This window comes from Streptomyces sp. NPDC050121 (assembly GCF_044460385.1).
GTDB lineage: Bacteria > Actinomycetota > Actinomycetes > Streptomycetales > Streptomycetaceae > Streptomyces > Streptomyces soliscabiei.
In genome coordinates this window covers 228,852-343,017 of sequence record NZ_JBITJV010000005.1, presented here as the reverse complement: position 1 = coordinate 343,017, position 114,166 = coordinate 228,852, and the positions used below count along the sequence as shown (strand labels likewise).

98 protein-coding genes and 1 riboswitch (2 of these 99 only partly in view) are annotated in these 114,166 nt (G+C 71.2%); of the genes, 67 read left to right on the top strand and 31 right to left on the bottom strand.

All coding sequences use genetic code 11. The features are described 5' to 3' along the window. Nucleotides 1–37 carry the beginning of a helix-turn-helix domain-containing protein gene (locus ACIBTS_RS11155; RefSeq protein ID WP_399318399.1) on the bottom strand. The gene continues 818 nt to the left of window position 1, outside the view, so the window shows 37 of its 855 coding nt (coding positions 1–37); its start codon is at nt 35–37; its stop codon lies beyond the left edge, outside the window. Nucleotides 38–291: 254 nt separating this feature from the next. Here ACIBTS_RS11155 and ACIBTS_RS11150 point away from each other — a divergent pair, with 254 nt between their 5' ends. Then, complete coding sequence (locus tag ACIBTS_RS11150) at nt 292–744, top strand: ATP-binding protein (protein ID WP_399318397.1); 453 nt, start codon at nt 292–294, stop codon at nt 742–744. A gap of 25 nt (nt 745–769) precedes the next feature. On the opposite strand, the gene ACIBTS_RS11145 is transcribed toward ACIBTS_RS11150, so the two are convergent. From ACIBTS_RS11145 to ACIBTS_RS11115, 7 genes are all read right to left on the bottom strand, one after another. Beyond that, a complete protein-coding gene (locus ACIBTS_RS11145; protein WP_399318395.1) occupies nt 770–1,294 on the bottom strand; it encodes a DUF1990 domain-containing protein in 525 nt (174 codons plus the stop codon). 72 nt (nt 1,295–1,366) lie between these two features. Beyond that, nucleotides 1,367–3,040, bottom strand: coding sequence for a M4 family metallopeptidase (locus ACIBTS_RS11140; RefSeq protein WP_399318392.1), 1,674 nt, complete (start codon nt 3,038–3,040; stop codon nt 1,367–1,369). A gap of 286 nt (nt 3,041–3,326) precedes the next feature. Then, nucleotides 3,327–5,372 (bottom strand): M4 family metallopeptidase, encoded by a 2,046-nt coding sequence (locus ACIBTS_RS11135; RefSeq protein ID WP_399318390.1) that lies wholly within the window; start codon nt 5,370–5,372, stop codon nt 3,327–3,329. Between the two features lie 247 nt (nt 5,373–5,619). Then, entirely contained in the window at nt 5,620–7,470 is a 1,851-nt protein-coding gene (locus tag ACIBTS_RS11130) for an ABC transporter ATP-binding protein (RefSeq protein ID WP_399318388.1), read from the bottom strand. Next, complete coding sequence (locus ACIBTS_RS11125; RefSeq protein WP_399318386.1) at nt 7,467–9,215, bottom strand: ABC transporter transmembrane domain-containing protein; 1,749 nt, start codon at nt 9,213–9,215, stop codon at nt 7,467–7,469. Before ACIBTS_RS11125 ends, ACIBTS_RS11130 begins: the two co-directional genes overlap by 4 nt. A gap of 36 nt (nt 9,216–9,251) precedes the next feature. Further along, nucleotides 9,252–11,114, bottom strand: coding sequence for an ABC transporter ATP-binding protein (locus ACIBTS_RS11120; RefSeq protein WP_399318384.1), 1,863 nt, complete (start codon nt 11,112–11,114; stop codon nt 9,252–9,254). Continuing rightward, complete coding sequence (locus ACIBTS_RS11115) at nt 11,111–12,922, bottom strand: ABC transporter ATP-binding protein (protein ID WP_399318382.1); 1,812 nt, start codon at nt 12,920–12,922, stop codon at nt 11,111–11,113. The genes ACIBTS_RS11120 and ACIBTS_RS11115 overlap by 4 nt, the downstream gene beginning before the upstream one ends. A 194-nt stretch (nt 12,923–13,116) precedes the next feature. Here ACIBTS_RS11115 and ACIBTS_RS11110 point away from each other — a divergent pair, with 194 nt between their 5' ends. Genes ACIBTS_RS11110 through ACIBTS_RS11095 form a run of 4 tightly spaced genes read left to right on the top strand, consistent with a single transcriptional unit; the run spans nt 13,117 to nt 16,723 of the window. Then, nucleotides 13,117–14,046, top strand: a complete 930-nt coding sequence (locus ACIBTS_RS11110; protein ID WP_399318380.1) for an ABC transporter ATP-binding protein — start codon at nt 13,117–13,119, stop codon at nt 14,044–14,046. Next, a complete protein-coding gene (locus ACIBTS_RS11105; RefSeq protein WP_399318378.1) occupies nt 14,043–14,777 on the top strand; it encodes an ABC transporter permease in 735 nt (244 codons plus the stop codon). The genes ACIBTS_RS11110 and ACIBTS_RS11105 overlap by 4 nt, the downstream gene beginning before the upstream one ends. A gap of 25 nt (nt 14,778–14,802) precedes the next feature. Further along, nucleotides 14,803–16,074 carry a sensor histidine kinase gene (locus ACIBTS_RS11100; RefSeq protein ID WP_399318376.1) on the top strand — a complete coding sequence of 424 codons (1,272 nt, stop codon included), beginning with the start codon at nt 14,803–14,805 and terminating at the stop codon, nt 16,072–16,074. Continuing rightward, complete coding sequence (locus ACIBTS_RS11095) at nt 16,067–16,723, top strand: response regulator transcription factor (RefSeq protein WP_319676414.1); 657 nt, start codon at nt 16,067–16,069, stop codon at nt 16,721–16,723. Before ACIBTS_RS11100 ends, ACIBTS_RS11095 begins: the two co-directional genes overlap by 8 nt. A gap of 33 nt (nt 16,724–16,756) precedes the next feature. Here the strand turns inward: ACIBTS_RS11095 and glgX are convergent, their stop codons facing one another. After that, nucleotides 16,757–19,006, bottom strand: coding sequence for a glycogen debranching protein GlgX (glgX, locus tag ACIBTS_RS11090; protein WP_399318374.1), 2,250 nt, complete (start codon nt 19,004–19,006; stop codon nt 16,757–16,759). Nucleotides 19,007–19,159: 153 nt separating this feature from the next. On the opposite strand from glgX, the gene ACIBTS_RS11085 reads away from it, so the two are divergent. From ACIBTS_RS11085 to ACIBTS_RS11060, 6 genes are all read left to right on the top strand, one after another. Continuing rightward, entirely contained in the window at nt 19,160–20,407 is a 1,248-nt protein-coding gene (locus tag ACIBTS_RS11085; protein WP_399318372.1) for an Ig-like domain-containing protein, read from the top strand. Between the two features lie 182 nt (nt 20,408–20,589). Further along, nucleotides 20,590–21,840, top strand: coding sequence for an Ig-like domain-containing protein (locus ACIBTS_RS11080; RefSeq protein WP_399318370.1), 1,251 nt, complete (start codon nt 20,590–20,592; stop codon nt 21,838–21,840). 100 nt (nt 21,841–21,940) lie between these two features. Continuing rightward, nucleotides 21,941–22,708, top strand: a complete 768-nt coding sequence (locus ACIBTS_RS11075; RefSeq protein ID WP_319677013.1) for an enoyl-CoA hydratase-related protein — start codon at nt 21,941–21,943, stop codon at nt 22,706–22,708. A 289-nt stretch (nt 22,709–22,997) separates the two neighbouring features. Beyond that, nucleotides 22,998–23,501, top strand: coding sequence for an ATP-binding protein (locus ACIBTS_RS11070; RefSeq protein WP_334577101.1), 504 nt, complete (start codon nt 22,998–23,000; stop codon nt 23,499–23,501). Nucleotides 23,502–23,608: 107 nt separating this feature from the next. After that, nucleotides 23,609–24,430 (top strand): polysaccharide deacetylase family protein, encoded by an 822-nt coding sequence (locus ACIBTS_RS11065; protein WP_399318367.1) that lies wholly within the window; start codon nt 23,609–23,611, stop codon nt 24,428–24,430. Continuing rightward, a complete protein-coding gene (locus ACIBTS_RS11060; RefSeq protein ID WP_399318365.1) occupies nt 24,430–25,623 on the top strand; it encodes a YncE family protein in 1,194 nt (397 codons plus the stop codon). Before ACIBTS_RS11065 ends, ACIBTS_RS11060 begins: the two co-directional genes overlap by 1 nt. Here the strand turns inward: ACIBTS_RS11060 and ACIBTS_RS11055 are convergent. Continuing rightward, nucleotides 25,620–26,264, bottom strand: a complete 645-nt coding sequence (locus tag ACIBTS_RS11055; RefSeq protein WP_399318363.1) for a GNAT family N-acetyltransferase — start codon at nt 26,262–26,264, stop codon at nt 25,620–25,622. The genes ACIBTS_RS11060 and ACIBTS_RS11055 overlap by 4 nt on opposite strands. Before the next feature lie 138 nt (nt 26,265–26,402). Between ACIBTS_RS11055 and ACIBTS_RS11050 the strand changes: the two genes are divergently transcribed. Next, a complete protein-coding gene (locus ACIBTS_RS11050) occupies nt 26,403–26,615 on the top strand; it encodes an EF-hand domain-containing protein (protein ID WP_079659372.1) in 213 nt (70 codons plus the stop codon). Between the two features lie 75 nt (nt 26,616–26,690). On the opposite strand, the gene ACIBTS_RS11045 is transcribed toward ACIBTS_RS11050, so the two are convergent. Continuing rightward, nucleotides 26,691–27,635 (bottom strand): AraC family transcriptional regulator, encoded by a 945-nt coding sequence (locus tag ACIBTS_RS11045; RefSeq protein ID WP_399318361.1) that lies wholly within the window; start codon nt 27,633–27,635, stop codon nt 26,691–26,693. 193 nt (nt 27,636–27,828) lie between these two features. Between ACIBTS_RS11045 and ACIBTS_RS11040 the strand changes: the two genes are divergently transcribed. Together ACIBTS_RS11040 and ACIBTS_RS11035 are read left to right on the top strand one after the other, a co-directional pair. Next, nucleotides 27,829–28,803 (top strand): zinc-dependent alcohol dehydrogenase family protein, encoded by a 975-nt coding sequence (locus ACIBTS_RS11040; RefSeq protein WP_399318359.1) that lies wholly within the window; start codon nt 27,829–27,831, stop codon nt 28,801–28,803. An 81-nt stretch (nt 28,804–28,884) separates the two neighbouring features. Beyond that, nucleotides 28,885–29,547: an NAD(P)-binding domain-containing protein gene (locus ACIBTS_RS11035; protein ID WP_099935901.1), complete on the top strand. Its 663-nt coding sequence runs from the start codon at nt 28,885–28,887 to the stop codon at nt 29,545–29,547. A 54-nt stretch (nt 29,548–29,601) separates the two neighbouring features. Here the strand turns inward: ACIBTS_RS11035 and ACIBTS_RS11030 are convergent, their stop codons facing one another. Continuing rightward, complete coding sequence (locus ACIBTS_RS11030; protein ID WP_399318356.1) at nt 29,602–30,144, bottom strand: MOSC domain-containing protein; 543 nt, start codon at nt 30,142–30,144, stop codon at nt 29,602–29,604. A gap of 236 nt (nt 30,145–30,380) precedes the next feature. Here ACIBTS_RS11030 and ACIBTS_RS11025 point away from each other — a divergent pair, with 236 nt between their 5' ends. The 5 genes from ACIBTS_RS11025 (at nt 30,381) to ACIBTS_RS11005 (ending at nt 38,013) form a co-directional block, all read left to right on the top strand. After that, complete coding sequence (locus ACIBTS_RS11025; protein ID WP_399318354.1) at nt 30,381–31,736, top strand: L-fuconate dehydratase; 1,356 nt, start codon at nt 30,381–30,383, stop codon at nt 31,734–31,736. A 22-nt stretch (nt 31,737–31,758) separates the two neighbouring features. Continuing rightward, nucleotides 31,759–32,802: a sugar ABC transporter substrate-binding protein gene (locus ACIBTS_RS11020; protein ID WP_399318352.1), complete on the top strand. Its 1,044-nt coding sequence runs from the start codon at nt 31,759–31,761 to the stop codon at nt 32,800–32,802. 45 nt (nt 32,803–32,847) lie between these two features. Next, nucleotides 32,848–34,398, top strand: a complete 1,551-nt coding sequence (locus ACIBTS_RS11015; RefSeq protein WP_399318350.1) for a sugar ABC transporter ATP-binding protein — start codon at nt 32,848–32,850, stop codon at nt 34,396–34,398. Further along, the gene (locus ACIBTS_RS11010; protein WP_399318348.1) at nt 34,391–35,425 is read left to right on the top strand and encodes an ABC transporter permease; all 1,035 of its coding nucleotides are present in this window, start codon (nt 34,391–34,393) and stop codon (nt 35,423–35,425) included. Before ACIBTS_RS11015 ends, ACIBTS_RS11010 begins: the two co-directional genes overlap by 8 nt. Before the next feature lie 131 nt (nt 35,426–35,556). Continuing rightward, entirely contained in the window at nt 35,557–38,013 is a 2,457-nt protein-coding gene (locus ACIBTS_RS11005) for a SpoIIE family protein phosphatase (RefSeq protein ID WP_399318346.1), read from the top strand. A gap of 96 nt (nt 38,014–38,109) precedes the next feature. Here the strand turns inward: ACIBTS_RS11005 and ACIBTS_RS11000 are convergent, their stop codons facing one another. The 4 genes from ACIBTS_RS11000 to gcvT form a co-directional block, all read right to left on the bottom strand. Continuing rightward, nucleotides 38,110–39,477 (bottom strand): L-serine ammonia-lyase, encoded by a 1,368-nt coding sequence (locus ACIBTS_RS11000; RefSeq protein WP_399318344.1) that lies wholly within the window; start codon nt 39,475–39,477, stop codon nt 38,110–38,112. A 97-nt stretch (nt 39,478–39,574) separates the two neighbouring features. Beyond that, nucleotides 39,575–40,837: a serine hydroxymethyltransferase gene (gene glyA, locus ACIBTS_RS10995; RefSeq protein WP_399318341.1), complete on the bottom strand. Its 1,263-nt coding sequence runs from the start codon at nt 40,835–40,837 to the stop codon at nt 39,575–39,577. A gap of 14 nt (nt 40,838–40,851) precedes the next feature. Continuing rightward, nucleotides 40,852–41,229, bottom strand: coding sequence for a glycine cleavage system protein GcvH (gcvH, locus tag ACIBTS_RS10990; protein WP_319672320.1), 378 nt, complete (start codon nt 41,227–41,229; stop codon nt 40,852–40,854). A 112-nt stretch (nt 41,230–41,341) separates the two neighbouring features. After that, nucleotides 41,342–42,463 (bottom strand): glycine cleavage system aminomethyltransferase GcvT, encoded by a 1,122-nt coding sequence (gcvT, locus tag ACIBTS_RS10985; protein WP_399318338.1) that lies wholly within the window; start codon nt 42,461–42,463, stop codon nt 41,342–41,344. 177 nt (nt 42,464–42,640) lie between these two features. Further along, nucleotides 42,641–42,741: riboswitch (glycine riboswitch) on the bottom strand. Between the two features lie 177 nt (nt 42,742–42,918). On the opposite strand from gcvT, the gene ACIBTS_RS10980 reads away from it, so the two are divergent. From ACIBTS_RS10980 to ACIBTS_RS10935, 10 genes are all read left to right on the top strand, one after another. Then, entirely contained in the window at nt 42,919–43,602 is a 684-nt protein-coding gene (locus tag ACIBTS_RS10980) for an AAA family ATPase (protein ID WP_399318336.1), read from the top strand. Nucleotides 43,603–43,680: 78 nt separating this feature from the next. After that, a complete protein-coding gene (locus tag ACIBTS_RS10975) occupies nt 43,681–44,487 on the top strand; it encodes an enhanced serine sensitivity protein SseB (RefSeq protein ID WP_319341289.1) in 807 nt (268 codons plus the stop codon). A 193-nt stretch (nt 44,488–44,680) separates the two neighbouring features. After that, entirely contained in the window at nt 44,681–45,475 is a 795-nt protein-coding gene (locus ACIBTS_RS10970) for an enhanced serine sensitivity protein SseB C-terminal domain-containing protein (protein WP_399318334.1), read from the top strand. Between the two features lie 354 nt (nt 45,476–45,829). Next, entirely contained in the window at nt 45,830–46,837 is a 1,008-nt protein-coding gene (locus tag ACIBTS_RS10965; RefSeq protein WP_079659348.1) for an ABC transporter permease, read from the top strand. Between the two features lie 84 nt (nt 46,838–46,921). Continuing rightward, nucleotides 46,922–48,718: an ABC transporter substrate-binding protein gene (locus ACIBTS_RS10960; protein WP_399318331.1), complete on the top strand. Its 1,797-nt coding sequence runs from the start codon at nt 46,922–46,924 to the stop codon at nt 48,716–48,718. Nucleotides 48,719–48,860: 142 nt separating this feature from the next. Next, a complete protein-coding gene (locus tag ACIBTS_RS10955) occupies nt 48,861–49,859 on the top strand; it encodes an ABC transporter permease (RefSeq protein ID WP_399318329.1) in 999 nt (332 codons plus the stop codon). Continuing rightward, a complete protein-coding gene (locus tag ACIBTS_RS10950; RefSeq protein ID WP_319341284.1) occupies nt 49,856–50,953 on the top strand; it encodes an ABC transporter ATP-binding protein in 1,098 nt (365 codons plus the stop codon). Before ACIBTS_RS10955 ends, ACIBTS_RS10950 begins: the two co-directional genes overlap by 4 nt. 17 nt (nt 50,954–50,970) lie before the next feature. After that, a complete protein-coding gene (locus ACIBTS_RS10945; protein WP_399318326.1) occupies nt 50,971–52,362 on the top strand; it encodes an ABC transporter ATP-binding protein in 1,392 nt (463 codons plus the stop codon). A gap of 97 nt (nt 52,363–52,459) precedes the next feature. Continuing rightward, on the top strand, nt 52,460–53,851 hold the full coding sequence (locus ACIBTS_RS10940) for a M1 family metallopeptidase (RefSeq protein WP_399318324.1): 1,392 nt from the start codon (nt 52,460–52,462) through the stop codon (nt 53,849–53,851). Nucleotides 53,852–53,907: 56 nt separating this feature from the next. Further along, nucleotides 53,908–54,564 (top strand): trimeric intracellular cation channel family protein, encoded by a 657-nt coding sequence (locus ACIBTS_RS10935; protein WP_399318322.1) that lies wholly within the window; start codon nt 53,908–53,910, stop codon nt 54,562–54,564. Here ACIBTS_RS10935 and ACIBTS_RS10930 read toward each other — a convergent pair. Further along, nucleotides 54,473–55,696, bottom strand: a complete 1,224-nt coding sequence (locus tag ACIBTS_RS10930; protein ID WP_399318320.1) for an alpha/beta hydrolase — start codon at nt 55,694–55,696, stop codon at nt 54,473–54,475. The genes ACIBTS_RS10935 and ACIBTS_RS10930 overlap by 92 nt on opposite strands. A gap of 173 nt (nt 55,697–55,869) precedes the next feature. Between ACIBTS_RS10930 and ACIBTS_RS10925 the strand changes: the two genes are divergently transcribed. Beyond that, nucleotides 55,870–56,730 (top strand): thioesterase family protein, encoded by an 861-nt coding sequence (locus ACIBTS_RS10925; RefSeq protein WP_399318318.1) that lies wholly within the window; start codon nt 55,870–55,872, stop codon nt 56,728–56,730. A gap of 255 nt (nt 56,731–56,985) precedes the next feature. After that, entirely contained in the window at nt 56,986–57,414 is a 429-nt protein-coding gene (locus tag ACIBTS_RS10920; RefSeq protein WP_399318316.1) for a hypothetical protein, read from the top strand. 150 nt (nt 57,415–57,564) lie between these two features. Here ACIBTS_RS10920 and ACIBTS_RS10915 read toward each other — a convergent pair whose 3' ends face one another. After that, nucleotides 57,565–58,191: a TetR family transcriptional regulator gene (locus ACIBTS_RS10915; protein WP_399318314.1), complete on the bottom strand. Its 627-nt coding sequence runs from the start codon at nt 58,189–58,191 to the stop codon at nt 57,565–57,567. A 121-nt stretch (nt 58,192–58,312) separates the two neighbouring features. On the opposite strand from ACIBTS_RS10915, the gene ACIBTS_RS10910 reads away from it, so the two are divergent. The 3 genes from ACIBTS_RS10910 (at nt 58,313) to ACIBTS_RS10900 (ending at nt 60,027) form a co-directional block, all read left to right on the top strand. Next, nucleotides 58,313–58,480, top strand: a complete 168-nt coding sequence (locus tag ACIBTS_RS10910; RefSeq protein WP_319672333.1) for a hypothetical protein — start codon at nt 58,313–58,315, stop codon at nt 58,478–58,480. A 22-nt stretch (nt 58,481–58,502) separates the two neighbouring features. After that, on the top strand, nt 58,503–58,769 hold the full coding sequence (locus ACIBTS_RS10905; RefSeq protein ID WP_399318312.1) for a DUF4190 domain-containing protein: 267 nt from the start codon (nt 58,503–58,505) through the stop codon (nt 58,767–58,769). A 94-nt stretch (nt 58,770–58,863) separates the two neighbouring features. After that, entirely contained in the window at nt 58,864–60,027 is a 1,164-nt protein-coding gene (locus ACIBTS_RS10900) for a cysteine desulfurase family protein (RefSeq protein ID WP_399318310.1), read from the top strand. 244 nt (nt 60,028–60,271) lie between these two features. On the opposite strand, the gene ACIBTS_RS10895 is transcribed toward ACIBTS_RS10900, so the two are convergent. Beyond that, complete coding sequence (locus ACIBTS_RS10895) at nt 60,272–60,949, bottom strand: N-acetylmuramoyl-L-alanine amidase (protein WP_399318308.1); 678 nt, start codon at nt 60,947–60,949, stop codon at nt 60,272–60,274. An 83-nt stretch (nt 60,950–61,032) separates the two neighbouring features. Here ACIBTS_RS10895 and mnmA point away from each other — a divergent pair, with 83 nt between their 5' ends. Beyond that, the gene (mnmA, locus tag ACIBTS_RS10890) at nt 61,033–62,163 is read left to right on the top strand and encodes a tRNA 2-thiouridine(34) synthase MnmA (RefSeq protein ID WP_399318307.1); all 1,131 of its coding nucleotides are present in this window, start codon (nt 61,033–61,035) and stop codon (nt 62,161–62,163) included. A gap of 1 nt (nt 62,164) precedes the next feature. Here mnmA and ACIBTS_RS10885 read toward each other — a convergent pair whose 3' ends face one another. Together ACIBTS_RS10885 and ACIBTS_RS10880 are read right to left on the bottom strand one after the other, a co-directional pair. Beyond that, nucleotides 62,165–62,944 (bottom strand): alpha/beta fold hydrolase, encoded by a 780-nt coding sequence (locus ACIBTS_RS10885; RefSeq protein WP_399318305.1) that lies wholly within the window; start codon nt 62,942–62,944, stop codon nt 62,165–62,167. Nucleotides 62,945–63,009: 65 nt separating this feature from the next. After that, nucleotides 63,010–63,981 (bottom strand): helix-turn-helix domain-containing protein, encoded by a 972-nt coding sequence (locus ACIBTS_RS10880; protein WP_399318303.1) that lies wholly within the window; start codon nt 63,979–63,981, stop codon nt 63,010–63,012. Between the two features lie 242 nt (nt 63,982–64,223). On the opposite strand from ACIBTS_RS10880, the gene ACIBTS_RS10875 reads away from it, so the two are divergent. Continuing rightward, nucleotides 64,224–64,589 carry a hypothetical protein gene (locus ACIBTS_RS10875; protein ID WP_399318302.1) on the top strand — a complete coding sequence of 122 codons (366 nt, stop codon included), beginning with the start codon at nt 64,224–64,226 and terminating at the stop codon, nt 64,587–64,589. 85 nt (nt 64,590–64,674) lie between these two features. On the opposite strand, the gene ACIBTS_RS10870 is transcribed toward ACIBTS_RS10875, so the two are convergent. After that, nucleotides 64,675–65,004, bottom strand: a complete 330-nt coding sequence (locus ACIBTS_RS10870; protein WP_319672105.1) for a DUF427 domain-containing protein — start codon at nt 65,002–65,004, stop codon at nt 64,675–64,677. 50 nt (nt 65,005–65,054) lie between these two features. Between ACIBTS_RS10870 and ACIBTS_RS10865 the strand changes: the two genes are divergently transcribed. The 18 genes from ACIBTS_RS10865 to ACIBTS_RS10780 all read left to right on the top strand — a co-directional run bounded on the left by ACIBTS_RS10865 (nt 65,055) and on the right by ACIBTS_RS10780 (nt 85,424). Further along, nucleotides 65,055–65,594 carry a TIGR00730 family Rossman fold protein gene (locus ACIBTS_RS10865; protein WP_399318298.1) on the top strand — a complete coding sequence of 180 codons (540 nt, stop codon included), beginning with the start codon at nt 65,055–65,057 and terminating at the stop codon, nt 65,592–65,594. Nucleotides 65,595–65,612: 18 nt separating this feature from the next. Next, on the top strand, nt 65,613–66,311 hold the full coding sequence (locus ACIBTS_RS10860) for an SDR family oxidoreductase (RefSeq protein WP_399318296.1): 699 nt from the start codon (nt 65,613–65,615) through the stop codon (nt 66,309–66,311). A gap of 35 nt (nt 66,312–66,346) precedes the next feature. Further along, entirely contained in the window at nt 66,347–67,354 is a 1,008-nt protein-coding gene (locus ACIBTS_RS10855) for a methionine synthase (protein ID WP_399318294.1), read from the top strand. 15 nt (nt 67,355–67,369) lie between these two features. Beyond that, nucleotides 67,370–69,562 carry an NAD-dependent DNA ligase LigA gene (ligA, locus tag ACIBTS_RS10850; protein ID WP_399318292.1) on the top strand — a complete coding sequence of 731 codons (2,193 nt, stop codon included), beginning with the start codon at nt 67,370–67,372 and terminating at the stop codon, nt 69,560–69,562. A gap of 269 nt (nt 69,563–69,831) precedes the next feature. Then, the gene (locus ACIBTS_RS10845) at nt 69,832–72,099 is read left to right on the top strand and encodes a putative bifunctional diguanylate cyclase/phosphodiesterase (protein WP_399318291.1); all 2,268 of its coding nucleotides are present in this window, start codon (nt 69,832–69,834) and stop codon (nt 72,097–72,099) included. Nucleotides 72,100–72,432: 333 nt separating this feature from the next. After that, nucleotides 72,433–72,804: a DUF4267 domain-containing protein gene (locus ACIBTS_RS10840; protein WP_399318289.1), complete on the top strand. Its 372-nt coding sequence runs from the start codon at nt 72,433–72,435 to the stop codon at nt 72,802–72,804. Between the two features lie 65 nt (nt 72,805–72,869). After that, nucleotides 72,870–73,364: a cupin domain-containing protein gene (locus ACIBTS_RS10835; RefSeq protein ID WP_319672111.1), complete on the top strand. Its 495-nt coding sequence runs from the start codon at nt 72,870–72,872 to the stop codon at nt 73,362–73,364. Between the two features lie 91 nt (nt 73,365–73,455). Continuing rightward, nucleotides 73,456–73,752 carry an Asp-tRNA(Asn)/Glu-tRNA(Gln) amidotransferase subunit GatC gene (gatC, locus tag ACIBTS_RS10830; RefSeq protein ID WP_007384860.1) on the top strand — a complete coding sequence of 99 codons (297 nt, stop codon included), beginning with the start codon at nt 73,456–73,458 and terminating at the stop codon, nt 73,750–73,752. A 5-nt stretch (nt 73,753–73,757) separates the two neighbouring features. Continuing rightward, complete coding sequence (gene gatA / locus ACIBTS_RS10825; RefSeq protein WP_079659317.1) at nt 73,758–75,260, top strand: Asp-tRNA(Asn)/Glu-tRNA(Gln) amidotransferase subunit GatA; 1,503 nt, start codon at nt 73,758–73,760, stop codon at nt 75,258–75,260. Further along, nucleotides 75,257–75,496: a hypothetical protein gene (locus ACIBTS_RS10820; RefSeq protein ID WP_079659316.1), complete on the top strand. Its 240-nt coding sequence runs from the start codon at nt 75,257–75,259 to the stop codon at nt 75,494–75,496. Before gatA ends, ACIBTS_RS10820 begins: the two co-directional genes overlap by 4 nt. Before the next feature lie 15 nt (nt 75,497–75,511). Beyond that, nucleotides 75,512–77,026, top strand: a complete 1,515-nt coding sequence (gatB, locus tag ACIBTS_RS10815; RefSeq protein ID WP_399318286.1) for an Asp-tRNA(Asn)/Glu-tRNA(Gln) amidotransferase subunit GatB — start codon at nt 75,512–75,514, stop codon at nt 77,024–77,026. 106 nt (nt 77,027–77,132) lie between these two features. Next, nucleotides 77,133–77,444 (top strand): hypothetical protein, encoded by a 312-nt coding sequence (locus ACIBTS_RS10810; protein WP_399318285.1) that lies wholly within the window; start codon nt 77,133–77,135, stop codon nt 77,442–77,444. Between the two features lie 246 nt (nt 77,445–77,690). Then, a complete protein-coding gene (locus tag ACIBTS_RS10805; protein ID WP_399318283.1) occupies nt 77,691–79,919 on the top strand; it encodes an MMPL family transporter in 2,229 nt (742 codons plus the stop codon). Next, complete coding sequence (locus ACIBTS_RS10800) at nt 79,897–80,472, top strand: GNAT family protein (protein WP_319672115.1); 576 nt, start codon at nt 79,897–79,899, stop codon at nt 80,470–80,472. The genes ACIBTS_RS10805 and ACIBTS_RS10800 overlap by 23 nt, the downstream gene beginning before the upstream one ends. Nucleotides 80,473–80,507: 35 nt before the next feature. Continuing rightward, on the top strand, nt 80,508–81,101 hold the full coding sequence (locus tag ACIBTS_RS10795; RefSeq protein WP_399318282.1) for a hypothetical protein: 594 nt from the start codon (nt 80,508–80,510) through the stop codon (nt 81,099–81,101). 198 nt (nt 81,102–81,299) lie between these two features. Next, nucleotides 81,300–81,509 (top strand): hypothetical protein, encoded by a 210-nt coding sequence (locus ACIBTS_RS10790; RefSeq protein ID WP_319672117.1) that lies wholly within the window; start codon nt 81,300–81,302, stop codon nt 81,507–81,509. Nucleotides 81,510–82,045: 536 nt separating this feature from the next. Beyond that, nucleotides 82,046–85,120 (top strand): AAA family ATPase, encoded by a 3,075-nt coding sequence (locus ACIBTS_RS10785; RefSeq protein ID WP_399318281.1) that lies wholly within the window; start codon nt 82,046–82,048, stop codon nt 85,118–85,120. A gap of 40 nt (nt 85,121–85,160) precedes the next feature. Then, complete coding sequence (locus tag ACIBTS_RS10780; RefSeq protein WP_399318279.1) at nt 85,161–85,424, top strand: DUF6191 domain-containing protein; 264 nt, start codon at nt 85,161–85,163, stop codon at nt 85,422–85,424. A 6-nt stretch (nt 85,425–85,430) separates the two neighbouring features. Here ACIBTS_RS10780 and ACIBTS_RS10775 read toward each other — a convergent pair whose 3' ends face one another. Further along, entirely contained in the window at nt 85,431–86,591 is a 1,161-nt protein-coding gene (locus tag ACIBTS_RS10775; RefSeq protein WP_399318277.1) for a PQQ-dependent sugar dehydrogenase, read from the bottom strand. Between the two features lie 101 nt (nt 86,592–86,692). Continuing rightward, nucleotides 86,693–87,691: an aldo/keto reductase gene (locus tag ACIBTS_RS10770; protein WP_399318275.1), complete on the bottom strand. Its 999-nt coding sequence runs from the start codon at nt 87,689–87,691 to the stop codon at nt 86,693–86,695. A gap of 77 nt (nt 87,692–87,768) precedes the next feature. On the opposite strand from ACIBTS_RS10770, the gene ACIBTS_RS10765 reads away from it, so the two are divergent. The 6 genes from ACIBTS_RS10765 to serA all read left to right on the top strand — a co-directional run bounded on the left by ACIBTS_RS10765 (nt 87,769) and on the right by serA (nt 97,799). Further along, nucleotides 87,769–88,722 carry a 2-hydroxyacid dehydrogenase gene (locus ACIBTS_RS10765; protein ID WP_399318274.1) on the top strand — a complete coding sequence of 318 codons (954 nt, stop codon included), beginning with the start codon at nt 87,769–87,771 and terminating at the stop codon, nt 88,720–88,722. Nucleotides 88,723–89,133: 411 nt separating this feature from the next. After that, on the top strand, nt 89,134–92,193 hold the full coding sequence (locus ACIBTS_RS10760; protein WP_399318272.1) for a putative bifunctional diguanylate cyclase/phosphodiesterase: 3,060 nt from the start codon (nt 89,134–89,136) through the stop codon (nt 92,191–92,193). A gap of 258 nt (nt 92,194–92,451) precedes the next feature. Next, nucleotides 92,452–94,299 carry an acetolactate synthase large subunit gene (locus ACIBTS_RS10755; RefSeq protein WP_399318269.1) on the top strand — a complete coding sequence of 616 codons (1,848 nt, stop codon included), beginning with the start codon at nt 92,452–92,454 and terminating at the stop codon, nt 94,297–94,299. Between the two features lie 22 nt (nt 94,300–94,321). Then, nucleotides 94,322–94,846 (top strand): acetolactate synthase small subunit, encoded by a 525-nt coding sequence (gene ilvN / locus ACIBTS_RS10750; protein WP_079659303.1) that lies wholly within the window; start codon nt 94,322–94,324, stop codon nt 94,844–94,846. Nucleotides 94,847–94,976: 130 nt separating this feature from the next. Beyond that, a complete protein-coding gene (gene ilvC, locus ACIBTS_RS10745) occupies nt 94,977–95,975 on the top strand; it encodes a ketol-acid reductoisomerase (RefSeq protein ID WP_319341235.1) in 999 nt (332 codons plus the stop codon). Between the two features lie 234 nt (nt 95,976–96,209). Beyond that, complete coding sequence (gene serA / locus ACIBTS_RS10740; protein ID WP_399318267.1) at nt 96,210–97,799, top strand: phosphoglycerate dehydrogenase; 1,590 nt, start codon at nt 96,210–96,212, stop codon at nt 97,797–97,799. Between the two features lie 118 nt (nt 97,800–97,917). Here the strand turns inward: serA and ACIBTS_RS10735 are convergent, their stop codons facing one another. Further along, on the bottom strand, nt 97,918–99,429 hold the full coding sequence (locus ACIBTS_RS10735; protein WP_399318265.1) for an MFS transporter: 1,512 nt from the start codon (nt 99,427–99,429) through the stop codon (nt 97,918–97,920). 97 nt (nt 99,430–99,526) lie between these two features. Here ACIBTS_RS10735 and ACIBTS_RS10730 point away from each other — a divergent pair, with 97 nt between their 5' ends. After that, complete coding sequence (locus ACIBTS_RS10730) at nt 99,527–100,108, top strand: TetR/AcrR family transcriptional regulator (RefSeq protein ID WP_399318264.1); 582 nt, start codon at nt 99,527–99,529, stop codon at nt 100,106–100,108. Here the strand turns inward: ACIBTS_RS10730 and ACIBTS_RS10725 are convergent. The 5 genes from ACIBTS_RS10725 to ACIBTS_RS10705 form a co-directional block, all read right to left on the bottom strand. Further along, nucleotides 100,095–100,775 (bottom strand): ATP-binding cassette domain-containing protein, encoded by a 681-nt coding sequence (locus tag ACIBTS_RS10725; RefSeq protein WP_399318262.1) that lies wholly within the window; start codon nt 100,773–100,775, stop codon nt 100,095–100,097. The two genes, ACIBTS_RS10730 and ACIBTS_RS10725, sit on opposite strands and share 14 nt — an antisense overlap. After that, complete coding sequence (locus ACIBTS_RS10720; RefSeq protein ID WP_399318260.1) at nt 100,772–101,749, bottom strand: ABC transporter ATP-binding protein; 978 nt, start codon at nt 101,747–101,749, stop codon at nt 100,772–100,774. The genes ACIBTS_RS10725 and ACIBTS_RS10720 overlap by 4 nt, the downstream gene beginning before the upstream one ends. Next, a complete protein-coding gene (locus ACIBTS_RS10715) occupies nt 101,739–103,460 on the bottom strand; it encodes an ABC transporter permease subunit (RefSeq protein ID WP_399318258.1) in 1,722 nt (573 codons plus the stop codon). Before ACIBTS_RS10715 ends, ACIBTS_RS10720 begins: the two co-directional genes overlap by 11 nt. Continuing rightward, the gene (locus ACIBTS_RS10710; protein ID WP_399318256.1) at nt 103,457–104,947 is read right to left on the bottom strand and encodes an ABC transporter substrate-binding protein; all 1,491 of its coding nucleotides are present in this window, start codon (nt 104,945–104,947) and stop codon (nt 103,457–103,459) included. Before ACIBTS_RS10710 ends, ACIBTS_RS10715 begins: the two co-directional genes overlap by 4 nt. Nucleotides 104,948–105,071: 124 nt before the next feature. Next, on the bottom strand, nt 105,072–106,280 hold the full coding sequence (locus ACIBTS_RS10705) for a PucR family transcriptional regulator (RefSeq protein WP_399318253.1): 1,209 nt from the start codon (nt 106,278–106,280) through the stop codon (nt 105,072–105,074). Nucleotides 106,281–106,425: 145 nt separating this feature from the next. On the opposite strand from ACIBTS_RS10705, the gene ACIBTS_RS10700 reads away from it, so the two are divergent. Continuing rightward, on the top strand, nt 106,426–107,406 hold the full coding sequence (locus ACIBTS_RS10700) for a proline dehydrogenase family protein (RefSeq protein ID WP_399318252.1): 981 nt from the start codon (nt 106,426–106,428) through the stop codon (nt 107,404–107,406). A gap of 67 nt (nt 107,407–107,473) precedes the next feature. Next, nucleotides 107,474–109,105, top strand: coding sequence for an L-glutamate gamma-semialdehyde dehydrogenase (gene pruA / locus ACIBTS_RS10695; RefSeq protein WP_399318250.1), 1,632 nt, complete (start codon nt 107,474–107,476; stop codon nt 109,103–109,105). 101 nt (nt 109,106–109,206) lie between these two features. Here the strand turns inward: pruA and ACIBTS_RS10690 are convergent, their stop codons facing one another. After that, nucleotides 109,207–109,413, bottom strand: a complete 207-nt coding sequence (locus ACIBTS_RS10690) for a DUF5988 family protein (protein ID WP_079659292.1) — start codon at nt 109,411–109,413, stop codon at nt 109,207–109,209. 331 nt (nt 109,414–109,744) lie between these two features. On the opposite strand from ACIBTS_RS10690, the gene ACIBTS_RS10685 reads away from it, so the two are divergent. From ACIBTS_RS10685 to cimA, 4 genes are all read left to right on the top strand, one after another. After that, nucleotides 109,745–109,876, top strand: coding sequence for a hypothetical protein (locus ACIBTS_RS10685; RefSeq protein WP_319677282.1), 132 nt, complete (start codon nt 109,745–109,747; stop codon nt 109,874–109,876). A 172-nt stretch (nt 109,877–110,048) separates the two neighbouring features. Continuing rightward, on the top strand, nt 110,049–111,092 hold the full coding sequence (locus ACIBTS_RS10680; protein ID WP_399318248.1) for a 3-isopropylmalate dehydrogenase: 1,044 nt from the start codon (nt 110,049–110,051) through the stop codon (nt 111,090–111,092). A 249-nt stretch (nt 111,093–111,341) separates the two neighbouring features. Next, complete coding sequence (locus tag ACIBTS_RS10675) at nt 111,342–112,430, top strand: branched-chain amino acid aminotransferase (RefSeq protein WP_399318246.1); 1,089 nt, start codon at nt 111,342–111,344, stop codon at nt 112,428–112,430. Between the two features lie 661 nt (nt 112,431–113,091). Further along, nucleotides 113,092–114,166, top strand: partial view of a citramalate synthase gene (gene cimA / locus ACIBTS_RS10670; RefSeq protein WP_319671554.1) — the 5' portion only. It continues 530 nt past the right edge of the window; only the first 1,075 of its 1,605 coding nucleotides appear in the window; the start codon lies at nt 113,092–113,094; the stop codon falls past the right edge of the window.

Genomic DNA, 114,166 nt, shown 5'->3' with positions numbered 1-114,166 from the left:
TCCGCTGACGGAGCGTGGGGCTGTTGGTGGGCGGCACGGAGTCTCCTTCCTGGCCGCAATGCGACGCGCCGGTCCCTCACACGAGTGAAGGTTGGAGGCTTACTGTCGATTTAGTTAGATCTATCTAACCATCTGTCCTACGGTGGTCACGTACCCGCTCAACATCCCGCGCCCCATGAGTCGGAAGCGCACCAAGCCAGGCAAGCCACCGCCCGGCGTGGACGTGAGCGAGTCGCCAAGTCCCTTCCCATCCCTTTCCTGCACCCCCTCCCCTTCCTCCCGGAGGTCCTCATGGTCACCGTAGCCCCGCCCGACGTCTGGGTGTACGCGCTCCGTCTGCCGCATGACCCCAGAGCCGCACGTGTCGCACGTATGACCGTGCGGGCGGCGCTGGGTGGGCATGGCATGGGTGAAGTGCTGGACGTCGTCGAGTTGTTGACGTCGGAGATGGTCGCCAACGTGTACCTGCACACCGACGGGCCCGCATCGCTCCGGCTCACCGCCCCGGGGGACGGGCGGCTCAGGGTCGGCGTCTGGGACAGCCACCCGTATATCCCCGCGCCCTTCGCCAAGCCTCCCGGGGATCGGCTGTCGCCCGTGCCGGTCGACGGTGAGGGCGGGCGCGGGCTGTACCTGGTGCAGGAGTACGCGGACTGGTGGGGCGGCTGGGCGCTTGGGCGCGGGGCGGGAAAGCTGCTGTGGTTCGAGGTCGGCGGGCAGGGGAAGGCGTTGCGCGCAGCCTGAGGACCGGACCGCCCGGCCCACCCGACTACGACTCCTCGGAGACCTCCCCGCACAACCCCCGCAGCACCACCCCGCACCGCCGTGCGTACGCCTGCTGCAACCCGCGGCTCGCGGGGCCGGCCGCCCTCGCGTACCACTTCGCGGCGCGGCTGAAGGCCGACACCGTGAGCCAGACCGTGCCGTCGCCCGTGCGGTCGACGAGGAAGGACTCCTCGCCGCACTCGGGGTGGCCGGGGAGCGTGCCGTACGCCCAGCCGGCGCGGCGGTGTTCGTCCACCGTCCAGACCACGCGGCAGGGGGCCTTGATGAGGCCGGCCAGGGTGACCGTGACGTCGACGTCCGGGGCCGCGCGTTCCGCGGAGGCGTCGATGCCGACGCCCAGGGCTCGGTGCATCTCCCAGGTCAGGACGGCTTCCGCGGCGCGGCGGAAGACCTCGTGGCCCTCGCCGAGGCGGGTGCGGACGTGCAGGGCGTGGAAGCCCGGCGGGCAGAAGCCGGGGCGGTCGCGCGTCGCGCCGACGTCGGTGTAGGTGAAGTCCTGGGGAGACATGGGGCCCAAGCGTAGGGCGGCACCCGGGGATGCCTTCGTCCCGGGTGCCGCCTTGGCTCAACTAACGCTTGTTCAGCTGACGTTGACGGCGGACCAGGCCGCCGCGACAGCCTTGTACTCGGTGCTGCTGGTGCCGCCGTACAGCGCCGAGGCCGCGCTCAGCGTGCCGGCGCGCGCCGCCTTGTAGTTCGTCGTCGACGTGAAGTACGTCGTCAGCGCCTTGTACCAGATCTGCAGGGCCTTGTCGCGGCCGATGCCGGTGACCGTGGAGCCGTTGGACGTCGGCGAGTTGTAGGTCACGCCGTTGATGGTCTTGCTACCGCTGCCCTCGGACAGGAGGTAGAAGAAGTGGTTCGCGACGCCCGAGGAGTAGTGGACGTCCTTGTTGCCGACGGAGGAGGACCAGGAGTCCGCCGAGCCGCCGTCCTTGCTGGGCTTGTCCATGTAGCGCAGCGGGGTGCCGTCGCCGTTGATGTCGATCTTCTCGCCGATGAGGTAGTCGCCCTTGTCGGACGGGTTGTTGGCGTAGAACTCGACACCGGTGCCGAAGATGTCCGAGGTGGCCTCGTTGAGGCCGCCGGACTCGCCCGAGTAGTTCAGGCCGGCCGTGTTCGCGGTGACGCCGTGGCTCATCTCGTGGCCGGCCACGTCCAGCGAGGTCAGCGGGTGCGTGTTGCCGTCGCCGTCGCCGTACGTCATGCAGAAGCAGCTGTCGTCCCAGAAGGCGTTGACGTACGCGTTGCCGTAGTGGACGCGCGAGTAGGCGCCGACGCCGTTGTTCTTGATGCCGCTGCGGCCGAAGGTGGACTTGTAGAAGTCCCAGGTCTCCTGCGCGCCGTAGGCGGCGTCGGCGGCCGCGGTCACGTCGGCGGTGGAGCTGGAGGCGGCGCCGGTGCCCCACGTGTTCGTGGTGTTGGTGAACAGGGTGCCGGTGCCGTTGCTGCTGGTGTGCTTCAGGTTGTACGTCTTGTGACCGCCGCGCGAGGCGTCGGTCAGCGAGTACGTCGAGCCCGACAGCGTGGTGGTGAGACTGACGGTGCCCGAGTACAGCGTCTTGCCGGTGCCGGTCGCGTTCTCGATGCCCTGGTACTCGTACAGCTTCTTGCCGGTGGCCGCGTCGGTGATGACGTGCAGCTCGCTCGGGGTGCCGTCGTCCTGGAGGCCGCCGACGACGGTCTCGTAGGCGAGGACGGGCGTGCCGTTCGCGGCCCAGATCACCTTGCGGGGGGCCTGGTCGGCGGCGGTGGAGTCCGAGCCCGCGGCCTTGGCGGCGGTCAGCGCCTGCTTCTCGGCCTTGGCGGTGGCGACCTTCGGGGTCAGCGTGGCCACCTTGATGGTGGCCGGGTTGGCCTTGGTGACGCCCTTGGCCGCGCCCGTGGCGGACTCGTGGACGACGAGGTCGCCGCCGAGGACCGGCAGGCCCGCGTAGGTGCGCTCGTAGCGGGTGTGGACCGAGCCGTCGGCGTCCTTCACGACGTCCTTGACGACCAGCTTCTCCTTGGCGCCGAGACCTATCGTCTGAGCGGTCTCGGGCGCGTCGGCCTGCTGCTGCTGGATGAGCGTGGTGCGGGCGGCGGCCGACAGCTGGACCGGAGCGGCCAGCGGGACCGCCTTGCCGGTGGACTCCGCCGGGGTCTGGGCGGCAGCGGTACCGGCGGTCAGGCCGGTGGTGACCAGGGCTCCGGCCGCGACGGCGGTGGCGATGGCCAGAGTGGTGCGCTTGTGACGCGCGTAGAGGGAGGTCACACAAGCTCCTTGATGTGGGGGGTCCGGGCGGCGTGGGGCGGCCGTCCGTGACGGGTGTGAAGTTGTGCGGCGGGTGAAGGAAGAGTGACATCAAGGCGCGTACATGTCAGGACCCCGAAGTGATGTTGGCTGAAAGTCGACTGTCTGGTGAACGTTGCCGGAATGTAAACGGAGTTGACCTCGGCAAAGGGACAACAGGGCGTCGGTAAGCGGCCGGTAAAGAGGGGTGCCGCCCCGGGGAGGTCGAACCCCCGCCCGGGACGGCGTTCTGTGCGGTGCCCGCGGCCTACGGGAAGGTCAGCTTCCAGCTGTTGATGTAGCCGGTGTCCTGAGCCGCGTTGTCCTGGACCCTCAGCTTCCAGGTTCCGTTGGCGACTTCGGAGGAGGCGTTCACCGTGTACGTGGTGTTCAGGTTGTCCGTGCTCCCGCCGGTGCCGTACGCCTTCAGCGTGTACGCCGTGCCGTCGGGCGCGACCAGCTGCACCTGGAGGTCACCGATGTAGGTGTGGACGATGTCGACCGCCACCGCGAGGTTCGACGGAGCGTTGCCCGTGCGCCCGGAGACGGTGATCGACGAGGTGACCGCCGCACCGTTGTCCGGAATCGATACGTCGGCGGTGTTCTCGAAGGAGGTGCCGCCGCCGGTGCCGCCGCCGGAACGCGCGCCGACCGCGACGGCCGCCCACGCGTCCTGCACCGCCTTGTACTCGGCGGAGGTGGTGCCGTACAGATCACCGGCCGCCGCCAGCGTGCCGGTGCGGGCACTCGCGTAGTTGGTGGTGGACGTGAACTTCGTCGTCAGCGCCCGGTACCAGATCTGCAGCGCCTTGTCGCGGCCTATGCCGGTGACCGGAAGCCCGTCCGAGGTGGGCGAGTTGTAGCTGACGCCGTTGATGACCTTGGCGCCGCTGCCCTCGCTCAGCAGGTAGAAGAAGTGGTTCGCGGGGCCCGACGAGTAGTGCACGTCGAGGTTGCCGAGGCCCGAGTACCAGCTGTCCTTGGACGCGCCGTCCTTGCTGGGCTTGTCCTGGTAGCGCAGCGGGGTGCCGTCGCCGTTGATGTCGATCTTCTCGCCGATGAGGTAGTCGCCCACGTCGGACGCGTTGTTGGCGAAGAACTCGACGCCCGTGCCGAAGATGTCCGAGGTCGCCTCGTTGAGGCCGCCGGACTCGCCGCTGTAGGTCAGGTCCGCGGTGTTGGAGGTGACGCCGTGGCTCATCTCGTGGCCGGCCACGTCGAGGGCGGTCAGCGGGTCGGCGTTGCCGGAGCCGTCGCCGTACGTCATGCAGAAGCAGCTGTCGTCCCAGAAGGCGTTGACGTACGCGTTGCCGTAGTGGACGCGCGAGTAGGCGCCGACGCCGTTGTTCTTGATGCCGCTGCGGCCGAAGGAGGACTTGTAGAAGTCCCAGGTCTCCGCGGCCCCGTAGTGCGCGTCGGCGCCCGCGGTGGCGGCGTTCGACGTGGTGCCGTTGCCCCAGGTGTCGCTGGTCTGCGAGAACAGCGTGCCGGTGCCGGACGTGCCGCGGTTGAGGTTGTACGTCTTGTGGTTGCCGCGCGCGCCGTCGTTCAGCGTGTAGTTCGACCCCGACTGCGTCGTCGTCAGCGTGACCTGGCCGCTGTACTGGGTGTTGCCGATGCCGGTCTTGATGCCCTGGTACTCGAAGAGCTTCGCGCCGGTGGCCGCGTCCGTGATGACGTGCAGCTGGTTCGGCGTGCCGTCGTCCTGGAAGCCGCCGACGACCGTCTCGTACGCCAGGGTGGGCTTGCCGTTCGCCGCCCAGATCACCTTGCGGGGCGCGGAGTCGGCAGCGGAGCTGGTGCCGCCGAGGGCCTTGGCGCGCTTGACCGCCTGCTGCTCGGCCGCCGCCGCGGTGACGCTCGGGCTGAGCCCGGAGACCTTGATGGCGGCGTTCGTCGCCTTGATGACGCCCTTGGTGGCGCCCGACGCGGCGGTGTCGACGACCAGGTCGCCGCCGAGGACCGGCAAGCCGGCGTAGGTGCGCTCGTAGCGGGTGTGCAGCGTGCCGTCGGCGTCCTTGACGACGTCCTTGACGACCAGCTTCTCCTGCGAGCCGAGGCCGATGGACGCGGCGGTCTGCGCCTTGGCGGCGTCCGCGTCGCGGATCAGCTCGGTGCGCTGCGAGGGGGAGAGCGCGAGGGCCGCGTGGGCCGCGTTGCCCTTGGCCGCCTGCGGTGCCTTCTCCGGGGCGGCGGTCGCGGCGCCGGACTGCACGGCGGCGGCGATGAGCGCGGACACGCCGACGAGGGCGACGGCCGCGGCACGGCGGGGGGTGGTGTGGGGGGTGCGTCTGCGAGAGGGACTGCTGCTCAACACTGACTCCTTCTGCGCGGCCACGGGTCACGCGGCCAGGGGAGACCCGACGGCGGGTGAGCCGTGCGGGCACGACAAAGGCGGTACGCAGAACAAAGGCGGTACGTGGAGCGTGCACGTCGAACGCGTGCGACTGTGGGGTTGCTGTGACGTAGCAGTGGGAAGAGTGGCAGTGGATTGCGCTGTCTGTCAGGACCGCGTCAGGAAGTTGGCCGGAAATGGTTCGTTGTCCGGGAGCTCATGTTCGTTATACGGACCGAAAATCTTCGCCGCTCTCCCCGTGCCACGTCCGCCACAGTGCCGCGTACGAGCCGTCCGCCGACACCAGGGCCTCGTGCGTGCCGAGTTCGGTGAGGCGGCCGTCCTCCATCACGGCGACCCGGTCCGCGTCGTGCGCGGTGTGCAGACGGTGGGCGATCGCGATGACCGTGCGGCCCTTCAGGACGGCGGCCAGGGCGCGCTCGGTGTGCCGGGCGGTCGTCGGGTCCAGCAGGGCCGTCGCCTCGTCCAGGATCAGCGTGTGCGGATCGGCCAGCACCACCCGGGCCAGGGCGAGTTGCTGGGCCTGCGAGCCGTCCGTACGACAACCGCCGCCGCCGCCGCCACCGCCACCGCCCCCGCCCTCGCCACTGGCCTCGCCACCGCTCCCGGCCCCGCTCTCGCCCAGCGCGGCGTCGAGGCCGCCGGGCAGCTCGCGGACCCAGTCGGCGGCGCCGACCGCGGCCAGTGCCGCCCACAACTCCTCGTCGCTCGCCGCCGGTTCGGCGATCAGCAGGTTGTCGCGGACCGTGCCGAGGAAGACATGGTGTTCCTGGGTGACCAGGACGACCTGCCGGCGCAGCGTCTCGGGCGCCAGCTCGGCGACCGGCGCCCCGCCCACCGTCACCGTGCCCGCGCTCGGCGCGTCCACGCCCGCGAGCAGCCGGCTCAGCGTCGTCTTGCCCGCGCCGGACGGGCCGACGACCGCGAGCCGCTCCCCGGGCCGCACCGTCAGATCGACCCCGCGCAGCACCTCGCCGCCGCGCTCATAGGCGTACCGCACGCCGGTGACGTCGATCCGGTCGTCCGCCGGGACGGGCGACGCACCCTCCGCTTCGGCGTGGGGCGCCCGGGCCAGGCCCTCCACCCGGGCGAACGAGGCGCCGCTGCTCTGCAGTTGCTCGACACGCACCAGGATCTGGTCGAGGGGCTCGGTGAACTGGCGCAGATACAGCGCGGCCGCGACCACCGCGCCCAGGCTCATCGCCCCCCGCCCATGCAGCGCCCCGCCCACCAGCAGCACTCCCGCCACCGGCAGCGCGTACGACACCTCCACCACCGGGAAGAACACCGTGCGCAGACGGAGCGTGCGGAAGCGGGTGCGGCGCGAGTTCTCCAGCGCGTCCTGGGTCGCCGCTGTCCGCCGCTCCCGCAGCCGGAACGCCTCCACCGTCCGCGCCCCGGCCGCGGTGGCCGCGATGATCTCGGCGACCTCCGAGGTGGCCGCGCCCTCCGCGAGATACGCCGTGCGCGCCCGCCGCAGATACCAGCGCAGCGCGAACCAGATCGGCGTCAGCGCGAGCACCCCGACCGCACCGAGCAGCGGATCGATCACGAACACCGCGCCGAGCGTGAACAGCGCCTGGACCGTGCAGACCAGCAGCTCGGGCCCGGCGTCCCGCAGCGTCGTGCCGACGGCCGCCACGTCGGCGGTGCCGCGCGTGGTCAGGTCCCCGGTCCCGGCCCGCTCCACGACCGACGCGGGCAGCGCCAGCGCCCGGCCGACGAACTCCTCCCGCACCCGTGCGAGGGTGCGTTCGCCGAAGCGGTGTCCCGCGTACCGGGCCCAGCGTGCCAGCAGCAACTGCGCGGTCGCGCAGACCAGGATGGTCGCCGCCAGCCGGTCCACCGGGCCGGTCCCGTGCCCGGCACGCACCTCGTCGATGATCCGTCCCAGCAGCCACGGCCCGGCGAGCCCGGCCCCCGCGGCGAGCACGTTCAGGGCGAGGACGCCGGGGAACGCCCGGCCGTCGGCGCGCACCAGCCGGGCCGCCGCCCGGCGCACGTCGGCGGCCTCGGCGACCGGCAGCCGGCCCGGTGCCCTGTCGGTCACCGTCATCGCAGGGCCTCCTTCGCTTCGGCGTCATCCGGCTCATCGGCGTCATCCGGCTCATCGGCGTCCCGCGCCACCAACTCCCGGTAGCCCGGCTCCTGTTCCAGCAGGTCGCGGTGGCGGCCGGTCGCCGCGACCTTCCCGTCGACCAGGTAGTGCACGGTGTCGGCCTGGTCGAGGACCAGCGGGGAGGTGGTGGTGACGACCGTGGTCCGGCCGGCCCGCGCCGCCCGCAGCCGTCGCGCGAGCGCCGCCTCCGTGTGCGCGTCCAGCGCCGACGTGGGCTCGACGGCCAGCAGCACCTCCGGATCGGCGAGCAGTGCCCGCATCAGCCGGACGCGCTGCCGCTGGCCCCCGGAGAGGCTGCGGCCCTGCGCGCTCACGGGCGAGTCGAGCCCCTTTGCCAGGCCCTGCACGATGTCGTCGGCCGCGGCCGCCCGCACCGCCCGGACGAGGTCCGCCGGGGAGGGCTCACCTCGTCCGGCGACCACCTCGCGCAGGGTCCCCGCGAACAGGTCGGCCTCGTGGTCGGCGACCAGGATCTGGGCCCTGACCTGCTCCAACGGCATGGCGTCCAGCCGTACCCCGCCCCAGGTGGCGTCCGAGGGGCCGTACCGGCCGAGCCGGTCAACGACGGCCGTCACCTCCGCGTGCCGCGCGCCGGCCAGCGCGGTCAGCCGGCCCGGAGTCGCCCGCACCCCCGACCCGGGGTCGTGCAGCACGGCCGGCTCGGCGGGCGCGTCGGCGGTCCCGGTGTCCGGGGCGGGCTCCAGCCGCAGCAGCCGGACCACCCGCCCGGCGGCCACCACGCCCCGGCTGAGCTCGTAGCCCATGTCGACGAGGAACGCCACCGGGCCGACCAGGACGGCGACATAGCCGTACACCGACACCAACTCGCCCACCGTCAGGTCCCCTTGGGCGGTGAGCCGGGCCGCCAGCCAGGTCACCACCGCGAGGAACAGCGTCGGCAGGCCCATCCCGAGCGCCTGCATCCAGCTGGTGACCGCGCCGACCCGGTAGCCCTGCGCTCGCAGCCGCTGCGAGTCACGGTTGAAGGCGTCCGCGAACAGCCCTTTGCCGCCGAGCCCGTTGAGCACGCGCAGCCCGCCCGCGAGGTCGCCGATCCGCGCGGTGAGGACGCCCTGCCGCTCCCGGTACTCGGCCTCCGCTCCCTGCAGCCGCGCCATCAGCGGCCCGACCAGCACCGCGATCACCGGCATCCCCAGCAGCACCACCGCCGCCAGCAGCGGCGACACGGACAGCAGCAGCCCGGCGACGAAGACGTACACGACGACCGAGCCGACGCCCGGTCCGATCACCGTCAGCGAGCCCGCGATGGTGTGCACGTCACCCACCCCGATGGTGACGACCTCCCCGGCCCCCACCTGCCGCGACAACCCGGCGCCGAGCCGCACCGTCTGCCGGACGACGACCTTGGTGGTGCGGAAGAAGCCGTCCATCCGCACCCGCGTCATCGTGCGGTGCCGCATGATGCTCACCCACGCGTTGAACGCGCCCACCGCGACCATGGCGGCCGTCCAGCCGGCCAGCACGGCCGTGTCACCGGGCTCCAGCCCGTCGTCCACCGCTCTCGACAGCAGGTACGGCTCCACGGCCATCAGCACCATCCAGACGCTGGCCAGTACCGCCCCCGTCAGCGACCGCCACGGCTGGCAGCGCACCAGCCACGCCAGATACGCCCAGCCGCCGCGGCAGTCGGGCGTGCCGGGATCCTCGTACGCGTCGATCATCCACTCGTCCTTCCGGCCCCCCGGCCCCCTGAATGTCTACGCCAGGCTGTCCCGCCAGGCCCGGTGCAGGTCCGCGAACCGGCCGGTGCCCGCGATCAGTTCGGCCGGGCTGCCGTCCTCCACGATCCGGCCGTGCTCCATGACCAGGACCCGGTCGGCGATCTCCACGGTCGACAGCCGGTGCGCGATCACCACCGCCGTACGGCCCTTCAGCACCGTCGCCATCGCCGCCTGCACCGCCCGCTCGCCCGGGACGTCGAGCGAGCTGGTCGCCTCGTCGAGGATCAGCACCGCCGGATCGGCGAGCAACGCCCTTGCGAAAGCCACCAGTTGACGCTGCCCGGCGGAGATACGGCCGCCGCGCTTGCGGACGTCGGTGTCGTAGCCGTCGGGCAGGGCGCTGATGAACTCGTGCGCGCCGATCGCCTTCGCGGCCCGCTCGACGTCCTCCCGGCTCGCGTCCGGCCGCCCGATGGAGATGTTCTCGGCGACCGTGCCGGAGAACAGGAACGCCTCCTGCGTCACCATGACCACCCCGCGCCGCAGCTCGGGCACCGGCAGCTCGCGCAGGTCGACCCCGTCCAGCAGCACCCGGCCCCGCGAGGGGTCGTAGAAGCGGGCGAGCAGCTTGGCCAGCGTGGACTTGCCGGCGCCGGTCGAGCCGACCACGGCGACGGTCTGCCCGGCGGGCAGGGTCAGGTCGAATCGGGGGAGGACCTCGCCGCCCGTGCGGTAGCCGAAGGAGACCCCGTCGAACACGACCTGCCGGCCGGGCTGTTCGCCGGCGAGCGCCGGGAGTTCCTTCGGCGCCGTGGGCTCCGGCACGGACGGCGTCTGCGCGAGCAGGCCGGCGATCTTCTCCAGCGAGGCGGCCGCCGACTGGTAGGAGTTGAGGAACATGCCGAGCCGGTCGATCGGGTCGTACAGCCGCCGCAGATAGAGCACCGCGGCCGCCAGCACCCCCAGCTCCAGCGAGTCGTCCGCGACCCGCATGGCGCCCCACAGCACGATCGCCGCGACCGCCGTGTTGGCGACCAGCCGCGACGCGACGACGTAGCGGGCCATCTCCAGCAGGGCGTCGCCGTTGCGCCGCTCGTGCCGCCGGTTCAGGACCCGGAAGCCGGCCTCGTTGACGGCCTCGCGGCGGAACGCGCGCACCGGCCGGATGCCGTTCATCGTCTCCACGAACTTCACGATCACCGCGGCGATCGCCGTGGACCGGGCGGTGAACACCCGGCCCGCGCGCCGCCGGTAGCTCCGGACGAGGAGGTACAGCGGCAGGAAAGACGCCACCGCGACGGCGCCCAGGCCCAGGTCAAGCCAGAGCAGCATCGCGGAGATGAACAGGAAGGACAGCACGACCGTCACGAGTTCCTGCAAGCCCTCGTTGAGGAGCTCGCGCAGGGCCTCCACGTCGCTGGTGGAGCGGGAGATGAGCCGGCCCGAGGTGTAGCGCTCGTGGAAGTCCAGGCTCAGCGCCTGCGCGTGCCGGAAGATCCGGCCGCGCAGGTCGAGCAGCACGTCCTGGTTGACGCGGGCGGAGACGATCAGGAACGCGTACTGCAGCGCGCCCGAGGCCAGCGCGCACAGCAGATAGCCGACGCCCACCGCGACCAGCGGTCCTCGGTCGTCGGCCCGGAACGCCGGTACGGCACGGTCGATGGCGTACGCCACCAGCAGCGGGCCCGCCTGCACGGCCGCCTGCTGGAGCAGCAGCAGAAGGGTGGTGAGGGCGACGCGCGCCCGCATGGGGGCCAGCAGGGACCGCAGCAGCGCGCCGGTGGCCCCGGGCGGGGTGGGCAGGACATCCCGGTCGAAGGGGTCGTCGGCGGAAGCCCGCAGGGGGGCCTCCTGGTCGTCGTCGGCGGTTTCGGGGGAGGCGGTGGCGGGGGCTGTCATCGGCGGTCGGCCTCCTGTTCCCCGGACAGGGTGGGGGACTGGTCTCCGGACATGAGGTGGGCGTACTCGGCGTTCGTGCGCAGCAGTTCGTGGTGGGTGCCGACGGCGGTGACCCGCCCGTCGGACAGCAGGGCGACGCGGTCGGCGAGGAGCACCGTGGACGGGCGGTGGGCCACGATCAGCGCGGTGGTGTCGGCGAGGACCTGCCGCAGCGCGGCCTCCACGGCGGCCTCGGTGTGCACGTCCAGTGCGGACAGCGGGTCGTCGAGGACGAGGAACCGGGGCCGTCCGACCACGGCTCTGGCCAGCGCGAGCCGCTGCCGCTGCCCGCCGGAGAGGCTGAGCCCCTGCTCGCCGACCTGGGTGTCGACGCCCTGCGGCAGGGTGCGCACGAACTCGGCCTGTGCCACCTCCAGGGCCCGCTCCAGCTCTTCGGCGCCCGCCCGGTCGTCCGCCCCCATGAGGACGTTCTCCCCGACGCTCGCGGAGAACAGGGTCGGTTCCTCGAAGGCGACGGCGACCCGCGCGCGCAGCTCCTCGCGGGGCATCGCCGTGATGTCCTCGCCGTCGAGTGTGATCCGCCCGGCGGTCACCTCGTGCAGCCGGGGGACGAGTGCCGTGAGGGTGGTCTTGCCGCTGCCGGTCGCCCCGACCAGCGCCATGGACTCACCGGGCCGGATGTGCAGGTCGACGCCGTCGAGGATGGGCCGGGAGTCGGGGGCCGCGTCGGGGTAGCGGAAGGTGACGTCGTGGAAACGCAGTCCGCCGCCGCCCTCGGAGCCGGACGCACGGTCGTCGAAGCCGCCGGGTTCCTCCGGCAGTTCGTCCATCACCTCGAAGTACCGTTCCGTGGCCGTGGCCGCCTCCTGACTCATCGCCAGCAGGAACCCGATGGAGTCCACCGGCCAGCGCAGCGCGAGCGCGGTGGACAGGAAGGCGACCAGGGTGCCCGCGGACAGCTCGCCGTCCGCCACCTGCACCGCCCCCAGCACCAGCGCGGCCCCGATCGCCAGTTCGGGCAGCGTCACGATCACGGCCCAGATCGTGGCCAGCAGCCGGGCCTTGCCCAGCTCGGTGCCGCGCAGCGTCGACGACAGTTCCCGGAAGGCCCGCGCCTGGCTGCGGTGCCGGCCGAAGCCCTTGATGATCCTGATCCCGAGGACGCTCTCCTCGACCACCGTCGTCAGGTCCCCGACCTGGTCCTGGGCGCGCCGCGCCACGACCGCGTACCGGCTCTCGAAGTACACGCACATCACGACGACGGGGATGGCCGGGCCGAGGATGACCAGCCCGAGCGTCCAGTCCTGGATCAGCATGATGACGACTCCGAGAAGGATCGTCACCGAGTTGACCAGCAGGAACGTCAGCGGAAAGGCGAGGAACATGCGCAGCAGCCCCAGGTCGGCCGTCGCCCGGGACAGCAGCTGCCCCGACGCCCACCGGTCGTGGAACGCCACCGGCAGCCGTTGCAGCCGCGCGTACAACTCGGCCCGCATCTCCGCCTCGACGTGCGACAGCGGACGCGCCACCAGCCAGCGCCGCGCCCCGAACAGCAGTGCCTCCGCGAACCCGAGCAGCAGCAGGCCGAGCGCGCCCAGCCAGACGCCGGCCGTGTCCCGGTCGGCCACGGGGCCGTCCACCATCCACTTCAGGACGAGCGGGATCACCAGGCCCGTACAGGAGGCGAGCACGGCGACGAAGGCGGCCGTGAACAGCCGTAGCCGTGCGGGACGCACGTACGGCCACAGGCGCAGCAGCGAGCGTACGGCGGAGCGGTCGGGGGTGGTGGTTGCACGTGTACTGGCCATCACCGCGAGCCTACGGACCGGCACTGACAACGCCCACCGAGTTTTGGCCGGACCGGACTCGGACGCTGGTCCTACGACTGCGTGTTCGAGCCGTTCGTTCGAGGGGTCGTACCGCCGTATCCACCGATCGGCTGATGTGCGGTGGAGCGAGCCGGCCGATGTGCGGGCCCGGCGCCGACCGGAACCCTGGTGACATGCCCGTCATCGAAGTCACCGAGCTGCGCAAGTCCTACGACGGCCGTGCGGTCGTCGACGGCGTGTCCTTCGCCGTCGAGGAGGGCGAGGTCTTCGGGATCCTCGGCCCGAACGGCGCCGGCAAGACCACCACCGTCGAGTGCGTCGAGGGTCTGCGCGTGCCGGACGCGGGCCGGGTCCGGGTCACCGGCCTCGACCCCGTCGCCGACCACGCGCGCGTGGCCCGCGTCCTCGGCGCCCAGCTCCAGCAGAGCGAACTGCAGCCCAAACTCACCGTCCGGGAGGCCCTGGAGCTGTACGCCTCCTTCTACCCGAGGCCGCTGGACTGGCGTCCGCTCGCCGAACGCCTCGGTCTGACCCCGAAGCTGTCCACCCGGTTCGCGAAGCTCTCCGGCGGCCAGAAGCAGCGCCTGTTCATCGCGCTCGCCCTGATCGGCGACCCGCGGATCGTCGTCCTGGACGAGCTGACCACCGGCCTGGACCCGCGCGCCCGCCGCGACACCTGGGAGCTCATCGAGGACGTGCGGGCAGGCGGGGTGACGGTCCTGCTGGTCACCCACTTCATGGAGGAGGCCCAGCGGCTGTGCGACCGGATCGCCGTGATCGACAAGGGGCGGGTGGCCGCCCTGGACACCCCGACGGGACTGATCCGGCGCTCGGCCGGGGCCACCGTCATCAGCTTCACCCCCTCCGCCCCGCTGGACGACCGTGACCTCGCCGTCCTCCCCGCGCTCGCGTCCGTCGAGCACAAGGACGGCCGTATCACCCTCTCCGGCACAGACGAGACGGTCAACGCCGTCATCACCCTCCTGGCCCGCCACCGCATCACCGCCCATCAGCTGCGCGTCCTGGACGCCACGCTCGACGACGCGTTCCTCGACCTGACGAAGGCCGAGACGAACGCCGACACGAAGGAGGGTGCGGCATGAGCACCGCCGTACTGAGGACCGAGGTCCGCCTCTTCCGCCGCGAACCCGGAGCCATCTTCTGGATCCTGCTCTTCCCGACCCTGCTGCTGGTGATCCTCGGTTCCATCCCGTCCTTCCGGGACCACCAGTCCGACCTCGGCGGTCTGCGCACCATCGACGTCTACGTCCCGGTCGCCGTGCTGCTCGGCATGATCGTCGGCGGTCTGCAGGCGATGCCGCAGACCCTCACCGGCTACCGGGAGCGCGGCATCCTGCGCCGGATGGCCACCACGCCGGTCCGGCCGAGCGCCCTGCTGTCCGCGCAGATGGTGGTGTACGGCGGTGCCGCCCTGGTCTCCGCGCTGCTCGCCCTCGCGGTCGGGCGGCTCGGCTTCGGTGTACGCCTGCCGCAACAGCCCCTCGGATACGTCCTCGCCCTGCTGCTGGCCGTTCTGGCCGCCCTTGCTCTCGGATCGGTGGTGGCGGCCCTGTCCCGTACGACGAAGATCGCGGGCGCGATCGGTTCGGCCGTGTTCTTCCCGTCGATGTTCTGCGCCGGCGTGTGGGCGCCGGTGCAGTCCATGCCGCACCTGCTCGCCCGGATCGTCGGCTACACCCCGTTCGGGGCGGCCGCGCAGGCACTGAACCAGGCGGCGGCCGGGCACTGGCCGGGCTGGAGCCACCTGGGCGTGCTGGCGGTGTGGATCCTGCTGCTGACGGGTGCGGCAAGTCGCTGGTTCCGCTGGGAGTAGGGGCGGTTCCGTGCAGACTGGGGACATGACCGCGGTGGACAGCCAGATCGACCGGCGCTGGGACCAACTGCACACCTGGGGGCCGTACGCGCTGCTCTGCATCGGCCTCGTCCCCGCGCTCGCGACCGCCGACCCCCATGCCTCCCCGGCCAAGTGGTACACCGCCTGGGCCCTGCTCGGCACGGCGGTCGCGCTCCAGCTGTGGTGGCACGGCGTGCGGGTGCGCCGGCCCGGCCGCGGCCGTACGCCGTCCCGGACCGGGACGGCGTACTACGTCGTCCGCTGGGCCCTCGCCTTCGTCCTCACCTGGATCAACCCGTTCTTCGCGTTCTACGCCGCCGCCGGCTACATGGACGCCGACGAGACGATCCCGGGCAGGCGGTGGCAGCGGCTCGGGCTGCTGGCGAGCGCGGTCACCGTGGCCGGCGCGCAGGCCGGCGGGATGCCGTTCGGGAGCGGGGTGCAGTGGGCCGTCTTCGGCGCGCTGCTGGTCGCCAACTCGGGCCTGCAGATGGTGGTCGCCCATCTCACCGAGCAGGAGATGCAGCGGGCCCGCGAACGCACCGCGACCATCGCCGAACTCGAACGCACCAACGCCGCCCTGCAGCAGGCCCTCGATGAGAACGCCGCCCTTCACGCCCAACTCCTCGTCCAGGCACGGGAGGCCGGGGTCGCCGACGAACGGCGGCGGCTCGCCGCCGAGATCCACGACACCATCGCCCAGGGCCTGACCGGCATCATCGCCCAGCTCCAGGTCGTCGCGAACACGCCCGACCGGGACCAGGCCCGCGAACACACCGACCGCGCCATGGACCTGGCCCGGCATAGCCTCGGCGAGGCCCGTCGCTCCGTGCACAACCTGGCCCCGGTGGCGCTGGAGAACGACGGACTGCCCGAGGCCCTGAAGAAGACGGTCGTCGAATGGGGCGAACGCACCGGCGTACGCGCCGAGTTCACGATCACGGGCACGGCCGAGCAGCTCCACGACGAGATCGCCGCCACCCTGCTGCGCATCGCCCAGGAGGCCCTCTCCAACGCGTCGCGGCACGCCGGGGCGACCCGGGTCGGCGTCACCCTCTCCTACCTGGGCGACGAGGTCATCCTCGACATCCGCGACGACGGCGTCGGCTTCGCCCCCGACGCCGTGCGCACCCGCCCCCGCACCCGGACGGGCGGCTTCGGCCTCGACGGCATGCGGGCCCGCGCCGAACGCGTCTCGGGCGCCCTGACCGTCGAGTCCGCCCCGGGGCAGGGCACGGCGCTGTCGGCTCACGTACCGTTGATCCGCCATGAGTGACGCACCCCTGATCACGCTGCTGATCGTCGACGACCATCCCGTCGTACGGGACGGTCTGCGCGGCATGTTCGAGTCCGCCGCCGGCTTCACGGTCGTGGGCGAGGCGGCGAACGGAGTGGAGGCGGTGGCGACGGCGGCGACGGCCGACCCGGACGTGATCCTGATGGACCTCCGTATGCCGGGCGGCGGCGGGGTGGACGCCATCCGCGAACTGACCCGCCGCGGAGCGCGTTCGAAGATCCTGGTCCTGACGACCTACGACACCGACTCCGACACCCTCCCCGCGATCGAGGCGGGCGCGACGGGCTACCTGTTGAAGGACGCCCCCAGGGACGAGCTGTTCACGGCGGTCCGGGCGGCGGCGGAAGGCCGTACGGTGCTGTCGCCCGCCGTGGCCACCCGCCTGGTCTCCGCGGTCCGCACGCCCCGGGCACCCGCGGCCGAGCCTCTCTCGGCCCGCGAACACGAGGTCCTCACCCTGGTCGCCAAGGGCACGTCCAACCGCGAGATCGCCCGCGAGCTGTTCATCAGCGAGGCCACCGTCAAAACCCATCTCACCCATCTGTACGCCAAGTTGGGCGTCAACGACCGCGCGGCAGCGGTGGCGACGGCGTACGAGCGGGGGATCCTGGGCCGGGGGCGGCGGTGAGCGCGCGACGCGGCGGTTCGTGAACTCGCCCCCTCACCCCACCACCCGCAACAACAGCACCGCCCGCCCCGGCACCGTCACCGCCACCCCCGCCGGATGCGTCACCCCCGGCGCCTCCCCCTGCTCCTCGCTCGACGTGTCGACGACCACCTCGTACCGCTCCGCCCACGGCGGCCCCGGCAGGACGAAGTCCACCGGAGTGTCACCGGCGTGCAGGACGGCGAGAAAGCTGTCGTCGGTGATCGGCGCGCCCTGTTCGTCGCGGCCGGGGATGTCCCGCCCCGAGAGGTACATGCCGAGGGTCGCGGCGGGGGCGTACCAGTCGCCCTCCGTCATCTCCGTGCCCCGTTCGGTGAACCAGGCCAGGTCCCGCAGCCCGTCCGCCGAGTGCGCCCGCCCGGAGAAGAAGGCCCGGCGGCGCAGCACCGGGTGCCGGTGGCGCAGGGCGATCAGCCGCGACGTGAGGTCGAAGAGCGCCCGCCAGCCGGGCTCCTCCAGCAGGCCCCAGTCCAGCCAGCTGGTCTCGTTGTCCTGGCAGTAGGCGTTGTTGTTGCCCTGCTGGGTGCGTCCGAGCTCGTCGCCCGCGACCAGCATCGGCACGCCCGTCGACAGCAGCAGGGTCGTCAGCAGGTTCCTCAACTGCCGTCGCCGCAGGGCCAGTACGCGCTCGTCGGCGGTGTCGCCCTCGGCCCCGCAGTTGAAGGAGCGGTTGTCGTTCGTGCCGTCCCGGTTGCCTTCGCCGTTGGCCTCGTTGTGCTTGCGCTCGTAGGACACCAGGTCGCGGAGGGTGAAGCCGTCGTGCGCCGTCACGAAGTTGACCGACGCGTACGGGCGCCGGCCGCCCCACGCGTACAGGTCGCTGGAACCCGACAGGCGATAGCCCATCTCCCGTACGTCCGGCAGCGCGTGCCGCCAGAAGTCGCGTACGGCGTCGCGGTAGCGGTCGTTCCACTCCGTCCACAGGGGCGGGAAGGCGCCGACCTGGTAGCCGCCCGAGCCCACGTCCCACGGTTCCGCGATCAGCTTCACCCGCCGGAGCACCGGGTCCTGCGCGATCACCGCGAGGAACGGGGACAGCATGTCGACGTCGTGCATGGAGCGGGCCAGCGCCGCCGCCAGGTCGAAGCGGAAGCCGTCCACGCCCATCTCCGTCACCCAGTAGCGCAGCGAGTCGGTGATCAGCCTCAGGACATGGGGCTGGACGACGTGCAGGGTGTTTCCGCAGCCCGTGTAGTCGGCGTAACGGCGGGCGTCCGACTGGAGGCGGTAGTAGCCGCGGTTGTCGATGCCCTTCAGCGACAGGGTCGGGCCCAGTTCGCCGGCCTCAGCCGTGTGGTTGTAGACGACGTCGAGGATCACCTCGATCCCGGCCGCGTGCAGCGCGCGCACCATCCGCTTGAACTCGCCGACCTGCTGCCCCGTCGTCCCGGTGGCCGAGTAGGCGGCGTGCGGGGCGAAGTAGCCGATCGAGTTGTAGCCCCAGTAGTTCTTCATGCCGCGGCGCAGCAGATGGTCCTCGTGGGCGAACTGGTGGACCGGCAGCAGCTCCACCGCCGTCACACCCAGCCTCACCAGGTGGTCCACGGCCGCCGGATGGGCCAGTCCGGCGTACGTGCCACGCAGGTGCTCCGGAATCCCCGGGTGCCGTCGGGTGAAGCCGCGCACATGGAGCTCGTAGATGACCGAGTCCGCCCAGGGGGTCTTCGGACGGCGGTCGTCGGCCCAGTCGTCGTCATCGTGCACGACGACGCCCTTCGGGACGTGCGGTGCCGAGTCCCGTTCGTCGCGGACGGTGTCGGCGACCTGCTGCTGGGGCCAGTCCCGGACGTGCCCGTACACCTCCGGCGGCAGCCTGCTGTAATCATTTCCTTTGGCGCCGTCCACCGCGCGGGCGTACGGGTCCAGGAGCAGCTTCGCCGGGTTCCAGCGGGCGCCGGTCCACGGGTCCCAGCGGCCGTGCACCCGGAAGCCGTAGCGCTGGCCCGGCATCACGCCCGGCACGAAGCCGTGCCAGATCTCGTGCGTGAGTTCGGTGAGCGGGGCGCGGGTCTCCCGTCCCGCCTCGTCGAACAGGCACAGCTCGACCGCCTCCGCGCCCCCCGCCCACAGTGCGAAGTTGGTGCCCGCGACGCCGTCCGGACCGACCCGGAAGCGGGCGCCCAGCGGGGTGGGCGCGCCCGGCCGCACGGGTGGGCCCGGCACCTTGCGCGACGCACCGTTCACGACGGTGTCCGGCGCGGCGCGCTTCGCCGCCACCGCCTCCTGCTCGGCTGCGCTGGACACCGGCTCGCCTCCCGCGGCTCATGGAACGACGTGGGCAAAGAGCGCGCGGTGTCCCGCCGCGGCTCCCCGTGATGTCGTCCTCCCCCCCATTTCTGCCCAGAGCGGCCCTCGCACTCACGTTTCCCCGGGGCGTGCCCGGTCGTTGGGCACCCCGTGAGGCACGTACATGGGCGCGCACGGCGCGCGGGGGTCGCACTGGCCGCCGTACTGACATGGGCAGGACTACTGGCCGGGGCCGCCGGCTGCACCGGCGGAGACAGCCGGAGCGGCATCGACCGGATGCTCGGCAAACCCCCGGCTCCCGAGGACGTCATCCGCGTCACCCCGGCGGACGGCGCCAAGGGCGTGCGGCCGGGGGAGGGGCTGCGGGTGCGGGTGCCCGACGGGCGGCTGGAGTCGGTGAAGGTCGTCCGCTCGCAGGACGCGCAGGAGGCCGAGGTGCCGGGCAAGGTCGCCGCGGACGGCCTGAGCTGGCGGCCGGACGACGACCGGCTCGGGCTCGCCGCCCGCTACACCGTCGACGTCGTGGCGGTGGACGGCGACGGCAACCGCTCGGCCCGGCACAGCACGTTCACCACTTACGTCCCCGGGGAGCGCTTCATCGGCTACGTCACCCCCGACAACCGCGCCGTCGTCGGCACCGGCATGATCGTCTCGCTGGAGTTCAACCGGGAGATCGAGAACCGGGCCGCGGTCGAACGCGCCGTACGGGTCACGGCCGAGCCGGCGGTGGAGATCCGGCCGCACTGGTTCGGCGCCACCCGCCTCGACTTCCGCCCCGAGCGGTACTGGGCGCCCGGCACCCGCGTCACCGTCGCGCTCGGCCTGCGCGACGTCGAGGGGGCGCCCGGCGTCTACGGGCTGCAGCGCAAGTCGTTCTCGTTCACCGTCGGGCGCAGCCAGGTCTCCCTGGTCGACGCGGCCGAGCACACCATGCAGGTGCGGCGTGACGGCGAACTGCTGACCACCGTGCCGATCACCGCCGGGGCGCCGAAGAACACCACCTACAACGGCAAGATGGTGGTGACCGAGATGCTGGAACTGACCCGGATGAACGGCGCCACCGTCGGCTTCAAGAAGGCCGACGGCAAGGGCGAGTACGACATCCCGGACGTGCCGCACGCCATGCGGCTGACCAACTCCGGCACCTTCCTGCACGGCAACTACTGGGCCGAGGAGGACGTCTTCGGCAACGCCAACGTCAGCCACGGCTGCGTGGGGCTGAGGGACGTCAAGGGCGGCAGCTCGGACACGCCCGCGGGCTGGTTCTTCGACCGCAGCCTCGTCGGGGACGTCGTCGAGGTCGTCCACAGCAAGGACAAGCAGGTCGCTCCCGACAACGGACTCGGCGGCTGGAACCTGAGCTGGAAGGAGTGGATCGCGGGCAGTGCCGTGAAATGACCTTGCCGAAATGGCTTCGTTCCCTGTGCAACCTTCCCCGTGTTCGCACAGTCCTAGTTGGGACTGAACGGTGACAATCTTGGCCCGTCCAGGCCGTTGACCTTGTGGTTAGTATGCGGCGAACGCGGGGGACGCGTCGCGGTGCGGGTCCGGTCGGGCCCGGGGGAGTGGGGAGAACGACTTTGAACGTGCGACCGATATCGGGGGCGTCGGTTGGGGGGCGCCCGCGCGGCCGCGACAAGCGGCTGGCGCTGATCGCCGGAGGCCTGCTGTTGGCCGTCACGGCGTGCGGTGGCGGTGGGAACTCGGACGCCGGGGCCGACGCCAAGGACGCGGGCGGCAAGGGGGCTTCCGCCGCCGCCGAGAGCAAGCAGTCGGAGGCGGTCGTCACGATCGCCCCGAAGACCGGGGCCAAGGACGTCGACACCAGCGGCACGCTGAAGGTCACCGCCGCCAAGGGCAAACTGACCGAGGTGACGGTCAAGGACACCAAGGGCCGGAAGATCGACGGCGCGATCTCGGCCGACGGAGCCGGCTGGACGCCCGCCACCCACCTTTCCGCGTCCACCGCGTACCAGGTGCACGCGGTCGCCAAGGACGCAGAGGGCCGGACGGCCGCCGAGGACTCGTCCTTCACCACGCTGAGCCCGCAGAACACCTTCGTCGGCAACTTCACGCCCGAGGACGGCTCGACGGTCGGCGTCGGCATGCCGTTCTCGGTCAACTTCACGCGCGGCATCACCAAGCCGGCCGACGTCGAGAAGGCCATCAAGATCACGACCGTGCCGGCCGTCGAGGTCGAGGGCCACTGGTTCGGCAACGACCGCCTGGACTTCCGCCCGGAGAAGTACTGGAAGGCCGGCACCAAGGTGACCGTCGAGCTGAACCTCGACGGCGTCGAGGGCCGCAAGGGCGTCTACGGCAAGCAGTCCAAGACGGTGTCCTTCACCATCGGCCGCAACCAGGTGTCCATCGTGGACGCCAAGAAGCACACGATGAAGGTCATGCAGGAGGGCAAGGTCGTCAGGACCATCCCGGTCACCACCGGCAAGCCCGGCTACGCGACCTGGAACGGCCAGATGGTGATGAGCGAGAAGTTCACCGTGACCCGGATGAACGGCGACACCGTCGGCTACGACGGCGAGTACGACATCAAGGACGTCCCGCACGCCATCCGCCTGACCAACTCCGGCACCTTCGTGCACGGCAACTACTGGGGCGGCGACGCCTTCGGCAACTACAACGCCAGCCACGGCTGCATCGGCCTGCGGGACGTGCGCGGCGGCTACGACAGCTCCGTGGCGGCCGCCTGGTTCTTCAACCACTCGATGGTCGGCGACGTGGTGACCGTGCAGAACTCCACCGACCCGACGGTCGACCCGGCCAACGGCCTCAACGGCTGGAACATCCCCTGGTCGGAGTGGAAGAAGTAACCGTCCCCTCTTCCCGGGTCCGGTGAACGGGTCCGGTGCCGTACGTCCTGTGACGCACGGCACCGGACCCGTAGTCGTTAGTGATGGTTAACCTGCTGCCATGACCGTGAATCTCGAAGTCGCCGAAGGCGTCGGCACCATCCGCCTCGACCGCCCGCCCATGAACGCGCTGGACATCGCCACCCAGGACCGGCTCAAGGAGCTCGCCGAGGAGGCGGCCCGCCGTGACGACGTACGCGCGGTCGTCGTGTACGGCGGTGAGAAGGTGTTCGCGGCGGGCGCGGACATCAAGGAGATGCAGGGGATGGACCACACCGCGATGGTCCTGCGCGCCCGCGCCCTGCAGGAGTCCTTCACGGCGGTGGCCCGCATCCCCAAGCCGGTCGTGGCGGCCGTCACCGGATACGCGCTGGGCGGCGGCTGCGAGCTCGCGCTGTGCGCGGACTTCCGCATCGCCGGGGACAACGCCAAGCTGGGCCAGCCGGAGATCCTGCTCGGGCTGATCCCCGGCGCCGGCGGCACCCAGCGCCTGGCCCGGCTGATCGGCCCCTCCAAGGCCAAGGACCTCGTCTTCACGGGCCGGATGGTGAAGGCCGACGAGGCGCTGACGCTGGGCCTGGTGGACCGGGTGGTGCCGGCGGCCGACGTGTACACGGAGGCGCACGCCTGGGCGGCGAAGCTGGCGCAGGGGCCGGCGATCGCGCTGCGCGCGGCGAAGGAGTCGATCGACACCGGTCTGGACACGGACATCGAGACGGGCCTGGCGGTCGAACGCAACTGGTTCGCGGGCCTGTTCGCGACCGCCGACCGCGAGATCGGCATGCGCAGCTTCGTGGAGGACGGCCCAGGGAAGGCCAAGTTCCTGTGAGGGACGTCTCCTTCGGCATCCCCTGAAATCGCTTGCAATTGACGGGCCGTCTCACCCGGGTCCCTCGATGGGGCGGTTTATGGAAACCTTAAGGCGACCTTAAGCCTGCCCTGTCGAGGAAGCCTGGCGATTACCCCCGGATGGGCCGTCATCGCAGGTTGGTGCGGGTTTGATGGGGGATGGGCTGCCTCTGGCATATGCCGGGCGAAACATGCGGAATGGTAGGTTCCGGGGGGTGTATTCCGTCGGAACGCCTCCGTAGGGGACTCCGGGCGGCCATGATGGGGGCATGGCGGGGCTGGAGGGCATCGAACAGCCGCGGGGACAGGGCCGTGCGACCGCGGCGCGCTGGTCGCCTGCGGTCGAGGACGAACGGGCGCTCAGGGCGCTGGAGTTGTTCGGCAACCCGACGGAGGGCGAGGTCCAGCTGCCGTCCCGCCCGGAGTCCGCCGCCGCGGCCCGCCGGCTGGCCCAGGTCGTCGTCCTGCGCCACTGGGGACTGACCCCCAAGATGACGGAGGACGCGGTCCTCCTCGTCTCCGAACTCGTCGGCAACGCCGTACGGCACACCGGCGCCCGCGCCTTCGGGCTGAGGATGCGGCGCCGACGCGGCTGGATCCGCGTCGAGGTCCGCGATCCCTCCCGGGGCCTGCCCTGTCTGATGCCGGTCCAGGAGTTGGACGTCAGCGGGCGGGGGCTGTTCCTCGTCGACAAGCTGTCCGACCGGTGGGGCGTGGACCTGTTGCCGCGGGGGAAGACGACGTGGTTCGAGATGCGGGTCGCCGACCGGTAGGCGGCGGTGCCGACCGCGGCGCCGGCCGCGTCCGCGAGCGCCGGACGGGCTGGTTGTACGGGCCGCCGCTGCGTCAATCGCCGGAATTGTCGCATTTCACCCCTTAAATGGTGCGGGTGACCACATCCGACCGTCGTTCCGTGCTGTGGGCGGGCGCCGGGCTCGTCGCCGGGGGTGCGTTCGCGGCCGCGTGCTCGCCCCCCGGGTCCGCCTCCGGCGCCGTCGCCGCCCACCCCGCCGCCACCTCCGCGCCCCCCGCCGCCACGACCCCGGCCTCCGCCGGCCCCGCCTCCGCGAGACCCGCCCGCGCCCCCCGCGCCTACCCCGGGCAGCCCGTCCAGATCACTCACGGGCCCCGGGACCGGCCCCGGGTCGCCCTCACCTTCCACGGGCAGGGGGAACCCTCCGTCGCCCGGACCCTGCTCGGGGAGGCCGAGCGACGAGGGGCGCGGGTCACCGTTCTCGCCGTCGGGAGCTGGCTCGACGAACACCCCGACCTCGCCCGCCGCATCCTCGACGGCGGGCACGACCTCGGCAACCACACCCAGCGCCACCTGGACATCAACGCCATGTCCGAGACGGACGCGGCGGCCGAGATCACCGGCTGCGCCGAACGGCTGCGCAGACTCACCGGATCCATCGGAACCTGGTTCCGCCCCTCCCGCACCGCCCGCGCCTCCCCGCTCGTCGAGACGCTGGCCCGCCGCGCCGGCTACCCGCACGTCCTCTCCTACGACGTCGACTCCCGCGACTTCACCTCGCCCGGCGCCCCCGCCGTCGCCCGCAACGTCCTCGACGCCGTCCGGGACGGGTCCATCGTGAGCCTGCACTTCGGGTACGCGGACACGGTCGCCGCGCTCCCCGCCGTCCTGGACGAACTCGACCACCGCGGACTGCGCGCGGTCACCACCACGGAGCTGATCGGCTGATGCACCGCAACCTCGTCAAAAGCACCCTGCTGGCCGGCGCCGCACTCGCCGTCCTCGCCGCCTGCGGCGCCGACGGCAAGGCCGGCGCCGACCGGGACGGCACGGACCGGGCAACCAAGGCGGCCGCCCCGGCACCGAAGAAGCCGCGCAAACCCGTCGTCGACGGGCTGCCCGGCATGCCGCCCGTGCTGGATCCCAAGGACGTCTACGCCGCCGACCGCCCGAACAAACTCTCCCCGGTGGTCAAGGACTTCCCGTCCCGGGTCTACGTCCCCAACACCGAGTCCGACACCGTCTCCGTCATCGACCCGACAACGTACGAGGTGATCGACACCCTCCACGTCGGCCGCCAGCCGCAGCACGTCGTGCCGTCCTGGGACATGAAGACGCTGTGGGTCAACAACGACCGAGGGCACACCCTCACCCCCATCGATCCGAAGACCGGTAAGACCGGCCGGTCGGTCGAGGTGCACGACCCGTACAACCTCTACTTCACGCCCAACGGCCGGTACGCCGTCGTCATGGCCTCCCTCGACCGCGAACTCGTATTCCGCGACCCGCACACCATGAAGCGGATCAAGACCGAACCGGTCACCTGCTACGGCGTCAACCACGCCGACTTCTCCCTCGACGGACGGTACTTCATCGTGTCCTGCGAGTTCAGCGGGGAACTGCTGAAGGTCGACACCGAGCGGATGAAGGTCGTCGGACAGCAGAAACTGCCCTTCAAGGGCGCCATGCCGCAGGACGTGAAGATCTCCCCCGACGGCAAACGGTTCTACATCGCGGACATGATGGCCGACGGGGTGTGGATCATCGACGGCGACACCTTCGGCAAGCCGCGGTTCCTGTACACCGGCAAGGGCTGCCACGGGCTGTACGTCAGCCGCGACTCCCGCGAGATGTACATCTCCAACCGCGGCGAGGGCACCGTCTCCGTCTTCGACTTCACCAAGAACGCGCTCACCAAGAAGTGGCATCTGCCCGACGGCGGCAGCCCCGACATGGGCGGCGTCTCGGCGGACGGCAAGGTCCTGTGGCTGTCCGGGCGCTACGACTCCGAGGTGTACGCCATCGACACCGGCACCGGCCGCCAGCTCGCCCGCATCAAGGTCGGCAGGGGACCGCACGGCCTCGCCGTCTACCCCCAGCCCGGCCGCTACTCACTCGGCCACACCGGCATCTTCCGCTAGGACCTGTCCTCGGGCGCCGTCAGCAGGAGCTCCGCCCCCACCGGTGTGTAGCCCGCCGCCTGGAACGCCCGTATGCTGCGGGCGTTTCCGGGGGCGACCTGAGCCCAGAGCGGCTCGCCGGCCAGGTGGCGGGCGGCGGTGACCAGGCGGCGGCCGAGGCGCCGGTGTCGTACCGTCTCGTCGACCTCGACCGACACCTCCAGCCGGCCGCCCATGCCGCGCCCCACGACCAGGATCCCGCCGTCCGCCACCCAGGCGCGCACCTCGTGGCGCCGGCGCCGGGCGTAGCGGATCCGGGGATGGCCGCGGTCCTCGATCTCCCGTAGCGGCAGCGGCGGCTCGCCGGGCAGCGGGGCGGCCACCAGCAGCGCGTCGATCGTCTCGGCCGTACGCCCCGTGCGCTCCATCAGAGCGGCCAGGAAGCGCGGGTTCATGGACGCCGACAGGGGATCGCAGTCCACGTCGCGCAGTACGCCGTACACCCAGCCCGGGTCCTCGTCGGTGAAGACGACCGAGTGCGCGGTGAACGCGAGGACGCCCGCGTCGCGGTGGGAGGGCTGGGGGACGACGGTCGTCCGGCCGTCGGGCGGCGGGAACGCCCCGCGTGCGGCCGCGTCGAGAATCTCCCGCAAGGTCTCCATGGTCGGTACTCCTCGAATCTGTGGGCGGCGAGTCTGTGGGCGGCCGCTGCGCCGGGCGTTCACCCGGGCCGTTAATCTGACCTGCGTCAGTAGGACAGCAACGTAGGACCGCAAGGCATGACGAAGAGGGGCGGATCGGTGGCCGACATCGAAGAAGCGCGCAAGCAGTTCCAGCGGATCGACACGGACGGTGACGGCTTCATCACCGCGGCCGAGTTCAAGGCCGCCCTGGCCCAGGAGGGCGACTGGAACGTCACCGAGTCGGTCGCCGAGGTCATCATCAAGAGCCGCGACCTCAACGGGGACAAGGTTCTCTCGTTCGACGAGTTCTGGGCTTACCTGAGCAAGTGACCTGAGTCCAGGCAGAGAGGGGGGCGCCGCCTTGGGCGCCCCCCTTCGCCATGCCGGTCGTTCGATCGGCGGCCGTCAAGGCCGTAGGGCGGGCGCCCCCGGCGCGGTCCGTCGGCGGTACTGGCCCGGGGCCACCCCGTACTCCCGCTTGAACGCCTTGGCGAAGGCGAACTCCGAGGCGTAGCCGGTGCGTTGGGCGACCTGGCGCATCGGCACGTCGTCCGCGCGCAGCAGCCGGCCGGCGGTCGTCATCCGCCACCACGTCAGATACGTCAGCGGCGGCTCGCCCACCAGCGCGGCGAACCGGCGGGCGAAGGCGGCGCGGGAGAGGCCGCCCTCCGCGCCGAGTTCCTCCACGGTCCACGCGCGGGCCGGGTCGCCGTGGATCGCGCGCAGGGCCGCCGAGACCGCCGGGTCGGCGAGCGCGGCCGCCCAGCCCGCCGCCCGCCCGGCGCCCCGCTCCTGCTGCCACCAGGCGCGCAGGATGTACAGCAGCAGAGTGTCCAGCAGCGCGGTCACGATGGCGTCCGAACCGGGGCTGCGCTCGTCCAGCTCCATGCCCAGCAGCTCCACCGCCGCCCGCAGCGAACGGTGCGTGCCCACCCGGGCGGGCAGGTGCACCACCTCCGGCAGCTCGGCCAGGAGACGGTGGGCCCGGCCGCGGTCCAACTGGTAGACGCCGCACATCATGACGGTGTCCGCGGTCGCCGACTGCCCTTCCTGGGGCGGCTCTTTGAGCCAGCGCCCGTCGGGGCCCACCGGCGCCTCCTCCACGGGTACGTCGAGCCCGCTGGCCAGCGCGTGTCCGTGCCCGTGCGCCAGGAACACCACGTCCCCGGCCGCCAGTGCCACCGGCTCGCCCGTCGCCGGGATCAGCCATGCCGACCCGCGCAGCAGCACATGGAAGCCGGCCCCGTCCGAGGCCCCGAACCGGACCCCCCAGGGGGCGAACTTGTCCCGCCGCGAGGAGTGCGGCCGCCCGCTGCGCATCGCGGCGACGGCGTCGCTGAGTACGTCCATGCCGACACCGTAGGCCCTTTGCGTGGGGCGAGACGTACGGACAGGAAAGCGATACCGATGGACATGGATCGTCTCGCCCCACCGCCCTAGCGTCGACGGCATGACAACTTCTTCAACGAATCCCCCGTCGAATGCCTCGTCAAGTTCCTCATGGGGCCCTTCGTCGTCCTCTGCGTCAACTCCCGCCAGGGCAGTGCTCTTTCACGAGATAGGCGGCCCCGACGTCCTGACCGTCGAGGAGGTGGAGCTGCCCGCGCCCGGACCCGGGGAGGTGCTCGTCCGTGTCGAGGCGCTGGCGCTCAACCGGGCCGAGGCCCTCTTCCGCTCGGGCGGCTACTTCTACCAGCCCACCCTGCCCGGTTCCCGCAACGGTTACGAGGCGGCCGGCGAGGTCGAGGCGGTCGGCGAGGGCGTGACCGGTTTCGCGCCCGGCGACCCGGTGCTGTCGGCGGGCAACTTCGACCTCGGTGTCCACGGCGTCTACGGCGACCGGGTCCTGCTGCCCGAGACCTCGCTCGTGGCGCGTCCCGCCGGCGCCGACCCCGTCACCGCGGCCGCCGTCTGGCTGACCTATACGACCGCCTACGGCGCCCTGGTCGAACGGGCCGGGATGCGCCCCGGCGACCACGTCCTGATCACCGGCGCGTCCAGCGGGGCGGGCACGGCCGCGATCCAGGTCGTCCGCCGGGCCGGCGCCGTCCCGGTCGTCACCACCCGTACCGAGGCCAAGCGACGGCGCCTGTACGACCTGGGCGCGGAGCACGTCATCGTCAGCGACGACGAGGACGTGGTCAAGGAGACCCGGCGACTGACCGCAGGGCAGGGCGTCGACATCGTCTTCGACGCGATCGGTGGGGCCGGCTTCGCGGCCCTGGGCGAGGCGGTGGTGCCGGACGGCACGCTGGTCAGCTACGGCTGGCTGGACCCGCAGCCCATCCTGCTGCCCCGCCGGTGGCCGCTGACCGTGCACGGCTACGCCGACTTCGTGGTCACCGGCAACCCGGAGGGCCGTCGCCGTGCCGCCCACTACATCGGCTCCGGCCTCGCCGACGGCACCCTGCGCCCGGTCGTCGCCGAGGTCTTCGACGGCCTGGACCGCATCCGGGACGCCCACCGTCTGATGGAGACGAACACGCACACGGGAAAGATCGTCGTGCGGGTGGAATAGCCTGCCGCCGACCGGGGTTGGCGCCAAGAGGACGCATGCATGTGCATCGATACTGATCGATTCCGGAAGGCAGGGCCTGTCATGAAGATCGGCATCATCGGCGCGGGCAACATCGGCGGCAACCTCACCCGGCGCCTCACCGCCCTCGGCCACGACGTCTCCGTCGCGAACTCCCGCGGCCCGCAGACGCTCACGGAACTCGCCGAGGAGACCGGGGCGACCCCCGTCACCGTCCAGGAGGCCGCCCGCGGCGCCGAGGTCGTGGTGATCACGATCCCGGTGAAGGCGGTGCCCGACCTGCCGTCCGGCATCCTGGACGGCGCGGCCGACGACGTCGCCGTCATCGACACCAACAACTACTACCCGCAGCAGCGCGACGGCCGGATCGCGGAGATCGAGGACGAGGGCATCACGGAGAGCCGCTGGACGGAACGCCGCATCGGCCACCCCGTGATCAAGGCCTTCAACGGCACCTTCGCCCAGGACATCCTGGACCGCCCGCTCCCCGCCGGCGACCCCGACCGCATGGCGCTCCCGGTGGCCGGCGACGACGAGGCCGCGAAGGCGAAGGTGCGCGCCCTCATCGACGAGCTCGGCTTCGACACCGTCGACACGGGCGGCATCGACGACTCCTGGCGCCAGCAGCCCGACACCCCCGTCTACGGTCTTCAGGCCGGCGTCGAGGCGGTCACCAAGGCACTGGCGGAGGCGAGCCCGGAACGCCCCGCGACGTTCAGGGCGTAATGCCACACAGGGCGTAATGCCACACAAGGCGTAGTGCCTGGGCGCAGGGAGTGGCTACACACGCTCCAGGGGCCGGTGCGGCCCGTCGGGCAGCTCGACCGTGATCGAGTCCCCGGGCCGCACCACGCCCCCGCTCAGTACCACGCTCATGATCCCGGCCCGGAACTCCGGGCGCCCGTTCGCGTCCTGGCGGACGACCTGCTTCAGCAGGCCCTTCTGGAAGTCGTCGATCTGCGCGCAGGGGTTGCGCAGCCCGGTCACCTCGAGCACCGCCTCCGCGCCGAGCCGCAGCAGCGTCCCGACCGGCAGCGCGAGCAGGTCGATCCCGCGCGTGGTCACGTTCTCGCCGAGCTGACCGGCGGTCACCTCGAACCCGGCCGCCCGCACCTCCTCGAACAGCTCCTCGTGAATCAGGTGGACCTGCCGCAGATTCGGCTGCGTGGGATCCTGCTTCACCCGCGACCGGTGCTTCACCGTGACCCCGGAGTGCACGTCCCCCTCCACCCCCAGCCCGGCGAGCAGCGTGACGCTGTCGCGATTGGGCTTGGTGAAGGAGTACACCCCGTTACTGCTGACAGCACTGACCGACCCACCCATGATGGGAACTCCCCTCTCCCTGCGACTCCCAGCGAACCGCAGGCCAGAGCCTAGAGGAGGGGGCGAGGAAGGAGCGGATGGATTTCTTCGGCTGAGCGGGTCCGGCCCCGGCGCAAGCCCCGCACGTCATACGCGGACCGAGGCTTTTGGGCGATATATACTCATCTGGGTGTCCGAGCTTGCCGTCAGGCCTGATTCTCTGGAGTCCTCCCGATGACGCCGATGAGCCGCCTGCCATGAGGCCCCACCCGACGCGGGGGCGGATCACGGCGCTGGACGCCTACGACATCCGGTTCCCCACATCTCGTCGGCTCGAAGGGTCGGACGCGATGAATCCCGATCCGGATTATTCGGCGTCATACGTGATCATCCGCACTGATGCCGGGGACGGGCTGGAGGGGCACGGGTTCTGCTTCACCATCGGCCGGGGCAACGAGGTCGAGGTGGCGGCGATCAACGCGCTGCGCCCGCATGTGGTGGGGCTGCGGCTGGGAGAGGTCCTGTCCGACCTCGGGGGGTTCTCTCGCTCGCTCGTCGGCGACAGCCAGCTGCGATGGCTGGGGCCGGAGAAGGGCGTGGTGCACATGGCCATCGGCGCCGTGGTCAACGCCGTGTGGGATCTGTACGCGAAGCGGGAGCGGAAGCCGCTGTGGAAGCTGCTGGCCGACCTGGCGCCCGAGCAGGTGGTCGCGTTGCTCGACTTCCGTTATCTGGAGGACGCGCTGACCCCCGACGAGGCGCTGGGGATCCTGTGGCGGGCGCGGAGCGGGATGGGGGAGCGGGAGGCGCGCCTGCTCGCCGAGGGGTATCCGGCGTATGCCACGTCTCCTGGCTGGCTCGGTTATTCGGACAACAAGGTCGCCGGGTTGGCCCGGGAGGCCGTGGACAGCGGGTTCAGGCAGATCAAACTCAAGGTCGGCGCCGATCTGGACGACGATGTGCGGCGGTGCCGTACCGCGCGGGGGATCATCGGCCCCGGGGTGCGGATGGGGCTGGACGCCAATCAGCGCTGGGGGGTCACCGAGGCGGTGGGGTGGATCCGGCGACTGGCGGAGTTCGACCCGTACTGGATCGAGGAGCCGACCAGCCCGGACGAGATCCTCGGTCTCGCGGCGATCCGCCGGGAGGTGGCGCCGGTGCGGGTGGCGACGGGCGAACATGTGCACAACCGGGTGGTGTTCAAACAACTGCTCCAGGCGGACGCGATCGACTTCCTGCAGTTGGACGCCTGCCGGGTCGGGGGAGTCAACGAGAACCTGGCGATCCTCCTGCTCGCGGCCAAGTTCGGGATCCCGGTGTGCCCGCACGCGGGCGGGGTGGGCCTGTGCGAGCTGGTGCAGCACCTGGCGATGTTCGACTATCTGGCGGTCTCCGGCACCCTCCAGGACCGGGTCATCGAGTACGTGGATCATCTGCACGAGCACTTCCTCGACCCGGTGGTGATCGTCCGGGGGCGGTACGCGGCCCCGACCGCCCCCGGCTTCAGCTCGGCGATGCGGCCCGAGTCGCTCGCCGCGTACGCGTACCCCGGCGGCGCCGCCTGGCAGGCCCCGTACGACGTGCCTCCTTCCACTGGGACGACCGACCGCTGACCACTCACTCGGAGCCGAGTACATGAAGCGACGCATCGCCGCTGTCGGAACAGCCCTCGCACTCGGCTGCGGGCCGGCCGTCACCGCCTGCGGTGGGGGCACGAGCAGCACCACCGACACCGCTTCGGGCAAGGTCGGGGTGGTCCTGCCGCTGCTCACCTCGCCGTTCTGGGAGTCGTACAACTCCTACGTCCCCAAGCAGGCCGCCGCGCAGGACGTTCGCCTGCTTCAGACGGTGAACTCCGACTCCGACCCGAGCAAACAGATCACCGACATCCAGAATCTGCTCGCCCAGAACGCGAAGGGCCTGGTCGTCTCGCCGCTGGACTCCGCGGCGATCGTCACCGGGCTGAACGCCGCACAGCGCAAGGGCGTGCCGGTGGTCGCCGTCGATGTGGCGCCGGACAAGGGCAAGGTCGCGATGGTGGTCAGGGCCGACAACCGTGCCTACGGCGAGAAGGCCTGCCGGCAGCTCGGCGACGCGGTGAAGACGGGCAAGGTCGTGCAGATCCAGGGCGATCTGGCGTCGATCAACGGGCGGGACCGGTCCGAGTCGTTCAGCGCGTGCATCAAGAAGAACTACCCAGGCATCAAGGTGCTGGACATTCCCGCCGTCTGGAACGCGGAGAAGGCGGCGGCAGGCCTGGAGGCGCTCTACACCGCCAACCCCGATGTCAAGGGCATCTACCTGCAGGCCGGCGGCGTGTATCTGGCCCCCACGCTGAGCACGCTGCGGCGGCACAACGCGCTGGTGGCGGCCGGCGATCCCAGGCACATCGTGATCGTCTCGAATGACGGCATCCCGCAGGAGCTGGACGCGATCCGCAAGGGCCTGATCGACGCGACCGTCTCCCAGCCGACCGACCTGTACGCCAAATACGGCATCTTCTACATCAAGCGGGCGATGGAGGGCCAGACCTTCCACCCGGGCCCGACCGGCCACGGAAGCACCATCGTCCGGCTGCCCAGCGGAATCCTGGAGGACCAGCTCCCGGCGCCCCTGGTGACCAAGGGCAACGTCGACGACCCGTCGCTGTGGGGCAACCAGATCGGCAAGAGCTCCTGAGACCCGGCAGACCGTCTCCCCGGGCGGCCAGGAAGCGAGACCGCGATGAACCGGACGCCACTGACCGAACCCCGCGCCGACGGCCCCGGCCGCCCCGCGGTGGCCGAGGCCAACGGGATCCGTAAGCGCTACGGGCCCACCGTGGCCCTGGACGACGTGCGGATCGCCGTGCGGGCCGGTGAGTCGCACGCCCTGGTCGGCCGTAACGGGGCCGGCAAGTCGACCCTGGTGGCCATCCTGACCGGACTGCAGCGGCCGGACCGTGGTGTCGTCCTGTTCGACGGTGAACCCGCCCCCGGCCCGGCGGACCGTGAGGCGTGGCAGCGGCGGGTCGCCTGCGTGTACCAGCAGTCGACCATCATCCGTGATCTCACTGTCGCGGAGAACCTGTACGTCAACCGGCAACCCACGGTGCGCGGCCAGGTGATCAGCTGGCGGCGGATGCGCTCGGCGGCCCGCGACCTGCTGGACGAATGGGGGGTGGAGGTCGACGAGAACGTGCCGGCGGGCGGGCTCACCGTCGGGGACGCCAAGTTGGTGGAGATCGCCCGGTCGATCTCGCGCGGAACCCGGTTCATCATCCTGGACGAGCCGACCGCCCAGCTGGACAGCCGGGCGATCGACCGCCTGTTCACCCATGTTCGGCGGTTGCAGCGGGCCGGGATCACCTTTCTCTACATCTCCCATCATCTGGAGGAGGTCTACGCCGTCTGCCAGGTCGTCACCGTCCTGCGGGACGCCCGCTGGATCACCACGGCGCCCGTGGGCGAGCTGGGCAGGACCGAACTCATCCAGGCGATGACCGGCGAGCGGGGCGCGGGTGCGGTCCCCGGCGCCGGCCGCGTCCGGTCGCGGCCGGCGGACGCGCCCGTGGCCGTACGGGTGCACCGGCTGAACGGCCCGCATTTCACCGACGTCAGCTTCACCGTCCGGTCCGGCGAGACGGTGGGGCTGGCCGGGCTCGCGGGCTCGGGGAGCCATCAGGTCGCCGAGGCGCTGGCCGGGCTGTACCGGCCCGACAGCGGGCTCATCGAGATTCTCGGCCGTCCGACGCGGCCCGGCAGCGTCGCCTCGGCGCTCGCGGCGGGCGTGGGCTGTGTGCCGCGCGACCGGCATCACGAAGGACTGGTACCGGAGCTGTCGGTGGCCGAGAACGCCTCCATGACCATCATGGACCGGCTGGGGCGGCTGGGCGTGATCTCGCGCCGGGCCCGGGACGCCTTCGCCCGGCGGACCATCACCGCTCTCGACATCACCACGGCCGGCCCGGACCAGCCGGTCAAGGACTTGTCGGGCGGTAATCAGCAGAAGGTCGTCATGGGCCGGGCGCTGGCCACCGACCCGGGGGTACTCGTGCTCGTCAATCCGACGGCGGGTGTCGACGTGAGATCCAAGCGGGCGCTGCTGTCGGTCGTCGACCGAGCCAGGGCCGCGGGACGCGCGGCACTCGTCGTCTCCGACGAGCTGGCGGACCTGCGCACCTGCGACCGCGTCCTGGTGATGTTCAACGGCGCCCTCGCCGCCGAGTACGGCGCCGGCTGGACCGACGAGGAACTGGTGGCCTCGGTCGAAGGGGTCGGCACCGGCCATGAATGACACCGCGCCGAACGGCCCGGGGCCCGGTGGTGGGCCGGACGGCGCGGTCCGCCACCCCGTCCGCGCGATCGCCCTGGGCCGGATCCGCGACCTGGCGCTGCTGCCCGCGGTGGTGCTGCTGCTGGTCATCGGTGCGGTCAGCAATGACAGCTTCCTCGAGCGGGACAACCTGCTCAATGTGCTCAGCGCCTCCTCGGCGCTCGGACTGCTGGTGCTCGCCGAGGCGATGATCCTGATCAGCGGCAAGATGGACCTCTCGCTGGAGTCGATCGCGGGGCTCGCCCCGGCCCTCGGCTTCATGGCCGTGATCCCGGCCGCCTCGGCGGGTTTCGGCAGCGAGCTGCCCACGTGGTTCGGCCTGCTGATCATTCCGCTCACCGGGGCGCTGATCGGGGCCGTGAACGGTCTGCTGATCGTCAAGCTCCAGCTCAACGGCTTCATCGTGACCCTGGCGATGAACATCGTGCTGCGCGGAGTCCTGGTCGGCATGGTGTCCGGCAAGACCTTGTTCGACGCCCCCGCCGCGTTCTTCGCCCTCGGGTCCGACAACTGGCTCGGCGTCCCCGTCTCCGTGTGGGCGACCGGTGCCTGTTTCGCCGTCGCCGGGTGGGCGCTGCGCTACCACCGGCTGGGCCGCGCGGTGTACGCGGTGGGCGGCAACGTCTCCGCCGCGCGGGCTGCGGGCATCCGCGTCGACCGGGTGGCCTGGGGCGTTCTGGTCATCGGCGGGACGCTGGCCGCGCTGGCCGGTCTGGTGATCGCCGGACGGGTCGGGGCGATCAACGCCAATCAGGGACAGGGCCTGATCTTCACCGTGTTCGCGGCCGCCGTCATCGGCGGCATCAGCTTGAACGGCGGCAAGGGATCCCTGGCCGGGGCGTTGCTCGGGGTCCTGCTGCTGGGCATGCTGGAGAACCTGCTCACCCTGGCGCAGGTGTCGTCCTTCTGGATCCAGGCCATCTACGGCGCGATCATCCTGGTGGCGCTGATGATCGCCCGACTCACCACCGGCGAGGGCCAGGAGTAGGGCGGGCGGGGCCAGGAGTAGGGCCAGGGCGAGGAGGAGGGCGAGGCCCGGGAGCGGTCCAAGAGGGGGGCAGTGCCAGGTGGTACGAACTAGAATGTCCCATATGCCATCCGCCAGATGGGACGGCTGTCATGATGTTCCCCAAGGAGGTAACACCGGACGGAACGCATGGGCCGTTCGAGATGGCGAATGTGGCTGCTGCGGTGATCGACGCGAAGGGCACGGTCATCGGCTGGACGGAGGCCGCTGAGCGGCTCCTGGGATACGGCGCGTCGGAGGTCCTCGACCGCTCCGCCGTCACTTTGCTGGCGCAGCCCGAAGACGCGTCACGGGCGGCCGACGTCGCCGATGAGTGCGGGATCCGGGAGAGCTGGGGTGGCCTGGTGGGCGCTCGGCACCGTGACGGCCGCCGGCTTGAGGTCGGGCTGCGGGTGACCACGATGTCCGACACCAGCGACCGCAAGGCCTGGCTCGTATCGGCGATCGACGTGTCGAAGGCACCGACCTGGGCGGTCAACTGGGAGGTGCTGGAAGGCTTCCTCACCCGCTCCCCGCTCGGCATGGCCGTGCTCAGCCCGGACCTGCGCTATGTGTGGATGAACGACACCCTGGAGCGCTACGGCGGTGTGCCGCGCGCTGAGCGGCTCGGGCGCCGCATGTCGGACTCGTTGCCGGGCCTGAACACCGACGCGCTCGAAGCACAGATGCGACAGGTACTGAAGACCGGCGTGCCGGTCATCGACTACGAGTACCGGGGCTGGACCTGGGCGGATCCGCACCAGGAACACGCCTACTCCACCTCCTTCTTTCGGCTCGACGACCCGGACGGCAAAACGCTGGGCGTGTGCTACATGGGCATGGACGTCACCGACAGATGGCGGGCCCGGGAGCGCCTGGCCCTGCTCAGCGAGGCCAGCGCCCGTATCGGGGGCACGCTGAACGTGATGCGGACCGCCCAGGAACTGGCCGACTTCTCGGTGCCGACGCTCGCCGACTTCGTGACCGTCGATCTGCTCGAAGCGGTGCTGCACGGCGACGAACCCGGTTCGGGGCCGGCCGACAGCGCGGTACGGCGTGCCGGTCAGCAGTCGATCCACGAGGGCTGCCCGGAGTCGGTGATCGCCACCGGAGACACGATCGACGCACCCAGGTCCTCGCCGTACTTCGAGAGCATGGTCAACGGCACCGCGGTGCTGGAACCGTTCCTGGACCCGGCCACCGCCCCGTGGGTCGCGAAGGACCCGGCGCGGGCCAGGAGCATCGCGGAGTTCGGCATGCACTCGGTGATGTGGGTGCCGCTGTCCGCGCGCGGCACCGTGCTGGGGGTGGCGACCTTCGTCCGTATGGAGCATCCACAGCCGTTCGAGGAGGACGATCTGCTGCTGGCCGAGGAGCTGGTCAGCAGGGCCGCGGTGTGGGTGGAGAACGCCCGCCGCTACACCCGTGAGCACACTGCGGCGCTCGCCCTGCAGCGCAGTCTGCTCCCGCAGGGGCTGAACGGCGGGGCCGCCATGGAGGTGGCCTCGCGCTATCTGCCGGCCGATGTACGGGAAGGGGTGGGCGGCGACTGGTTCGATGTGATCCAGCTCTCCGGCGCCCGGGTCGCCCTGGTCGTCGGTGATGTCGTCGGGCACGGCCTCAACGCCGCGGCGACCATGGGCAGGCTGCGTACCGCCGTCCAGACGCTCGCCGACATGGACCTGCCGCCCGATGAGCTGCTGGCCCACCTCGACGACCTCGTGATCCGTCTGACGGAGGAGAAGGGCGGCGACGACGAGCCCATCGCCACCGCCGTACTGGGCGCCACCTGCCTCTACGCCGTCTACGATCCGGTCACCCAGCTGTGCACCATGGCCCGGGCCGGACATCCGCCGCCCGCCGTGGTCACCCCCGGCGGCAAGGTCACCTTCCCGGCCCTTCCGGCGGGCCCTCCGCTGGGCCTCGGCTCGTTGCCCTTCGAGTCCGCCGAGATCTCCCTCCCCGAGGGAAGCCTGATCGCCCTCTACACCGATGGCCTCATCGAGACCAGTGACCAGGACATCGACGTCGGGCTGTCCCGCCTCAGCGATGTGCTCGCGCACTCCGGCCTGTCGCCGGAGGAGCTCTGCTCGGCGGTCGTGGACAGTCTGCTCACCGGCCCGCAGACCGACGACGTCGCGCTGCTTCTGGCCCGGCCGCATGCGCTGGGCGCCGACCGGGTCGCCTCGTGGGACCTGCCGACGGATCCGGCGATCGTCGCGGGCGCCAGGGAGCTGGCCGTCCGCCAGCTCCTCGGATGGGGGCTGGACGACCTGGTGATGACCACGGAACTGGTGGTCAGCGAGCTGGTCACCAACGCCATCCGGCACGGCACCGGACCCATCAGGCTGCGCATGATCCGGCATGACAGGTTGATCTGCGAGGTGTCCGACGCCAGCAACACCTCGCCTCGGATGGGCCATGCGCGGACCACCGACGAGGGCGGCCGGGGGTTGTTCCTGGTCGCCCAGCTGACCCGCCGATGGGGCACGCGCTACACCCCCGCCGGAAAGATCATCTGGGCCGAGCAGGACCTCCCGGGCCCGGTGGGCCACCGGGGCGGGCGCTGACGGCCCGGCTGCCGAGAGCCCGGGGCCTTCCGCCGCCGGAGCGGGGAAGGCCCCGACAGCGCTGAAAGACACGACGCGCCGGTCAGGCCTGCTGCCTCAGCACTCGATGATGTTCACCGCCAGCCCGCCGCGGGCCGTCTCCTTGTACTTGACGCTCATGTCCGCGCCCGTGTCCTTCATGGTCTTGATGACCTTGTCCAGGGACACCTTGTGCGAGCCGTCGCCGCGCATGGCCATGCGGGCCGCCGTGACCGCCTTCACCGCCGCCATGCCGTTGCGCTCGATGCACGGGATCTGGACGAGGCCGCCGACGGGGTCGCAGGTCAGGCCGAGGTTGTGCTCCATGCCGATCTCGGCCGCGTTCTCGACCTGTTCGGGGGAGCCGCCCAGCACCTCCGCCAGGGCGCCCGCCGCCATGGAGCAGGCCGAGCCGACCTCACCCTGGCAGCCGACCTCGGCGCCGGAGATGGAGGCGTTCTCCTTGAAGAGCATGCCGATCGCCCCGGCGGCGAGCAGGAAGCGGACGACGCCGTCCTCGTCGGCGCCCGGCACGAAGTCGACGTAGTAGTGCAGGACCGCCGGGATGATGCCGGCCGCTCCGTTCGTGGGCGCCGTGACCACCCGTCCACCGGCCGCGTTCTCCTCGTTCACCGCCATCGCGTACAGCGTGATCCACTCCATGGAGTGGGCCAACGGATCGCCCTCGGCACGGAGTTGACGGGCCGTCATCGCGGCTCGGCGGCGCACGCGCAGGCCGCCCGGCAGGATGCCCTCGCGGGACATGCCCCGGGACACGCAGCCCTGCATCACGCGCCAGATCTCCAGCAGCCCGGTCCGGATCTCGTCCTCGGTGCGCCAGGCGCGCTCGTTCTCCAGCATGAGCGACGAGATCGACAGGCCGGTCTCCTTCGCCAGGCGCAGCAGCTCGTCGCCGGTACGGAAGGGATACTTCAGGACCGTGTCGTCGAGTTTGATGCGGTCCTGCCCGACCGCTTCCTCGTCCACGACGAACCCGCCGCCGACCGAGTAGTACGTTTTGGTGAGCAGTTCCGCGCCCGAGGCGTCGTACGCCCACAGCGTCATGCCGTTCGCGTGGTACGGCAGGGCCTTGCGGCGGTGCAGGACCAGGTCGTCGTCGAAGGAGAACGGGATCTCGTGCGAGCCCAGCAGCCGCAGCCGGCCGGACTCCTTGATCTGCTCCACCCTGTCGTCCGCCCCCTCCACGTCCACCGTGCGCGGCGAGGAGCCCTCCAGGCCGAGCAGGACCGCCTTCGGGGTGCCGTGGCCGTGGCCGGTCGCGCCGAGCGAGCCGTACAGCTCGCCGCGGACCGACGCGACGGCGTCCAGCAGGCCCTCGTTGCGCAGTCGCCGCGCGAACATGCGGGCCGCGCGCATCGGGCCGACCGTGTGGGAGCTGGACGGGCCGATGCCGATCGAGAACAGGTCGAAGACCGAGATGGCCACGGGGACTCCTCAAGACAAGGGGTGGTGCAGAAAGGTTTTCGCCGGGTGCCCCGCCCACCCGTCTTACGAGTGTGCGGGGCTGCCGGGCAAACAGGAACTACTTGTTCAGAACGGGGTACAGCGGGTGCTTCTCGGCCAGGGCGACGACCCGGGCCTTGAGCGCCTGCGCGTCGTAGGACGGCTTGAGCGCCTGCGCGATGACGTCCGCGACCTCCGCGAAGTCCTCGGCGGTGAAGCCGCGGGTGGCGAGGGCCGGGGTGCCGATCCGCAGCCCCGACGTCACCATCGGAGGCCGCGGGTCGTTCGGGACCGCGTTGCGGTTGACGGTGATGCCGACCTCGTGGAGACGGTCCTCGGCCTGCTGCCCGTCCAGCTCGGACTCGCGCAGGTCGACCAGGATCAGGTGCACGTCGGTGCCGCCGGACAGCACGTTCACGCCGGCCTCGCGGGCGTCCGGCGCCGTCAGCCGCTCGGCGAGGATCCGCGCGCCCTCGACCGTACGGCGCTGGCGCTCCTTGAACTCCGCCGAGGCCGCCACCTTGAAGGAGACCGCCTTCGCCGCGATCACATGCTCCAGGGGACCGCCCTGGAAGCCCGGGAACACGGAGGAGTTCAGCTTCTTCGCGAACGCCTGCTTCGCCAGGATGATCCCGCCGCGCGGGCCGCCCAGCGTCTTGTGCGTGGTGGACGTGACGACGTCCGCGAACTCCACCGGGTTGGGGTGCAGCCCGGCCGCGACCAGGCCCGCGAAGTGCGCCATGTCGACCCACAGATACGCCTCGACCTCGTCGGCGATCCGGCGGAACTCCGCGAAGTCCAGCTGCCGCGGATACGCCGACCACCCGGCGATGATCACCTTCGGCCGGTGCTCCTTGGCGAGACGCTCGACCTCGGCCATGTCGACCAGACCGGCGTCGTCCACGTGGTAGGCGACCACGTCGAACTGCTTGCCGGAGAAGTTGAGCCGCATCCCGTGGGTGAGGTGGCCGCCGTGGGCGAGGTCCAGGCCGAGGATGGTGTCGCCGGGCTGGGCGAGGGCGAACAGGGCGGCCTGGTTGGCGGAGGCGCCCGAGTGCGGCTGGACGTTGGCGTACTCGGCGCCGAACAGGTCCTTGATCCGGTCGATGGCGATCTGCTCGGCGACGTCGACGTGCTCGCAGCCGCCGTAGTAGCGCCGGCCCGGATAGCCCTCGGCGTACTTGTTGGTCAGGACCGAGCCCTGCGCCTCCATGACCGCGAGCGGAGCGAAGTTCTCCGAGGCGATCATCTCGAGGGTGGACTGCTGGCGGCCCAGTTCGGCGTCGACGGCGGCGGCGATCTCCGGGTCGAGCTCGTGCAGGGGCGTGTTCAGGACGGACATGCGTCTACGACTCCTCAGCCGGTGGTGAAGGCGGTGTACTCGTCGGCGGACAGCAGCTCCTGCGGCTCGCCCGCGACGCGTACCTTGAACAGCCACCCGCCCTCGAAGGGGGCGGAGTTCACCAGCGACGGGTCGTCGGCGACATCCTGGTTGACCTCGACGACCTCGCCGTCGACCGGCGAGTACAGCTCGCTGACCGACTTGGTCGACTCCAGCTCACCGCAGGACTCGCCCGCGGTCACCGTGGCACCGACCTCCGGGAGCTGGACGAACACCACGTCGCCGAGCGCGTTGGCCGCGTGCTCCGTGATGCCGACCGTCGAGACGCCGTCCTCGGCGCCCGACAGCCACTCGTGCTCCTTGCTGTAGCGCAGCTGCTGGGGGTTGCTCATGGCCTGAATTCTCCTGTACGCGGGTGGGTGCTGATGAAGGGGGGACTGCTGGAACCGTGCGTGAGCAGCGGGAATGTGTGCGGCGTCACGCGCCCGGAGGGGTCTTGAGTCTCTACTTGTGGCGCTTGTAGAAGGGCAGCGCCACGACCTCGTACGGCTCGTGGGCGCCCCGGATGTCCACGCCGACGCCCGGGGTCCCCGGCGCCGCGTGGGCCGCGTCGACGTACGCCATCGCGATCGGCCTGCCGAGGGTGGGGGAGGGGGCGCCGGAGGTGACCTCGCCGATCACGGCACCGCCCGCGACGACCGCGTACCCGGCGCGCGGGACGCGACGCCCCTCGGCGACCAGGCCGACGAGGACGCGCGGGGGCTGCTCCTGCGCCCGCGAGGCCGCCGCGGCGAGCGCCTCGCGCCCCACGAAGTCGCCCTCCTTGCCGAACTTGACCACCCGGCCCAGCCCGGCGTCGAACGGGGTGAGGGAGGTGCTCAGCTCGTGCCCGTACAGCGGCATGCCCGCCTCCAGACGCAGCGTGTCCCGGCAGGACAGGCCGCATGGGAGAAGTCCGACGCCCTCGCCCGCCTTGGTCAGCGCCTGCCACAGCTCGACGGCGTGCTCCGGCTTCACGAACAGCTCGAAGCCGTCCTCGCCGGTGTAGCCGGTGCGCGCGATGAGCGCGGGGACGCCGGCGACGGTGCCGGGCAGACCGGCGTAGTACTTCAGGCCGTCGAGGTCGGCGTCCGTAAGCGAGGCCAGGATGCCGGGGGACTCCGGTCCCTGGACGGCGATCAGGGCGTAGGCGTCCCGGTCGTCACGGACCTCGGCGTCGAAGCCGGCGGAACGCTCCACGAGGGCGTCCAGCACGACCTGCGCGTTGGAGGCGTTGGCGACGACCATGAACTCCGCGTCGGCGAGCCGGTACACGATCAGGTCGTCGAGGATGCCGCCGTCCGCGCCGCAGATCATGGTGTAGCGGGCGCGGCCCACGCCCACGGCCGCGAGGTCGCCGACGAGCGCGAAGTTCAGCAGGGCGCCCGCCTGCGGACCGCTGACGGTGATCTCGCCCATGTGGGAGAGGTCGAACAGCCCGGCCTTCGTGCGGACGGCGTTGTGCTCGTCGCGCTCGGAGCCGTAGCGCAGGGGCATGTCCCAGCCGGCGAAGTCGGTCATGGTCGCGCCGAGGACACGATGCAGCGCATCGAGCGCGGTGTGACGGAGTTCTTCAGTACTGCTCATCGGACGGTCGTCTCCCAAGGCATGACGGGCGAGGTGGTTCCTCCCCACTCCTCCCCATCTGTCATCGGAACCTGAGAGGTTCGCCATGACTGCCCGTTACGACGGGTCGGACATGGCTTGCACCTTGGGTGGGGCCGACCTCGTCGAGACAAGGGGCGGCCCGCTTTTCAGATGTGCCTCGCCCGCGCGGTAACGGGGACCTGAGAGATTCAAGGGAGGGACTTGCTCCTTCGGCGCCCCAGCGAAACTGCTGCTGAGGACTCTCCCGCGCGGATTCGAACGGCCGGTATGCAGTTGGCGCGGCCATCATTGCACGGCCCGCCCCGATCGCGGCAGGCCGCATCTGTAACCGGCCTGTGTCGGTATGCGTACGAAATCGCGAGGCGCCGCGCATTACCTTCTCTTTACGCTTGGCGGGGATGAGGACTACCTGACCCCAGGGGAGGACGATCACGGTGAACGAGGCGACCACGGCGAGGACCACGGCATTCGCGACCATCTCGGGGATCGCGCTGCCCGCGCAGCCCGGCGCCCAGGCCCGCAAGGCGTGCGGCCGGCAGCCCGAGCCCGTCGTCCGTGACCTGCGCGAGCGGGCCGGCCGCAGCCCGCACGGCCTGCTCTTCGGCCCCCGTGACCTGGTCGTGGTCACCGGACTGCCCGGCAGCGGCAAGTCCACGCTCATGAAGCGGGCCGTGAGCGGTGTCCGCGTCGACTCCCAGGACACCCGCGACCGCTGGGACGCCCGCGCACCCCGCCTCCTGCCCTACGCCCTCTACCGCCCCCTCGTCCGCCTCGCCCACTACGCCGGACTGCGCCGGGCCCTGCGCGGCGGCAAGGGCGTCGTCGTGCACGACTGCGGCACACAGACCTGGGTGCGTGACTGGCTGGCCCGCGAGGCCCGCCGCCGCGGCGGCACCCTCCACCTGCTGCTGCTCGACGTCGGCGCGGACACGGCCCTGGAGGGCCAGCGCGAGCGCGGCCAAGGCGTCTCGCGGTACGCGTTCCTGCGCCACCGGCACGCCGCCGCCCGGCTGCTGCGCTCGGTGGAGAAGGGCCGGCTGCCCGAGGGCTGCGGCTCGGCGGTCCTGCTCGACCGCGACGCGGCCGACACGCTGCGCCGGATCGGATTCACGGGCTGAGGGCTCGGGCGGAACGCCCGGTACCCGCTAGCCTTTCAGCCACAGCAGAGTGAGCGGTTCTTAGCAGGCGGTAGGCAGATGGACTTCCCCCCGGCAGACTTCCCGACGGACTTCTCCGCGGACTTCCCGGCGCAGGCGCACCCCCATTCGCACGGCGGATGGCCCGGCAACGAGCTGGAGGAGGTGCTCTCCGTCTCCCTCGGCGTGCCGGGAGCCGGCGGCCGCATCGTGGAGGTGCTCGGCCGCAGCTTCGTCTGGGTGCCGCTGCCCAGCGGCGGCGGCCCGCACAGCGGCCCCCTCGACCTGCCCACCCTGGAGCTCGACGGCCAGGTGTACGTGCCGGTCTTCAGCTCCGAGGAGCAGTTCCGCCAGGTCGTCGGCTCGCACATGTCGTTCACGATCGCGCCCGCCGTGGAGTTCGCCCGCGGGCTGCCCCCGCAGGTCGGCATCATGGTGAACCCCGAGGGCGTGGTCGGCGTCCCGCTGCCGCCGCCGGCCGTCGCCGAGCTGTGCCGGGCGGGCCGCACCCCGTTGGACGGCCCCGCGAGCGGCGGCCGCGTCCGCCTCTACGAGCCCGACTGGCAGGACGACCCGGTGGACTTCCTGGCCGCGGCCTCGGCGGAGTTCGAGTCCATAGGCGTGGTCCGCACGGCCCGCCGCTGCCTGGCCGCGATCGAGACGGCGGACCCGGTGATGTTCGTCGGCGTCGAACTCTCCCAGTGGGAGGGCGACCTGCGCGCACTCCCGCTGGAGGCACTCGGCAGGGCCCTGGGCCGCACCTCGTCCCCCTGGCCGGTCAACCTGGTCCTCCTGGACGTCGCCCAGGACCCGGTGGGCGAATGGCTGAGGACCAGGGTCCGCCCCTTCTACACAAGGGCCCACTAGCAACTCCCTCAGGGTAAAGCCGGCCTGGGGGCGCGGGGCTGTGCTCCCCTGCGGCTTCGCCGCGGGGCGCGCTCGGCCACGCACGATCTGCAGCCCGAGGATGACAGCACGCCCCGAGCTCTCAACGGCTCGACCAGCAGAGCGCCTAAGCTGGACTCCAACGCGGGGCAACAAAAAAGAAGGGGCGGTACAGGTGAGCGCCAGCGGCATCGCGACCGGTCAGGTCGAGCACATGCTGCGCCAGGTCACGCCCGGGCGCTACGACGCCTACGAGGCGCTCCTGCGCGCGCTCGCGACCCCCTCCTCCGGCCAGGTCTGGATGCTCCTGTGGCACGGCCAGGCCGGCTCCCCGGACGCCCAGTACGGAAACATGGAGGTCGAGGGCTACGGCTACGCGCCGTGCGTGACCTCCGCCCAGGAGCTCAGCGCGAGCGGCTGGAACAGGTCCTACGAGGTGGTCGACGGACTCGACGTGGCCCGCACCCTCTACCCCGACCACTACGGTCTCTGGCTGAATCCGCACGCTCCCGGCGGCGGCGTCGGCATCCCCTGGCTGGACCTGCGCCGGATCGCGACCGGCCTGGAGCGCCAGCCCGCAGGCCCGCTGCGGCTGTCCGAGCCCGGCATCGAGGTCCCGCAGTTCTACGCCCTGCTCGCGCAGAACGCCCACCGTACCCCGGTGGTCCGCGCGTTGCGCCGGGCCTGGGTACAGCCGGCGCTGGGCGCTCCCTACCTGGCCATCGGGCTCGACGTGTACGAGTCCTCGCCGCCGGCCGTGGACGCCGTACGGGCGATGATGCAGCAGTCCATCGGCGCGGTGCCGGAGGGGCTGCCGGTGTCGACGGTCGCCATGACCGACGAGTACGACCCCGTCGTGATGTGGATGCGTGCCAACGCCCGGCCTTTCTACGACCGTGAGGCCCACGCTTCCGCCCCGGCCCAGGCGCCCGCGGGCGGCTACGGCTATCCGCCCACCGGACGCTACTGACCGCCGCCGCGGATCTCCCTCGCCCCTCCTGTCGCCTTCACCCTTCCTTCCACTCCTGTCACGGGGTGGTTACCGGACGTCTTCGCGCGTAGATAACGGCGATTAGTACCAGTTATGTCCGATCTGCCCTAACTAATCCCCGTCCGGGGGGCGTTACCCGCCGTCCGGATAACGGAACCCCTCTACCCGCATCACGTTTACGCATCCATTCACTGCCAAGTCTGGCAACAGATCGCCAAAGCGTTGAAGACTCCCGCTCCAGGGGACTTATCCCCTGCGTATTACGGACTGATCACGCCGCTACCGCGGCAAAGTGCGGGCCGGCTACCGCCGGTTGAGAGGGGTCCCTGCCAGATGACGGCACCATTGCACGAGCCGACCGCGGAAGCGGCCCCGAGCGCGGCCGAGGAAGCGGCGGTCGCCACCAGCGGCGCCAAGGCCGTTCAGGGCCGTTCCCTGGGCCGGATCGCCTGGGAGCGCCTCAAGCGGGACAAGCTGGCCCTCACGGGCGGCATCGTGGTGCTTTTCCTCGTCGTGATCGCGCTGCTCGCGCCGGTCATCACCGGGCTCCTGGACCAGGACCCGAACGAGTACCACGAGAACCTCATCGACCCGCTCTTCGGCACGCCCACGGGCTCCCTGGGCGGTGTCAGCGGCGACCATTTGCTCGGCGTCGAGCCGGTCAACGGCCGCGACATCTTCGCCCGCATCCTCTACGGCGCCCGGATCTCGCTGCTGGTCGGCTTCCTGTCCGCCGTGGTCGCCGTGATCCTCGGAACGGTGCTGGGCATCCTCGCCGGCTTCTTCGGCGGCTGGATCGACTCCCTGATCAGCCGGGTGATGGACGGTCTGCTGGCCTTCCCGCAGCTGCTGTTCATCATCGCGCTGGTCTCCGTCATGCCGAACCACATGCTGGGCCTCACCGGCTCCAGCGTGCGCGTCTTCGTGATGATCCTGGTCATCGGGTTCTTCGGCTGGCCCTACATCGGACGCGTGGTGCGCGGCCAGACGCTCTCGCTGCGTGAGCGCGAGTACGTCGAGGCCGCCCGGTCGCTGGGCGCGGGGCGGGTGTACATCCTGTTCAAGGAGCTGCTGCCCAACCTGGTCGCCCCGATCGTCGTCTACACGACGATGATGATCCCCACCAACATCCTCACCGAGGCGGCCCTCAGCTTCCTGGGCGTCGGCGTCAAGCCGCCCACCGCCTCGTGGGGACAGATGCTCTCGAGCGCGATCGACTACTACGAGTCCGACCCCATGTACATGGTGGTCCCCGGTGTGGCGATCTTCATCACCGTCCTGGCCTTCAACCTCTTCGGCGACGGCGTCCGGGACGCGCTGGACCCGAAGGCATCCCGCTGAACCGCTGACGCTCCGACGCACAGCACCCCAACCGTCCCGTGGCCTTCACACGGGGTCTCTCATCTATCCGGAGGATCCGAGATCGTGACTACCCAACGCACCTCAGGGCGGCGGAAGCAGGCATTTGCCGCTGCCGCCGCGGTCGCCGCGCTGCTGACCACGGCGGCGTGCGGCGGTGGCGGAGACGACGACAAGGGCTCGAGCACCGGCGCCGCCGGCTTCGACGCCGCGAACAACAAGGTCGCTCAGGCTTCGCTGGCCAAGAAGGGCGGCACGCTGAAGTTCGGCAGTGCCCAGGACGCCGACTCGTGGGACACCACGCGCGGTTACTACGGCATGATGTGGAACTTCGCCCGCTACTACAGCCGCCAGCTCGTCACGAACAAGGCGGAGCCGGGCAAGGCCGGCGCGGAGCTCACCCCGGACCTCGCCACGGGTCTCGCCAAGGTCTCCGCCGACGGCAAGACCTACACGTACACGCTGCGCGACGGCATCACGTGGGAGGACGGCAAGCCGATCACGTCCAAGGACGTGAAGTACGGCATCGAGCGCGTGTGGGCGCAGGACGTGCTGTCCGGCGGTCCGACGTACCTGAAGGACGTGCTGGACCCCAAGGGCGAGTACAAGGGCCCCTACAAGGACACGTCCGCGGACAAGCTGGGTCTGAAGGCCATCGAGACGCCGGACGACAAGACCATCGTCTTCAAGCTGCCGCAGGCCAACTCGGACTTCCAGGAGATGCTGGCGCTGATCTCGGCCTCCCCGGTCCGCCAGGACCAGGACACCAAGGCCAAGTACCAGCTGCACCCGTTCTCCTCCGGCCCGTACAAGTTCCAGTCGTACAGCCCCGGCAAGGAGCTGACCCTGGTGCGCAACACGTCCTGGAAGCAGGCCTCGGACCCGGTCCGCAAGGCCTACCCGGACAAGATCAACATCCAGTTCTTCTCGGACGCCAACCAGCTCGACCAGCGTCTGCTCAGCGGTGACCTGGACCTCGACCTGACCCAGACCGGCATGTCCCCGCAGGGCCGCACCACCGCCCTGAAGGAGCACAAGGCCAACCTGGACAACCCGGTCTCCGGCTACATCCGCTACGCGGTCTTCCCGCAGAGCGTGAAGCCGTTCGACAACATCGAGTGCCGCAAGGCCGTCATCTACGGCGCCGACCACGTGTCGCTGCAGACCGCCCGTGGCGGCCCGGTCGCCGGTGGCGACATCGGCACCAACATGCTGCCGCCGTCGGTCCCGGGCTCCGAGGGCCAGAAGTACGACCCGTACGAGATGGCCGGCGCCAACAAGAGCGGCAACGAGGCCAAGGCCAAGGAGGCCCTGAAGGCCTGCGGTCAGCCCAACGGCTTCAAGACCACCATCGCGGTCCGCAACAACAAGCCGGTCGAGGTGGCCACCGCCCAGTCCCTGCAGGCGTCGCTGAAGAAGATCGGCATCAACGCCGAGATCGACCAGTTCGACGGCTCGCAGACCACCGGCATCATCGGCAGCCCCTCGAACGTGCAGAAGAAGGGCTACGGCATCATCATCATGGGCTGGGGTCCGGACTTCCCGTCCGTCCAGGGCTTCGGTCTGCCGCTGTGGGACAGCAAGTACATCCAGCAGAGCGGTAACAACAACTACGCGCTCATCAAGGACAAGGCGATCGACGGTCTGTTCGACACCTACGTCACCACCCTGGACAACGCAGGCAAGGCCAAGGTCGCCACGGACATCAACCACAAGGTGATGGAGGGCGCGTACTACCTGCCCTTCGTCTTCGAGAAGTTCATCAACTGGCGCGGGGACAACCTGGCCAACGTCTACACGACCGACGGCTACAGCGGTCAGTACGACTTCGTGAACCTCGGTCTGAAGAACCCCCAGAAGTAAACCCGGCACACCCGCCGAACGGCACGAAAGGCAGGTGAAGGCCGGCGCAGCGTGATCGCGGGCCATCTGGGGGTACCTCCCACGTCCATAAGACAGTGGGGGAGACCGCAGGTGGCCCGCGGTCCGCGGCGGGCCGAGAGCTGTGCTCGCTTACCTCATCAGGCGGTTGTTCGCCGCCGCAGTGATGCTCGTGGCCATCATCATGGTGGTCTTCGGCATCTTCTTCCTCGTCCCCAAGTGGGCGGGCGTGGACATCGCATTGAGCTTCGTGGGCAAGCAGGCCGACCCTGCCGCCGTCGAGGGCGTGCGCCAGAAGCTGGGCCTGGGCGACCCGATCTACGCCCAGGTCTGGGAATTCTTCAAGGGCATCTTCGCCGGCCGTACCTACTCGGGCGGCGGAGACACCATCCACTGCGCCGCGCCCTGCTTCGGCTACTCCTTCCGCAGCGAGCAGGCCGTCTGGCCGGTGCTCACCGACCGCTTCCCGGTGACCCTGGGGCTCGCGCTCGGCGCCGCCGTGCTGTGGCTGATCTTCGGTGTCGCCGCGGGCGTGCTCTCCGCGCTCAAGCGGGGCACCCTGTGGGACCGCGGCGCGATGGTCGTCGCCCTGGCGGGTGTGTCGCTGCCCATCTACTTCACCGGCATGCTGAGCCTGGCGATCTTCGCCTTCGGGCTCAACTGGATCGACGCGCAGTACGTGCCACTGGAGGACAGCTTCTCCGGCTGGCTCGGCGGCATGATCCTGCCGTGGATCACCCTCGCCTTCCTGTACGCGGCGATGTACGCCCGGATCACCCGCGCCACCATGCTGGAGATCCTCGGCGAGGACTACATCCGCACCGCCCGGGCGAAGGGCCTCAAGGAGCAGACCGTCATCGGCAAGCACGCCATGCGCTCGACGATGACGCCCATCCTCACCATGCTCGGCATGGACCTCGGCGCCCTCATCGGCGGCGCGATCCTGACCGAGTCCACGTTCAACCTGCCCGGTCTCGGCCGGGCCGTGCTGGACGCCATCCGCAACCAGGACCTGCCCATCATCGTGGGCGTGACCCTGATCACTTCCCTCGCGGTGCTCGTCGCCAACCTCGTGGTGGACATCCTGTACGCCGTGATCGACCCCCGAGTGAGGCTCACGTGACCGAACTCAGCAAGAGCGGAGCGGCCGTGGGTGAGCCCACTCCCGCCACGCCCGCGCCGACGTCCTTCCTCGAAGTGCGCGACCTCAAGGTGCACTTCCCGACCGACGACGGCCTGGTCAAGTCCGTCGACGGGCTCAGCTTCCAGCTGGAGAAGGGCAAGACCCTCGGTATCGTGGGCGAGTCCGGCTCCGGCAAGTCGGTGACGTCGCTCGGCATCATGGGCCTGCACACCGCCGGCCAGTACGGCAAGCGCAAGGCCCAGATCTCCGGCGAGATCTGGCTGGACGGCACCGAGTTGCTGTCCGCCGACCCGGACCACGTGCGCAAACTGCGCGGCCGTCAGATGGCGATGATCTTCCAGGATCCGCTGTCGGCGCTGCACCCGTACTACACGATCGGTCAGCAGATCGTGGAGGCGTACCGGATCCACCACAACGTCGACAAGAAGACCGCCAAGCGCCGTGCGGTCGAGATGCTCGACCGGGTGGGCATCCCGCAGCCGGACAAGCGGGTCGACAGCTACCCGCACGAGTTCTCCGGCGGTATGCGCCAGCGCGCCATGATCGCGATGTCGCTGGTCAACAACCCCGAACTGCTGATCGCGGACGAGCCGACGACCGCCCTGGACGTGACCGTCCAGGCGCAGATCCTCGACCTCATCCGCGACCTGCAGAAGGAGTTCGGCTCCGCGGTCATCGTCATCACCCACGACCTGGGCGTCGTCGCCGAACTCGCCGACGACATCCTGGTGATGTACGGCGGCCGCTGTGTCGAGCGGGGCCCGGCCGAGAAGGTGTTCTACGAGCCCCGGCACCCCTACACCTGGGGTCTGCTCGGCTCGATGCCGCGCCTGGACCGTGAGCAGCAGGAGCGCCTGATCCCGGTCAAGGGCTCCCCGCCCTCGCTGATCAACATCCCGTCCGGCTGCGCCTTCAACCCGCGCTGCCCGTACGCGGACCTCCCGAAGGACAACGTCACCCGCACGGTCCGTCCGGAGCTGGCCGAGGTCGGCAGCCGGCACTGGGCCGCCTGCCACCTGGGCAAGGAGCAGCGGGAGCGTATCTGGACCGAAGAGATTGCGCCGAAGCTGTGAGTGACGACGAGAAAGCGGTGACCATTCCCGCACAGGCCGACGGCTCCACGGAGCAGGGCGCGACCCTCACCGAGGACGCCGCCCCCGGCGAGGTGCTGCTGAAGGTCAGTGGACTGCAGAAGCACTTCCCGATCAAGAAGGGCCTGCTTCAGCGGCAGGTCGGGGCGGTGCACGCGGTCGACGGCATCGACTTCGAGGTCCGCTCCGGCGAGACGCTCGGCGTCGTGGGCGAGTCCGGCTGTGGCAAGTCGACGATGGGCCGGCTGATCACCCGGCTGCTCGAACCGACCGGCGGCAAGGTCGAGTTCCAGGGCAAGGACATCACCCACCTCGGCGTGAACGGCATGCGTCCGCTGCGCCGCGACGTGCAGATGATCTTCCAGGACCCGTACTCGTCGCTGAACCCGCGCCACACCATCGGCACGATCGTCGGCGCTCCCTTCAAGCTGCAGGGCGTGACGCCCGAGGGCGGCGTCAAGAAGGAAGTGCAGCGGCTGCTGTCGGTCGTGGGTCTCAACCCCGAGCACTACAACCGCTACCCGCACGAGTTCTCCGGCGGTCAGCGCCAGCGCATCGGCATCGCCCGCGCGCTCGCGCTGAACCCGAAGCTGGTCGTGGCGGACGAGCCGGTCTCGGCCCTGGACGTGTCGATCCAGGCCCAGGTCGTGAACCTGCTGGACGACCTCCAGGAGGAGCTCGGCCTCACGTACGTGATCATCGCGCACGACCTCTCGGTGGTCCGGCACGTCTCGGACCGTATCGCGGTGATGTACCTCGGCAAGATCGTGGAGCTGGCCGACCGCGACCTGCTCTACAAGTCGCCGATGCACCCGTACACCAAGGCGCTGATGTCGGCGGTGCCGATCCCGGACCCTCGGCGCAAGAACGCCAAGAGCGAGCGGATCCTGCTCAAGGGCGATGTGCCCTCGCCGATCTCGCCGCCGAGCGGCTGCCGCTTCCACACCCGGTGCTGGAAGGCGACGGAGGTCTGCAAGACCAAGGAGCCGGCGCTCGTCGAGCTGCGGCCCGGCCAGCAGGTGGCCTGCCACCACCCGGAGAACTTCGCGGACCAGGCTCCGCAGGACACCGTCCTGCTGACGGTCGCGAAGGAGGCGGCGGAGCTGGTGGCCGACGAGGTCCTCGCGGAGTCCGCGGAGACCTCGGCGGCGGTGGCGGCGGAGGTCGCGGAGTCCGCGGAGGCGGAGGCGGCTGCCGAGGAGACGTCCTCTCCCGAGGCGGCGTCTGCCACCGAGGAGGCTGCCGAAGAGCCGTCTGCCACCGAGGAGACGTCCTCTCCGAAGGCGGCGTCTTCTGCCGAGGAGGCTGCCGAAGAGCCGTCTCCTGGCGAGGAGGCTTCCGAGCCGGCCGGGACCGCGAAGGCCGAAGGCCAGGAGTCAACCGACAAGTAACGCATGACAAGTTGGCAAAGTCATGTACATGATTGAACGGGGGAGTCCAGAGTCATCCGTGTCCGACTTATCGGTACACGTTCGAAAGGGATGACCCATGAGACTCTCCCGTTCGTCACGCTTAGGAGCCGTCGCTACAGCGGCGGCTTCCTTCTTCGCCATCGCCGCGTCCTCCGCTCCCACCCCCGGAGCGGCCGGCATCGGCGACTCGTACTTCCCCCAGCTCGGCAACGGCGGCTTCGACGCCCGCCACTACGACCTCGCCATCGCCTACAACCCCGACACCGACCGCCTCGACGGCCGTACGACGATCACCGCGCGGGCCGGCCAGAACCTCTCGTCCTTCGATCTGGACCTGCAGAAACTGGAGGTCACCCGGGTCGAAGTGGACGGCAAGCGGGCGCGGTTCACCCGCGACGGCGACGAGATCCGCATCACCTCGCGCGAAGCGATCCGCAAGGGAGCGACCTTCGAGGTGGCCGTCACCTACGGCGGCGTCCCCGAACCGCTCGGCGGCCCCATCGTCTTCGGCTCCGACTACGGCTGGATGAAGACCGCCGACGGCGTCTTCGTCGCCTGCGAGCCCAACGCCGCCTCCACCTGGTTCCCGTCCAGCGACCACCCCTCGGACAAGGCCACCTACGACATCCGCGTCAAGGCGCCGAAGGGCCTGACCGCCGTCTCCAACGGCCGGCTGGTCTCGACGTACGACAAGGGCGGCTCGACGTACACGCACTGGCGCGAGACGAAGCCGATGGCGAGCTACCTCGCGACCGCCACGATCGGGAAGTTCGACGTGAAGACCGGGACGACGCCCGGCGGCACCCCGATCTACGTCGCGATCGACCCGGTGCTCGCGAACGGCAACAACGTCGACGTGTACGGCGTCACCGCGGCCGCCACCGACTACTGGTCGCAGGTCTTCGGCCCGTACCCCTTCGAGGAGACCGGCGCGATCGTCGACGACATGCCGCAGGCCGGGTTCTCGCTGGAGGTGCAGTCCAAGCCGGTGTACTCGGCCGTCCGCAACGAGTCGACGATCGTGCACGAGCTGGCCCACCAGTGGTTCGGCGACTCGGTCTCGGTGGCGCACTGGAAGGACATCTGGCTCAACGAGGGCTTCGCCACCTACGCCCAGTGGCTGTGGGCCGAGCACCAGGGCACCCGCTCGGCGCACGACTCCTTCCTGGCCGGCTACAACTCCCGCCCCGCCGACAACGCCTTCTGGCAGATCACCGTCGGTGACCCGCAGCGCGACACCATGTTCGCCTCCGCGGTCTACCAGCGCGGCGCGATGACCCTCCAGGTGCTGCGCGAGCGCATCGGCGACGCCGCCTTCTTCAAACTGCTCCCCGCCTGGACCAAGCTGCACCGCTACGGCAACGCGGCCACGGACGACTTCGTCCGCCTCGCCGAGCGGATCTCCGGGCAGCAGCTCGACGATCTTTTCCAGACCTGGCTCTTCACCACAGGGAAACCCACCCTGTGACGCCGTATGGCCTGGGTTTGTAAGGTTCACAGTCGCTGCTGGGTGACAATGTAAGGGTGATCCAGCAGATCTTCAGTCCCTCCGTCCAGCACACGCTCGATGTCGTCGGCATCTTCGTGTTCGCCATCTCCGGCGCGCTGCTGGCCGTCCGCAAGAACTTCGACGTGTTCGGCATCGCCATGCTCGCCGAGGTCACCGCGCTGGGCGGAGGGCTGTTCCGGGACCTGGTCATCGGGGCCGTGCCCCCGGCGGCCTTCACCGACCTGGGGTACTTCCTCACGCCGCTGTTCGCCGCCCTGCTGGTCGTCTTTCTCCACCCGCAGGTGGAGCGCATCCAGACCGGCGTGAACGTCTTCGACGCGGCAGGACTCGGCCTGTTCTGCGTCACCGGCACGACGAAGGCGTATGCCCACGGGCTCGGCCTCACCGCCTCGGCCACCCTGGGGCTCGCGACCGCCGTCGGCGGCGGCGTGCTGCGCGACGTGCTGGCCAACGAGGTGCCGTCACTGCTGCGCTGGGACCGCGATCTCTACGCGGTCCCGGCGATCGTCGGCGCCACCATGGTGGTGCTCTGCATCCGTTACGACGTGTTCACCCCGTTGGCCAGCGGTCTGGCCGCCGTCACCGCTTTCGTCCTGCGGCTTCTGGCGATGCGTTACCACTGGCGAGCGCCTCGCGCTTGGAATCGGCGTTCGACGGTGCGTGAGGAGTAGTCCCGGCGGTGGCGAGCCCGTGCTGGTTGAGCTGCGTCGTCAGCCATTTGAACGCCGGCACCACCTGCGGCCGCCACAACGCCATGGTGTGGCCGCCCGCGTTCTTCGGGATGTAGATCACCTTCACGGTGGTCGGCGCCTTCGCCACCTTCTGCAGGGCGAGGCCCGCCTGGTAGCCGTCGTTCGGCTCGCCGGATACGTAGAGCGCCACGGCCGGCGGGGCGGTCGCCTTGCGGAGCATCAGGTACGGGTTGGTGGACTTGCGCAGCGCCGGGTCCTGGGCGGTGAGCGAGTTGGGCTCGCCGATGGGGTCGTTGTAGCCGGACAGGCTGACCGCGGCCCGGTAGCGGTTGGGGTGGGCGATGGCGAGCTTGACCGCGCAGTGCGCGCCGGCCGAGTAGCCGGCGACAGCCCAGCCCTTGGGGGCCGGCTGGGCCCGGAAGTTGTCCGTGACCATCTTCGGCACGTCGATGCTCAGCCAGCTGTCGGCGTTGACGGTGCCCGCCACGTTGGCGCAGCCGGTGTCGACGCCGGGCAGCAGCGTGGTGCGCGGTGCGATCAGGATGAACGGCGCGACCTTGCCCTTGCGCATCAGCGGCTCCAGCTGCGTGGCCACGTGCATCGACCCGAACCAGGACTTCGCCGAGCCCGGGTAGCCCGGCAGCAGCTCCACGACGGGGAAGGCCTTCTTCGCGTACGCGGGCTGGTTGTACTGCGGGGGCAGCCAGACGTAGACCTCGGCGTTGATGCCGGAGACACGGCCCTTGAGCTGGGTGACGCGCACCCCGTGCAGGCCCGGACCCTGGGCCTCGCTGAATTTCTGCGCGACCTTGGGCAGCTTGTCCAGCGCGATGCCGCCGGTGCCGTCGGCACCCAGGTCGGCGGCCTGCGCCACATGGTTGCCCGTGCCCAGGAGGTCGTCCCAGGTGTCGTACAGGTTGTTGCTGTTGTTGACGAGCACGAAGACCAGGGCGATGGCCGTGCCCTGAGCGAACATCAGCATCAGCACCCGGGCGAAGGCCCGCAGGATCAGCGGTCCGCGCAGCCGCGACCACAGCAGCAGTGGCACTGCGACGGCAACGACGGACAACGCGATCAAGGTGAAGAGGAACGGAGTCCCGGTGAGGCTCATGTCCTTGCAGAGGGAAAAAACGCCGTCGAGGTTACGGACGAGTTCGGACACTTACCAAGAAATTGCGGAACTCTCAAGAGAGTCTCGTCCTCCCCTGCCTGCGATGCAGCCCGTAGCAGCCTCGCAACCTGGGAAAGCTACCGCTTAGTAATCACCTGTTGTACCGTTCAGCCATGCCAGAAGCAGCTACCGCGGCCGCCCGGCGGGCCGTCATCGGCGACAGTGAGTTCGACCGCGACACCGCGCTCACCCCGCGAGCGCCGGGCGTCTACGACATCGACCTCTCGGCCGGCTGGACGATCATCAGCGCGGTCAACGGCGGCTACCTCCTCGCCGTCCTGGGCCGCGCCCTCGCGGACGCCCTGCCGCACCGCGACCCCTTCACGATCTCGGCGCACTACCTCACCGCCTCCCGGCCCGGCCCCGCGGTCGTCCGCACGGACGTCGTCCGCACCGGCCGCACCCTGTCCACCGGCCAGGCCTCGCTCTTCCAGTACGACGAGGACGGCGCCGAGGTCGAGCGGATCCGCGTCCTCGCCTCCTACGGCGACCTGGACACCCTCCCGGACGACGTCCGCACGACGGCGAAGCCGCCGGTGATCCCGCCGATGGAGCAGTGCTTCGGCCCCGAGGACGGACCGGCCCCCGTCGACGGCAGCTCCGCCATCGCCGACCGGCTGATGCTCAAGCTCGACCCGTCCACCCTCGGCTGGGCGCTCGGAGCGCCCTCCGGCAACGGCGAGATGCGGGCCTGGTTCGGCCTCAAGGACGGCCGTGACCCCGACCCGCTCTCCCTCCTCCTCGCCGTGGACGCCCTGCCGCCCACCGCCTTCGAGATCGGCCTGCGCGGCTGGGTCCCCACGGTCGAGCTGACGGTCCACGTCCGCTGCCGTCCGGCCCCCGGCCCGCTGCGCGTCTCCATCACCACCCGCAACCTCGCGGGCGGCTTCCTGGAGGAGGACGCCGAGGTCTGGGACAGCACGGACCGACTGGTCGCGCAGTCCCGGCAACTGGCGCGCGTCAGGCTCGGTTGAGGGTTGAGGGTTGAGGGTTGAGGGTTGAGGGGTGAGGGGTGGGGGTTGAAGGCTGCGGTTGAGGGCTGCCTCTGTCACGGAGCTGTACCAGCGCACGCGCCGGGCGTCGAGATGAACTCCCAGGTCACAGCGGTTGCTTGAGGGGTGCTTTACCTGATTGACAGGCAGGGGACAGAGGGGGCTCAAGGAAGCCCTAAGCGCCGTTGGTTGAGTTCCCGCCTCAGGTTGTCCTCATCTTCCCTGGAGCTGTCTCTCATGAAGCGTGCGCTGATGCCCGTCCGTCTCGTCCCCGCGGTGGCGCTGCTGGCGCTCTCCCCGCTCGTCCTGGCGGCCTGCGGCTCGGGCGACTCCTCCTCCACGAACAGCGGCACGTCCGGTGGGCAGTCCTGCCAGGCGCCGTCCGGCAATCCCTCGGGCAGCGGCGCCCCCTCGGGAGCTCCTTCGGGCGCGCCGAGCGGTGCGGCCGGCGGCGCTCCTTCGGGGCGGCCGACGGGTACCCCGACCGGCACGCCGACCGGTGTCCCGTCCGGCGCTCCGAGCGGCGGCCCCGGCGGTGGCGGTCAGGGCGGTCCGGGTGGCGGCCAGGGCGGCGGCGGGTGCGGCGGGCCGGGCGGCGGCCAGGGGCAGCCGGCCCAGCCGGCCCAGCCGGCCCAGCCGGCCCAGCCGGCCCAGCAGCAGGGCTGATCGGCAGATCACCCACGGGGGCGGCGCACTCGGGGACTGCACGAACGAATGCGCCGCCCCTGTGTCTGCCTGTCGGGGCTGTCGGGGCTGTCGGGGCTGTCGGGGCTGTCGGGGCTGTCGGGGTGCCTGCCGGAGTGACTGTCGGGCGTTTCAGTCCAGCCAGTGGTGGCGGCCGATGCTGATGAGCCGCATCTGACGGGTCGCGAGCCGGCTGACCCGCTCCCGGTCCTCCGGCGAGGCCTCCAGGGCCTCCAGGAACAGCGAGGCCGTGATGAGCATCTGGTCGACATAGAGGTGCGAGAGCATCAGCAGATCGTCGTCGCTCCAGCCCTCCGCCTCGGCGTCCTTGGCCAGCTCGGCCCTCACCTCCTCGGCGAACCGGCCCAGTTGCTCCCGTATCGCCTCCCGCACCGGCTGGACCCCGCCGTGCCGCTCGCGGGCGATGAAACGGACGTGCGCGGGGTACGCGCTCACATGGCCCGCGATCAACTCGACAGCGCGTGTGATGCGTTCCTCGCTGCTGTCGGCCGCGGTCACCGTGGTTCGGATCATCGGGTGCAGGCTGCCCAGCGCCTCCTCGACGAGGGCGACGCCCAGGTCCTCGGTGGAGCGGAAGTGCCGGTAGAAGGCGGTGGGGGCGACACCGACGGCACGGGTGACCTCACGCAGGCCCAGGCTGCTCAGGCTCTGCTCCTCCAGTAGCCCCAAGGCCGCGTCCAGCAGCGCCTGCCGGGTCTTCTGCTTCTGGGCCTGCCTGATGCCGAAGGTGTGACTCATGTCATCCAGTTAACAACTGTTCTCCGGAATTGGAAAGTCGTGGGACGCGCTAGACTCTAAGTCAGTGAACAACTGTTACTACAAATGTTCACCCAAAATTTACGGAGGGGGATCCGATCCCATGCTGTTCCTGGTTGCCGCACTGCTGCTGTTCGGCGTCGTCATGGGCGCCATCGCCCACGCGCCGTTCACCTTCACCCTCGTCGCCGCCACCGTGATCGCCGCCTGGCTCGGCATCTTCGCGCTCCGTGAGCGCCACGGCCGCCGCCGGCAGACCTCGACCCACTGACCCACAGGAGCTCTGAACAACCATGCAACTCACCGCCCCGGCCACGAGCCGCACCGGTGTCCGGGACGCCGACGGAATGGCCGTCGCGTCCTTCATCCTGGGCCTCCTGGGCCTGCTCGTCCTCAACGTCTTCCTCGGCCCGATCGCCATCGTCCTGGCGGCCGTCGCCCTCTGGCGGGGCACGGCCCGCCGCGGCCGCGCCTACCTCGGCCTGACCCTGGGCATCGCCGACCTCGTGGTCCTGGTGGCCTTCATGCAGGCGGACTCGACGATCTCCTGGAGCTTCTGACTGCTTCTGACTCTTCTGACTGCCGACAGCGCCGGGTGTCTCGGTGCACCTGGCAGTGAGGCCGACGGTCCGGGCCCGTAGAATCGGCGCCACCATGGCATACCTCGACCACGCCGCGACCACCCCGATGCTCCCCGAGGCGGTCGAGGCACTCACCGCGCACCTGAGCATCACCGGTAACGCCTCCTCCCTCCACGCGGCCGGCCGACAGGCCCGCCGTACGGTCGAGGAAGCCCGTGAGACCCTCGCGGAAGCGCTCGGCGCCCGCCCCAGCGAGGTCGTCCTCACCTCCGGCGGCACCGAGGCCGACAACCTCGCGGTCAAGGGCCTGTACTGGTCCCGCCGTGACGCCGACCCGGCCCGCACCCGAGTCCTGGCCAGCCCCGTCGAGCACCACGCGGTCCTCGACGCCGTGCACTGGCTCGGTGAACACGAGGGCGCCACGGTCGAGTACCTGCCGGTCGACTCCTACGGCCGGGTCCACCCCGAAGCGCTCCGCGAAGCGATCGCCCGTAACCCCGACGACGTCGCCCTCGCCACCGTCATGTGGGCGAACAACGAGATCGGCACGGTCATGCCGGTCCGCGAACTCGCGGACGTGGCAGCCGAGTTCGACGTCCCGTTGCACGCCGACGCCGTCCAGGCCTTCGGCCAGGTCCCCGTCTCCTTCACCGACTCCGGCCTCGCCGCGATGACGGTCTCCGGTCACAAGATCGGCGGCCCGTACGGCATCGGCGCCCTCCTCCTGGGCCGCGAGTACACCCCCGTCCCCGTCCTGCACGGCGGCGGCCAGGAGCGCCACGTCCGCTCCGGCACCCTCGACGTCCCCGCGATCGCCTCCTTCTCGGTCGCCGGACGCCTCGCCGCAGAGCAGCGCGAGTGGTTCGCCGGCGAGATCGGCGCCCTGCGCGACGCCCTGATCGACGCGGTCCGTACGGCCGTCCCGGACGCGATCCTCGGCGGCGACCCCGTGGACCGCCTCCCGGCCAACGCCCACTTCACCTTCCCCGGCTGCGAGGGCGACTCCCTGCTGTTGCTGCTCGACGCCCAGGGCATCGAGTGCTCCACCGGCTCCGCCTGCACCGCCGGCGTCGCCCAGCCCAGCCACGTCCTGCTCGCCACCGGCACCGATCCCGACCTGGCCCGCGGCACCCTGCGCTTCTCCCTCGGCCACACCTCCACCGAGGCCGACGTCGAGGCCGTCGCCAAGGCCATCGGCCCGGCGGTGGAACGGGCTCGCGCGGCGGGACTGACGTAACCCGCACCCCTGGCGTGGATCGCCGGGCAGGGGCTGCCGCTGCGGTTCGGCAGCGCCCTGAAGGGCCGCAGGGCGCTGACACCGTGCGGCTCCGCCGCGGGGCGCGACCGGCCACGACGTCGCCGCGGACGATCACCGGCCCGTCGCGGCCCCGCCGCAAGGCGCAGGTCATCTTCGGGGCGGGACGCACAGGACGGCTGACGCGCGGCAGCCGTTCACGAATATTGGATGCCTGTGACCTGTGTCACGCTGTCGCCGCCGGGTGGGCGGCAGCGGTGTGCGCCGCCCGCACGAGGCGCAGATACCGGTCCCAGTCCCAGTGCTCGCCGGGGTCGGTGTGGTCCGTGCCCGGCACCTCCACGTGCCCGATGATGTGCTCGCGGTCGACGGGTATGTCGTAGCGCCGGCAGATCGCGGCCGTCAGCCGCGCGGAGGCGGCGTACATGGCGTCGGTGAAGTCCTCCGGCCGGTCCACGAAGCCCTCGTGCTCGATGCCGACACTGCGCTCGTTGTACGCGCGGTTGCCCGCGTGGTACGCCACGTCCAGCTCGCGGACCATCTGCGTGACGTGCCCGTCCTGGGCGACGATGTAGTGCGCGGCCGCCTTGTGCCCCGGGTCCTCGAACGCCTTCACCGCGCTCGCGAGATCGCCCTGCGTGACATGGACGACGACCATGTCGATCCCGTAGTCGTCCGGCCGGTCCGCCCAGCGGAAGTTCGCCTCCGACGCCGCCGCCCACCGCGCGCCCACGAAGTCGACGGCCCCCTCCACCCGCTTCCTGCGCACCCCCGGCAGCCGCCAGTACAGCCGCGCCAGCTCCTCACGCGCCAACACCCCGGTGCCGACGGCCGCCACCGCGCCGCCGATCAGCAGCGCGCGCCGCCCGATCCGCCGGTCGGAATCGCTGTTCTTCTCCCCCATGTCCGCGCCCTTCCTCGCCCCTCGTGATCGTCAACGGATATGCGCGGGATCCGGTTCCCGGCGACCCGTACCCTGGAGGGGTTATGACTGAGACCTCGCAGCGCCCCCGCCCCCTTCGCGTACTCGCCGCCATGTCCGGCGGAGTCGACTCCGCCGTCGCCGCCGCCCGCGCCGCGGAAGCCGGCCATGACGTGACCGGCGTCCACCTCGCGCTCTCCGCGAACCCGCAGTCGTTCCGCACGGGCGCGCGAGGCTGTTGCACCATCGAGGACTCCCGGGACGCCCGCCGCGCCGCCGACGTCATCGGCATCCCGTTCTACGTCTGGGACCTCGCCGACCGCTTCCGCGAGGACGTCGTCGACGACTTCGTCGCCGAGTACGAGGCCGGCCGTACCCCCAACCCCTGCCTGCGCTGCAACGAGAAGATCAAGTTCGCGGCCCTGCTCGACAAGGCGCTCGCGCTGGGCTTCGACGCGGTCTGCACCGGGCACTACGCGCAGGTCGTCGTCCGCGAGGACGGCACCCGGGAACTCCACCGCGCCTCCGACATGGCCAAGGACCAGTCGTACGTCCTCGGCGTCCTGGACGACCGGCAGCTCGCCCACGCGCTCTTCCCCCTCGGCGACACGGTGACCACGAAGGACGAGATCCGCGCCGAGGCCGAGCGCCGGGGCCTGGCCGTCGCCAAGAAGCCCGACTCGCACGACATCTGCTTCATCGCCGACGGCGACACCCAGGGCTTCCTGGCGGGGCGCCTCGGCAAGGCGGAGGGCGCCATCGTCGACGAGTCCGGCACGAAGATCGGCACCCACGAGGGCGCGTACGGCTTCACCATCGGCCAGCGCAAGGGCCTGCGCATCGGCACCCCGGCCGCCGACGGCAAGCCGCGCTACGTCCTGGACATCTCCCCGGTCGACAACACGGTGACGGTCGGCCCGGCCGCCGCCCTGGACGTGACCGCCCTGACCGCGATCAAGCCCCGCTGGTGCGGCGCCGCCCCCACCGGCCCCGGCGCCTACACCGCCCAACTGCGCGCCCACGGCGGCGAGACCGAGGTGAGAGCCGAACTGATCGACGGCCGCCTGGAGGTCACGTTCACCGAGCCCGTGCGAGGCGTGGCCCCCGGCCAGGCGATCGTCCTGTACGACGACACCCGCGTGGTGGGCTCGGCGACGATCGCGTCCACGGTGCGGGCGACGGCCGGGGTGGCCTGACCTACCGGGCGAAGAACTCCGCCAGCACCGGTGCCAGGACGTTCGGGTCGACCATGTGGGTCTGGCCCTCGAGGGTCCGGTACGTGCCGTCCGCAGCCGCCTCGGCGACGGCGCGTGCGGCCTCGCGCAGCCACGGCGGGCTCTCCTCGCCCGCCACGGCCAGCAAGGGGACGCCGATCGAGGCCAGCCGCTCCCGGGGCACCAGCCCGCCGCCCATGACCGAGTCGTCGTGGGCGAGGGTCGGCGCGATGGCCTCCATCCCCTCCCACATCGGCGACTGACGGGCGCCCCGGATCATCTCGTCGGCCAGCCCCGTCAGCCGCAGGAACAGCTCGACGGCGTCGCCGCGCCGCCCCTGAGCGAGCGCCTCGGTGAGGTTCGCCGTGTACTCGGCGCGCGCCCTGGCCTCGTCCTCGGCGAGGGCGAACGGCGTCTCGTAGACCGCGACCCGGCGCACCGGCAGCCCGGCGGCCGCCGCGTGAAGCACCAGCGCGCCGCCCGACGAGATGCCGTACAGCGCCGCCTCGCCGCCCGCCGCGTCGATGAGGGCCGCCAGGTCCTCGACCTCGCGCTGCACCGCGTACGGCGGCGTGTCGCCGCTCTCGCCGCGGCCCCGGCGGTCGTACCAGAAGACCGTGAAGCGGCTCGCGAGCAGCCCGGCCAGGGGCGCCATGGTGCCGCCCGTGGACATCGCCCCGCTGACGAGGACGACCGCGGGACCCTGTCCCTTCCGTTCGTACGCGATGGCGGTGCCGTCGCGCGAAAGCGTCTTCTTGTCCATGTCTGTCGAGACTGTCAGACGGGACGGAACTTGTCGGGGTGGCGGGGCCGGGAGGCCGACGACCGTCAGTCCGCGCGGATGAGGAACCGCTGGTCGGCCGCGCCGGTGCAGCGCTCCTCGACAGCCTCGGCGCCCTCGGTGCTGTCGTCGCCGGTCAGGCCGATGCAGGTGGTGCCGTGGGCCGGACGAAGCCGGAAGCCCTGGGCGGCGTCGGCGGCGGCCTCCAAGCGGAACAGGGTGCCCTGGTCGCAGTCGTCCCGGGGTTCGAGCATGCCCTTCACCGGACCGGTGTCCATGACCGTCAGGCACCCCTTCCCGAGCTGGGGGTGATGCCACTGGATGCGGTAGAAGCCCTCGCCGAACGGTTCGAGGTAGGTGCGCGGCACGGTCGCCCGGGCGCACGGCAGCTGGACGGCGACGGCGCTCCCGTAGGCGCCGCGGCGGTCGCGGCCGTCCGTCAGACAGAGGTCCGGTGTGCGGAGCGGGCGCACGGTGACCCAGCCGTCGACCGGCGCCCGGGAAGCGGTGCCCGGGACGGCCGAGGCCCCGGCCCCGGAACCGCCGGCCTTTGCGGAGCCCTCGGAGGTCTCCGGGAGCAGTCCCCAGGCCGCCAGGGCGAGCAGCGGTACGGCGAGACCGGCCGCGAGCAGGACGGTGCGGCCGTTGGCCCGGCGGGGCCGCCGCCCGCCCGATGCCTCCTCGGTCCGCGGCGCGGGCTCGCCGTCGGCCTCCCGGCCGGGCTCGGGCACCGCGGTGTCCCGCTCGGCGATCCGCTCTCTGGCGTCCAGCCAGGCGTCGACCCGCTCCCCGTCCCCACAGGCGCGGACGAAGGCCGCCAGCACATCGGGGCGGGGGAGGCTCGTGCGCCGCAGGATGTCGGCGAGCGTGCTGCGGGCCAGCACGTCACCGTTGTGGGCGGCCCGCTCCTCCAGTTCGCGGTACGTCAGCCCGGCGCGCTCCTTGAGCCGCCGCATCGACGCGACGAAGCCGGCAGCGTCCCGGGCCTCGTACGGCGACAGCTCTCCCAGATTCCCCATACCTGCATCGTGTTGCAGCCATGAGGCACGGGACAACCGTGGATTCGGTCATGCCCCGTTGTCCGGAACAGAATCCGGACAACGCCCTGACCAGCCCGGACAGCTCCCTGTCTGTCCGGAACAGCCGTGGGCTGTTGCTCATGCTCCTCGACGGTCAGCAGCCTCGGTGGTGCCCGGCCGGCTCTCGGCACAGCGGGCTCCACCCGAGGCGCACCGCGCCACAATCCGAAACAAGGAGTGTCATGAAGGTCCGTCATGTGATGACCGGTATCGCAGGTGCCGCGCTCGCGATCGGCATCGCGGGTTCCCCCGCCCAGGCCGACGGGAGCGTCCGGCTCACCAGCCCCGACAATTCCAACGAGGCGGGGGTCGTCTACCGCAGCTACGGCGACATCTTCGAGATCTGGGACAACGTGCACGACGGCAAGGCGGTCCACGTGAAGTGGGCCTACAACTCCGCCCTCAACGGCGCGGCGACGCTCCGCGTGCCCGTGGACTACGACACGGGCTACACCTACAACCTGGAGCTCGACGAGTCGCGCGGCACGGTCTACTTCAAGGTCTGCCAGGGCACCCGGTGTTCCGCCCTGGGCAGCAGCAACATCTGAGGGACAGCCGGCCCTGAGGAACCCGCGTGAGGGTGCGACCGGTGCAGGAGGGGGGCACCGGTCGCACCCCGCACCCGTCGCGGGCTCAGGCCGGCGAGACGGTCACTTCGTAGAAGCAGAGATGGTCCTTGATCTCGGCGACGTCGGGCTTGGGATCGGGATAGGCCCAGACGAGGTCCGCCGCGTCCGGCAGCGACCAGTAGGACGCCGTGCCCTTGAAGGGGCAGTACGTGTGGGTGTCGGAGGGGGTCAGGAGGTCGAGCCGTACGTCCTCGGCGGGTATGTAGTACCGCACCGGACAGCCGGTCTCGCGCAGGACGAGCGCCCGCTCGGTCTCGGCCAGCACATGGTCTCCGTGGACGACCTTGAGGTGCTGGTCGCCCTGCTCGATCGTGATCGTGTGTCCTTCGCTCATACCGGAGAAGCGCCCGCCGGCCGCCGGTTCTTCCCGCGTACGGTGGCCGCATGCGTATCTGTGTCTTCCTCTCCGCTGCCGACCTCGACGACCGTTACACACGCCCCGCGCGCGAGTTCGCCGAACTGCTGGGCAAGGGCGGTCACACGCTCGTCTGGGGCGGTTCCGACGTCGGCCTGATGAAGGTGGTCGCCGACGGTGTGCAGGAGGCGGGCGGCCGGCTGTGCGGGGTGTCGGTGGACTTCCTCGCGGCCAAGACGCGGCCCGGAGCCGATGAGATGGTGATCGCTCGTGATCTCGCCGAGCGCAAGCGGCTGCTCCTGGAGAAGGCCGACGCGGTGGTGATCATGGTCGGTGGCACGGGCACGCTCGACGAGGCCACCGAGATCCTGGAGCTGAAGAAGCACGGCCACACCGGCAAGCCGGTCGTCCTGCTGAACACCGCGGGCTTCTACGACGGCCTCAAGCAGCAGTTCCGGCGCATGGAGGACGAGGGGTTCCTGCCCCGCCCGCTCACCGACCTGGTGTTCTTCGCGGAGGAGCCGGTGGGCGCGCTGGCCTACCTGGAGGAGAGCGAGGGGATCGCGTAGTCCCTCGCCGATGCGAGCATGGCGGACATGGCTACTCATGTGATCACCGGAGCGGGCTCCGGCATCGGCGCGGCCGTCGCCCGCGCTCTGCACGCGCGCGGGGACGAGCTCGTGCTGCACGCGCGCGACGCGGGCCGCGCGAAGGAACTCGCGGCGGAGTTCCCCGGCGCGCGGACCCTCGTCGGCGACCTGGCCGATCCCGACAAGCTGAGCTGGGCCTTCTCCCACCAGTCGCTCCCGGACCGGGTCGACTCGTTGCTGCACATCGCGGGGGTGGTCGACCTCGGCCCGGTCGGCGACCTCACCCCCAAGTCCTGGCGCCACCAGCTCAACGTCAACCTGATCGCCCCGGCCGAGCTGACCCGGCACTTCCTGCCCCAACTCCGGGCCGCACACGGCCACGTGGTGTTCGTGAACTCGGGCGCGGGCCTCAACGCCCACGCCGACTGGTCCGCGTACGCGGCGTCCAAGCACGGCCTGAAGGCCCTCGCCGACGCGCTCCGTCACGAGGAGCACGCGGGCGGCGTCCGGGTCACCTCCGTCTACCCGGGCCGCACCGCCAGCCCGATGCAGGCCAAGGTCCACCAGCAGGAGGGCAAGGAGTACGACCCGGCGCAGTGGATCGACCCCGAGTCGGTCGCGACGACGATCCTGATGGCCCTCGACCTCCCCCGGGACGCGGAGGTCAACGACCTGACGGTGCGGCCGGGAAGGTGACGGCGACTCCCCGGAGGGTTACGTAGGCTTCCGGGGTGAGCAACAGCACTCAGTTCAGCTTTGGCGGAGCCACCGGCGTCGGCTCCCTGCCCGGCGGTGACGCCCGCGAGGCCGCCAAGACCGCCACCGGCTCCTTCGAGGACTTCCCGTTCCTGCCCGAGCTCCCGGCCCGCGGCCCCGGCGCGGACATGATCGGCCGGACCGCCGGAATGCTCGTCGAGCTGTACGCGCGCGTGGAGCCCAGCGGCTGGCGGATCGGCGACCGGCCGGGACGGGACACCAAGCGGGCCCGGTCCTGGCTGCGGGAGGACCTCGACGCCCTGGAGGAGTTCACGCAGGGCTACGAGGGACAGGTGAAGGTGCAGGCCGTCGGCCCCTGGACGCTCGCCGCCGCGCTGGAGCTGAAGAACGGCGAGGCGGTGCTCTCCGACCCCGGCGCCTGCCGCGACCTCGCCGGCTCCCTCGCCGAGGGCCTGCGCAACCACCTCGCCGAGGTCCGCCGCCGCCTGCCCGGCGCCGGGCTCGTGCTCCAGCTCGACGAGCCCTCCCTCACCGGCGTGCTCCTCGGCCACGTCAGGAGCGCCAGCGGCTACCGCACCTACCGCGCCGTCGACCGGCAGGTCGTGGAGGCCACGCTCCGGGACGTCGTCGGGGTGCACGGCGACGGCCCCGTCGTGGTCCACTCGTGCGCGCCCGACGTGCCGTTCGCCCTGCTGCGCCGGGCCGGTGCGGCGGCGGTCTCCTTCGACTTCTCGCTGCTCACCGAACGTGACGACGACGCGATCGGCGAGGCGGTGGAAGCGGGTACCCGGCTGTTCGCCGGTGTCGTGCCCGGCACGGACTCCGCATTGTCAGACCCTGCCGGTAGCGTCATGGGTGTCAGGACGCTGTGGCGCAGGCTGGGGCTGCAACCGGGGCTTCTCACGGAGGCGGTCACGCTCACGCCGACGTGCGGCCTCGCGGGGGCTTCCCCCGCGTACGCCCGTCAGGCCCTTGCCCACTGCGTCCGGGCGGCGAGATCCCTCGCGGACAACCCAGAGTAACGGGAGGACAACACGGTGGCCGGCGACAGGCAAGCGGAGACGACGGTGCCCACCGAGGCACGGGAGCAGCACGCGCAGCTCGCTGAGCAGATCGAGGAGCACCGCTTCCGGTACTACGTGAAGGACGCTCCCGTCGTCAGCGACGCGGAGTTCGACAGGCTCCTGCGCGCCGTGGAGGCGCTGGAGGAGGAGTATCCCGAGCTGCGCACGCCCGACTCGCCGACCCAGAAGGTCGCGGGCGCGTACGCCACGGAGTTCACGGCCGTCCAGCACCGCGAGCGCATGCTGTCGCTCGACAACGCCTTCGACGACCTGGAGCTCGCCGCCTGGGCCGAGCGCGTCCACAAGGACGTCGGCGCCTCCGCGTACCACTTCCTGTGCGAGTTGAAGGTCGACGGTCTCGCCGTCAACCTCACGTATGAGAACGGCCGCCTCGCGCGCGCGGCGACCCGCGGCGACGGCCGCACGGGCGAGGACATCACGCCCAACGTGCGCACCATCGCCGAGATCCCGGACCGCCTCCAGGGCGACGGCGTCCCCTCCCTCGTGGAGATCCGCGGCGAGGTCTACTTCCCGATGGAGAAGTTCGAGGAGCTCAACGCCCGTCTGGTCGAGGCCGGCGACAAGCCCTTCGCCAACCCGCGCAACGCGGCGGCCGGTTCACTGCGCCAGAAGGACCCGCGCGTCACCGCCTCCCGCCCGCTGCACATGGTCGTGCACGGCATCGGCGCCCTGGAGGGCTACGAGGGCATGACCCGCCTGTCCGAGGCCTACGACCTCCTCAAGACCTGGGGCCTGCCCACCTCCCGGCACAACAAGATGGTCGGCGACCTCGACGGCGTACGGCAGTTCATCGCGTACTACGGCGAGAACCGGCACTCGGTGGAGCACGAGATCGACGGTGTGGTCGTCAAGCTCGACGAGATCCGCCTCCAGGGGCGGCTCGGCTCCACCGCGCGTGCGCCGCGCTGGGCGATCGCGTACAAGTACGCGCCGGAGGAGGTCAACACCCGGCTCGTCAACATCCGGGTGGGTGTGGGCCGTACGGGCCGGGTGACGCCGTACGCCCAGGTCGAGCCGGTGACCGTGGCCGGGTCCGAGGTCGAGTTCGCCACCCTGCACAACCAGGACGTCGTCAAGGCCAAGGGCGTCCTCATCGGCGACACGGTGGTGCTGCGCAAGGCCGGTGATGTCATCCCGGAGATCCTCGGTCCGGTCGTCGACCTGCGCGACGGCAGCGAGCGCGAGTTCGTGATGCCGTCCGAGTGCCCCGAGTGCGAGACGCCGCTGCGGCCGATGAAGGAGGGCGACGTCGACCTGCGCTGCCCCAACGCCCGTACCTGCCCGGCCCAGTTGCGTGAGCGCCTGTTCTACCTGGCGGGCCGTAAGGCGCTGGACATCGAGCACTTCGGGTATGTCGCCGCGGCCGCCCTCACCAAGCCGCTGGAGCCCGGGGACCCGCCGCTGGCCGACGAGGGCGACCTCTTCGACCTCACCATCGACCGACTGCTGCCCATCAAGGCCTATGTCCTCGACCAGGACAGCGGGCTGCCCAAGCGGGACCCGAAGACGGGCGAGGAGAAGATCGCCACGGTCTTCGCCAACCAGCAGGGCGAGCCGAAGAAGAACGCGCTCGCCATGCTGGAGAACATCGCGGCGGCCAAGGAGCGCCCGCTGGCGCGCATCCTCACCGGCCTGTCGATCCGTCATGTCGGTCCGGTCGCGGCCGAGGCGCTGGCCCGCGAGTTCCGCTCGATCGAGCGCATCGAGCAGGCCACGGAGGAGGAGCTGGCCGGCACCGACGGGGTGGGCGCCATCATCGCGGCCTCCCTCAAGGAGTGGTTCGCCGAGGAGTGGCACCAGGAGATCCTGCGCAAGTGGAAGGCCGCGGGCGTCCGTATGGAGGAGGAGAGCTCGGGTGAGGACGAAGGCCCGCGCCCCCTCGAAGGGCTGACGGTCGTCGTCACCGGCACCCTCGAACACTTCACCCGTGACGGCGCCAAGGACGCCCTGCAGAGCCGTGGAGCGAAAGTGACCGGTTCTGTTTCGAAGAAGACGTCATTCGTCGTTGTGGGTGACAATCCTGGATCGAAGTACGACAAGGCGATGCAGCTCAAGGTGCCGGTTCTGAACGAGGACGGTTTCACCGTCCTGCTGGAACAGGGGCCCGAGGCGGCGGCCGAAGTGGCCCTTCCGACCGAGGAGTAGCGAACAGTGGCGGTTGAAGGCCACCCGATCGGCGCATACCAGATGCATACGGGTGGCCGGGGCGCATTCGGGCAACCGTCGACGACCGCTGCCCGTGGAAGCCTTCTGCGGCCTACTGTTGACATGTGCGCCTGCCGTGCCCAGCTGCGGTCGGGGCATCCCCGTGCTCCTGGTGAGCAAGGGGAAGGGTTTTCCAACGCGGCGCCGCCCGGGGTTGTCGGGCAACGGGCCGCGTGGCGTGGGCACCGCCGGCTGTGAGAGGGACGGGAATGGAACCGACCGAGAGCGCCGCCCCGGACTCAACGGTGCGCCGACGCCGCGTCGCCGGCGTCTGGTGGGCGAAATGGACGGCGCGCTCCGGGCGACATCCGGGCGCGCAGGAGTACGTACCGCACACCGCACCGCAGCGCGCGCCCCTCAACGCAACGCCGCACCCCACCCTGAACCACCGCGCCTCCGCCGCCTCGCACCCCGGGCTGCCCGACGCCGAATCCGACCGGCATCTGTCCTGGCCCGCGCTGCCCGCCGCCGTCGTCGCGGCGGCCGGCTTCGCCTTCGGCGCCGGCTTCTACCGCGCCTTCACCGACAACCACGCCCTCTTCCCGTCCGGCACGGTCGGCTGGGCCCTGGCCGTGCTGGCCGGCGTGATCGTCGGCCACCTGGTCCTGCTCGGCCGCGCCCGCTGGTGGGGCGGCACCGGCTCCGGTGCCGCCCTCACCCTCGCCGTCCTGCTGCTGTACGGCTGGGTGCCCGCCGGCATGGTCAGTCTCACCGTCGTCGTCCTGGTCGGCATAGCCCGGCGCCACCGCTGGCGGCAGGGGGTTCTGCACGGCGCGGTGGACATCCTCGGCATCGGCGTGGGCGCGCTGCTGCTGGCGGCCTGCGGGCGGATACCGTCCGTGGAGCGCCCCTGGACCCCCGACAGCTGGACGGTCTACACCGGCCCCCAGGTGGTCCTGGTGGCCGTCGCCTACCTCGCCGTCACCCGCGTCCTGCTCTGGTATCTGCCCGCCCCGCGCTCCGGCGGGCTGCCCACCGTCGCCCGGACGGCCCTGGTCAGACAGGGCCTGGTCGCGGTCGCCCTGCTGGGCATCGCCCCGCTGATCTGTGTGGTGGCCGTGGCCAAGCCCATCCTGCTGCCGCTGTTCGCCATCCCTCTCTTCGCCCTCGACTCCACCCTGTGGATAGCCCGCGCCCGCGCCGAGGAGCAACTGCGCGACCCGCTCACCGGGCTGCCCAACCGCCAGTGGCTCCTGGAGCGCATCTGGACCGCCCTGGACGACGCCGAGCGCATCGGCGCCCGGGCCGCCCTGATGCTGATCGACCTCGACCGTTTCCGTTCGGTCAACGACACCCTCGGGCATCTCGCCGGTGACCGGCTGCTGCTCCAGATAGCCGAGCGGCTGCGGGTCGCCCTGCCGCGCGGGGCGGAGGTCGCGCGGCTCGGCGGGGACGAGTTCGCCGTCTTACTGCCCGTCGCCGACTCCACCACCTCGGCGGCACGGATCGCCCGCGCCCTGGTCTCCGACCTCAGCTCACCCCTCGACCTCGACGGGCTCACCCTCGTCCTGGAGGCCAGCGCCGGCGTCGCCGTCTTCCCCGACCACGCACTCGACGCGGAGGGCCTGCTGCGCCGGGCCGACGTGGCGATGTACCAGGCCAAGCGGGACCGCACGGGAGTGGAGGTGTACGAGTCCAAGCGCGACTCCAACACCCCTGACCGGCTCGGTCTGCTGGGCGACCTGCGGCGCGCGCTCGACGCGCACGAGGTGCAGCTGCACTACCAGCCGAAGGTCCGCTTCGACGGGCAGGTGGCGGGGCTGGAGGCCCTGGTGCGGTGGGTGCACCCGGAGCGGGGGAAGGTGCCGCCGGACGAGTTCATAGCGATCGCCGAGTCGTCGGGCCTGATGCCGCATCTGACGGAGTACGTGCTGGAGACGGCGCTCGCGCAGGTCGCGCAGTGGCGGGTCCAGGGGCTGTTCGTGCCGGTCGCGGTGAACGTCTCCCCGCGCGACGTCCACACACCGGGCTTCGCCGGGTCGGTGGCCGCCCGGCTGGCCCGGCACGGAGTGCCCGCGGGAGCGCTCCAACTGGAGATAACGGAACACGTCCTGCTGGAGGACCCGCAGCGCGCCGCCGCCACCCTCAACGGGCTGACCGGCCACGGCGTGAAGATGTCCCTCGACGACTTCGGCACCGGCTACTCCTCACTGGTGCATCTGCGCCGGCTGCCCGTCAGCGAGCTGAAGATCGACCGCTCCTTCGTGGCCCGGCTGGCCGTCGATACCGAGGACGCGGAGATCGTGCGCTGCACGGTCGACCTCGCGCATTCCCTGGGGCTGCTGGTGGTCGCCGAGGGCGTCGAGGACGACGAGACCTGGGAACGCCTGCGCGACCTGGGCTGCGACGCGGTGCAGGGCTGGCTGGTGGCCGCGGCGATGCCTCCCGAGGAGACGACGGCGTGGCTGCGGGCCCGCGGCTCACGCGGCTGGCAACGCCCCGCGGCGGCCCTCCCGGCAGCAGCCACCGAGGACTGACCGCTCCTGTCCGCCCCCGGTTCGGCCCGGGCGGACAACGGTCTCACCCCGCCTGCGCCACGAAGTGGCGAACGGCGGGTGCAGGCGCCGAGCGCACGCCGCCTCCGGGAGACGGCCGCGCTCAGGGTGCATTGGACTCCGTTGCCCCGGACCCGCCTGCTCGATCTCCGCCGCCAGGCGCCGCGTCGGCACCACCTCCGCTCGTTCGCGCTCCCGGCGCCTGAATCGGCGTGCCCTGGTTCTAGCGGTGCTAGATATTCTTTCGACGCTCTGCTACCTTCGCTACAGTTGCTAGTGCCGCTAGCAAGAAAGCCAAGCGAAGGGAGATCCGCCATGACCGTCACCGCCTACACCCTGGCCGTCGTGCTCAACCTGTTCTGCCTGTTCATCGGGTACCGGTTCCTGTTCCAGCCCGCCTCCGCCGCCGCCGGTTACGGCGTCCCGGCCCGGCCGGAGGGCGACGCCGGCGCCTATCTCTCGATCAAGGGCCTCAGGGACGGCGCCTTCGGCGTCCTCGGACTGGCCCTGCTCGCCTTCGCCGGCGCCACCGCCGCGGCCTGGTTCATGGTCTGCGTGGCGATCGTGCCGCTCGGCGACACCCTGATAGTCCTGCGCCACGGCGGGACCAAAGCCGTCGCCTACGGAATCCACTTCGCCACGGCCGTCGTCGTGCTCATCAGCGGCGCACTCCTCTTCGCCGTCTGAACCGCATCCGCATCCGCGTCAGAGTCCAGTCCGAGAACGCCCACCGAGGAAGCCGGGGAAACGTCATGTCCTTGTTCGTGCCCGAGTTCGACGAGACCGTCATCGTCCGCGACGCCGAAGCCGAGGTCCTCGGCGGCGCACCCGTGGGCGTCAAACTGCTCGCCGACAGCAGCGCGTCCGGCGGCGCGCTGTCCACCGTGCGCGTCACCCTCGGGGAGGGCGCCGACGGTGCCCGCCCCCACCTGCACCGCAACTCCGCGGAGATGTTCTTCCTGCTCGACGGCGAGGCGGAGGTCCTCTCCGGCGACGACGTCGTCACCGCCGAACGCGGCGATCTCGTCATCGTCCCGCCGAACCGTCCGCATGCCTTCGCCGCCGCCCCGGGCAGCACCGCCGACCTCCTGATCGTGATCGCCCCGGGTGTGGAACGCTTCGACTACTTCCGCCACCTCCAGCGCATCCGCCTCGGCGAGGCCACCCCCGAAAGCCTCCTGGAAGTGCAGGAGCTCTACGACAACCAGTTCCTGCGCAGCGACGCCTGGGAAGGCCGCCGAAGCTGACGAGCGGGGGAAACCGTTTCACAGGCATGCCGCACCGCCCCCTAGGATTAGGCCCAAACCACACACTCACTCCACCCCAGAGGAACGCTGCATGCCTGGCATCACGCGCGAGGAGGTCGCCCACCTCGCCCGGCTGGCGCGTCTGGAGCTGAAGCCCGAAGAGCTCGAACACTTCGCGGGACAGCTTGACGACATCATCGGCGCGGTCGCCCGCGTCAGTGAGGTCGCCGACCAAGACGTACCGCCGACCTCGCACCCGCTCCCGCTGACGAACGTCATGCGGGCGGACGAGGTCCGTCCGTCGCTCACCCCCGAGCAGGCGCTCTCCGGCGCCCCGGCCCAGGAGCAGCAGCGTTTCAAGGTGCCGCAGATCCTGGGGGAGGACTAACCGCCATGACGGACAACGTCACCATCATCAAGCTCACGGCCGCCGAGACCGCCGCGAAGATCGCCTCCGGCGAGCTCACGGCCGTCCAGGTCGCCGAGGCCCACCTGGCGCGCATCGAGGCCGTCGACGAGAAGGTCCACGCCTTCCTGCACGTCGACCGCGAGGGCGCGCTCGCCCAGGCCCGCGCCGTCGACGAGAAGCGCGAGCGCGGCGAGAAGCTCGGACCTCTCGCCGGCGTTCCCCTCGCGCTCAAGGACATCTTCACCACCGAGGGCATCCCGACGACCGTCGGCTCGAAGATTCTCGAGGGCTGGATCCCGCCGTACGACGCGACGCTCACCAAGCGGCTGAAGGCCGCCGACGTGGTCATCCTCGGCAAGACCAACATGGACGAGTTCGCCATGGGGTCCTCCACCGAGAACAGCGCCTACGGCCCGACCGGCAACCCGTGGGACCTCACCAAGATCCCCGGCGGCTCCGGCGGCGGCTCCTCCGCCGCCCTCGCCTCCTACCAGGCGCCCCTCGCCATCGGCACCGACACCGGCGGCTCCATCCGCCAGCCGGCCGCCGTCACCGGCACGGTCGGCGTGAAGCCGACGTACGGGGCGGTCTCGCGCTACGGCATGGTCGCCTTCTCCTCCTCTCTCGACCAGGGCGGGCCCTGCGCCCGTACGGTCCTGGACGCGGCACTGCTGCACGAGGTCATCGCCGGGCACGACCCGCTGGACTCCACCTCCATCGACGCCCCCGTCCCGCCGGTCGTCGAGGCCGCCCGCAACGGCAGCGTCGAAGGCATGCGCGTCGGCGTCGTCAAGCAGTTCCGCGGCGAGGGCTACCAGGCCGGCGTCATCCAGCGGTTCGACGAGTCCGTCGCGCTGCTGAAGGAGCTGGGCGCCGAGATCGTCGAGCTGGACTGTCCGTCCTTCGACCTCGCTCTGTCGGCGTACTACCTGATCGCGCCGTCCGAGTGCTCGTCCAACCTGGCCCGCTTCGACGGCCTGCGCTACGGCCTGCGCACCGGCGACGACGGCAGCCACTCGGCCGAGGCCGTCACCTCCCTCACCCGTGAGGCGGGCTTCGGCCCCGAGGTGAAGCGCCGCATCATGCTCGGCACGTACGCGCTCAGCTCGGGCTACTACGACGCCTACTACGGCTCCGCCCAGAAGGTCCGCACGCTCATCACGCGGGACTTCGAGAAGGCCTTCGAGCAGGTGGACGTCATCGTCTCGCCGACGACCCCCACCACCGCCTTCGCGATCGGCGAGCGTGCCGACGACCCGATGGCGATGTACCTGGCCGACCTGTGCACCATCCCGACCAACCTGGCGGGCAACGCGGCCATGTCGCTGCCCTGCGGTCTCGCCCCGGAGGACAACCTCCCGGTGGGCCTGCAGATCATCGCCCCGGCGCTGAAGGACGACCGGCTTTACAAGGTCGGCGCCGCCGTCGAGGCCGCCTTCGTGGAAAGGTGGGGTCACCCGCTCCTCGAGGAGGCTCCGTCGCTGTGAGTGCACTGAACAAGGCCAAGGGCTTCAAGAAGTCCAAGTCCGGTACGTATCTGTCCATCGCCACCACGGCGTTCGGCGCGATCGGTGTCGCCAAGCGGGTCAAGAAGGCCCGCGCCGAGAGCGACACGCTCGTGCTGGTCGACGCCGTCGTGTCCGCCGCCGCCATCGTCACCGGCCTCGCCATCCTCTACCGCGAGCTGAAGCGGCTGGGCGACGACGACGTCCTGCTGGGCTGAGAGGGAAGTTTCACCGTGACCACCACGACCGACCTGGTGTCGTACGAGGACGCGCTGGCGTCGTACGACCCCGTCATGGGCCTTGAGGTCCATGTCGAACTCGGCACCAAGACGAAGATGTTCTGCGGCTGTTCGACCGAACTCGGTAGGGCCGCCAACACGCAGACCTGTCCCACCTGCCTCGGCCTGCCCGGCGCGCTCCCGGTCGTCAACGCGATCGGCGTCGAGTCGGCGATCAAGATCGGTCTCGCGCTGAACTGCGAGATCGCCGAGTGGTGCCGTTTCGCCCGGAAGAACTACTTCTATCCGGACATGCCGAAGAACTTCCAGACCTCCCAGTACGACGAGCCGATCGCCTTCAACGGCTACCTCGACGTCCAGCTGGAGGACGGCGAGACCTTCCGCGTGGAGATCGAGCGCGCCCACATGGAGGAGGACACCGGCAAGTCGACGCACGTCGGCGGCGCCACCGGCCGTATCCACGGCGCGTCCCACTCCCTGCTGGACTACAACCGCGCCGGCATCCCGCTCATCGAGATCGTCACCAAGCCCATCGAGGGCGCGGGCGAGCGTGCTCCCGAGGTCGCCAAGGCCTACGTCCGTGAGCTGCGCGAGCTCATCAAGGCGCTCGGCGTCTCCGAGGCCCGCATGGAGATGGGCCAGATGCGCTGCGACGTGAACCTGTCGCTGCGCCCGCACGGCCGCGAGAAGTTCGGCACGCGCTCGGAGACGAAGAACGTCAACTCGCTGCGGTCCGTGGAGCGCGCCGCCCGCTTCGAGATCCAGCGGCACGCGGCCGTGCTGTCCTCCGGCGGCACGATCATCCAGGAGACCCGCCACTTCCACGAGGACACCGGGTCGACGACCTCGGGCCGCGTGAAGGAGGAGGCCGAGGACTACCGGTACTTCCCGGAGCCCGACCTCGTCCCGGTCGCCCCGTCCCGCGAGTGGGTCGAGGAGATCCGCGCCGGGCTGCCGGAGCTGCCGCTGGTCCGCCGGGGCCGGCTGCTCGCCGAGTGGGGGATCTCCGCCACCGACATGCAGTCGATCCTCAACGCCGGTGCGCTGGACCTGATCGTCGCCACGATCGACGCCGGCGCCGACGCGGCCTCCGCCCGCAAGTGGTGGATGGGCGAACTGGCGCGCAGCGCCAACGAGTCCGCGACGTCGCTGGACGAGCTGGCCATCACGCCCGAGCAGGTCGCGCGGGTCGCCCAGCTCGTGTCGTCCGGCGACCTGAACGACAAGCTGGCCCGTCAGGTCATCGAGGGCGTCCTCGCGGGCGAGGGCACCCCGGACGAGGTCGTCGAGAAGCGCGGTCTGAAGGTCGTCTCCGACGAGGGCGCGCTCACCACCGCCGTCGAGGAGGCCATCGCCGGCAACCCGGGCATCGCCGACAAGATCCGCGGCGGCAAGGTGGCCGCGGTCGGCGCCCTGGTCGGCGCGGTGATGAAGGCCACGCGCGGTCAGGCCGACGCGGCCCGCGTCAAGGAGCTGATCCTGCAGAAGCTGGGCGTCAGCGAGGGCTGAGTCCCGCCGGCTCCCGCCCGAGTCGAGTGAGATTCCCCCAGGGGTGCACCGCGAACCGGTGCACCCCTGCTCGTGTTCTGGGTCCGACGCGCTACGCTCGCCCGCCATGAGTGCACGAACCGACTCCGAACCCCACAGCGACATAGAGGACCCGGACGAGGAGTACGGCACCGAGGACGCCCGCCGGGCCCGCTGGGCAGCGACCGGCACCGGAGCGCTGCTCACCCTCGCCGGCCTCGCCGCGTCCCTCCTGCGCCTCACCGGCTCCGCCCCGGCCCTCGTCCCGGCGTCCTACGCCCTCGGCGCCGCCGTCTGCGCCCTCGCCGCCCTCCTGGGCTCCCGCGGCCGTACCCGGCGCGCGCTGTGGCTGCTGATCGTCGGGGTGATGGTGATGGCGTTCGGCGACCAGTCGGACTGACCCGCCCGGCACCGGCCCGCCCGACGGTGACACGTGCCCGACGTGCCCTGACAACACGGCCGTTATTGTCCTGTGATCTGCCTCCCACTCCGGTGAAACGACCCACGAACGCGTCAAACGATCTCCGGCGCCTGCGAGAGTGTCCTCGCATTGCTCATACGTTCTTTGCGGGCTGTTCAGGTCAAGCACGACTGTTCACGACTGTTCCCGGTCAAAGATCCACAATTCACCCCCGGGAGCGCATCGGTGGCAGCCCTTGCACGTTGGTGTGTACGCAACCGCCTCGGCACGTTCCTGCTCTGGCTCCTCGTCCTCGGCGGCACGGCCGCCGCCGCCGCCGTCGCCGGCTCCGCCTACTCCAACGACTACGAGGTCCCCGGCACCGAGTCCGGCCGCGCCACCCAGCTGCTCACGGAGGGCTTCCGGGACCTCGGCGGGGACAGCGACACCGTCGTCTGGCGCACCGCCTCGGGCACCGTCCGCGCCGCCGACGTCGAGCAGAGCATGACCCGCACGCTGGAGAAGATCGCCGACCTGCCCGGCGTGGCCTCCGTCGCCGGCCCCTACGACGACCAGGGCAGGGCTCAGATCAGCAAGGACGGCCACACGGCGTACGCCACCGTCGTCTTCGAGGACCGCGCCGAGGACATCGACCGCGGCGAGGCGCAGGCCGTCGTCGACACCGCCAGGGCTGCCGCGGGCGACGGGCTCCAGGTCGAGCTGGGCGGCAGCGCGATCGCGCTGACCGAGCCCTCCGGCGGGCATCTCGCCGAGGTCGTCGGCGTGGTCGTCGCCGCGGCCGTGCTCTTCCTGGCCTTCGGCTCGCTCGCCGCCTCAGCTCTGCCCATCGCCACCGCCCTGGTCGGCGTCGGCACCGCGTACGCCGGGATCGTGCTCCTCGGACACGCCATGACCGTCGCCGACTTCGCGCCCATGCTCGGCATGCTCATCGGGCTCGGCGTCGGCATCGACTACGCGCTGTTCATCGTGACCCGGCACCGACGCGGGCTGAAGCGGGGGCTCACGGTCGCCGAGGCCGCCGTCAACGCCGTGACGACGACCGGGCGCGCCGTCGTCTTCGCGGGCGCCACCGTGTGCATCGCCCTGCTCGGCATGCTGATCCTGCGGCTGAACTTCCTGGGCGGCGTGGCGATCGCCGCCTCCCTCACCGTCGTGCTCACCGTCGCCGCCTCCGTGACGCTGCTGCCCTCCCTGCTGTCCTGGATCGGCATGCGCGCCCTCAGTCGCCGCGAACGCCGCCGACTCGCCGAGCACGGGCCGCAACCGGAGCTGCCGACCGGCCTCGCCGCCCGCTGGTCGGCGTTCGTGGAGCGTCACCCCAAACTGCTCGGCGCGCTCGCCCTCGTCGTCATCGCCGTCCTCGCCCTGCCCACCTTCGCTCTCCGCCTGGGCACCTCCGACCAGGGCAACGCCCCGAAGTCGGCCACCACCCGCCAGGCCTACGACCTCCTCGCCGACGGCTTCGGGGCGGGCGTCAACGGCCCGCTGACCCTGGTGACCCGCGTCGACGGCGCCGAGGACAGGCTCGCCCTGGACAACCTCGACGCCGCCCTGCGCACCACCGAGGGCGTCGCGTCGGTGACGCCGGTGACCTACGACTCCGGCGGATACACCGCCTGCCTCACCGTCGTACCGGAGTCCTCCCCGCAGTCGCAGCACACCAGCGAGCTCGTCCACCGGCTGCGCACCGAGGTGCTGCCCCGGGCCGAGGCCGGCACCTCCCTCGACGTACAGGTGGGGGGCGTGACGGCGGGCTACGACGACTTCGCCGACGTCATCGTCGGCAAACTGCCGCTGTTCGTGGGCGTCGTCATAGGCCTGGGCTGTCTGTTGCTTCTGCTGGCGTTCCGGTCCGTCGGCATCCCGCTGAAGGCCGCCGCGATGAACGTCGCCGCCGTGGCCGCCGCGTTCGGGATCGTGGTGGCCGTGTTCCAGTGGGGCTGGGGGAGCGAGCTGCTGGGCCTCGGCCGCGCGGGGCCGATCGAGCCCTTCCTCCCGGTCATCATGGTCTCGGTCCTCTTCGGCCTCTCCATGGACTACCAGGTCTTCCTGGTCAGCCGGATGTACGAGGAGTGGCTGGAGACCGGCGACAACCGGCGCGCCGTCCGCGTGGGCCTCGCCGAGACCAGCCGGGTGATCAACTCCGCTGCGGTCATCATGATCTCGGTCTTCCTCGCCTTCGTCCTCAGCGGCGACCGGGTGATCGCCATGTTCGGCATCGCGCTCGCCGCCGCCGTCGCCCTCGACGCCTTCGTCCTGCGCACGCTGCTCGTGCCCGCCCTCATGCACCTGCTCGGCGGCGCCAACTGGTGGCTGCCCCGCGGGCTCGACAAGAGGCTGCCGCGGATCAGCATCGAACCGCCCGAGTGCCGCGCGGCCCATGAGAGGCTCGCGGAGGTAGTGGAGGCACTGGAGAAGGAGCCGCGGCCGGATGTACGCGATATCGCTGGGTGACGACGGAGCCGAACTGCGCCCCCTGGAGCTCTGGCACGCCGAGGAGTTCCTGGCGCACCTGGAGCGCGGCCGGGAGTTCATCAACCAGTACGTCCCCTTCGGCTCGAAGGCCGAGGACGTGGCCGGCGCGCGCGAGGTGCTCCAGCGGTACGCCGACATGCGCGCCGCCGACACCGGCTCCCTGCACGGCATCTGGCTGGACGGCACGCTCGTCGGCGGGGTGCTCTTCCTCAACTTCGACGCCGGGGCCGCGAACTGCGAGGTCGGCTGCTGGCTGGAGCCCGCCGCCACGGGGCGCGGCCTGATCACCCGTGGCATCCGGGTACTGATCGACTTCGCGGTGGACCAGCGTGGCATCGAGCGGATCGAGTGGGTCGCGTCCGCCGGGAACACGCCCAGCCTCAACGTCGCCCGGCGGCTGGGGATGACCCGCGACGGCGTGCGCCGGCAGGCCTACCCCTATCGTGGGGTGCGGCACGACCTCGAAGTGTGGTCCGTGCTGGCCCAGGAGTGGCGCGACGCACGCGCGCGCGGCGCTCACAACGATCATTAAGGGACCTCTCAGAGAGCGTCCGTACGGTGCGAGGTATGGGAACCAAGACTGCTGACGAGGCCGGCGCCGAGACCGGCACCGAGACGAAGACCGACGAGGAGAAGGTGGACGTCACCAAGACCGACGCCACGGACGAGGTGTCCGAGGAGGCACCGGGCGTCGAGGAGGACGCCGACACCGACGCCGACGAGTTCCTCGCCGAGGACGGTGCGGCAGTCACGGACGCCTCCGTGGGCGTCGGCCAGGGCGCGGGCGCCGTCGTCTCCGCCGTGCTCGGCTTCGTTTCCCTCACCGGCAGCTGGATGGGAACCATCGCCGGGGCCCGTCAGACCCTCGTCGGCCAGCTGCACAATTCCGCCTCGTCGAACACGAGCCTCGCCAAGCAGCTGGAGGCGACCTACGGCGACGCCTGGCAGGCCACCGCGCTGTGGGCCGGCCTGTTCGCACTGACCGCGCTGGTCGTCGGCGTCGTCGTGCTGGCCCGCCCCGCCTTCGGCAACCAGGCCCGTCCGCAGGCGACCTGGATCAAGTCGGTTTCCTGGGCCGGCGTCGCGCTCGGCGTCATCGGACTGCTCCTGGCCGTCCTGAAGTACACCGACGCGCTGCTCGGCCTGCCCTCAACGGGCTGAGTCCCCGCAGGTCACGAGGGGCCTTAGGCCGGCCGTAAGCACCTTACGGCCGGCCTGAGGCCCCTCAGACGCGTCTAAGGCACCCCCCGCCGCCGAAGATGCGGAACTCTCCCGATGTGGCGCACCCCTCTGGGAGACGAAGGTGGAGGCATCGCAACGAGCGAAGCCGAACAACCACCTTCCAAGGGGACTTCCACCATGTACGAGCACGAGCTCCACCAGTTCCGTTCCGCCGAACTGCTCCGCCGGGCCGCCCACGAGCGGCTGGCCCGCGAGGCCGTCCGCGGCCGTCGCGCCGCCCGCCGGGAAGCCGCCGAACGTGCCGCCGTCGAACGGTCGGAAGGCGGCGCCGAGAGCGAGTCGCATACCCACCTCCTGCGCAGGCTCCGGTTCGCCCGACCGGCGTGACCGCCGAGACGCGGGAGGGCGACCGCACGGGGGTCGGCCGCCCTCCCACCAAAACACTGCCAACCCCACCCGCCGTTCCGCCAAGCCCCAGCGGCGTCCCGCCGGGCCTGCCCGGCGTTCCGCCGAGCCCGCCTGGTGTTGTGCCGGGCTCGCCTGGTGTTGTGCCGGGCTCGCCTTGTGTTGCGCCGAGCCCGTCCGGCGTTCCGCCAAGCACGCCTGGCGTTCTGCCGGGTCCGTCCGGTGTTCCCCAGAGATCCACCGGCGTTGCGCCGAGCCCGCCCGGGATGCCGGTGCCACCTGTCGGGTCTGCGGTGCGGTCCGGTGGGGCTGCGGTGCCACCTGCTGGGTCTGCGGTGCGGTCCGGTGGGGCTGCGGTGCCACCTGCTGGGTCTGCGGTGCGGTCCGGTGGGGCTGCGGTGCCGGTTGTCGGGGCTCCGGTGCTGGGCGCCGAGGGTCCGGCGGTGGTCGCCGACCCTGGGGCGGGAGCCGCTGGGGCGGTGGTGATATCCGCTGGGCCGTCTTCGCGCTCGCGTGCGATGCTCGGCCCCGTGGAGACCAGGTCCGTCAGCCCCGTCTTCGTCGGTCGCGCCGACGAGTTGGACACCCTGAACGCCGCGCTCTCCCGCGCCGCAGCGGGAGAGCCGCAGGCGCTGCTCATCGGCGGCGAGGCCGGAGTCGGCAAGACCAGGCTCCTCGAGGAGTTCGCCACGGCCGCCCGCGGCCGGGGCGCCGTCGTCGCACTCGGCGGCTGCGTCGAGATCGGCGCCGACGGACTGCCCTTCGCCCCGTTCTCCACCGCCCTGCGCGCTCTGCGCCGCGCCCTGCCCGACGAACTCGCCGCCGCCGCGGCCGGACAGGAGGACGAACTCGCCCGGCTGCTCCCCGAACTGGGCGTGGCGGCCGCCGCACGCCACGACGAGGAGGGCATGGCCCGCCTCTTCGAACTCACCGCCCGCCTCCTGGAACGCGTCGCCGCCGACCGCACCCTCGTCCTCGCCCTGGAGGACCTGCACTGGGCCGACGCCTCCACCCGCCACCTGCTGTCCTACCTGCTGCGCACCCTGCGCACCGGCCGACTCGTCGTCCTCGCCACCTACCGCGCCGACGACATCCACCGCCGCCACCCGCTGCGCCCCCTGCTCGCCGAACTCGACCGGCTGCGCACCGTCCAACGCCTCGAACTGGCCCGTTTCACCCGCGACGAGGTCTGCCGCCAGATCGCCGGCATCCTGGCGTACGAACCCGAAGCCGACCAGGTCGACGACATCTTCGAACGCTCCGACGGCAACGCCTTCTTCGTCGAGGAACTGGCCGTCGCCGCCCACGAGGGCTGCTGCACCGGCCTCACCGACTCCCTGCGCGACCTGCTGCTCGTCCGCGTCGAGGCCCTCCCCGAATGCGCGCAGAGCGTCGCGCGGGTCGTCGCCGAGGGCGGCTCCACCGTCGAGTACCGGCTGCTCGACGCCGTCGCCCGGCTCGCCGAGGACGACCTGCTCGACGCGCTGCGCGCCGCCGTCGGCGCCAACATCCTGCTCGCCACCCCAGACGGCGACGGCTACCGCTTCCGGCACTCCCTGGTCCGCGAGGCCGTCGGCGACGACCTGCTGCCCGGCGAACGCGCCCGCCTCAACCGCCGCTACGCCGAGGCCCTCGAAGCCGACCCGACGCTCGTGCCCGCCGACGAACGCGTCATGCGGCTGGCCAGCTACTGGTACCACGCCCACGACCCCGCCAAGGCCCTCCCCGCCGTCCTCGACGCCTCCGTCGAGGCCCGCTCCCGGCGGGCCTACAGCGAACAACTACGGCTCCTGGAAAGGGCGATGGAACTCTGGGAGGCCGCGCCGCAGGAGGTGCGGTCCGTCCTGCGCCCCGTCGACTACACCGAGGCCTACCCTCCCCCACTGTCCGAACGACGTGGGGGGACCCCCAGCGGCTGTGACCCTGCCACCACCCCGCTGCGCTACCTCGACCTCATGGCCGAGGCCGCCGTCGCCGGCCGCTACTGCGGGGAACGCGAACGCGCCCTGAAGATCACCAAGCGGGCGCTGCGCCTCCTGGAGGACGAAAACGACCCCCTGCGCGCCGCCTGGTTCTGGGTGCAGCGCTCCCGGCTGGTGCGCTCCCTGGGCCGGGGCAGCGGCCGCGAGGAGCTGTCCACGGCGCAGGACCTGGTGCGCGGTCTGCCGCCCAGCGAGGTGCACGCCGAGGTGCTCACCCACATCGCCAACTGGTCCATGGTCCACGCCCTCGGCCCCGACGCCTACCGGGCCGCCGAACGGGCCGTGGAGTACGCCCGCATGATCGGCTCCCGGGAGATCGAGCTCAACGCCCGCCAGGTCCTCGGCGTTCTCATGGTCCACGCCGGGCACATCGAGTCCGGCCTCGCGGAGCTGGAGGAGGTCAGAGAGCGGGCCCTCGCCGAGGACGCCCCCTCCGTCGCCCTGAACGCCTATGTCAACCTCCCCTCCGAACTGGAGGCGGTCGGCCGCTCCCGGGAGGCCGTCCCGATCCTGGAGAAGGGCCTCGACTTCGCCAAACGGCATGGACAGCCCGACACCGAGGCCTGGGTGTGGGGCAACCTCGCCGAGTCCCTCTTCTCCCTGGGCCGCTGGGACGAGGCCGACCGGGCCTGTGCCGCCGCCGGCCGGGTGGGCCAGGGCGTGGCGGTCCGAGGCGTCCACGCCACGTTGCGCGCCGAACTGGCCCTCGCCCGCGGCGACCTCGCCGAGGCAGGCCGTCAACTCGCCGTGGGGCGAGGCTTCTTCGGCTCCCACGAGCACGCGCCCCAGCACCACCTTCCCCTCACCCGCCTCGCCATCCAACTCGCCGCGGCCCAGGGCCGCCCGCTGGAGGCCCGCGCCCACCTCGCACCCGTCCTCGACCGCGGCTTCCCGCCCGGCGCCCAGCGCGACGCCTGGCCCCTGCTGCTCGCCGCCGCCTCCGCCGAGGGCGACGCCCGCGCCCTGCCCGCCGCCGATCCCGACCGCTCCGAGCTCCTCGACCGCATCCGCACGGCCGCCAAGACACTCGCCACGCTCGCCCCCGTCTGGCAGGCCCACGCATGCTGGGTCCGCGCGGAGCTCCTGCGCGCCGAGGGCCGCACCGACCCGGACGACTGGTCCGAGGTGGTCGCCGCCTTCGAACGCCTGGAACGCCCCTACGACCTCGCCCGGACCCGCCATCGTCTGGCCGAGGCCCTGCTCTTCGCCGGCGGCGACGACGAACGCGCTCGAGCCGCCGAACTCCTCCGCCTCGCCCGCGCGGTCGCCGCCCACCTCGGCGCCGCGCCCCTCACCGAGGCCGTCACTCTCCTCGCCCAACGCGCCCGCCTGGCCCTTTCGCCCGGCCCTGCCTCTCGGCCGCCGGCCGCCGATCCCGTTGAGTCCCTCGGCCTCACCAGCCGGGAACGCGACGTGCTGCGCCTGGTCTCCGCCGGCCGCACCAACCGCCAGATCGCCGAGGAACTCTTCATCTCCCCGAAGACGGCCAGCGTCCACGTGTCGAACATCCTGTCCAAACTCGCCGTCTCGGGCCGAGGAGAGGCAGCGGCGCTGGCGCATCGGCTGGGCTTGTTTCCGCCGGGGGCGGGGGAGCGGGTGGCCGCGCGATGATGGAGAGCGGTGACCTACCGGCCCCCGGAAAGGGAGAACGATGTTCAACGCCTTCGAGGATCTCTTTGCGCCGGGCCGTAAGCACACCCGGGACGAGCAGAACCGGCTGGAGCTCACCCGGGAGGACGTCGGGGACGGTGATCCCGGGCGCGGGCCGATAGACCTCGCGTCCGGGAAGGTCGTCGTACGGCCGCCCGAGACGGAGACGGAGACGGGGGCCGAGACGGAGACGGAGGTGGGGGACCGGTCGGAGGACGAGGTGGGGGACGGGGTGGAGGCCGAGGTGAGGGCGGAGGACCGGTGACGGGGCTCAGCTCACCTCCAGTTCCAGGATCCGGTCGTCGCCCGTCCTGGGGTCGCCCCTGCCGTCCGTGTTGCTGGTCGTGACCCACAGTTTGTCGCCGCCCGCCGACACCACCGTGCGCAGTCGGCCGTACTCGCTCTTGAGGAAGGCCTGCGGGTCCGCCGAGGCCGCCGTGCCCTTCAGCGGGATGCGCCACAGGCGCTGCCCCTTCAGCCCCGCCATCCAGATCGAGCCCTCGGCGTAGGCGATGCCGCTGGGAGAGGCGTCGTCGGTGTGCCACTGGGCTATCGGGTTTTGGTACTTCGGGTCCTTGGACGTGCCTTCTGCCGCCGGCCAGCCGTAGTCGGCGCCCGGCTCGATCGCGTTCAGCTCGTCCCAGGTGTCCTGGCCGAACTCCGAGGCGAACAGCCGCTGTTTGGAGTCCCAGGCCAGCCCCTGCACATTGCGGTGGCCGTACGAGTACACCGGCGAGTCCGGGAACGGGTTGCCCGGGGCCGGTTCACCCTCCGGCGTCAGCCGAAGGATCTTGCCGCCCAGCGACTTCCTGTCCTGGGCCAGGCCCCGGTCGCCACTCTCGCCCGTGCCCGCGTACAGCATGCCGTCCGGGCCGAACGCGATCCGGCCACCGTTGTGGATCATGCCCTTGGGAATGCCCTTGAAGATCGTGTCGGGCGCTCCCAGTTGGTCCCCGGCCGGCCGCTTCGTGTCGTAGAGCATGCGGACGATCCGGTTGTCCGAGACCGAGGTGAAGTACGCGTAGACCATGTGGTCGGAGGCGTAGTCGGGGGAGAGGGCGAGGCCCAGCAGACCGCCCTCGCCCGCGGCAAAGACGCCCGGCACCTCGCCCAGCTCGGTCTTCCGGCCCGTCTTCTCGTCCACCCGCGTGATCTTCCCCTCGTCGCGCGAGGCCACCAGGAGGCTGCCCTCGGGGAGCGGGGCGAGACCCCAGGGGGTGTTCAGGCCCTCGGTGACCGTGCGCACCACCTTGACCGTGCCCTTCGCGGGCGGGGTCTCCTCGGCGGGCGCGGAGGTCTGCGCGGCGGTGCGCCCCGGGGACGCGCTCGGCGAGGCGCTCGGCGGCCCTCCGGAGCCGGAGGAACAGCCGGCCGTCACCAGCAGAGCACTCGCGGCCAACACGGCCGACACAGCTCGACGTTGCACGATCATGGTCCCTTCGACACGCGGCGCCCGCGGCAGGCTCCACTAGTCCTACGCCGCTCGCGCCCCCCGGGTTCCCGATCCGGCCCGACCGGACCCGAAAGCGGCACTCACTCCCACGATCCCCGCGCCCCGGGCAGCTCCGCCACCTCCGTCAGATCCTGCGGCGTCAGGCGAAGAGCGCCCGCCGCCGCGTTCTCCGTCACCCAGCGCTCCTGCTTGGCTCCCGGGACGGGGACCACGTGCCGGCCCTGCGCCAGCACCCAGGCCAGCGCCACCTGCGCCGCCGTCACGGACGCGCCGTGCCGGGCGGCGACCCGGCGCAGACCGGCGACGATCGGCTGGTTCGCGGCCATCATCTCGGCGGTGAACCGAGGATGCCGGGCCCGCATGTCGTCCGGCTCGAAGCCCTCGCCCGGGGTCAGCGTGCCGGTCAGGAAGCCGTTGCCGAGCGGCATCGCCGCCAGGAAGCCGACCCCGCGCGCCTCGCACCACGGCAGCAGTGTCTCCAGCGCCTCCGGGGACCACACCGACAGCTCCGCCTCCACCGCGCTCACCGGGAAGACCTGCTGGACCCGCCGCAGCTGCCGAATCGTTCCGTCGTGCAGCCGCCCCCCGGCCCGGCGACCACCGCGCGCCCCCACCGCGCACAGCCCCAACGCCCGCACCTTGCCCGCCCGGACGAGCTCGGCCATCGCACCCCACGTCTCCTCGACCGGGACCTCGGGGTCCGCGCGGTGCAGCTGGTAGAGGTCGATGACGTCCGTCTGCAGGCGCCGCAGGGAAGCGTCGCAGGCCCGTTTCACATACCCGGGGCGGCCGTTGGCCACGATGTGCTGCTCGCCGACCAGCAGCCCGACCTTCGTCGACACGAACGCGTCCCCGCGCCGCTCCTTCAGCACCCGCCCCAGCAACAGCTCATTGGTGAACGGCCCGTACATGTCGGCGGTGTCCAACAGGGACGAACCCGCGTCCAACGCCCGGTGCACCGCCCTCAGCGACTCGTCCCCCCGCTGCCGCGACCCGCTGTACGCCCAGCTCATCGGCATGCACCCGAGACCGACGGCCCCCACCTCGAGCGCCCCCGCGCCGATCGTCCTGCGCTCCACCTGCCCGAAACCCTCCCTCTCCCAGAACCCCCAACCTAACCTCTGCACACGCGCGTGCCTGACATAGCCTCCCGCCCATGAGCACTGACGTATGGCTTCCCATCCCTCCGGAGGAGATCGAGGGTCTCCCCGAAGGGCCGAACTACCGCTTCTGGAACGGGGAGGAGGACTTTCCGGCGGACCCGGCCGACTGCGCCTTCTATGTCGTTCCCTACATGAAGCCCCCCGCCGTCGGGCAGCGGCCCCTGCCGGCGATGAGCGCCCTGGAAGTCCTCCAGACGCTGTCCGCCGGCATCGACCACGTCGAACCGGCCCTCCCGTCCCTGCGCCCCGGGGTACGGCTGTGCAACGCGCGCGGGGTGCACGAGGCGAGCACCGCCGAGCTCACGCTCACCCTGGTCCTCGCGTCGCTGCGTGGGGTGCCCGACTTCGTGCGGGCCCAGGACCGGGGCGAATGGCTCGGCGGGTTCTGGCCCGCGCTCGCCGACAAGAACGTGCTCATCGTCGGGTACGGCTCCATCGGCTCCGCCATCGAGGACCGGCTCGCGCCCTTCGAGGTGGCGCGGGTGGCGCGCGTCGCGCGCTCCTGGCGCACGACGGCGCGCGGCCCCGTGCATCCGATCGCCGAACTGCCCGCCCTGTTGCCCGAGGCGGACGTCGTGATCGTGTCCACGCCGCTGAACGAGGCCACGCTCGGCCTGGTGGACGCCGAGTTCCTGGCCCATATGAAGGACGGCGCGCTGCTGGTCAACGTGGCCCGCGGACCGGTCGTCGACACCAAGGCGCTGCTGGCCGAACTGGAGAGCGGTCGCCTCACCGCCGCCCTGGACGTCACCGACCCCGAACCGCTGCCCCCGGGGCATCCGTTGTGGAGTGCGCCGGGTGTCCTCGTCAGCCCGCATGTCGGCGGCCCCACCTCCGCCTTCCGGCCCCGCGCCGAGCGACTCCTGGTGGACCAGCTGGGCCGCTTCGTGAACCGGCGGCCGCTGCGCAACGTGATCCTTACGACGGGCACGGCGAACGGATCATGACGGCGACGGCAGACCCGTAGTCCGGTTCGGGCACCCTCCGCAGTCCTCCGGACGCGGTCCGTACCCCATCCGGGCGCATATGCCGATGATCGTCACGCAGCGTAGAGGAACTATGTCCCTGAGTGACGAGACTGGTGTATCGTCCCGACAGGGGCGGCGCCGCGCACGTTCGGCGTCAGGGATGGACATTTCAGACTTGTGAGGGGGGCGACGGGCGATGCACGGCCTATGGACGAACGATCCGACGCGGCGGAGCCGCCGACGGCGACCCTGGCGCTCGGCCGCGCGCGGACACGGTCACGGCAGCCACCACGGCCATCACCACCGCAGGTGCGCCAGCCGCCGGACGCACGCGCAGCCGGCTCCCCGGGACCCTAGGGATCCGGGAGTGACGCAGACCGGGAGGACCCGGTGAACTCGCCGCCGACCTCCACGCCCCTCCTCGACGGAGCCCCGCGGACGCAGGCTCCCACGGGGACGCCGCGCACCGCGCAGCCGCCCACCGGCGGCCCCCGCCCGAACCTGGTCCACCAACTCCTGCTGGCCGTCCTGTGCGCGGGATACGCCGTCGGCTCCGCGCTCGGCTGGGGCTCCGACGAACTCGCGCTGATCATGGGCGACTTCGGACTGACCGCCGCGGCGGGCGCCGCCGCCGTGTCGTGCCTGCTCTACGCGCGCACCCGGCGTGTCCGCTTTCGATCCGCCTGGCTGCTGTTCTCGCTCTCCTCGGTGATGGCGGCCCTCGGCAATTTCGTCTGGGGGTGGTACGAGGTGGTCCTGGGGCGGCCCGTGCCCAGCCCCAGCTTCGCCGACCTGTTCTTCCTGTGCTTCGCGCCCCCGGCCATCGTGGGGCTGCTGGTGCTCGCCGCCCGGCCCATGACGAAGGCGGGCTGGGTCTGCCTGGCGCTGGACGCCTGGCTGATCGCCGGCTCGCTGCTCACCCTCTCCTGGAGCCTCGCGCTCGCCCAGGCGGCGAAGTTCGACGGACCGAGCGTGGCCCACGCGGCGCTGTCGCTGGCGTACCCGCTGCTCGACATCGCCCTGGTGAGCATGGTGCTCGTCCTGCACTTCAGGCGGTCACCCGTGAATCGCACGGCGGTGAACACGGCCGTCGGCGCGCTCGCGCTGACCGTGATGTGCGACGCCCTGTTCACCTCGCCGCTGCTGCACAACAACTACCGCTCGGGCCAGCTCCTCGACGCGGGCTGGTTCGCGGGCTCGCTGCTCCTGGCGTACGCGCCCTGGGCCGCCTCCCGCCAGGGAGCGGCGGACGAGGGGTACACGCGTGTGGTACACGAGCACGTACCCGGCCAGCAGCGCGGCGGAGGCCACCCGCACGGGCCGTCGCGCACGGCCCAGCACCCGTCCGCACCGGCGGCCGCCCCGCAGCCGCCGGACCGGACGCCTTCCCCGGGAGGCGAGGCCGGCCGGTATCCGGTCACCCGGCCCATCACCGGCTCCCTGGCCGCGCTCACGCCGTATCTCGCGGCCGCCGTCTGCACCCTGGGGATCCTCTACAACGTTCTCAACGGCCACAGCGTCGACCGCGTGGTGCTGCTGACCGGCGGCGCGGTCGTGCTCGCCCTCGTCGTGCGGCAGGGGATCATGCTGCTCGACAACATCTCCCTCACCCAGGAGCTGGCGCAGAAGGAGAACCACTTCCGCTCCCTGGTGCAAGGCTCCAGCGACGTCATCATGATCGCCGCCCCCAGCGGCATCCTGCGGTACGTCTCCCCGGCCGCCGCAGGCGTCTACGGCCGGCCTGCCGAGGAACTGGTGGGCACCGAGCTGGCCCATCTCATCCACGCGGAGGACCTGGGCTGCGTGGTGCACGAGGTGCGCCGCTTCCTCGCGGCCAGCCCCCAGGAGGAACCCACCACGCGCATCGAGTGCCGTTTCCGCTCCGGCGACGGCGGTTGGCTCAACGTCGAGTCGACCGTCAACCGTCACCACGGCGGCCTGATCTTCAACAGCCGGGACGTGACGGAGCGCGTGCGGCTCCAGGCGCAGCTCCAGCACAACGCCGAGCACGACCCGCTCACCGACCTGCCCAACCGCGCGCTGTTCACCCGGCGCGTCCAGCAGGCCCTGTCCGGCCGCCGCAGCTCCGACCGGGGCCCCGCCCTGCGCAACACGGCGGTCCTCTTCATCGACCTGGACGGCTTCAAGGCCGTCAACGACACGATCGGCCACGCCGCCGGCGACGAACTGCTGGTCCAGGCCGCCCGCCGGCTCCAGGACGCGGTCCGGCACGGCGACACCGCCTCCCGGCTGGGCGGCGACGAGTTCGCGGCCCTGATCGTCGGCGACGGCACCCGCGACCGTGCCGCCCGGGAACGCCACATACTGGAACTCGCCGACCGCCTCCGGCTCACGCTCTCCCAGCCGTACCTCATCGACGGCAACGAGGTGCGCGTCGCCGCCTCCATCGGCGTCGCCTTCGCCGAGCCCGGTCTCGGCGCCGGTGAGCTGCTGCGCAACGCCGACCTCGCCATGTACCGCGCCAAGGCGGCCGGCAAAGGCCGGGTGGAGCTGTACAAGCCACAGATGCAGCAGGACGTCGTACGCAAGGCGGAGCTGGCCACGCGGCTGCGTGCCGCGCTGCACGACGGCGAGTTCGCGCTGCTGCACCAGCCGCTGGTGCGCCTCGAGGACGGCCGGATCTCGTCGGTCGCCGCGCAGGCCCGTTGGCGCTCCTCCCAAGGGGTTCTCTTCACACCCGCCGAGTTCCTGCGGGTCGCGGAGGACAGCGACAAGACCGCCGAGCTGGGCCGCTGGATGCTGGAAGAGGCCGTCGAACAGGCGGCCGACCGCGCCGCGAGCGGGCTGAACGTGCCGGTCGTCGTCCGGGTCAGCGCCCGCCGGCTGCTGGACCGGTCGATGCCGCTGGGCTCCGTCGAGGCGCTGCTGACACGGCACGGGCTGCCGTCCGGAGCGCTGGTGGTCGAACTGTCGGACACCGACCCCAGGGCGCCGCTGGACGAGCTGGAGCGCCGCCTCGGGGCCTTGAAGCGCCTCGGCGTCCGGATCGCCCTCGACGGCTTCGGCAGCGGCTACGCGACCCTCACGGCACTGCGCCGGCTCCCCGTCGACGTACTCAAACTCGACCGCTCGCTCGTCGAGGGGGTCGTCGAGTCCGCGCGGCTGCACAAGATCACCAGCGGGCTGCTGCGGATCGCCGGCGACCTCGGGCTGCAGTCCGTCGCGGAGGGCGTGGATCTGCCCGAGCAGGTCGTGGCGCTGCGCGCGATGGGCTGCACGCACGGACAGGGCATGGCGTTCTCCGGTCCGCTCGACGAGTACCGGCTGCGCCGGGCCCTGGCGACCGGCCGCTACCCCGTGCCGCACGGCCCGGCCGAGCCCGCGTTCGCGGGCGGCGGCGCGGGGGTGTACACCAGTGGTGTCACCGCCGTCCTGGGGAGCGGAAGTGCCCTTCGCTCACATAATGAGACTCCCGTCCCACCCACTTGACAGTCGGTGCGCGCCAGGGGGAGGGTCAATGCCATGCGCACCCGAATTCTCGTACTTGGAAAGCGCGTCGGCTGACGCTGGTGACGTCCGGGCGGTCCCGGAACTCACAGCGACCCACACCCGGCGCGCTCCCCTCGCTTGCCTTTTGGCACGAGGGGTTTTTTGTTGCACAAAACCCGCAGCACCCTCGCCGCCCGACCCGCGGCGAACCCCAGTAAGACCCTCAGTAAAACCCTCAGCATCGAGAAGAGAATGCCGATGACCGAGCAGGCCACCGGGGCCCATCCGCAGCCGCGGCCCCGATCCGGAGGACAGCACTCCGCGTCCGTCGAGCACGTGACGGGTGCGCAGTCCCTCATCCGTTCTCTCGAGGAGGTCGGCGCCGACACGGTATTCGGCATTCCCGGAGGCACCATCCTGCCGGCGTACGACCCGATGATGGACTCCGAGCGGGTGCGTCACGTGCTGGTCCGTCACGAGCAGGGCGCCGGTCACGCGGCCACCGGCTACGCCCAGGCCACCGGCAAGGTCGGGGTGTGCATGGCGACCTCCGGGCCGGGCGCCACCAACCTGGTCACTCCGATCGCGGACGCGCACATGGACTCGGTGCCGCTGGTCGCGATCACCGGGCAGGTCGTGTCCAAGGCGATCGGTACGGACGCCTTCCAGGAGGCGGACATCGTCGGCATCACCATGCCGATCACCAAGCACAGTTTCCTGGTCACCAAGGCGGAGGACATCCCGCGGGTCATCGCGCAGGCCTTCCACATCGCCTCCACCGGCCGCCCCGGGCCGGTCCTGGTCGACATCCCCAAGGACATCCTCCAGGCGAAGACCACGTTCTCCTGGCCGCCCACCATGGACCTGCCCGGCTACCGCCCGGTGACCAAGCCGCACGCCAAGCAGATCCGCGAGGCCGCCAAGCTGATCACCGCCGCCAAGCGCCCGATCCTCTACGTCGGCGGCGGCGTCCTCAAGGCCGGCGCGACCGCCGAGCTGAAGGTCCTCGCCGAGCTGACCGGCGCGCCCGTCACCACCACCCTGATGGCGCTGGGCGCGTTCCCCGACAGCCACCCGCAGCACCTGGGCATGCCCGGCATGCACGGCTCCGTCGCCGCTGTCACCGGTCTGCAGAAGGCCGACCTGATCGTCGCCCTCGGCGCCCGCTTCGACGACCGCGTCACCGGCAAGCTCGACAGCTTCGCGCCGTACGCCAAGATCGTCCACGCGGACATCGACCCGGCGGAGATCGGCAAGAACCGCGCCGCCGACGTCCCGATCGTCGGGGACGCGCGCGAGGTCATCGCCGACCTGGTCCAGGCGGTCCAGAAGGAGCACAGCGAGGGCCAGCAGGGCGACTACACCGCCTGGTGGAAGGACCTCAGCCGCTGGCGCGAGACCTACCCGCTCGGCTACGACCAGCCGTCCGACGGCTCGCTCTCCCCGCAGCAGGTCATCGAGCGCATCGGGCAGCTCGCGCCCGAGAACACGATCTTCGCCGCGGGTGTCGGCCAGCACCAGATGTGGTCCGCGCACTTCGTCCAGTTCGAGAAGCCCGCCACCTGGCTGAACTCCGGCGGCGCGGGCACGATGGGTTACGCCGTCCCGGCCGCGATGGGCGCCAAGGCCGGCGCGCCGGACCAGACGGTCTGGGCGATCGACGGCGACGGCTGCTTCCAGATGACCAATCAGGAGCTCACCACCTGTGCCCTGAACAACATCCCGATCAAGGTCGCCATCATCAACAACGGCGCTCTCGGGATGGTCCGCCAGTGGCAGACCCTGTTCTACAACCAGCGCTACTCCAACACCGTGCTGCACTCCGGCCCGAACGACGTCAACCCGGAGGCCCGGGGCACCCGTGTCCCCGACTTCGTGAAGCTGTCGGAGGCCATGGGCTGCTACGCCATCCGCTGCGAGTCGCCGGACGACCTCGACAAGGTCATCGAGGAGGCGAACTCGATCAACGACCGCCCCGTCGTCGTCGACTTCATCGTCCACGAGGACGCGATGGTGTGGCCGATGGTCGCCGCCGGCACCTCCAACGACGAGATCCTGGCCGCCCGGGACGTCCGCCCCGACTTCGGCGACAACGAAGACGACTGAGCGAGAGAGACGTAAAGAAGACATGTCCAAGCACACGCTCTCCGTCCTGGTGGAGAACAAGCCGGGCATCCTGGCCCGGATCGCAGCCCTGTTCTCCCGCCGAGGCTTCAACATCGACTCGCTCGCCGTCGGCGTCACCGAGCACGCCGACATCTCCCGCATCACGATCGTGGTGAGCGTCGACGCCCTGCCGCTGGAGCAGGTCACCAAGCAGCTCAACAAGCTCGTCGAGGTGCTGAAGATCGTCGAACTGGAGCCGGGACAGGCCGTTCACCGTGAACTCGTTCTGGTGAAGGTGCGCGCCGACAACGAGACGCGCTCGCAGATCGTCGAGATCGTCCAGCTGTTCCGCGCCAAGACCGTCGACGTCTCCCCGGAGGCCGTGACCATCGAGGCCACCGGCGGCAGCGACAAGCTCACCGCCATGCTAAAGATGCTGGAACCGTACGGCATCAAGGAGCTGGTCCAGTCCGGCTCGATCGCGATCGGCCGCGGCGCCCGTTCGATCACGGACCGCTCGCTGCGCGCTCTCGACCGGTCGGCGTAAGGATGGTTCCGGGCGGTCGGGACGACCCCGGCCGCCCGCGCACCGCCCGTATGCCGAGACCCCGAAACTTCCCTTCCGCCCGCCGTCATACGGTGGGACGCAACACCTGCACACAAGGAGAGAACCCAAAGTGGCCGAGCTGTTCTACGACGCCGACGCCGACCTGTCCATCATCCAGGGCCGCAAGGTCGCGGTCATCGGATACGGCAGCCAGGGCCACGCCCACGCGCTGTCGCTCCGCGACTCGGGTGTCGACGTCCGGGTCGGTCTGCACGAGGGCTCCAAGTCCAAGGCCAAGGCCGAGGAGCAGGGCCTGCGCGTGGTGACCCCGGCCGAGGCCGCCGCCGAGGCCGACGTCATCATGATCCTCATCCCGGACCCGATCCAGGCCCAGGTCTACGAGGAGTCCATCGCCCCGAACCTGAAGGACGGCGACGCGCTGTTCTTCGCGCACGGCTTCAACGTCCGCTTCGGCTTCATCAAGGCCCCGGCCGGCGTCGACGTCGCGCTCGTCGCCCCGAAGGGCCCGGGCCACCTGGTCCGCCGCCAGTACGAGGAGGGCCGCGGCGTCCCCGCGATCGCCGCCGTCGAGCAGGACGCCACCGGCAACGCCTTCGCGCTCGCCCTGTCGTACGCCAAGGGCATCGGCGGCACCCGCGCCGGCGTCATCAAGACGACCTTCACCGAGGAGACCGAGACCGACCTGTTCGGTGAGCAGGCCGTGCTGTGCGGTGGCACCTCGGCGCTGGTCAAGGCGGGCTTCGAGACCCTGGTCGAGGCCGGCTACCAGCCGGAGATCGCCTACTTCGAGTGCCTGCACGAGCTGAAGCTGATCGTGGACCTCATGTACGAGGGCGGCCTGGAGAAGATGCGCTGGAGCGTCTCCGAGACTGCCGAGTGGGGCGACTACATCACCGGCCCGCGCATCATCACCGACGCCACCAAGGCCGAGATGAAGCAGGTCCTCGCCGAGATCCAGGACGGCACCTTCGCCCAGAACTGGATGGACGAGTACCACGGCGGCCTGAAGAAGTACAACGAGTACAAGACCGCGGACTCCGAGCACCTGCTGGAGACCACGGGCAAGCAGCTCCGCAAGCTGATGAGCTGGGTGAACGACGAGGCGTGAGCCTCGGGGCAGGGGGCCGGAGCGAGTCGCTCCGGCCCCGTTGCCCATTCCGTCCGACCACGGACGGGTGATCCTTTCGCGGAGGCGTAAGGCGACCTCCGGCGCAGCACTACACTGCTGCACTACATACGCGTTCAGGCCCACAGCGTCGTGCGTCTTCCACGCGGCTAGCCCCTCCTCCGCCTGCGGCCGTCGGGACGGCCGTCCGCACGCTTTGGACTTGTGAGGACTCACGTGAGCTCGAAACCTGTCGTACTCATCGCTGAAGAGCTGTCGCCCGCGACCGTGGACGCGCTTGGCCCGGACTTCGAGATCCGGCACTGCAACGGAGCGGACCGAGCCGAACTGCTCCCGGCCATCGCCGACGTCGACGCGATCCTGATCCGCTCGGCCACCAAGGTCGACGCCGAGGCGATCGCCGCCGCGAACAAGCTGAAGGTCGTCGCACGAGCCGGCGTCGGCCTGGACAACGTCGACGTCTCCGCCGCCACCAAGGCCGGCGTGATGGTCGTCAACGCCCCCACCTCGAACATCGTGACGGCCGCCGAGCTGGCCTGCGGTCTGCTGCTCGCCACCGCCCGCCACATCCCGCAGGCCAACGCCGCGCTGAAGAACGGCGAGTGGAAGCGCAGCAAGTACACGGGCGTCGAGCTGGCCGAGAAGACCCTGGGTGTCGTGGGTCTGGGCCGGATCGGTGCGCTGGTCGCCCAGCGCATGTCCGCCTTCGGCATGAAGGTCGTGGCCTACGACCCCTACATCCAGCCCGCCCGGGCCGCTCAGATGGGCGTCAAGGTGCTGTCGCTGGACGAGCTGCTGGAGGTCTCCGACTTCATCACCGTGCACCTGCCGAAGACCCCCGAGACGGTCGGTCTGATCGGTGACGAGGCGCTGCGCAAGGTCAAGCCGAGCGTGCGGATCGTCAACGCGGCGCGCGGCGGGATCGTCGACGAGGAGGCGCTGTACTCGGCGCTGAAGGAGGGCCGGGTCGCCGGCGCCGGTCTCGACGTGTACGCGAAGGAGCCCTGCACGGACTCCCCGCTGTTCGAGTTCGACCAGGTCGTCTCCACCCCGCACCTCGGCGCCTCGACGGACGAGGCGCAGGAGAAGGCCGGTATCGCGGTCGCGCGTTCCGTGCGGCTCGCCCTCGCCGGTGAGCTCGTGCCGGACGCGGTGAACGTCCAGGGCGGTGTCATCGCCGAGGACCTCAAGCCCGGTCTGCCGCTCGCGGAGCGCCTCGGCCGGATCTTCACCGCGCTCGCCGGCGAGGTCGCGGTCCGTCTCGACGTCGAGGTGTACGGCGAGATCACCCAGCACGATGTGAAGGTGCTGGAGCTGTCCGCTCTGAAGGGTGTGTTCGAGGACGTCGTCGACGAGACGGTGTCGTACGTCAACGCCCCGCTGTTCGCGCAGGAGCGCGGCGTCGAGGTGCGGCTGACGACCAGCTCCGAGTCGGCCGACCACCGGAACGTCGTGACCGTGCGCGGCACGCTCTCGGACGGCGAGGAGGTGTCGGTCTCCGGCACGCTGGCCGGTCCGAAGCACCTCCAGAAGATCGTCGCGGTCGGCGAGTACGACGTCGACCTCGCGCTCGCCGACCACATGGTCGTCCTGAAGTACGAGGACCGTCCGGGCGTCGTCGGCACCGTCGGCCGGATCTTCGGCGAGGCGGGGATCAACATCGCCGGGATGCAGGTCGCTCGCGCGGCGGCGGGCGGGGAGGCGCTGGCCGTCCTGACCGTGGACGACACGGTGCCCTCCGGGGTGCTGACGGAGGTCGCCGAGGAGATCGGTGCGACGTCCGCTCGTGCGGTGAACCTGGCCTGAGGTTGCCGTCCCTGGGGGCTGCCGCCCCCAGACCCCCGCTTCGGCCCTGAAGGGGCCTCGTCCTCAAACGCCGGACGGGCTGACTTGGTCAGCCCGTCCGGCGTTTTTGCATGGCCCGCTACTTCACCCGGATCCTCCGCAGGGTCGCCGACGCAGCCACCGCCGCCCCCGTCAGCAGCACCGCTGCCGCGATCGCCGCGCCCTGCATGCCATGGGTGAAGGCCTCCCGCGCCGCCGTCGCCAGGGCGTCTCCCGTGCGCCCCGGGAGGTGGCCGGCGACCGCCAGCGCGCCGCCGAGGGTCTCCCGGGCCGGGGCCGGTGCGGAGGCCGGGATGTCGTGGCGGTAGATCGCCGTGCCGATGGAGCCGAGGACCGCCATGCCCAGGGCGCCGCCGAACTCACCGCCGGTCTCCAGCAGGGAGGAGGCCGAGCCGGCGCGCTCGACCGGGGCCGCGCCCATCGCCAGGTCCGTCATCTGGGAGACGACCACGACCATCCCGGAGGCGAGGACCCCGCAGGCGACCAGCACGAGCCACAGGGAGTCGGTGCCGGCGAAGAGCAGCAGGGCGTAGCCGGCCGCGGCGATCACGAAGCCCGCCGTCACGACGTAGGCCCGGTGGACGCCCTTCTGGACCAGCGAGGTGGCCAGCGGGGCGGTCATGCCGATGGGCACCGAGGGCAGCAGCGCCCACAGGGCCGCCTCCAGCGCGCTCTTGTCGAGGACCGACTGAAGGTACTGCGTGGTGAAGTACGCCGAGCCCATCATCCCGAACGAGGCGACGAGGTTGAGGACGACGGCGGGCGCGAAACCGTGGCCGCGGAACAGCAGCGGGGAGATCATCGGTGAGTCCGCCGTGCGCTGGCGGTGGACGAAGAGGGCGGCGAAGAGCAGGCCGAAGGTGATCGAGACGACGTACTCGGTGTGCAGGCCCTCGGCGGCGATCTCCTTCAGGCCGTAGATCACGGGGAGCACGGCGGCCATCGACAGCGGGACGCTCGGCCAGTCGAAGCGACCGGGGGCCGGGTCGCGGGACTCGGGCAGCAGGATCGGGCCGAGGAGCAGCAGCAGCGCCATCGCGGGCAGGTTCACCAGGAACACCGAGCCCCACCAGAAGTACTCGACGAGCACCCCGCTCATCACCGAGCCGAGTGCGACGCCTGCCGTCATCACGCCGGACCACAGACCGATCGCCTTCGCGCGCTGGCCCGGGTCGGTGAACATCGTGCGGATCAGCGCCATCGTCGAGGGCATCAGGGTCGCGCCGCCGATGCCGAGGAGCACGCGGGCCGCGATCAGGGTCTCGGCGCTGTTCGCGTAGGCCGCGACGAGGGAGGCGGTGCCGAAGGCGGCCGCGCCGATCAGGAGGAGCTTGCGGCGGCCTATCCGGTCGCCCAGCGAGCCCATCGTCATCAGCAGGCCGGCCAGGACGAAGGCGTAGATGTCGAAGATCCACAGCTGCTGCGTGCCGCTCGGCTCCAGGTCGGCGCTGATCGCCGGGATCGCGAAGTAGAGGACGGAGACGTCCATCGAGACCAGCAGCAGCGGGAGCATCAGCACGCCGAGGGCGGTCCATTCGCGGCGGCCGGCTCGGGCCGCCGGGGGTGTGGTGGTGCTCGTCGAGTTCGTCATGCCGAGGACTGTACGAGCGTCTTAAACGGTTGTCTAGAACGAATGTGTAAGTCATGCGTCTAGGACGGTTGTATGGATCCGGGGTAGGGTGGCGGGCATGGGACACCGTGAGGATCTGCTCGAAGGCGCCAAGCGCTGCCTGCTGGAGAAGGGGTTCGTGCGTACTACGGCGCGCGACATCGTGAAGGAGTCGGGGACCAACCTGGCGTCCATCGGCTACCACTACGGCTCGAAGGACGCGTTGCTGGCGCAGGCGTACGTGTCGCTGGTCGAGGGAATGGGTGACGCCTTCGAGGGCGACGGGGTCGCCATGAGCGCCGAGCCCGGTTCGCTCGAGCGGTTCCGGGAGGTGTGGGCGAACGTCATCGCCACCATGCGGGAGCCGGGATCGATCTGGCGCCTCAGTATGGAGATCATCGTCATGGGTGACCAACTGCCCGAGGTGCGCGACCACTTGGCGCAGGCCCAACGGGAGGCCGGGCGCGGGTTCGTGCCGATGCTCATGGGCGGGCGCGAGGAGGACGTCTCGGACGAGACCGCCGACACCCTCGGCATGTTCTACGTGACCCTCATGACGGGCCTCATTGCACAGTGGACCTTCGACCCGAAGACTGCGCCCGGCGCGGAGCAGCTCACCGAGGGGCTGCGTCGGGTCGTCGAGGGTGTCAACCCGAGCTGACCCGCCCGTCCCGCATCTCGATCACCCGGTCCGCGAAGTGCCGTACGACGGCCCGGTCGTGGCAGATGAACAGGTAGCCGAGGCCCAGGTCGTCCTGGAGGTCGGCGAGCAGGTTCAGCACGCCGGCCCGCACGGACGGGTCCAGGGCCGACACCGGCTCGTCCAGGACCAGCAGGCGCGGGTCGGAGGCGAGGGCGCGGGCGATGCCCACGCGCTGGCACTGGCCGCCGGACAGTTCGGCCGGCCGGCGGTCGCCGTACGAGGGGTCCAGGCCCACGCGGTCGAGGAGTTCGGCGACGCGGGCCGGGCCGTCGGACCTGCTCCAGCGGCCCTGGACCTTCAGTGGCTCGGCCACCGCGTCGCGGATGCGGTGGCGGGGGCTGAGGGAGCCGTACGGGTCCTGGAAGACCGGTTGCATACGAGGGCGCAGCGGTCGCAGCTCCCGTTCCGTGAGGGACGTCAACTCCCGTCCCTCGAAGCGGACTTCGCCGCCGGCCGGGCGGCGCAGTTGGAGGACGGCCAGGGCGGTGGAGGACTTGCCGCAGCCGGACGGGCCGTCGAGGGCGAGGGTCTCACCCGGTTCCAGGGCGAAGGAGACATGGTCGACGGCTGTCGTCGCGCCGTAACGGACCACCAGGTCGCGAACGTCCAGCAGGGGGCGGGTCATGCGAACTCCCTGAAGGGATCGGTGACTTCGGTGGCGCGATGGCAGGCGACGAACCGCCCTCCGCCCGTGCCGGGACCCACCTCCCGCGCGACGGGGTCCTCACGGCGGCAGACCTCCACGACCAGCGGGCAACGCGGCGCGAAGGCACAGCCGGGCGGGACCGCGCCGGGACCGGGCGGGACGCCGGGCAGGGCGACCAGCCGCCGACGGGACTCGCCGGGGCGAGGGCCGTCGGGGTGGGGGAGGGCGGCCAGGAGGGCTGCGGTGTAGGGGGCTCGGGGGTGGGTCAGTATCTGCTGGGCGGGGCCGGTCTCCACGGCGCGGCCCGCGTACATCACCAGCACCCGGTCCGCGTGGCGCCGTACCGCGTCCATGTCGTGGGTGACCAGCACGAGCGCCGCACCGGCCGCCTCCCGCTGCTCCGCGAGCAGTTCCAGCACCCGTTCCCGGCGGTCGGCGTCGAGCGCGGTGGTCGGTTCGTCGGCGACCAGGATCTCCGGCTCGTTGACGCATGCCATCGCGATGACGGCCCGCTGGCGCATGCCGCCGGAGTACTCGTGCGGATACGCGCGTGCCGCCCGGGCAGCGTCGGGGATGCCCACCCGGTCCAGTGCGGCCACCGCGCGGGCACGGGCCGCCCGCCGGGAGACGCCCTTCACCGACCGTACGGCCGCGGCGAGTTGGTCGCCGACGGGGTGTACGGGGGACAGCGCCGAGAGGGCGTCCTGCGGGACCAGGGCGATACGGCGACCCCGCGCGCCGGACAGGTCCGGGCGGACCGTACCGGACGTCGTGGCACCTCTCGGCAGCATGCCGAGCAACGCCCGCGCCGTCAGGCTCTTGCCCGCGCCCGACTCGCCCACCAGGGCGAACACCTCACCCGCCCGGACGTCGAACGACACCCCGCGCACCACCTCCGCCCCGGCGAAGCCGATCCGCAGATCACGCACGGACAACAACACGTCATACGCCAACGGGGGTCTCCTTCCTGACCGCGCGCCCCTGTGTGTACGCCGCTCCCGACACCGCGAGCCCCGCCAGCAGGGCGAGCGCGACCGCCGGGGCGAGGGCGGCCCACGGGGCCCGTTCCACGTAGGCGCGGGACTCGTCGAGGAGCAGGCCCCACTCGGGGGCGGGCGGCTGGGCGCCGAGGCCGAGGAACCCCAGGGAGGCGAGGGCGAGGGCGATGCCGGGCAGCCGGAGCAGCGCGTGGCGGGCGACCGGCGCGGCGACCGACGGCAGCACGTGCCGGGTGAGGATCCACGACGGGGGTGCGCCGATGGCCCGTTGGGCGGTGAGGAACGCCGAGGCCCGTACCTCCTGCACCAGCGCCGCCGCGTGCGCGGCCAGCGGCGGCCAGGAGATCAGGGCGACCGCGAGTGCCGCGCCGCCGGTGCCGGGTCCGGCCGCTGCGGCGACCAGGATGCCGACGATGACCGGCGGCAGCGCGTTGGCGATGTCCGCCGCGCCCGCCGCGACGCCCGGCAGGAAACCCAGGGCCAGCGAGAGGACCAGGCTGAGCAGGCAGACGCCCCCCGCCGTGCCGACGGTCGTGGCGGCGCCGTGGCCGAGCCGGGCCAGCACGTCACGGCCGAGTCCGTCGGTGCCGAGCGGATGCGCCCAGGACGGCGGGGCCAGCCGGACGGCCGTGTGCACCGCGTACGGGTCGCGCAGCAGCCCCCAGCCGATCGTGGTGAGGAGGACGACGGCGAGGGTCACGGGGATCGCCGGGTGCGTGCGCACCGGGCGGGCCGGGGGCAGGGTCAGCGAGGCGTCCCGCAGGGCCGGGCCCAGCAGCCGACGGCGGACGAGTGCCGCCAGCGCGCCGGTGACCAGGCCGAGCAGCAGCAGGGCCAGCACCGAGCTCTGGAGCAGCGGCAGGTCCTGCGACTTGGCCGCGCCGAGGGCCGTCCGGCCGATGCCGGGCACGGCGAACACCGTCTCCACGGCGACCGCGCCGCCCGTCAGGCCCACGGCCGCCATCGCGAACTGCGGGACAAGCGGCGGGAGTACGCGGCGCAGGGCGGCCGCCGAGACGCGGGCCGGGCCCACTCCCGCGCCCCGCCACAGCTCCACCCACCGTTCGTCCAGCACGGCGGGCAGCGCGTCCGCGACCAGCCGGCCGAGCAGCCCGCCCGCCGGGACGCCGAGGGCGACGGCGGGCAGGATCAGATGCTCCGGGCCCGCCCACCCCGAGGTGGGCAGCCACCCCAGCCACACCCCGCACACCAGCAGACCCACCGTGGCCAGCAGGAACTCCGGTACGGCGGCCAGCATCGCGGCGCCCGCGCCGGCCGAGGTGCGCCCCCGCAGCAGCACGGGCGCGACCAGCGCGACGGCGAGCAGCAGCGCCGCCCCGAGGGCCGCGCCCATCAGGGCGAGGGACACCTGCAGACCCGACAGCACCGACGGCAGGACGCCGGCGCCGGAGACCCAGGACGTGCCGAGGTCCCCGTGGGCCAGGTCGGCGGCCCAACTCCCCAGCAGGGAAAGGGGACCGGCGTCCAGGCCGAGGTCGCGGCGGATCGCGTCCAGGGCCTCCTTCGTGGGTTCCTGTTCGGCGGAGCGGGCACGCAGGACGGTCAGGGCGGGGTCGCGACCGGACAGCCAGGGCAGCAGGCCGACGGCGGCGACGACCGCGAGGAGCGAGACAGCCCGCGTGAAGGCGGCTGCGGTGGGCCTCACTTGACGTAGGTGGCGGCCGTGACGAGTTCCCGCTCGCGCGGGTCGTGCGCGGCGCCGACGACCCCGGCGGCGTCGCCCTGGATCACCCGCTCGTGCAGCATGGGCACGGCCGCGTCGGTGGCGAGGACGGCGACCTCGGCGGCGATGACGGCCCGGCGGCGCGCGTCACCGGTGGGCGTCCGGCCGGCCCTCTTCAACGCGGCGTCCACGGCGGGGTCGTCGAGCTGGGCGATGTTGAAGGAGCCGTCGGAGGCGAAGTCGCTGTAGAGGTAGGCGGCCGGGTCGCCGGAGTCCAGGACGGTGGCCCGGGACAGGATGAAGGCGTCGAAGGCGCCGGCCAGCGCGTCCGCCTCGATGTTGGCGTACTCGCGCACCTCCAGCCGCACCGTGAACCCGGCTTTCCGCAGCTGCTGTTGGAGAGCCGCGGCGACCTCGGGAAGCTCGGCGCGGTCGGTGAACGTACCGATGGTGACGGTCTTGCCGGTCGGGTCGCCCGCCTCGGCCCGGGGCACCGGCCTGCGCAGCTCGGCCGCCCACGGCAGCGCGGGCCCGAGCAGCCCCTCGGCGACGTCGGCGCGCCCCTCGTACACGCCCTTCACGATCGACTCGGCGTCGACGGCCTCCCGGGCGGCGGCCCGCAGCGAGGCGTCCTTGAAGACGCCCTTCCCGGTGTTGAGGTAGAGGGTGTTGGTGCGGGGCATCGGCACCTCGTTGACGAGGTCCTCGTCGAGCAGGGCGGCCTGCGAGACGGGGACCGCCTCGACGATGTCGGCCTCGCCGCTGCGCAGGGCGGCGGCGCGGGCGGTGCCGTCGGGCACGAACCGTACGTCGATGCCGGGCGCCTTGGCCCTGGCGCCCCAGTAGGCGTCGTAGCGGTCGAGGGTGGCGGTGGAGGTGCCGTTCACCTCGGTCAGCTCGAAGGGGCCGGTGCCTGCGCCGACCGGGTCGACCGTTTTTCCCGTGTACGCCTTCGCCGCGAGGATCGACAGCTGCGGCGAGCTGAGCCGCTGCGGGAGAAGGGGGTCCTCGTCGGCGGTGGTCACGGTGACCGTGTCGGCGTCGGCGGCCCGCACGGTGAGTTCGACGCCGTCCAGGATGCGCGGCTTGGGGGAGGCGCCGGCGGCCTTGGCCAGCGATCTGACGACGGCGGCGGCGTCGAGCCCCGTCCCGTCGTGGAAGGTGACGCCCTTGCGTATCTCGAAGGTCCAGGTGCGGCCCGACCGCTGCCACCCGGTGGCGAGCGACGCCTTCGGATCGCCGTCCGCGTCCAGCTCGACGAGGGTCTCGGCGGTCGACCAGCGCGAGAGCTTGAAGGCGTCGTCGGAGAGCGGGGACAGGCCCGAGCGCGGCGGCTGCATCATCGCGAGGCGGATGCGGCGGCCGTCACCGGCGTCTTCGGCGGGGGTCCCGGAGAAGCAGCCGGTGAGCAGCGCGGAGGCCGCGGTGAGGGCGGTGACGGGGAGCAGACGGCGAGCGGGCAGGCGCACGGAACCCTCCGGGTAAAGGGGTGGTCAAGGGGAGCTGCGCCGACCTTAGCATGACGATAATCATTTTCATTAGACTCGTCGTGCCGTGCAGTCGTCCCTGACAGCCGTGCCTTGCAGCCGTCCCTTAGAGTCGTGCCCCCTTCAACGCCATGTGCAGCAGCAGCCGGTCCTCGCCGTCGTCCAGGTCCAGGCCCGTGAGCTGTTCGACGCGGGAGAGGCGGTAGTACAGCGTCTGGCGGTGGATGCCCAACTTCGCTGCCGTGCGGCCCGCTTGACCCGCGCAGTCGAGGTACACCTCGGCCGTGCGGGCGAGTTCGTGGTGGGCGGGCGCCAACAGGGCCGCCGCGGCCGGGTCCTGGGCGCTGTGCGGGGGCAGCGCGGTCAGCAGGCGGTACGGGCCGATGGACGCCCACCGCGCCACCGGGCCGAGGCGGGGCTCCGCCAGCGCCGCCCGCGCCGACGCCGACGCCTCCTCCCAGGCCGCGCCGAGTTCCGTCAGACCGACGCGCCCGGCGGCGACCCCCGCCGCGGCCTCCCCCGTCGACGCCTGACGTGCCCGCTCCAGCAGCCGGGCCGCCGCCGACGTCGCCGGAGTGAGGGTGTCCGCCGCGCGCAGGCGGACCAGCAGGGCCAGCGACTGGGCATCCTCCACCGCGTCGAGCGCGTCGGAGGCGCCGCCCCACGGCACCGTGCACAGCGCCGTCGCCCCCGGCAGCGTACGCAGCGAGGGGGCGTCGTCCGGGTCGGCGGACGGCCACGGGGTCACGCACACCACCGTGTGCGGGCCGTCGGCGCGGGCGCCGAGCGCGGTGCGCAGCTCCGCCACCGCCATGTCCCGCGGCCAGCCGGGCTGCGCGGTCAGCACCGCCCGCAGCTCCCGGGTGAGGTCGGCGCCGTGCTGGGCCTCGTCGGCGAGCAGGGCCCCGATCCGGCCGGTGACCTCCATCGCGGCCGCCAGCTGGGCGTCCGACGGCCCGGGATCGTCGTCGAGCAGCCAGACGTAACCGAGGACGACGCCCCGATGGCGGACGGGAAGGCACACTCGCCCCCGGTACACGCCGGCCTCCGGGGTCGGCGGGATCCGGACCGGACTGTCGGCGCGCGTGATGCCGAAGCCCTCGAACCACGAGCGGACGGCGGCCGTGGAGCGGCGGGTCAGGATCGAGCGGGTGCGCACCGGGTCCAGCGCGGACGCGTCCAGCTCGCCCTCGCTGTCGTACACGCCGAAGGCGAGCAGCTCGAAGTCCCGGTTCTCCAGGGTCGCGGGGGCGCCGAGCAGCTCCGAGATCTCGTCGACCAGCTCCTGGTAGTCACCTTTGTTGTCGGCCGTCACATGGGCATTCTCCCCCGGTCCGCCGATCCTTCATACATCTGTCTGAGATCTGCGGCACGGATGCGTGACAGCTGTCGATGGCCCACGATCGGAGGGATCCTTAGGTTTCACGGTGGTTCTATCTGCTGGTTTGTGGAGGTGCCCCGTGCTGGGTCCCGTGATTCTCGCCGCGTCGCGCAGCGACCGGATGCGACGCCTGATCTCGGCGGCCCCGGTGACGAAACAGGTCGTCGACCGCTTCATCCCGGGCGAGCGGGTCGACGACATCGTGCCGATCATCGAGGAGCTCACCGCGAAGGGTCTGGAGCTGACGATGGACGTCGTCGGCGAGGACATCACCACCCCCGAACAGGCCGCCGCGGCCAGGGACGCGTACCTGGAGCTGGTCGACCGGCTCAGGGAGCTGGAACTCGGCGAGCGGGTCGAGATGTCCGTCAAGCTGTCCATGTTCGGCCAAGCCCTCGCGTCGCCCACCACCGCCCTGTTCGAAGGGCCCTCCGGGCCCGCCCCCACATTCCACGGCGGCCACGAGCTGGCCCTCGCCAACGTCCGCCCGGTCGTCGAGGCCGCCGCCGCCATCGGCACCACCGTCACCCTCGACGCCGAGGACCACACCACCCTCGACTCGATGTTCGCCATCCACGAGGAGCTGCGGAAGGACTTCCCGCAGACCGGCTGCGTCATCCAGGCCTACCTCTTCCGCACCGAGGCCGACGCCCGCCGCCTCGCCGCCAGCGGCAGTCGCGTACGGCTCGTGAAGGGCGCGTACAAGGAGCCCGCCGAGGTCGCCCACCAGCACAAGCACGAAATCGACAAGGCGTACGTCCGGGTCCTGAGGACTCTGATGGAGGGCGACGGGTACCCGATGATCGGCTCCCACGACCCGCGCCTCATCTCCATCGCGCAGGAACTCGCCCGCAAGGCCGGACGCAAGCTCGACGAATACGAGTTCCAGATGCTGTACGGCATCAGGAGCGACGAGCACCTGCGGCTGGCCGCCGAGGGGCACCGCATGCGCGTCTACACCGCCTACGGCACCGACTGGTACGGCTACTTCATGCGGCGCCTCGCGGAGAAGCCGGCGAACCTGCGCTTCTTCGCCCGCTCGATGGTCAGCAAGGGCTGAGCCCACCACCCCCGCCCACCCCGCCCGAAACACCCGTCACACCCGCTCAGAAGGAGTCACGGAAAACATGGACGCTGTGACCCAGGTCCCCACCCCCGTCAACGAGCCGGTGCACGGCTACGCCCCCGGCTCGCCCGAGCGCACCCGGCTGGAGGCCAAGCTCAAGGAGCTGGCCGACAACCCGATCGACCTGCCCTGCACCATCGGCGGCGAGCAGCGGATGGGTGGCGGCGACCGCTTCGACGTCGTGCAGCCGCACAACCACAAGGCACGCCTCGGCACCTACGCCAACGCCACCCAGCAGGACGCGCAGGACGCCGTCGACGCGGCCCTGGCCGCCGCGCCCGCCTGGCGCGCGATGTCCTTCGACGACCGCGCCGCGATCATTCTGCGCGCCGCCGAACTGCTCGCCGGCCCCTGGCGCGAGACCCTCGCCGCCTCCACCATGCTCGGCCAGTCCAAGACCGCGCAGCAGGCGGAGATCGACTGTCCCTGCGAGCTGGTCGACTTCTGGCGCTTCAACGTCGCCTACGCCCGCCAGATCCTCGCCGAGCAGCCCCCGGCCAACTCCCCGGGCGTCTGGAACCGTCTCGACCACCGCCCGCTCGAAGGCTTCGTCTACGCGATCACGCCGTTCAACTTCAGCGCCATCGCGGGCAATCTGCCCACCGCGCCCGCGCTGATGGGCAACGTGGTGGTCTGGAAGCCGTCCCCGACGCAGACCCACGCCGCCGTGCTGCTCATGCGGCTGCTGGAGGAGGCCGGTCTCCCCAAGGGCGTCATCAACCTGGTCACCGGTGACGGCATCGAGGTGTCGAAGGTCGCCCTGGCCCACCGCGACCTCGCCGGCATCCACTTCACCGGCTCGACGAAGACCTTCCAGTACCTGTGGAAGACGGTCGGCGCCAACATCGAGAAGTACCGCTCCTACCCGCGGCTGGTCGGCGAGACCGGCGGCAAGGACTTCGTCGTCGCCCACTCGAGCGCCGACCGGGCCGTCCTCAAGACCGCCCTCACCCGCGGCGCGTTCGAATACCAGGGCCAGAAGTGCAGCGCGACCTCCCGCGCCTACATCCCGGCGTCGATCTGGAACTCCGGCTTCAAGGAGGAGTTCGCGGCCGAGGTCGACCAGCTGACCATGGGCGACGTCACCGACCTGTCGCACTTCATCGGCGCGGTCATCGACGAGCGCGCGTTCGCCAAGAACAAGGCGGCCATCGACCGTGCGCAGGCCGACCCGACCTGCACGATCGTCGCGGGCGGCAGCTACGACGACTCGGTCGGCTACTTCGTCCGCCCGACCGTCGTGGAGTGCTCCGACCCGCAGAACGAGGTCTTCACGACCGAGTACTTCGGCCCCTTCCTCGCCGTGCACGTCTACGAGGACGACCAGTACGACGCCATGCTGACCCAGATGGAGTCGGTGTCGGACTACGCGCTGACCGGCTCCGTCGTCGCGGGCGACCGCGCGGCCGCCGCGTACACGATGGACAAGCTGCGCTACGCGGCCGGCAACTTCTACATCAACGACAAGTCGACCGGCGCCGTCGTCGGCCAGCAGCCCTTCGGCGGCGGCCGTGCCTCCGGCACCAACGACAAGGCCGGCGCCCCGCAGAACCTGATGCGCTGGACGCTGACCCGCGCCATCAAGGAGACGCTGGTCGCGCCGACCGACTACACGTACCCGCACATGGGCTGACCCCCGACCACGCCAACGGGCCGGGTCCGTCACGGACCCGGCCCGTTCGCGTGCGCCGCGCCGCGCGAGCCGCTGGTGCTCTGCCGGGGCGGAGAACTTCCTCACCCGGGCAGCTCGGTCCGCTCCCACCACTCGTACACGGGCAGCCTGCCCTCCGGCGTGTTCCCGTGCCGCGAGGTCGCCTTGAAGTGCTCGTATCCGCCGAGAAACTCGATCTTCACATCGGATCCGGGGGGCGGGAGGGGGACGATCCGTTCGGGCAGATCGTCCGGACCGCCCTCGAGTAGTGCCTTGGCCGTGTCGCTCATGACCTCACCGTTCCCGTTGCCGGAACCCGATGTCGCGCCCGCGCCCAGGATCAGCCGTTCGGGCGCTGGTCCGGGAGGGGCGGGCATCCGCGAAACCGCAGCTCAGCGGGGGGTGACCCGGTACGCCGTCTCAGATAGTAGGAAGTCCGACTAATTGTGGAGACAGGCGCGTGCTCCTCCCTTAACTTTGTAGGAGCCGAACGTCTCGCTCGACCAAGCGAATGGCGGTCGTGAGCCGGGCCCGCGCAGGCAACCCCTGTGGCCCGCTCCCCGCCCCCGGCGTCTCGTATCCCCTTCCGTGCTCCCTGGAATTCGAAGGAGTCGATTTCCCATGGCCGAGACGACCGTCCGCCGCCGAGTCCGTCACATCTCCCGTACGGGCGAGTCCGACCGCAAGAACGCCGCCGCCGCCCTCCAGCGCGCCCTCGACCGCCGCGACAACGGCGGCGAGACCGGCCACTGAGCCCAGCCGCCGCATCGTCCGGGAGCCGCACCCGCACGGGGTGCGGCGCGGGCCCCGAACGGGACTTCGGGCCCCGCGCCGCACCTCGTCCCCTCCCGTTCGCACCCCGGCCGCCATGTCCGTATGGCGGACGGTCCGTGTCATCCCATGGGACGAGGAGTAGGGTTCCCGCATGTCTCGCAGCCTCAATCTCGCAGTGATTCCCGGTGACGGCATCGGCCAGGAGGTCGTGGCCGAAGGTCTCAAGGTCCTCTCCGCCGTCCTCCCGCAGGATGTGAAGCTGGAGACCAAGGAGTACGACTTCGGCGCCCGGCGCTACCACGCCACCGGTGAGACCCTCACCGACGCCGACGCCGAGGCGCTTCGCCGGCACGACGCGATCCTGCTCGGCGCGATCGGCGACCCGAGCGTCCCCTCCGGTGTCCTGGAGCGGGGATTCCTGCTGAAGCTGCGGTTCCTCTTCGATCACCACGTCAACCTGCGTCCGTCGAAGCTCCTCCCGGGCGTCGCCACGCCGCTGGCGGGCCAGCCCGAGATCGACTTCATCGTGGTCCGCGAGGGCACCGAGGGCCCGTACACCGGCAACGGCGGCACGATCCGCAAGGGCACTCCGCACGAGGTCGCCACCGAGGTCTCCGTGAACACGGCGTTCGGTGTCGAGCGCGTGATCCGGGACGCCTTCGCCCGCGCCCAGGCCCGCCCCCGCAAGAAGCTCACCCTCGTCCACAAGAACAACGTGCTGGCCTTCGCCGGTCACCTGTGGACGAACATCTTCAACCAGGTGGCCGAGGAGTTCCCCGAGGTCACCACCGACTACATCCACGTTGACGCGGCGACGATCTACCTCGTCACCGACCCCGGCCGCTTCGACGTGATCGTCACCGACAACCTCTTCGGTGACATCATCACCGACCTCGCCGCGGCCGTCTCCGGCGGCATCGGCGTCGCCGCGAGCGGGAACATCAACCCCTCCGGCGAGTTCCCGTCCATGTTCGAGCCCGTGCACGGCTCGGCCCCGGACATCGCCGGCCAGGGCAAGGCCGACCCCACCGCCACGGTCCTGTCCGTCGCCCTGCTCCTGCGCCACCTCGGCTACGAGGCCGAGGCGGTCCGCATCGAGGACGCCGTCGCGATCGACCTGGAGGAGCGCGGTGCGCTGCCCGCGCGCAGCACCTCCGAGATCGGTGACGCGCTCTCCGTACGAGTAGCCGGCTGACCCGCGCTGCACGAAACCTTTCGAAGCCGCCGGGTTCGCATCAGCACCCGGCGGCTTCCGCATGTCCCCCGCCGGGTGCCACCATCAACCCTGGGTCGCATTCACGCCGTTTTGGCCCTCGTCCGCCGCTTGCGATAATCGAACGCGGAGCCGCGGTATGAGGGAAAGCTCGGACGTCCTGGCACCGGCCACTGGCCGTATGGACGTGAGCGCGGCCCGTCACTACACAACCGGTGAAGGACACCACTCATGACGACGCCCACGATCGAGCTCAAGCCCTCCGCCAGCCCGCTCTCCGCCGCCGAGCGGCAGGCGATCCTGGCGAACCCCGGGTTCGGCCGCCACTTCACCGACCACATGGTGACGATCAAGTGGACGGAGGGCCGCGGCTGGCACGACGGTCAGCTCGTTCCGTACGCGCCGATCCCGCTCGACCCGGCCACCATGGTCCTGCACTACGCGCAGGAGATCTTCGAGGGTTTGAAGGCGTACCGCCGTCCCGACGGCTCCGTCGCCACCTTCCGCCCCGACCAGAACGCCAAGCGTTTCCAGCGCTCCGCGCGCCGGCTCGCCATGCCCGAGTTGCCGGTCGAGACGTTCATCGAGGCCTGTGACGCCCTCGTCGGCCAGGACAAGGACTGGGTGCCCGCGCACGGCGGCGAGGACTCCCTCTACCTGCGCCCCTTCATGATCGCGACCGAGGTCGGCCTGGGCGTGAAGCCGGCCAACGAGTACCTCTTCATCGTGATCGCCTCGCCGGCCGGCGCCTACTTCCCGGGTGGCGTCAAGCCCGTCTCGATCTGGGTCTCCGAGGAGCACGTCCGCGCCGTCCCCGGCGGCATGGGCGACGCCAAGACGGGCGGCAACTACGCCGCCTCCCTGCTCGCCCAGGCCGAGGCCGCCGCGCAGGGCTGCGCCCAGGTCTGCTACCTCGACGCGGTCGAGCGCAAGTGGGTCGAGGAACTCGGCGGCATGAACCTGTACTTCGTGTACGGCAACAAGATCATCACGCCGTCGCTGACGGGCTCCATCCTGGAGGGCGTCACCCGTGACAGCCTCCTCAGCGTCGCCCGCGACCTCGGCTACGAGGCCGAGGAGGGCCGCGTCTCCGTCGACCAGTGGCAGCGCGACTCCGAGAACGGCACGCTGCAGGAGGTCTTCGCCTGCGGCACCGCCGCCGTGATCACCCCGGTCGGCACGGTCAAGCGCACCAGCGGCGAGTGGCAGCAGTCGGGCGGCGAGCCCGGCGAGGTCACCCTCAAGCTCCGCCAGGCCCTGCTGGACATCCAGCGCGGCACGGCCGAGGACAAGCACGGCTGGATGCACGAGCTGGGCTAGGGCCTGTCCGCCTCGTCGAGGGCCACTCCGTCCAGGGCCACCCCGTTCGGGGTGGCCCTTCGGCGTCTCCGGGTTCCGGGCACGCCGGGCCCGAGGCGGGTCGTACGGCCGGCGGTCGTACGGCTGTCCCACGGCCGGCGCCCGCGGCCACGTCGACCTGGTCGCCGCCCGCCCGGCCCGGAGCCGTCGCCGCTCACCGCTGCCCGGCCCCCGCGTACCCCGCCCACGAGGTGGCCGAGGCCAAGCTGTTGCTGCTGCGCACGCCGAGTGGAGGGAGGGCCGCCACGGCGCCGAGGGCACCCGGCTGCTGACCCGCGCCGCCCCGCCTGAACCGCCCTGCTGCCGGCGCGCCCGAGTGCGCTCTGCTCGCATCCTGAGACACCCGGTGAGCACCGGGGCAGTCTGTGCCAGACTGCGTCCGTGCTCTCGTTCGCCATGATTATTGGCAGCAGGCGCGCCGGTCCGCAGTGACCGCTCCGTACGACCAGGTACGAGCGGCCATCGTCGTCCTCGACCCGCGCGCAGACCTCTCGCACCCGCGAGGGGTTTTTCGCTTTTCTGGCCCACCCACAGCCGGAGGCGAGAGCGCGAGGGACCATGGGGGGACGGTGGAGCCGGTCATCCGGTAACGACCGAGATCCGACACAGGAGCCTTCAGACCATGACCGCAACCAGCGAACTCGACGATTCGTTCCACGTCTTCGACACCACCCTGCGCGACGGCGCGCAGCGTGAGGGCATCAACCTCACCGTCGCCGACAAGCTGGCCATCGCCCGGCATCTGGACGACTTCGGTGTGGGCTTCATCGAGGGCGGCTGGCCCGGCGCCAACCCGCGCGACACCGAGTTCTTCGCCCGCGCCCAGCAGGAGATCGACTTCAAGCACGCCCAGCTCGTCGCCTTCGGCTCGACCCGCCGGGCGGGCACGAAGGCGGCGGAGGACCCGCAGGTCAAGGCGCTGCTGGAGTCGGGCGCGCCGGTGATCACCCTGGTCGCGAAGTCCCACGACCGGCATGTCGAGCTGGCCCTGCGCACCACGCTGGACGAGAACCTGGCGATGGTGAGCGACACGGTGTCCTTCCTGAAGGCCCAGGGCCGTCGGGTCTTCATCGACTGCGAGCACTTCTTCGACGGCTACCGCGCGAACCCCGAGTACGCCAAGGCGGTCGTCCGGGCGGCGGCCGAGGCCGGCGCGGACGTGGTCATCCTGTGCGACACCAACGGCGGCATGCTCCCCGCGCAGGTCCAGGCCGTCGTCTCCACGGTCCTCGCCGACACCGGCGCCCGCCTCGGCATCCACGCCCAGGACGACACCGGCTGCGCGGTCGCCAACACCCTCGCCGCGGTGGACGCGGGCGCGACGCATGTGCAGTGCACGGCGAACGGCTACGGCGAGCGGGTCGGCAACGCCAACCTGTTCCCGGTGGTCGCCGCCCTGGAACTGAAGTACGGCAAGAAGGTCCTGCCCGACGGCAAGCTCCGTGAGATGACGCGCATCTCGCACGCGATCGCCGAGGTCGTCAACCTCACCCCGTCCACGCACCAGCCGTATGTGGGAGTGTCCGCCTTCGCCCACAAGGCGGGTCTGCACGCCTCCGCCATCAAGGTGGACCCCGACCTCTACCAGCACATCGACCCCGAGCAGGTCGGCAACACCATGCGGATGCTGGTGTCGGACATGGCGGGGCGCGCGTCCATCGAGCTCAAGGGCAAGGAGCTCGGCGTCGACCTGGGAG

What these genes read in the sequence shown, in the direction of transcription:
- ACIBTS_RS11150 (WP_399318397.1), top strand. Translation starts at nt 292, where the DNA reads ATGGTCACCGTAGCCCCGCCCGACGTCTGGGTGTACGCGCTCCGTCTG.
- ACIBTS_RS11145 (WP_399318395.1), bottom strand. Translation starts at nt 1,294, where the DNA reads ATGTCTCCCCAGGACTTCACCTACACCGACGTCGGCGCGACGCGCGAC.
- ACIBTS_RS11130 (WP_399318388.1), bottom strand. Translation starts at nt 7,470, where the DNA reads ATGACGGTGACCGACAGGGCACCGGGCCGGCTGCCGGTCGCCGAGGCC.
- ACIBTS_RS11125 (WP_399318386.1), bottom strand. Translation starts at nt 9,215, where the DNA reads ATGATCGACGCGTACGAGGATCCCGGCACGCCCGACTGCCGCGGCGGC.
- ACIBTS_RS11120 (WP_399318384.1), bottom strand. Translation starts at nt 11,114, where the DNA reads ATGACAGCCCCCGCCACCGCCTCCCCCGAAACCGCCGACGACGACCAG.
- ACIBTS_RS11115 (WP_399318382.1), bottom strand. Translation starts at nt 12,922, where the DNA reads ATGGCCAGTACACGTGCAACCACCACCCCCGACCGCTCCGCCGTACGC.
- ACIBTS_RS11110 (WP_399318380.1), top strand. Translation starts at nt 13,117, where the DNA reads ATGCCCGTCATCGAAGTCACCGAGCTGCGCAAGTCCTACGACGGCCGT.
- ACIBTS_RS11105 (WP_399318378.1), top strand. Translation starts at nt 14,043, where the DNA reads ATGAGCACCGCCGTACTGAGGACCGAGGTCCGCCTCTTCCGCCGCGAA.
- ACIBTS_RS11100 (WP_399318376.1), top strand. Translation starts at nt 14,803, where the DNA reads ATGACCGCGGTGGACAGCCAGATCGACCGGCGCTGGGACCAACTGCAC.
- ACIBTS_RS11095 (WP_319676414.1), top strand. Translation starts at nt 16,067, where the DNA reads ATGAGTGACGCACCCCTGATCACGCTGCTGATCGTCGACGACCATCCC.
- ACIBTS_RS11075 (WP_319677013.1), top strand. Translation starts at nt 21,941, where the DNA reads ATGACCGTGAATCTCGAAGTCGCCGAAGGCGTCGGCACCATCCGCCTC.
- ACIBTS_RS11070 (WP_334577101.1), top strand. Translation starts at nt 22,998, where the DNA reads ATGGCGGGGCTGGAGGGCATCGAACAGCCGCGGGGACAGGGCCGTGCG.
- ACIBTS_RS11065 (WP_399318367.1), top strand. Translation starts at nt 23,609, where the DNA reads ATGGTGCGGGTGACCACATCCGACCGTCGTTCCGTGCTGTGGGCGGGC.
- ACIBTS_RS11060 (WP_399318365.1), top strand. Translation starts at nt 24,430, where the DNA reads ATGCACCGCAACCTCGTCAAAAGCACCCTGCTGGCCGGCGCCGCACTC.
- ACIBTS_RS11055 (WP_399318363.1), bottom strand. Translation starts at nt 26,264, where the DNA reads ATGGAGACCTTGCGGGAGATTCTCGACGCGGCCGCACGCGGGGCGTTC.
- ACIBTS_RS11045 (WP_399318361.1), bottom strand. Translation starts at nt 27,635, where the DNA reads ATGGACGTACTCAGCGACGCCGTCGCCGCGATGCGCAGCGGGCGGCCG.
- ACIBTS_RS11035 (WP_099935901.1), top strand. Translation starts at nt 28,885, where the DNA reads ATGAAGATCGGCATCATCGGCGCGGGCAACATCGGCGGCAACCTCACC.
- ACIBTS_RS11030 (WP_399318356.1), bottom strand. Translation starts at nt 30,144, where the DNA reads ATGGGTGGGTCGGTCAGTGCTGTCAGCAGTAACGGGGTGTACTCCTTC.
- ACIBTS_RS11025 (WP_399318354.1), top strand. Translation starts at nt 30,381, where the DNA reads ATGAGGCCCCACCCGACGCGGGGGCGGATCACGGCGCTGGACGCCTAC.
- ACIBTS_RS11020 (WP_399318352.1), top strand. Translation starts at nt 31,759, where the DNA reads ATGAAGCGACGCATCGCCGCTGTCGGAACAGCCCTCGCACTCGGCTGC.
- ACIBTS_RS11015 (WP_399318350.1), top strand. Translation starts at nt 32,848, where the DNA reads ATGAACCGGACGCCACTGACCGAACCCCGCGCCGACGGCCCCGGCCGC.
- ACIBTS_RS11010 (WP_399318348.1), top strand. Translation starts at nt 34,391, where the DNA reads ATGAATGACACCGCGCCGAACGGCCCGGGGCCCGGTGGTGGGCCGGAC.
- ACIBTS_RS11005 (WP_399318346.1), top strand. Translation starts at nt 35,557, where the DNA reads ATGATGTTCCCCAAGGAGGTAACACCGGACGGAACGCATGGGCCGTTC.
- glyA (WP_399318341.1), bottom strand. Translation starts at nt 40,837, where the DNA reads ATGTCCGTCCTGAACACGCCCCTGCACGAGCTCGACCCGGAGATCGCC.
- gcvH (WP_319672320.1), bottom strand. Translation starts at nt 41,229, where the DNA reads ATGAGCAACCCCCAGCAGCTGCGCTACAGCAAGGAGCACGAGTGGCTG.
- gcvT (WP_399318338.1), bottom strand. Translation starts at nt 42,463, where the DNA reads ATGAGCAGTACTGAAGAACTCCGTCACACCGCGCTCGATGCGCTGCAT.
- ACIBTS_RS10975 (WP_319341289.1), top strand. Translation starts at nt 43,681, where the DNA reads ATGGACTTCCCCCCGGCAGACTTCCCGACGGACTTCTCCGCGGACTTC.
- ACIBTS_RS10965 (WP_079659348.1), top strand. Translation starts at nt 45,830, where the DNA reads ATGACGGCACCATTGCACGAGCCGACCGCGGAAGCGGCCCCGAGCGCG.
- ACIBTS_RS10940 (WP_399318324.1), top strand. Translation starts at nt 52,460, where the DNA reads ATGAGACTCTCCCGTTCGTCACGCTTAGGAGCCGTCGCTACAGCGGCG.
- ACIBTS_RS10930 (WP_399318320.1), bottom strand. Translation starts at nt 55,696, where the DNA reads ATGAGCCTCACCGGGACTCCGTTCCTCTTCACCTTGATCGCGTTGTCC.
- ACIBTS_RS10925 (WP_399318318.1), top strand. Translation starts at nt 55,870, where the DNA reads ATGCCAGAAGCAGCTACCGCGGCCGCCCGGCGGGCCGTCATCGGCGAC.
- ACIBTS_RS10920 (WP_399318316.1), top strand. Translation starts at nt 56,986, where the DNA reads ATGAAGCGTGCGCTGATGCCCGTCCGTCTCGTCCCCGCGGTGGCGCTG.
- ACIBTS_RS10915 (WP_399318314.1), bottom strand. Translation starts at nt 58,191, where the DNA reads ATGAGTCACACCTTCGGCATCAGGCAGGCCCAGAAGCAGAAGACCCGG.
- ACIBTS_RS10910 (WP_319672333.1), top strand. Translation starts at nt 58,313, where the DNA reads ATGCTGTTCCTGGTTGCCGCACTGCTGCTGTTCGGCGTCGTCATGGGC.
- ACIBTS_RS10905 (WP_399318312.1), top strand. Translation starts at nt 58,503, where the DNA reads ATGCAACTCACCGCCCCGGCCACGAGCCGCACCGGTGTCCGGGACGCC.
- ACIBTS_RS10900 (WP_399318310.1), top strand. Translation starts at nt 58,864, where the DNA reads ATGGCATACCTCGACCACGCCGCGACCACCCCGATGCTCCCCGAGGCG.
- ACIBTS_RS10895 (WP_399318308.1), bottom strand. Translation starts at nt 60,949, where the DNA reads ATGGGGGAGAAGAACAGCGATTCCGACCGGCGGATCGGGCGGCGCGCG.
- mnmA (WP_399318307.1), top strand. Translation starts at nt 61,033, where the DNA reads ATGACTGAGACCTCGCAGCGCCCCCGCCCCCTTCGCGTACTCGCCGCC.
- ACIBTS_RS10885 (WP_399318305.1), bottom strand. Translation starts at nt 62,944, where the DNA reads ATGGACAAGAAGACGCTTTCGCGCGACGGCACCGCCATCGCGTACGAA.
- ACIBTS_RS10880 (WP_399318303.1), bottom strand. Translation starts at nt 63,981, where the DNA reads ATGGGGAATCTGGGAGAGCTGTCGCCGTACGAGGCCCGGGACGCTGCC.
- ACIBTS_RS10875 (WP_399318302.1), top strand. Translation starts at nt 64,224, where the DNA reads ATGAAGGTCCGTCATGTGATGACCGGTATCGCAGGTGCCGCGCTCGCG.
- ACIBTS_RS10870 (WP_319672105.1), bottom strand. Translation starts at nt 65,004, where the DNA reads ATGAGCGAAGGACACACGATCACGATCGAGCAGGGCGACCAGCACCTC.
- ACIBTS_RS10865 (WP_399318298.1), top strand. Translation starts at nt 65,055, where the DNA reads ATGCGTATCTGTGTCTTCCTCTCCGCTGCCGACCTCGACGACCGTTAC.
- ACIBTS_RS10860 (WP_399318296.1), top strand. Translation starts at nt 65,613, where the DNA reads ATGGCGGACATGGCTACTCATGTGATCACCGGAGCGGGCTCCGGCATC.
- ACIBTS_RS10845 (WP_399318291.1), top strand. Translation starts at nt 69,832, where the DNA reads ATGGAACCGACCGAGAGCGCCGCCCCGGACTCAACGGTGCGCCGACGC.
- ACIBTS_RS10840 (WP_399318289.1), top strand. Translation starts at nt 72,433, where the DNA reads ATGACCGTCACCGCCTACACCCTGGCCGTCGTGCTCAACCTGTTCTGC.
- ACIBTS_RS10835 (WP_319672111.1), top strand. Translation starts at nt 72,870, where the DNA reads ATGTCCTTGTTCGTGCCCGAGTTCGACGAGACCGTCATCGTCCGCGAC.
- gatC (WP_007384860.1), top strand. Translation starts at nt 73,456, where the DNA reads ATGCCTGGCATCACGCGCGAGGAGGTCGCCCACCTCGCCCGGCTGGCG.
- gatA (WP_079659317.1), top strand. Translation starts at nt 73,758, where the DNA reads ATGACGGACAACGTCACCATCATCAAGCTCACGGCCGCCGAGACCGCC.
- ACIBTS_RS10810 (WP_399318285.1), top strand. Translation starts at nt 77,133, where the DNA reads ATGAGTGCACGAACCGACTCCGAACCCCACAGCGACATAGAGGACCCG.
- ACIBTS_RS10800 (WP_319672115.1), top strand. Translation starts at nt 79,897, where the DNA reads ATGTACGCGATATCGCTGGGTGACGACGGAGCCGAACTGCGCCCCCTG.
- ACIBTS_RS10795 (WP_399318282.1), top strand. Translation starts at nt 80,508, where the DNA reads ATGGGAACCAAGACTGCTGACGAGGCCGGCGCCGAGACCGGCACCGAG.
- ACIBTS_RS10790 (WP_319672117.1), top strand. Translation starts at nt 81,300, where the DNA reads ATGTACGAGCACGAGCTCCACCAGTTCCGTTCCGCCGAACTGCTCCGC.
- ACIBTS_RS10785 (WP_399318281.1), top strand. Translation starts at nt 82,046, where the DNA reads ATGCTCGGCCCCGTGGAGACCAGGTCCGTCAGCCCCGTCTTCGTCGGT.
- ACIBTS_RS10780 (WP_399318279.1), top strand. Translation starts at nt 85,161, where the DNA reads ATGTTCAACGCCTTCGAGGATCTCTTTGCGCCGGGCCGTAAGCACACC.
- ACIBTS_RS10775 (WP_399318277.1), bottom strand. Translation starts at nt 86,591, where the DNA reads ATGATCGTGCAACGTCGAGCTGTGTCGGCCGTGTTGGCCGCGAGTGCT.
- ACIBTS_RS10765 (WP_399318274.1), top strand. Translation starts at nt 87,769, where the DNA reads ATGAGCACTGACGTATGGCTTCCCATCCCTCCGGAGGAGATCGAGGGT.
- ACIBTS_RS10755 (WP_399318269.1), top strand. Translation starts at nt 92,452, where the DNA reads ATGACCGAGCAGGCCACCGGGGCCCATCCGCAGCCGCGGCCCCGATCC.
- ilvN (WP_079659303.1), top strand. Translation starts at nt 94,322, where the DNA reads ATGTCCAAGCACACGCTCTCCGTCCTGGTGGAGAACAAGCCGGGCATC.
- ACIBTS_RS10735 (WP_399318265.1), bottom strand. Translation starts at nt 99,429, where the DNA reads ATGACGAACTCGACGAGCACCACCACACCCCCGGCGGCCCGAGCCGGC.
- ACIBTS_RS10730 (WP_399318264.1), top strand. Translation starts at nt 99,527, where the DNA reads ATGGGACACCGTGAGGATCTGCTCGAAGGCGCCAAGCGCTGCCTGCTG.
- ACIBTS_RS10725 (WP_399318262.1), bottom strand. Translation starts at nt 100,775, where the DNA reads ATGACCCGCCCCCTGCTGGACGTTCGCGACCTGGTGGTCCGTTACGGC.
- pruA (WP_399318250.1), top strand. Translation starts at nt 107,474, where the DNA reads ATGGACGCTGTGACCCAGGTCCCCACCCCCGTCAACGAGCCGGTGCAC.
- ACIBTS_RS10690 (WP_079659292.1), bottom strand. Translation starts at nt 109,413, where the DNA reads ATGAGCGACACGGCCAAGGCACTACTCGAGGGCGGTCCGGACGATCTG.
- ACIBTS_RS10685 (WP_319677282.1), top strand. Translation starts at nt 109,745, where the DNA reads ATGGCCGAGACGACCGTCCGCCGCCGAGTCCGTCACATCTCCCGTACG.
- ACIBTS_RS10680 (WP_399318248.1), top strand. Translation starts at nt 110,049, where the DNA reads ATGTCTCGCAGCCTCAATCTCGCAGTGATTCCCGGTGACGGCATCGGC.
- ACIBTS_RS10675 (WP_399318246.1), top strand. Translation starts at nt 111,342, where the DNA reads ATGACGACGCCCACGATCGAGCTCAAGCCCTCCGCCAGCCCGCTCTCC.